The organism is Burkholderia sp. 9120 (assembly GCF_000745015.1).
GTDB lineage: Bacteria > Pseudomonadota > Gammaproteobacteria > Burkholderiales > Burkholderiaceae > Paraburkholderia.
The window spans coordinates 574,797-690,139 of the sequence record NZ_JQNA01000001.1; the positions used below are offsets into that span (position 1 = coordinate 574,797).

96 protein-coding genes, 1 tRNA gene and 1 pseudogene (2 of these 98 cut by a window edge) are annotated in these 115,343 nt (G+C 63.6%); 32 read left to right on the forward strand and 66 right to left on the reverse strand.

Features of this window, described 5'->3' with window-relative positions; all coding sequences use genetic code 11:
• Together rlmN and ndk are read right to left on the reverse strand one after the other, a co-directional pair.
• Positions 1–808: the 5' portion of a dual-specificity RNA methyltransferase RlmN gene (rlmN, locus tag FA94_RS02515; RefSeq protein ID WP_035546434.1), read on the reverse strand. 344 nt of this gene lie to the left of the window's left edge; 808 of the gene's 1,152 nt are visible here — the first part of the coding sequence; its start codon is at positions 806–808; its stop codon lies off the left edge, out of view.
• 161 nt (positions 809–969) lie between these two features.
• Positions 970–1,395: a nucleoside-diphosphate kinase gene (gene ndk / locus FA94_RS02520; RefSeq protein ID WP_035546436.1), complete on the reverse strand. Its 426-nt coding sequence runs from the start codon at positions 1,393–1,395 to the stop codon at positions 970–972.
• Between the two features lie 314 nt (positions 1,396–1,709).
• Here ndk and FA94_RS02525 point away from each other — a divergent pair, with 314 nt between their 5' ends.
• Positions 1,710–2,408, forward strand: coding sequence for a Bax inhibitor-1/YccA family protein (locus FA94_RS02525; RefSeq protein WP_007181342.1), 699 nt, complete (start codon positions 1,710–1,712; stop codon positions 2,406–2,408).
• A 114-nt stretch (positions 2,409–2,522) separates the two neighbouring features.
• On the opposite strand, the gene FA94_RS02530 is transcribed toward FA94_RS02525, so the two are convergent.
• From FA94_RS02530 to FA94_RS02575, 10 genes are all read right to left on the reverse strand, one after another.
• Entirely contained in the window at positions 2,523–3,296 is a 774-nt protein-coding gene (locus FA94_RS02530) for an MBL fold metallo-hydrolase (RefSeq protein ID WP_035546438.1), read from the reverse strand.
• Between the two features lie 7 nt (positions 3,297–3,303).
• A complete protein-coding gene (gene bamC / locus FA94_RS02535; protein ID WP_035546440.1) occupies positions 3,304–4,443 on the reverse strand; it encodes an NlpB/DapX family lipoprotein in 1,140 nt (379 codons plus the stop codon).
• Positions 4,444–4,573: 130 nt separating this feature from the next.
• Positions 4,574–5,500 (reverse strand): 4-hydroxy-tetrahydrodipicolinate synthase, encoded by a 927-nt coding sequence (gene dapA / locus FA94_RS02540; RefSeq protein WP_035546441.1) that lies wholly within the window; start codon positions 5,498–5,500, stop codon positions 4,574–4,576.
• 43 nt (positions 5,501–5,543) lie between these two features.
• Positions 5,544–6,143: a class I SAM-dependent methyltransferase gene (locus FA94_RS02545; protein ID WP_035546443.1), complete on the reverse strand. Its 600-nt coding sequence runs from the start codon at positions 6,141–6,143 to the stop codon at positions 5,544–5,546.
• 15 nt (positions 6,144–6,158) lie between these two features.
• Complete coding sequence (locus tag FA94_RS02550) at positions 6,159–7,361, reverse strand: tryptophan--tRNA ligase (protein ID WP_035546445.1); 1,203 nt, start codon at positions 7,359–7,361, stop codon at positions 6,159–6,161.
• A 6-nt stretch (positions 7,362–7,367) separates the two neighbouring features.
• Positions 7,368–8,030, reverse strand: a complete 663-nt coding sequence (locus tag FA94_RS02555) for a site-2 protease family protein (RefSeq protein WP_035546447.1) — start codon at positions 8,028–8,030, stop codon at positions 7,368–7,370.
• A 47-nt stretch (positions 8,031–8,077) separates the two neighbouring features.
• Positions 8,078–8,713: an L-threonylcarbamoyladenylate synthase gene (locus tag FA94_RS02560; RefSeq protein ID WP_035546449.1), complete on the reverse strand. Its 636-nt coding sequence runs from the start codon at positions 8,711–8,713 to the stop codon at positions 8,078–8,080.
• A 257-nt stretch (positions 8,714–8,970) separates the two neighbouring features.
• Positions 8,971–9,801, reverse strand: a complete 831-nt coding sequence (locus FA94_RS02565; RefSeq protein WP_035546450.1) for a 3',5'-nucleoside bisphosphate phosphatase — start codon at positions 9,799–9,801, stop codon at positions 8,971–8,973.
• A gap of 109 nt (positions 9,802–9,910) precedes the next feature.
• Entirely contained in the window at positions 9,911–10,795 is an 885-nt protein-coding gene (locus tag FA94_RS02570; protein ID WP_035546452.1) for an alpha/beta fold hydrolase, read from the reverse strand.
• 246 nt (positions 10,796–11,041) lie between these two features.
• Entirely contained in the window at positions 11,042–12,055 is a 1,014-nt protein-coding gene (locus FA94_RS02575) for a ferritin-like domain-containing protein (protein WP_231584836.1), read from the reverse strand.
• A 291-nt stretch (positions 12,056–12,346) separates the two neighbouring features.
• Between FA94_RS02575 and FA94_RS02580 the strand changes: the two genes are divergently transcribed.
• The 3 genes from FA94_RS02580 to FA94_RS02590 all read left to right on the forward strand — a co-directional run bounded on the left by FA94_RS02580 (position 12,347) and on the right by FA94_RS02590 (position 14,475).
• Entirely contained in the window at positions 12,347–12,871 is a 525-nt protein-coding gene (locus tag FA94_RS02580; RefSeq protein WP_035549129.1) for a gamma carbonic anhydrase family protein, read from the forward strand.
• Between the two features lie 64 nt (positions 12,872–12,935).
• Positions 12,936–13,886 carry an Hsp33 family molecular chaperone HslO gene (hslO, locus tag FA94_RS02585; protein ID WP_035546454.1) on the forward strand — a complete coding sequence of 317 codons (951 nt, stop codon included), beginning with the start codon at positions 12,936–12,938 and terminating at the stop codon, positions 13,884–13,886.
• A 199-nt stretch (positions 13,887–14,085) separates the two neighbouring features.
• A complete protein-coding gene (locus FA94_RS02590) occupies positions 14,086–14,475 on the forward strand; it encodes a hypothetical protein (protein WP_035546456.1) in 390 nt (129 codons plus the stop codon).
• Between the two features lie 127 nt (positions 14,476–14,602).
• Here FA94_RS02590 and ftsB read toward each other — a convergent pair whose 3' ends face one another.
• From ftsB to FA94_RS02640, 10 genes are all read right to left on the reverse strand, one after another.
• Positions 14,603–15,037: a cell division protein FtsB gene (gene ftsB / locus FA94_RS02595; protein ID WP_035546458.1), complete on the reverse strand. Its 435-nt coding sequence runs from the start codon at positions 15,035–15,037 to the stop codon at positions 14,603–14,605.
• 128 nt (positions 15,038–15,165) lie between these two features.
• Entirely contained in the window at positions 15,166–16,449 is a 1,284-nt protein-coding gene (gene eno / locus FA94_RS02600) for a phosphopyruvate hydratase (protein WP_035546460.1), read from the reverse strand.
• Between the two features lie 192 nt (positions 16,450–16,641).
• Positions 16,642–17,496 (reverse strand): 3-deoxy-8-phosphooctulonate synthase, encoded by an 855-nt coding sequence (gene kdsA / locus FA94_RS02605; protein WP_035546462.1) that lies wholly within the window; start codon positions 17,494–17,496, stop codon positions 16,642–16,644.
• On the reverse strand, positions 17,493–19,166 hold the full coding sequence (pyrG, locus tag FA94_RS02610; RefSeq protein ID WP_035546463.1) for a CTP synthase: 1,674 nt from the start codon (positions 19,164–19,166) through the stop codon (positions 17,493–17,495). Before pyrG ends, kdsA begins: the two co-directional genes overlap by 4 nt.
• Before the next feature lie 171 nt (positions 19,167–19,337).
• Positions 19,338–20,135, reverse strand: a complete 798-nt coding sequence (locus FA94_RS02615; RefSeq protein ID WP_035546465.1) for an alpha/beta fold hydrolase — start codon at positions 20,133–20,135, stop codon at positions 19,338–19,340.
• Between the two features lie 78 nt (positions 20,136–20,213).
• Positions 20,214–22,826 carry a ComEC/Rec2 family competence protein gene (locus tag FA94_RS02620; protein ID WP_353611437.1) on the reverse strand — a complete coding sequence of 871 codons (2,613 nt, stop codon included), beginning with the start codon at positions 22,824–22,826 and terminating at the stop codon, positions 20,214–20,216.
• A gap of 416 nt (positions 22,827–23,242) precedes the next feature.
• Positions 23,243–24,031, reverse strand: a complete 789-nt coding sequence (locus tag FA94_RS02625) for a TatD family hydrolase (RefSeq protein WP_035546467.1) — start codon at positions 24,029–24,031, stop codon at positions 23,243–23,245.
• Positions 24,032–24,098: 67 nt separating this feature from the next.
• Positions 24,099–24,842 (reverse strand): lipoprotein-releasing ABC transporter ATP-binding protein LolD, encoded by a 744-nt coding sequence (gene lolD / locus FA94_RS02630; protein WP_035546469.1) that lies wholly within the window; start codon positions 24,840–24,842, stop codon positions 24,099–24,101.
• Positions 24,835–26,088, reverse strand: a complete 1,254-nt coding sequence (locus FA94_RS02635; RefSeq protein ID WP_035549131.1) for a lipoprotein-releasing ABC transporter permease subunit — start codon at positions 26,086–26,088, stop codon at positions 24,835–24,837. The genes lolD and FA94_RS02635 overlap by 8 nt, the downstream gene beginning before the upstream one ends.
• 303 nt (positions 26,089–26,391) lie before the next feature.
• A complete protein-coding gene (locus FA94_RS02640) occupies positions 26,392–26,637 on the reverse strand; it encodes a hypothetical protein (RefSeq protein WP_035546471.1) in 246 nt (81 codons plus the stop codon).
• Between the two features lie 163 nt (positions 26,638–26,800).
• Between FA94_RS02640 and FA94_RS02645 the strand changes: the two genes are divergently transcribed.
• The 5 genes from FA94_RS02645 (at position 26,801) to FA94_RS02665 (ending at position 33,756) form a co-directional block, all read left to right on the forward strand.
• Positions 26,801–27,985 (forward strand): hypothetical protein, encoded by a 1,185-nt coding sequence (locus FA94_RS02645; RefSeq protein WP_035546473.1) that lies wholly within the window; start codon positions 26,801–26,803, stop codon positions 27,983–27,985.
• Between the two features lie 42 nt (positions 27,986–28,027).
• Entirely contained in the window at positions 28,028–29,734 is a 1,707-nt protein-coding gene (gene recJ / locus FA94_RS02650) for a single-stranded-DNA-specific exonuclease RecJ (protein WP_035546475.1), read from the forward strand.
• A gap of 163 nt (positions 29,735–29,897) precedes the next feature.
• Positions 29,898–31,002 (forward strand): peptide chain release factor 2 gene (gene prfB, locus FA94_RS37720; RefSeq protein ID WP_156126497.1). Its coding sequence is split into 2 segments (ribosomal slippage): positions 29,898–29,978 and positions 29,980–31,002, totalling 1,104 coding nucleotides; the frame shifts between segments, so codons are not numbered across the junction.
• Positions 31,003–31,137: 135 nt separating this feature from the next.
• Positions 31,138–32,664 carry a lysine--tRNA ligase gene (gene lysS, locus FA94_RS02660; protein ID WP_035546477.1) on the forward strand — a complete coding sequence of 509 codons (1,527 nt, stop codon included), beginning with the start codon at positions 31,138–31,140 and terminating at the stop codon, positions 32,662–32,664.
• A gap of 360 nt (positions 32,665–33,024) precedes the next feature.
• A complete protein-coding gene (locus FA94_RS02665) occupies positions 33,025–33,756 on the forward strand; it encodes a glycine zipper 2TM domain-containing protein (RefSeq protein ID WP_035546479.1) in 732 nt (243 codons plus the stop codon).
• 113 nt (positions 33,757–33,869) lie between these two features.
• On the opposite strand, the gene iscX is transcribed toward FA94_RS02665, so the two are convergent.
• From iscX to FA94_RS02715, 10 genes are all read right to left on the reverse strand, one after another.
• The gene (gene iscX, locus FA94_RS02670) at positions 33,870–34,067 is read right to left on the reverse strand and encodes a Fe-S cluster assembly protein IscX (protein ID WP_035546481.1); all 198 of its coding nucleotides are present in this window, start codon (positions 34,065–34,067) and stop codon (positions 33,870–33,872) included.
• A 15-nt stretch (positions 34,068–34,082) separates the two neighbouring features.
• Positions 34,083–34,424: an ISC system 2Fe-2S type ferredoxin gene (gene fdx, locus FA94_RS02675; RefSeq protein WP_035546484.1), complete on the reverse strand. Its 342-nt coding sequence runs from the start codon at positions 34,422–34,424 to the stop codon at positions 34,083–34,085.
• A gap of 152 nt (positions 34,425–34,576) precedes the next feature.
• Positions 34,577–36,448: a Fe-S protein assembly chaperone HscA gene (gene hscA / locus FA94_RS02680; RefSeq protein ID WP_035546486.1), complete on the reverse strand. Its 1,872-nt coding sequence runs from the start codon at positions 36,446–36,448 to the stop codon at positions 34,577–34,579.
• 162 nt (positions 36,449–36,610) lie between these two features.
• Positions 36,611–37,138, reverse strand: a complete 528-nt coding sequence (hscB, locus tag FA94_RS02685) for a Fe-S protein assembly co-chaperone HscB (RefSeq protein WP_035546488.1) — start codon at positions 37,136–37,138, stop codon at positions 36,611–36,613.
• A gap of 167 nt (positions 37,139–37,305) precedes the next feature.
• Positions 37,306–37,629: an iron-sulfur cluster assembly protein IscA gene (gene iscA / locus FA94_RS02690; protein WP_035546490.1), complete on the reverse strand. Its 324-nt coding sequence runs from the start codon at positions 37,627–37,629 to the stop codon at positions 37,306–37,308.
• 192 nt (positions 37,630–37,821) lie between these two features.
• Entirely contained in the window at positions 37,822–38,235 is a 414-nt protein-coding gene (gene iscU / locus FA94_RS02695; RefSeq protein WP_035546491.1) for a Fe-S cluster assembly scaffold IscU, read from the reverse strand.
• A gap of 71 nt (positions 38,236–38,306) precedes the next feature.
• On the reverse strand, positions 38,307–39,530 hold the full coding sequence (locus FA94_RS02700) for an IscS subfamily cysteine desulfurase (RefSeq protein WP_035546493.1): 1,224 nt from the start codon (positions 39,528–39,530) through the stop codon (positions 38,307–38,309).
• An 86-nt stretch (positions 39,531–39,616) separates the two neighbouring features.
• Entirely contained in the window at positions 39,617–40,147 is a 531-nt protein-coding gene (gene iscR / locus FA94_RS02705; RefSeq protein ID WP_035546494.1) for a Fe-S cluster assembly transcriptional regulator IscR, read from the reverse strand.
• Positions 40,148–40,300: 153 nt separating this feature from the next.
• Complete coding sequence (locus FA94_RS02710) at positions 40,301–40,798, reverse strand: low molecular weight protein-tyrosine-phosphatase (RefSeq protein WP_035546495.1); 498 nt, start codon at positions 40,796–40,798, stop codon at positions 40,301–40,303.
• 185 nt (positions 40,799–40,983) lie between these two features.
• Positions 40,984–41,223 carry a hypothetical protein gene (locus FA94_RS02715; RefSeq protein ID WP_035546497.1) on the reverse strand — a complete coding sequence of 80 codons (240 nt, stop codon included), beginning with the start codon at positions 41,221–41,223 and terminating at the stop codon, positions 40,984–40,986.
• Between the two features lie 268 nt (positions 41,224–41,491).
• Between FA94_RS02715 and FA94_RS02720 the strand changes: the two genes are divergently transcribed.
• Positions 41,492–42,049 (forward strand): hypothetical protein, encoded by a 558-nt coding sequence (locus FA94_RS02720; RefSeq protein ID WP_035546499.1) that lies wholly within the window; start codon positions 41,492–41,494, stop codon positions 42,047–42,049.
• Positions 42,050–42,184: 135 nt separating this feature from the next.
• On the opposite strand, the gene FA94_RS02725 is transcribed toward FA94_RS02720, so the two are convergent.
• Positions 42,185–43,600: a lactate utilization protein B gene (locus FA94_RS02725; RefSeq protein ID WP_035546501.1), complete on the reverse strand. Its 1,416-nt coding sequence runs from the start codon at positions 43,598–43,600 to the stop codon at positions 42,185–42,187.
• 139 nt (positions 43,601–43,739) lie between these two features.
• Positions 43,740–44,462: a (Fe-S)-binding protein gene (locus FA94_RS02730; RefSeq protein ID WP_035546502.1), complete on the reverse strand. Its 723-nt coding sequence runs from the start codon at positions 44,460–44,462 to the stop codon at positions 43,740–43,742.
• A gap of 179 nt (positions 44,463–44,641) precedes the next feature.
• Between FA94_RS02730 and FA94_RS02735 the strand changes: the two genes are divergently transcribed.
• Positions 44,642–45,448, forward strand: coding sequence for an IclR family transcriptional regulator (locus tag FA94_RS02735; RefSeq protein ID WP_035546503.1), 807 nt, complete (start codon positions 44,642–44,644; stop codon positions 45,446–45,448).
• A gap of 121 nt (positions 45,449–45,569) precedes the next feature.
• On the opposite strand, the gene pbpG is transcribed toward FA94_RS02735, so the two are convergent.
• Positions 45,570–46,757: a D-alanyl-D-alanine endopeptidase gene (gene pbpG / locus FA94_RS02740; RefSeq protein ID WP_035546505.1), complete on the reverse strand. Its 1,188-nt coding sequence runs from the start codon at positions 46,755–46,757 to the stop codon at positions 45,570–45,572.
• 780 nt (positions 46,758–47,537) lie between these two features.
• Here pbpG and FA94_RS02745 point away from each other — a divergent pair.
• Positions 47,538–48,110 (forward strand): phasin family protein, encoded by a 573-nt coding sequence (locus tag FA94_RS02745; RefSeq protein ID WP_035546507.1) that lies wholly within the window; start codon positions 47,538–47,540, stop codon positions 48,108–48,110.
• Between the two features lie 384 nt (positions 48,111–48,494).
• Here the strand turns inward: FA94_RS02745 and lpdA are convergent, their stop codons facing one another.
• The 3 genes from lpdA to aceE all read right to left on the reverse strand — a co-directional run bounded on the left by lpdA (position 48,495) and on the right by aceE (position 55,011).
• A complete protein-coding gene (lpdA, locus tag FA94_RS02750) occupies positions 48,495–50,300 on the reverse strand; it encodes a dihydrolipoyl dehydrogenase (protein WP_035546509.1) in 1,806 nt (601 codons plus the stop codon).
• A gap of 260 nt (positions 50,301–50,560) precedes the next feature.
• Positions 50,561–52,228 carry a dihydrolipoyllysine-residue acetyltransferase gene (gene aceF / locus FA94_RS02755; RefSeq protein WP_035546511.1) on the reverse strand — a complete coding sequence of 556 codons (1,668 nt, stop codon included), beginning with the start codon at positions 52,226–52,228 and terminating at the stop codon, positions 50,561–50,563.
• A gap of 86 nt (positions 52,229–52,314) precedes the next feature.
• The gene (aceE, locus tag FA94_RS02760) at positions 52,315–55,011 is read right to left on the reverse strand and encodes a pyruvate dehydrogenase (acetyl-transferring), homodimeric type (protein WP_035546513.1); all 2,697 of its coding nucleotides are present in this window, start codon (positions 55,009–55,011) and stop codon (positions 52,315–52,317) included.
• 275 nt (positions 55,012–55,286) lie between these two features.
• Here aceE and fixL point away from each other — a divergent pair.
• From fixL to folD, 5 genes and pseudogenes are all read left to right on the forward strand, one after another.
• Positions 55,287–57,810, forward strand: a pseudogene (fixL, locus tag FA94_RS02765) (oxygen sensor histidine kinase FixL).
• Positions 57,807–58,448 carry an oxygen response regulator transcription factor FixJ gene (gene fixJ, locus FA94_RS02770; RefSeq protein WP_035546514.1) on the forward strand — a complete coding sequence of 214 codons (642 nt, stop codon included), beginning with the start codon at positions 57,807–57,809 and terminating at the stop codon, positions 58,446–58,448. Before fixL ends, fixJ begins: the two are co-directional and overlap by 4 nt.
• 637 nt (positions 58,449–59,085) lie before the next feature.
• Positions 59,086–60,426: a DUF3300 domain-containing protein gene (locus FA94_RS02775; RefSeq protein WP_035546515.1), complete on the forward strand. Its 1,341-nt coding sequence runs from the start codon at positions 59,086–59,088 to the stop codon at positions 60,424–60,426.
• Positions 60,427–60,446: 20 nt separating this feature from the next.
• On the forward strand, positions 60,447–61,391 hold the full coding sequence (locus FA94_RS02780) for a DUF2950 domain-containing protein (protein ID WP_035546518.1): 945 nt from the start codon (positions 60,447–60,449) through the stop codon (positions 61,389–61,391).
• A 303-nt stretch (positions 61,392–61,694) separates the two neighbouring features.
• Entirely contained in the window at positions 61,695–62,555 is an 861-nt protein-coding gene (folD, locus tag FA94_RS02785) for a bifunctional methylenetetrahydrofolate dehydrogenase/methenyltetrahydrofolate cyclohydrolase FolD (protein ID WP_035546519.1), read from the forward strand.
• A gap of 104 nt (positions 62,556–62,659) precedes the next feature.
• Here folD and FA94_RS02790 read toward each other — a convergent pair whose 3' ends face one another.
• Complete coding sequence (locus FA94_RS02790; protein ID WP_035546521.1) at positions 62,660–63,772, reverse strand: acyltransferase family protein; 1,113 nt, start codon at positions 63,770–63,772, stop codon at positions 62,660–62,662.
• A gap of 301 nt (positions 63,773–64,073) precedes the next feature.
• Between FA94_RS02790 and FA94_RS02795 the strand changes: the two genes are divergently transcribed.
• Complete coding sequence (locus tag FA94_RS02795; protein WP_035546522.1) at positions 64,074–66,182, forward strand: M3 family metallopeptidase; 2,109 nt, start codon at positions 64,074–64,076, stop codon at positions 66,180–66,182.
• A gap of 123 nt (positions 66,183–66,305) precedes the next feature.
• On the opposite strand, the gene FA94_RS02800 is transcribed toward FA94_RS02795, so the two are convergent.
• On the reverse strand, positions 66,306–67,598 hold the full coding sequence (locus FA94_RS02800; RefSeq protein ID WP_035546523.1) for an amidohydrolase family protein: 1,293 nt from the start codon (positions 67,596–67,598) through the stop codon (positions 66,306–66,308).
• 225 nt (positions 67,599–67,823) lie between these two features.
• Here FA94_RS02800 and FA94_RS02805 point away from each other — a divergent pair, with 225 nt between their 5' ends.
• On the forward strand, positions 67,824–68,522 hold the full coding sequence (locus FA94_RS02805; RefSeq protein WP_035546525.1) for an aspartate/glutamate racemase family protein: 699 nt from the start codon (positions 67,824–67,826) through the stop codon (positions 68,520–68,522).
• Between the two features lie 131 nt (positions 68,523–68,653).
• On the opposite strand, the gene FA94_RS02810 is transcribed toward FA94_RS02805, so the two are convergent.
• Positions 68,654–68,730: transfer RNA gene (locus tag FA94_RS02810), tRNA-Met, on the reverse strand.
• Positions 68,731–68,833: 103 nt separating this feature from the next.
• On the reverse strand, positions 68,834–69,121 hold the full coding sequence (locus tag FA94_RS02815; RefSeq protein ID WP_035546527.1) for a hypothetical protein: 288 nt from the start codon (positions 69,119–69,121) through the stop codon (positions 68,834–68,836).
• 184 nt (positions 69,122–69,305) lie between these two features.
• On the opposite strand from FA94_RS02815, the gene xth reads away from it, so the two are divergent.
• Positions 69,306–70,082, forward strand: coding sequence for an exodeoxyribonuclease III (gene xth / locus FA94_RS02820; RefSeq protein WP_035546528.1), 777 nt, complete (start codon positions 69,306–69,308; stop codon positions 70,080–70,082).
• Between the two features lie 124 nt (positions 70,083–70,206).
• On the opposite strand, the gene FA94_RS02825 is transcribed toward xth, so the two are convergent.
• Positions 70,207–72,303, reverse strand: a complete 2,097-nt coding sequence (locus FA94_RS02825; protein ID WP_035546529.1) for a prolyl oligopeptidase family serine peptidase — start codon at positions 72,301–72,303, stop codon at positions 70,207–70,209.
• A 351-nt stretch (positions 72,304–72,654) separates the two neighbouring features.
• Here FA94_RS02825 and FA94_RS37725 point away from each other — a divergent pair, with 351 nt between their 5' ends.
• Together FA94_RS37725 and FA94_RS02830 are read left to right on the forward strand one after the other, a co-directional pair.
• Positions 72,655–72,927: an aggregation-promoting factor C-terminal-like domain-containing protein gene (locus FA94_RS37725; protein ID WP_231584838.1), complete on the forward strand. Its 273-nt coding sequence runs from the start codon at positions 72,655–72,657 to the stop codon at positions 72,925–72,927.
• A gap of 2 nt (positions 72,928–72,929) precedes the next feature.
• On the forward strand, positions 72,930–73,403 hold the full coding sequence (locus tag FA94_RS02830; protein WP_035546531.1) for a hypothetical protein: 474 nt from the start codon (positions 72,930–72,932) through the stop codon (positions 73,401–73,403).
• Between the two features lie 69 nt (positions 73,404–73,472).
• On the opposite strand, the gene ntrC is transcribed toward FA94_RS02830, so the two are convergent.
• The 3 genes from ntrC to glnA all read right to left on the reverse strand — a co-directional run bounded on the left by ntrC (position 73,473) and on the right by glnA (position 77,833).
• Positions 73,473–74,984 (reverse strand): nitrogen regulation protein NR(I), encoded by a 1,512-nt coding sequence (gene ntrC / locus FA94_RS02835; protein WP_035546533.1) that lies wholly within the window; start codon positions 74,982–74,984, stop codon positions 73,473–73,475.
• Positions 74,985–75,020: 36 nt separating this feature from the next.
• A complete protein-coding gene (gene glnL, locus FA94_RS02840) occupies positions 75,021–76,163 on the reverse strand; it encodes a nitrogen regulation protein NR(II) (protein WP_035546535.1) in 1,143 nt (380 codons plus the stop codon).
• A 254-nt stretch (positions 76,164–76,417) separates the two neighbouring features.
• Positions 76,418–77,833 carry a type I glutamate--ammonia ligase gene (gene glnA, locus FA94_RS02845; RefSeq protein ID WP_035546536.1) on the reverse strand — a complete coding sequence of 472 codons (1,416 nt, stop codon included), beginning with the start codon at positions 77,831–77,833 and terminating at the stop codon, positions 76,418–76,420.
• A 450-nt stretch (positions 77,834–78,283) separates the two neighbouring features.
• Here glnA and FA94_RS02855 point away from each other — a divergent pair, with 450 nt between their 5' ends.
• The gene (locus FA94_RS02855) at positions 78,284–78,748 is read left to right on the forward strand and encodes a rhodanese-like domain-containing protein (RefSeq protein WP_035546540.1); all 465 of its coding nucleotides are present in this window, start codon (positions 78,284–78,286) and stop codon (positions 78,746–78,748) included.
• Between the two features lie 206 nt (positions 78,749–78,954).
• Here FA94_RS02855 and FA94_RS02860 read toward each other — a convergent pair whose 3' ends face one another.
• The 5 genes from FA94_RS02860 to FA94_RS38480 form a co-directional block, all read right to left on the reverse strand.
• The gene (locus FA94_RS02860) at positions 78,955–79,800 is read right to left on the reverse strand and encodes a competence/damage-inducible protein A (protein ID WP_035546542.1); all 846 of its coding nucleotides are present in this window, start codon (positions 79,798–79,800) and stop codon (positions 78,955–78,957) included.
• A 34-nt stretch (positions 79,801–79,834) separates the two neighbouring features.
• The gene (locus tag FA94_RS02865; protein WP_035546544.1) at positions 79,835–80,668 is read right to left on the reverse strand and encodes an EI24 domain-containing protein; all 834 of its coding nucleotides are present in this window, start codon (positions 80,666–80,668) and stop codon (positions 79,835–79,837) included.
• Between the two features lie 145 nt (positions 80,669–80,813).
• Complete coding sequence (locus FA94_RS02870) at positions 80,814–81,821, reverse strand: sterol desaturase family protein (protein WP_035546545.1); 1,008 nt, start codon at positions 81,819–81,821, stop codon at positions 80,814–80,816.
• Between the two features lie 50 nt (positions 81,822–81,871).
• Entirely contained in the window at positions 81,872–82,891 is a 1,020-nt protein-coding gene (locus FA94_RS02875) for a YVTN family beta-propeller repeat protein (protein WP_035546547.1), read from the reverse strand.
• Positions 82,892–83,091: 200 nt separating this feature from the next.
• On the reverse strand, positions 83,092–83,406 hold the full coding sequence (locus FA94_RS38480; protein ID WP_156126499.1) for a hypothetical protein: 315 nt from the start codon (positions 83,404–83,406) through the stop codon (positions 83,092–83,094).
• Between the two features lie 38 nt (positions 83,407–83,444).
• Here FA94_RS38480 and FA94_RS02880 point away from each other — a divergent pair, with 38 nt between their 5' ends.
• Positions 83,445–85,943 (forward strand): YadA family autotransporter adhesin, encoded by a 2,499-nt coding sequence (locus tag FA94_RS02880; protein WP_051980313.1) that lies wholly within the window; start codon positions 83,445–83,447, stop codon positions 85,941–85,943.
• Positions 85,944–86,080: 137 nt separating this feature from the next.
• On the opposite strand, the gene hrpA is transcribed toward FA94_RS02880, so the two are convergent.
• Positions 86,081–90,415, reverse strand: coding sequence for an ATP-dependent RNA helicase HrpA (gene hrpA, locus FA94_RS02885; RefSeq protein ID WP_035546548.1), 4,335 nt, complete (start codon positions 90,413–90,415; stop codon positions 86,081–86,083).
• A gap of 23 nt (positions 90,416–90,438) precedes the next feature.
• On the opposite strand from hrpA, the gene argA reads away from it, so the two are divergent.
• The 3 genes from argA to proP all read left to right on the forward strand — a co-directional run bounded on the left by argA (position 90,439) and on the right by proP (position 94,382).
• Entirely contained in the window at positions 90,439–91,827 is a 1,389-nt protein-coding gene (argA, locus tag FA94_RS02890) for an amino-acid N-acetyltransferase (protein ID WP_035546550.1), read from the forward strand.
• A 66-nt stretch (positions 91,828–91,893) separates the two neighbouring features.
• Entirely contained in the window at positions 91,894–92,169 is a 276-nt protein-coding gene (locus tag FA94_RS02895) for an oxidative damage protection protein (RefSeq protein ID WP_035546551.1), read from the forward strand.
• Between the two features lie 710 nt (positions 92,170–92,879).
• A complete protein-coding gene (gene proP, locus FA94_RS02900) occupies positions 92,880–94,382 on the forward strand; it encodes a glycine betaine/L-proline transporter ProP (RefSeq protein WP_231584877.1) in 1,503 nt (500 codons plus the stop codon).
• Positions 94,383–94,457: 75 nt separating this feature from the next.
• Here the strand turns inward: proP and FA94_RS02905 are convergent, their stop codons facing one another.
• From FA94_RS02905 to FA94_RS37730, 7 genes are all read right to left on the reverse strand, one after another.
• Positions 94,458–94,955, reverse strand: a complete 498-nt coding sequence (locus FA94_RS02905) for a metallophosphoesterase family protein (RefSeq protein WP_035546554.1) — start codon at positions 94,953–94,955, stop codon at positions 94,458–94,460.
• A 29-nt stretch (positions 94,956–94,984) separates the two neighbouring features.
• A complete protein-coding gene (locus tag FA94_RS02910; protein WP_035546556.1) occupies positions 94,985–95,560 on the reverse strand; it encodes a TMEM175 family protein in 576 nt (191 codons plus the stop codon).
• 176 nt (positions 95,561–95,736) lie between these two features.
• On the reverse strand, positions 95,737–96,087 hold the full coding sequence (locus tag FA94_RS02915) for a cupin domain-containing protein (RefSeq protein WP_035549139.1): 351 nt from the start codon (positions 96,085–96,087) through the stop codon (positions 95,737–95,739).
• A gap of 81 nt (positions 96,088–96,168) precedes the next feature.
• Positions 96,169–97,569: an FAD-containing oxidoreductase gene (locus FA94_RS02920; protein WP_035546558.1), complete on the reverse strand. Its 1,401-nt coding sequence runs from the start codon at positions 97,567–97,569 to the stop codon at positions 96,169–96,171.
• Between the two features lie 100 nt (positions 97,570–97,669).
• On the reverse strand, positions 97,670–97,861 hold the full coding sequence (locus FA94_RS02925) for a hypothetical protein (RefSeq protein WP_035546560.1): 192 nt from the start codon (positions 97,859–97,861) through the stop codon (positions 97,670–97,672).
• Between the two features lie 158 nt (positions 97,862–98,019).
• Positions 98,020–100,377: a putative bifunctional diguanylate cyclase/phosphodiesterase gene (locus FA94_RS02930; RefSeq protein ID WP_035546563.1), complete on the reverse strand. Its 2,358-nt coding sequence runs from the start codon at positions 100,375–100,377 to the stop codon at positions 98,020–98,022.
• Between the two features lie 407 nt (positions 100,378–100,784).
• The gene (locus FA94_RS37730) at positions 100,785–101,624 is read right to left on the reverse strand and encodes an SH3 domain-containing protein (RefSeq protein ID WP_081935649.1); all 840 of its coding nucleotides are present in this window, start codon (positions 101,622–101,624) and stop codon (positions 100,785–100,787) included.
• Here FA94_RS37730 and FA94_RS39030 point away from each other — a divergent pair.
• Positions 101,601–101,906 (forward strand): hypothetical protein, encoded by a 306-nt coding sequence (locus tag FA94_RS39030; RefSeq protein WP_197070189.1) that lies wholly within the window; start codon positions 101,601–101,603, stop codon positions 101,904–101,906. The two genes, FA94_RS37730 and FA94_RS39030, sit on opposite strands and share 24 nt — an antisense overlap.
• A gap of 26 nt (positions 101,907–101,932) precedes the next feature.
• Positions 101,933–102,478 carry a lysozyme inhibitor LprI family protein gene (locus tag FA94_RS02940; RefSeq protein ID WP_035546567.1) on the forward strand — a complete coding sequence of 182 codons (546 nt, stop codon included), beginning with the start codon at positions 101,933–101,935 and terminating at the stop codon, positions 102,476–102,478.
• Between the two features lie 27 nt (positions 102,479–102,505).
• On the opposite strand, the gene FA94_RS02945 is transcribed toward FA94_RS02940, so the two are convergent.
• The 3 genes from FA94_RS02945 to FA94_RS02955 all read right to left on the reverse strand — a co-directional run bounded on the left by FA94_RS02945 (position 102,506) and on the right by FA94_RS02955 (position 105,766).
• Positions 102,506–103,636, reverse strand: coding sequence for a BMP family ABC transporter substrate-binding protein (locus FA94_RS02945; protein WP_051980314.1), 1,131 nt, complete (start codon positions 103,634–103,636; stop codon positions 102,506–102,508).
• 249 nt (positions 103,637–103,885) lie between these two features.
• Positions 103,886–104,227, reverse strand: a complete 342-nt coding sequence (locus tag FA94_RS02950) for a helix-turn-helix domain-containing protein (protein ID WP_035546571.1) — start codon at positions 104,225–104,227, stop codon at positions 103,886–103,888.
• A 60-nt stretch (positions 104,228–104,287) separates the two neighbouring features.
• On the reverse strand, positions 104,288–105,766 hold the full coding sequence (locus tag FA94_RS02955) for an aminotransferase-like domain-containing protein (RefSeq protein ID WP_035546573.1): 1,479 nt from the start codon (positions 105,764–105,766) through the stop codon (positions 104,288–104,290).
• 221 nt (positions 105,767–105,987) lie between these two features.
• Between FA94_RS02955 and FA94_RS02960 the strand changes: the two genes are divergently transcribed.
• Entirely contained in the window at positions 105,988–108,339 is a 2,352-nt protein-coding gene (locus FA94_RS02960) for an FdhF/YdeP family oxidoreductase (protein WP_035546574.1), read from the forward strand.
• A 39-nt stretch (positions 108,340–108,378) separates the two neighbouring features.
• Here FA94_RS02960 and FA94_RS02965 read toward each other — a convergent pair whose 3' ends face one another.
• The 3 genes from FA94_RS02965 to FA94_RS02975 all read right to left on the reverse strand — a co-directional run bounded on the left by FA94_RS02965 (position 108,379) and on the right by FA94_RS02975 (position 111,549).
• Positions 108,379–108,897 carry a M48 metallopeptidase family protein gene (locus FA94_RS02965; RefSeq protein ID WP_035546578.1) on the reverse strand — a complete coding sequence of 173 codons (519 nt, stop codon included), beginning with the start codon at positions 108,895–108,897 and terminating at the stop codon, positions 108,379–108,381.
• A 13-nt stretch (positions 108,898–108,910) separates the two neighbouring features.
• On the reverse strand, positions 108,911–109,540 hold the full coding sequence (locus FA94_RS02970) for a hypothetical protein (protein WP_035546580.1): 630 nt from the start codon (positions 109,538–109,540) through the stop codon (positions 108,911–108,913).
• 200 nt (positions 109,541–109,740) lie between these two features.
• On the reverse strand, positions 109,741–111,549 hold the full coding sequence (locus FA94_RS02975; RefSeq protein ID WP_035549143.1) for an alkaline phosphatase D family protein: 1,809 nt from the start codon (positions 111,547–111,549) through the stop codon (positions 109,741–109,743).
• A 431-nt stretch (positions 111,550–111,980) separates the two neighbouring features.
• Between FA94_RS02975 and FA94_RS37165 the strand changes: the two genes are divergently transcribed.
• The gene (locus FA94_RS37165; RefSeq protein ID WP_051980318.1) at positions 111,981–113,237 is read left to right on the forward strand and encodes a TetR/AcrR family transcriptional regulator; all 1,257 of its coding nucleotides are present in this window, start codon (positions 111,981–111,983) and stop codon (positions 113,235–113,237) included.
• 20 nt (positions 113,238–113,257) lie between these two features.
• Here FA94_RS37165 and norR read toward each other — a convergent pair whose 3' ends face one another.
• Positions 113,258–114,853 carry a nitric oxide reductase transcriptional regulator NorR gene (norR, locus tag FA94_RS02985; RefSeq protein ID WP_035546583.1) on the reverse strand — a complete coding sequence of 532 codons (1,596 nt, stop codon included), beginning with the start codon at positions 114,851–114,853 and terminating at the stop codon, positions 113,258–113,260.
• A gap of 112 nt (positions 114,854–114,965) precedes the next feature.
• On the opposite strand from norR, the gene hmpA reads away from it, so the two are divergent.
• Positions 114,966–115,343: the beginning of an NO-inducible flavohemoprotein gene (gene hmpA, locus FA94_RS02990; RefSeq protein ID WP_035546586.1), read on the forward strand. Its footprint extends 804 nt past the window's final position; only the first 378 of its 1,182 coding nucleotides appear in the window; its start codon is at positions 114,966–114,968; its stop codon lies beyond the right edge, outside the window.

Sequence of the window (115,343 nt, forward strand, 5' to 3'; positions counted from 1 at the left end):
GCGCGACTTTCAGATAGCGCTGACAAGCGGCCATCAGTTCGCGCAGCGGGTACTTCTTGTTCAGCGGCACCAGCATGTCGCGCAGCGGATCGCTCGGTGCGTGCAACGACACGGCGAGCGCTACCGGCAGATCGGCGCCGAGCCGGTCCATCATCGGCACGACGCCCGACGTGGACAGCGTGACGCGCCGGCGCGACAGGCCGTAAGCGTTGTCGTCGAGCATAAGGCGCATGGCCGGCACGACTGCGTCGTAGTTCAGCAGCGGCTCGCCCATACCCATCATCACGACGTTCGTGACGACGCGGTCGCCCTTGCCGTCACCACCCGTGGCGCGGCCGCCGTCCCCACCGCGCGTGGCGCGCAGCGCGAATTCGGCCATGCGTAACTGGCCGATGATTTCAGCGGTAGAGAGATTGCGGGAGAAACCCTGCTTGCCGGTCGAACAGAAACGGCAGTTGACCGCGCACCCGGCCTGCGACGATACGCACAACGTGCCGCGCGTTTCTTCCGGGATGTAGACGGTTTCGACCGCGTTGCTGTTGCCGACGTCGATCAGCCACTTGCGTGTGCCGTCGGTCGAAATATGGTCGCTGACGATGCCCGGCATCGAGATCGTGGCGCGCCCTTTGAGCTTTTCGCGCAAGGACTTCGCGAGATCGGTCATGCCGTCGAAGTCGGCAGCGTTGTACTGGTGAATCCAGCGCTGCAATTGCTTGGCGCGAAACGGCTTCTCGCCCAGGCTGTCGCAGTAAGCGACGAGCCCTTGGGCGTCGAGGTCGAGAAGGTTGACGGTGGAACTGCTCGTCATATCGAATCCTGCCATTTCAGTGCGAGACTACGTTCATGCAACAAGCTGCATGAACGCAATGCCGTTCGCGCCCATTCCTGCTGCTTTTACCTTACTACTTTGCCGGACGATTCGTGCGATAAATCAGTTTCGGCTGCACGGACCGCCCGCAACGGCAGGACTTAACGCGAGTAAACGTTCACTTGCGGGAAGAAGAAAGCGATTTCAACTGCTGCCGTTTCCGAAGCGTCCGAACCGTGCACCGCGTTAGCGTCGATGCTGTCGGCGAAATCGGCGCGGATCGTGCCCTTTTCTGCCTTCTTCGGGTCCGTTGCGCCCATCAGGTCACGGTGCTTCAGGATCGCGTTTTCGCCTTCCAGCGCTTGCACGACCACAGGGCCCGAAATCATGAAGTCGACGAGGTCCTTGAAGAACGGGCGTGCAGCGTGCACAGCGTAGAACTTCTCAGCGTCGGCGCGCGACAGATGAACCATGCGCGAAGCCACGATCTTCAGACCAGCGTTTTCGAAACGGCTGTAGATCTGGCCGATCACATTCTTGGCCACTGCGTCCGGCTTGATAATCGACAGGGTGCGTTCGATCGCCATAAAAACTCCAAAAAATTAAGAGGTTACAGATTCAAATGAATCCGCTATTGTAGCATGTTCCCGTGTATGATTGCGATTGAACCCTTACAGCATTGAAAGACTCCAGGCAGGAGTTTCCGAATACTGGTAGCGTTGGTCGTGCGGGTATTTTCTGGGCATTGAAACTCCCCGCCACGGCGCCAATCTTAGGATTGGGTACTTCGCGACCGGCGGCAAAAATCCCGCCTTCGCTGCACGACCGGCTGCAACCGCTGCACCGCCGTTACCACCGCTTCACAACCATACGCAACACGCTTCTGAGGTAAGGAGAGACCATGAACGATCATCCGTATAGCTTTGGCCGCAATGGCGCAGTCAGCACGGTCGAAACGCGTAACCGCGTGCTACGGAACACCTACTGGCTACTGGCGTTGTCCATGATTCCGACCGTGCTCGGCGCATGGGTTGGCCTCGCCACCGGCTTTTCACTGTTCGCGGCCACCAGCCCGGCCATGAGCATGCTGGCGTTCTTCGCGATCGCATTCGGCTTCATGTTTGCGATCCAGAAGACCAAAGACAGCGCGGCGGGCGTGTTCGTACTGCTCGGCTTCACGTTCTTTATGGGCCTGATGCTGTCGCGCATCCTGAGCTTCGTGCTCGGTTTTTCTAACGGCCCGTCGCTGATCATGCTCGCCTTCGGTGGCACTGGTGTGATCTTCGCGTCGATGGCGACCATCGCCACGGTCAGCAAGCGCGACTTTTCGGGTCTCGGCAAGTGGCTGTTCATGGGCGTGATCGTGCTGCTGCTGGCTTCGGTCGCGAACGTGTTCCTGCATCTGCCGGCGCTGATGCTCACCGTGTCCGTGCTGGCCATCGTGATCTTCTCGGCCTACATGCTGTTCGACGTCCAGCGCGTCGTGAACGGCGGTGAAACGAATTACATCACCGCCACGCTCGCGATCTACCTGGATCTGTACAACGTGTTCGTGAACCTGCTCGCGCTGCTCGGCATCTTCGGCGGCAACCGCAACTAAGTTTGACCCAGGGCGTGGCGCCTCAGGCGCCCGTCTTGAAGAAAAAGCCCATAACGAGCGATCGTTATGGGCTTTTTACTTTGCCGCATTGGTTGCGACGCTATCGGGTTGGCGCTACAGGCTCAACCACGCAAAGCCTTCGTCCTGTGTAGCGATCACCACTTCCGTCGGCGCCGCGCCAAGCACGCCGGCCATCGCGGCCTGCGCCAGTTCCGGCGAATTGTTCTGCTGGCTCAGATGCGCCGCGACCAGATGTCGCAAACGCGAGCGGTCGAGCGAAGCCAGGATTTCAGCCGCCGCCTCGTTGTTCAAATGCCCATGATTACCGCCGATGCGCGCCTTTAGCGACTGCGGATAGCGACTGCCCGCCAGCATCTGGACGTCGTGATTGCATTCGAGCACCAGCGCATCGCAACCGCTCAACACGGAGCTGATATGCGGCGTGGACGTGCCGACATCGGTCAATACGCCGAGCCGGCTCGCGCCGTTCGAGAGCACATACTGCAGCGGCTCGCGGGCGTCGTGAGGAACGGTATAGGGAAGGATGCTGAGGTCGCCGATTGCAACCGCTTCGTCGCCCCACAGCACCTGCAGGTCGATGTCCGCTTCGTCGGCGCCTACCGCACGGGCGGTGCCCCAGCTCATGTACAGCGGAATCGACCACTTGCGCGCCAGCGTCAGCGCGCCGCCAATGTGGTCACTGTGTTCATGCGTAATCAGAATGGCGTCGAGACCTTCGGCGCTCGCGCCAAGCCGGTTCAGACGCCGCTCGACTTCCTTGGCCGAAAAGCCGCAGTCGAGCAGCACGCGCGTGGTGGTCGCGCCGCTTTGCGCTTCCACCAGCAACGCATTTCCTTCACTACCGCTGCCGAGACTTGCGAACCTCACGGTCCGCTTAGTTCAGCTGCGCGTGGAGCAGCGTCACGATGCGCTGCGCGTCGGACGAATTGTCCACCTGACCGTTCGCATCCAGCACGGCCACCTGCGTCACCGCGTCGCCCTTCGAGCGTACGTTGACGAGGAATTCCTGACCCGGCTTCTTCGCCGAATTGCCGCTGTAGAACAGCTTGCCGAACAGGCCTTCTTTCTTCAATTCCTGCATCGAGTCGGCGTAGCGCACGTAGTAGATGCCCTTTGCGCGATCGCGGTTGTCGACAGCGAAGTTGGTGCGGTCGAGCGCAAGGCCCACACGCAGCCAGGCACGGTCAAACGACTCCGGCAGGTCGAGCGTCGACGTGCCCGCGCTCTGGTCGATCGTGGCCGGTGCGACAGCCGGACGCGCATCGGTCAGCAGTTGCTTCGACTGCGCTTCGGTCAGGCCGAACTTCTGCATCAGCTTGGTGAGGAACAGCGCTTCAAGCGCCGGGTCACGCGGACGCTCTTCCCAACGCGACGACGTCTTGTCCTGCCCCGTCAGCATTTCTTCCATCGCGCTGTGCGTGATCGAAATATCCGTGGTGTCCCCCGGTGCGCGCGACACGAGCGTGCGGAAGCTGTCGCGGGTACCCGACGAGTACGCGAAGTCGATCACCTTGCCGACCGTACGGCGGAACCAGTCGTCCGGAATATTGGCGCGGTTTTCCGCCCAGTCGGTCGTCATGATGCCGGTGGCCGGCGCGTCGGTTTTCAGCGCGAAGCCGTTTTCCTGCCAAAACTCCTGCAGTTGCGGCCACAGTTGTTCCGGCGAGCGGCCGTCGACCACCAGCCAGCGGCGATCGCCGTCGCGCTCGATATGCATGCCGAGCGGATCTTGCGCGCTCGGCTGACCTTCGGTGGCATTGCCCGCCGCCGTGATTGCGCGCGTCGGCGCGCCGCCCAGGGCCAGATTGGTCGGCGGCGCGACGTAGCGCTCGTCGGTCTTGGTGGTGCTGAGATCGTTCGGAACGGCGAGCGGCGGCGCGCTGCCGGCGCCCTTGTAGTTGACGCGGTCGGAAGCGAACCAGTCGTTCAGCGTGTCACAGCCGGCGAGCGTCACCAGGGCAAGCGCCAGCGCCGCCATGCGGGTTGCGTGGAGGGAAAGTGCGGAACGTTTCATGAGGTCCTTCGTGATGCTGGAACGCGGTGCCTGGTTCTGTGTGCAGGGAACGTGGGCTGGATCGACGTCGGTTAAGGGAGTGCCGGTAGCAGGCTTTCGTTGGCGCTGGTGGGTGCCGCGGTCGATCCGCTTAGCCCAACAGACCCGCTTCGCGCAGCGCGCCACGCACCACTTCGTGGTATTGCGCGTCGAGCGGCGTAAGCGGCAGGCGGATTCCGCCCTGCACACGACCCAATTGCTGCAACGCCCATTTCGCCGGAATCGGATTCGATTCGATGAACAGGTTCTTATGCAGCGACAGGAGTTTCAGATGAATTTCGCGCGCGGTCTTCGCGTCCGCGGCGAGCGCGGCCTTGCACAACTCGCTCATGGCGCGCGGTGCGACGTTCGCGGTGACCGAAATATTGCCGTGGCCGCCGAGCAGCATCAGCGCGATCGCGGTGGGATCGTCGCCGCTGTAGATGCCGAAGTGCGCGGGCGCCGACTTGATCAGATGCGCCGCGCGGTCGATGTTGCCGGTCGCTTCCTTCACACCGATGATGCCCGGCACCTGCGCGCAACGCAGAATCGTTTCGTTGCTCATGTCGGCAACGGTACGGCCCGGCACGTTGTACAGGATCACCGGCAGATCGACGGTTTCGGCGATCTTCGCGAAGTGGCGATAGATGCCTTCCTGAGTCGGCTTGTTGTAGTACGGCACGACCTGCAACGTAGCGTCCGCGCCGACGTCTTTGGCTTGCTGCGTGAGTTCGATGGCTTCGGTGGTGGAGTTGCCGCCCGAGCCCGCGATCACCGGAATCCGGCCCGCTGTGTGCTCGACCGCGGTTTTAACCATCAGCACGTGTTCTTCGACCGACAAGGTAGCCGACTCACCGCTCGTGCCGACCACGACGAGTGCATTGGTGCCCTCGGCGACGTGCCAATCGATCAGTTTGCGAAACGCCGGCAAATCGAGGCCGCCGTCTTCGAGCATCGGGGTAATGATGGCAGGAATGCTGCCGCGAATCTGCACGCTGTCGTTGCTGCCGTGGGTGCCGCTGTGATTGCCGTTAGTCATGAAACGCCATGAATTTGATCAGGTAAACCGCGATTGTAGCGGATTAGCCAGCCAACTCGTAACAAGGCGGGGGTGCCGCCTGCGCGGGGTCGGCTGAACGCTCCGCCTCCAGAATTGCGCAGATGCGCTGGACGTAAGCCGGGCGCGGCTGCGCGAGAAAACCGTCTTGAAAAGCGACGACCCGGAGCCGGCCGCGCACGACCTCGAGCAGCTCGCCGGGCACGAGTAGAAACGCCGGATTAGAGGGTTTGCCGACGCGTTCGTTTCCTTGCGCGAAGGTCTCGTAAACCAGTACGCCACCCGGTGCGAGCGCATCCAACAACTGCGGAAACAGTGCGCGATGCAGATAGTTGGTCACGATCACGGCGGCGAATTTCGCGTTGCCGGGTAACGGCCAGGCGGCGCCTTCGAGGTCGGCCACGAACGGCGTGATCAGCGGCGCGTCGCGCATCGTGTCGAGCGCGGCCGCGTCGCGATCGACGGCGGTCACCGGATGCCCCAGCGACGCAAAAAGCCGCGCATGCCGCCCCGCCCCCGACGCGACGTCGAGCACCGCGCCGCCCGCCGCGACCAGATGCGCCCAATGGCGCACCCAGCGCGACGGCTCGCCCAATCCATGCATGGCTGCGACGTGAGTGCTCATCGGTTCGATGCCCGCTCAGTTGTACGACAGACCCATCGCCTCACGGACGTCGCGCATCGTTTCCGCGGCGAATCGGCGGGCTTTGTCGCAGCCGTCGGCGACGATCGCGCGCAACAGCGACGGGTCGTCCATGTACTTCTGGGCGCGCTCGAGCATGGGTTGCTGTTCGCGCAGAATCCCTTCGATCACCGGCTGCTTGCACTCGAGACAACCAATGCCCGCCGTCCGGCAACCCTGCTCGACCCACTGGTGCGTGGTGTCGTTCGTGTAGACCTGGTGCAGTTGCCAGACCGGGCACTTGTCCGGATCGCCCGGATCGGTGCGGCGCACGCGGGCCGGGTCGGTCGGCATGGTGCGGACTTTCTTCGCAATGGTTTCCGCGTCTTCGCGCAAACCGATCGTGTTGCCGTACGACTTCGACATCTTCTGGCCGTCGAGGCCCGGCATACGCGACGCCTCGGTCAGCATGGCCTGCGGCTCGACGAGGATGATCTTGCGCGAGCCTTCGAGATAGCCGAACAGACGCTCGCGATCGCTCATCGACAGGCTCTGCGATTCCTGCAACATGGCGCGCGCCTGTTCGAGCGCTTCGTCGTCGCCTTCCTGCTGATACGCGTTGCGCAGCTCGTGATAGAGCTTGGAGCGCTTGCCGCCGAGCTTTTTCGCGGCCTCGTTGGCCTTCACTTCGAAGCCCGGTTCGCGGCCGTACAGATAGTTGAAACGGCGAGCGATTTCGCGCGTCATTTCGACGTGCGGCACCTGATCTTCACCGACCGGCACCAGCGAGCCGCGATACAGCAGAATGTCCGCCGCCATCAGCACCGGATAGCCGAGAAAGCCGTAGGTGGACAGGTCCTTGTCCTTCAGTTTCTCCTGCTGCTCCTTGTAGGTCGGCACGCGTTCGAGCCAGCCGAGCGGCGTGCTCATGCCCAGCAACAGCGCCAGTTCCGCGTGCTCGGGCACCTTGCTCTGGATGAACAGCGTAGCCTGCGCCGGATCGATGCCGGAAGCGAGCCAGTCGATCAGGACGTCCCACACGTTCTTCTCGATCACCTCGGGCGTTTCGTAGTGCGTGGTCAGCGCATGCCAGTCGACCACACAGAAGAAACACGGGTACTCGGATTGCAGCCGTACCCAGTTTTTCAGCACACCATGATAGTGGCCGAGGTGCAGCGATCCGGTGGGCCGCATGCCGGAAAAGATACGGTCTGGGAACATGGTTCTTTAAAAAAGCGAAACGAGTGGGGACATGATCGCCGTAATCGCGCCGTAGCCAATATTCACGAGCGGATTCAGCCAGTAGCGCGACAGCGTGCCCGTCATCACCAATGCCATCACGATGAAGAAACCGTACGGCTCGATTCGCGACAAGGCGATCGACTGGCGCGGCGGCAACAGCGCCAGCAGCACGCGGCCGCCGTCGAGCGGGGGCAGTGGGAACAGGTTCAGCACGCCGAGCACGAGGTTGAAATAGACACCGGCTTTCGCCATACCGATGAAAAACGCCTCGTCGACATTCAGACCGAGCAGCGTCACGAACACGATGTACCACACCAGCGCCTGCACGAAATTGCACGCCGGCCCCGCCGCCGCGACCCACAGACTGCCCCAGCGCGGATTGCGCAGATTGCCGAAGGCGACCGGCACCGGCTTCGCGTAGCCGAACATGAACGCACCGCTGGTGGCGAAATACAGCAGCAACGGAATCGCGATCGTGCCGAGCGGGTCGATGTGCCGCATCGGATTGATGGAGACGCGGCCGAGCACGTACGCGGTGTTGTCGCCGAGCCAGCGCGCGACGTAGCCATGCGCGGCCTCATGCAGCGTGATGGCGAAAATCACCGGCAGCGCGTACACCGCAATGGTTTGTATCAGGGAAGAATCCATAACTCGCTATTGTAACAACGCGCTGGCGGGCGTCTGTCCGCTTTCCATCATGCCGTTTCTTCGAGCCCGAACGGCGCGAGCGAGCCGCGCCCGGGCCGCACCAGCACCGGCGCCGCGCCGGTCAGGTCGATCACGGTCGACGGCTCGCAGATGCAGGGGCCGCCGTCGATCACCAGGTCCAGCTGTTTTTCCAGCCGCTCGCGGATTTCTTCCGGCTCGTTCAGCGGCTCGGTCTCGCCCGGCATGATCAGCGTGGAGCCGAGCAGCGGCTGGCCGAGTTCTTCGAGAATCGCCAGCGTGATCGCGTGATCCGGCACCCGCAGGCCAATGGTCTTGCGCGATGGGTGCGACAGGCGCCGCGGTACTTCTTTGGTGGCTTGCAGCACGAACACGTACGGACCCGGCGTCACCGATTTGATCAGCCGGTACTGGCGGTTGTCGACCATCGCGAAGTTCGCCAGTTCCGACAGGTCGCGCACCAGCAGCGACAGCAGTTGCTTTTCGTCGAGTCCGCGAATGCGGCGCAGACGCTCGACCGCGTCCTTGTCGTCGAGATGACAGGCAAGCGCGTAGCTCGAATCGGTCGGCAAGGCGACCACGCCGCCGTCTTTGATGATCTGCACGGCCTGTTTGACGAGGCGCGGCTGGGGATTGTCAGGATGAAGCCGGAAGTATTGGGACATGATCGCTAACTGTGGCTACTTGGGGACGCGCGGAATCCACGGGAACACGTCGTGGAAACCACGTTGGAAAGCGCGGCTGAGTTGCGAAATGCGGGTTGCAAGCGAAGGGCGGACTGAGGATCGGACGACCGCGCCGGCGGAGGAAGCGAACAGTGCAGCGAACAACGCAGTGAACAGCGCGGCGAACCGCGGAACCGGACGGCAGCGCACCCGGGCCGGCTCTCGCGGACGACGTGCCGCCAGGGCACGGCGCGCGATCACAGCCAGCGTTCCCAGACGGGCTTGAGGTCGGAAGGCAGCGGCGGCAGCGTGCCGAGGTCGACGCGGCCTTCGCCGGGTGCGTGGAAATCGGACCCGCGCGATGCCTCGAAACCGAAGCGGCGCGCGACGTCCGCATATTCGCGGTACTGATCGGGCGTGTGGCTGCCGGTCACCACTTCGATCGCCTTGCCGCCAAGATCGATGAATTCGGCGAAAAACGCGTCGAATTCGACCGGCGAGTACTCGTAGCGACCCGGATGCGCGACCACGGCCTCGCCGCCGGCGGCCTGGATCCAGCCGACCGCATGGCTCAGCCTGGCCCAGCGGTGCGGCACGAAGCCCGCCTTGCCGTCGCCGAGATAGCGGGTGAAGACGTCTTGTGTGGAAGTGCAATAACCGCTTTCGACCATGAAGCGTGCGAAATGCGTGCGCGAAATCATGTCCGGGTTCGACACGTATTTGAGCGCGCCTTCGTAGGCATTCGGCACGCCGAGCGTGGCGAGTTGTTCGCCGATCGCTTCGGCGCGCGCGGCGCGCCCGCTGCGGGTGCGCGCGAGACCGTCGATCAGGATCGAACTGGTCGGATCGATACCCAGCCCGACGATGTGCACCGTGCGCGACGCCCACGTCACTGAAATCTCGACGCCGCTCAGGTACTTCATGCCGAGCGCCTCAGCCGTGCTGCGCGCTTCGCGCTGGCCGCCCAGTTCGTCGTGATCGGTCAGCGCCCACAGCGTCACGCCGCCCGCGTGCGCGCGGCGCGCGACGTCGGCCGGCGCGAATTGGCCGTCGGAAACGGTGGAGTGACAGTGGAGGTCGGCGTTCATCGTCGTATTCAAAGGGATCTACGACTATTTTACTGCAACGCAGTAAGTGGGCGCAGCGCTATCTCGTGGGCGGGATGCCTCGCCGCCTACGCCCTTGCGCCCTCACGCCCTACGCGCAGAAGCCCTCGATCAGCGCGGCGACCTGCTCCGGCTGGTCGTGGTGCACCATGTGCCCCGCTTCGTCGATGATCTTTTCCCGCCAGTTCGGGAACGCCTGAAAACGCGCCTTGAATTCGTCGAGCGGTATCTCGCCGGCAATCTGCGCGAGCGTCGGCGAACCGGCGGCCTCGACATGCAGCACCTTCGCGCTCACCTTGCGCCAGACCGCCATCACTTCATCCAGGCGGTACAGCGTCGGGCCGCGCAGCTTGTGCGCCGGATCGGCGAGCAACATGAAGCGCCCTTCGCCATCCGGCTTCGACCAGTGCTGGGCGAGAAACTGTGCGCGCTGCGGCGCGAGCCGCGGATTGGTCTTGATCAGGCGCGCGGCGACGTCGTCGAGCGACGCGTAGCGCTTCAGTTGCGGCGGATCGCGCAAGTCGTCGAGCCAGTTGCGCAAGCGCTTCGGTGCTTGCGCCGCGTGCGACGGCGCGAGTCCGAAGCCCTCCAGGTCGACCACCCGCCGCACCCGCTCCGGCCGAACACCCGCGTACAGGCACACGATATTGGCGCCCATGCTGTGGCCGACGAGATTCACCTCGCCGGTCGGCGCGTAGTGATCGAGCAGCGCGTCGAGATCGGCGAGATAGTCCTGCACCCAGTAGTTGCCGCCGCCCTGCTCCGCGACCGGCCAGTCCGACAGGCCGAAGCCGCGCATGTCGGGCGCGATCACCTGCCAGTCGCCGCCCAGCGCGTCGACGACGAACTGGAACGACGCCGCCACGTCCATCCAGCCGTGCAGCATGAACAGGATCGGCGCGTCCGGATTGCCCCAGCGGCGCACATGCAGACGGATGCCGCGCACAGCGACGAATTCAGACTGGGAGGTGGTCATGAGCGGCTCGCCCGAAAAAAGAATGGTCGTTCGATTATAACGAGATAGCGGGATTATGCGCGGGGCATGGGTTGGAAGAAGCGCTCGGGGATGTGGCGGTGGCGGCTGGGATTGCCAGCGGGGTTGGCGGCGGCGGCGTCGCCGTGATTGCCTGCGGCGTTGTTGGCAAGGTTGCTGGCGCAGTTGCCTACGCAGTTGTCTGCGTGGTTGTTGGCGTAGCTGCCGGTAAGGCTGCCGGCTTCACCGTCAGCCCTCCGCCTCAAGCCGCTCTGTCAACACCACCGCTTCCGCAGACGACCCCGAACTCGCATCGAGCCCCGCCAGCGCCGTCAGCGCGGCTAGCTCCGCCTCATCGAAACCGGCCTCGCGGCGCGCTTCGAAATTGAACGGACCGCGTAATTTCGGTGCGTGATACTGGTCGGCAAGGCGCGCGTAGGTCTCATGCGGATCGAGCGCCCCGCCCTCGCACAAATGACGGAACCAGCGGTTGCCGATCAGTACATGGCCAATCTCGTCGCGCAGGATCACATCGAGAATCGCTGCCGATGCCTGATCGCCCGCCTGCTGCAGTCGCGCGCGGATCGGCGGCGACGCGTCGAGGCCACGCGCCTCGAGGGTGCGCGGCACCAGCGCCATGCGCGCCAGCACGTCGCCGCGCGTGCGCTCGCACATGTCCCACAGGCCGTCGTGCGCGGGAAAATCGCCGTACACGTGGCCGTATTCCGCGAGACGCGCGCTCAGCAGCGAGAAGTGATACGCCTCTTCGGCGGCGACTTTGAGCCAGTCGACGTAAAACGCGGCCGGCATGCCGGAAAAGCGCCAGACGGCGTCGAGCGCGAGATTGATCGCGTTGAATTCGATGTGCGCGAGCGCATGCAGCAGAACGGCGCGACCTTGCGGCGATTGCATGCTGCGCCGCTTCAACTGACGCGGATCGACCAGTTCGGGCCGCGCGGGACGGCCCGGCAAGCCCTCGGGCTCGGTGAGTTCGAGGTGCGCGGAGCAAGTGGCGCGGCCTTCGAGCACGTCGGTGTAAAGCGTGCGAGCGGCTGCGGCCTTGATCACAGGATCGGCTTCGCGCAGCGCGGCAAGCGCCGCGGTGCGCGCGCAATACGCCAGAACGCCGACGCATGCCTCGCCGGCCTCCGGAGCACCGTCATGAGCCGCAGACGGTGCACCAGACGACTGAGCGGGCACCAAACCCGGTGAAACCAGCGGAATGGACGAAGCAGACAAAGCGGACGAGGCGGCAAACATCATGGCAAGCGGATCGGCAGACGGACAGGTGATCGGAACGACGGACGACAATGGCAAAGCAACGGGCCAAGCGCGCTTCGACGCACTCAGGCACCCCAACCACACAACCGTTTACAATACTCGATTCGACAATCCAGCGCGCCCACCGCGCTGGCGAAGCGGCACGAGCCGGGCAAACCCGGCATGCCAGAAGGCTTGCGGCCCATCCAGCGCGCGCAGCGACCGATCAACAGCAACGATGCATGGGACCGGCGTCAGCGCGAACGCGCCAACGCCGGCCCGACAGGAGACACTGTGACCATTTACAAGCTCGGCGACGCCGCCCCGACCATCCACGAAAGCGTGTTCGTCGCGGATTCGGCGAACATCATCGGCAATGTGACGCTCGAGGCCAATGCCAGCGTCTGGTTCGGCGCGACGCTTCGGGGCGACAACGAGCCGATCACGATCGGCACCGGCAGCAACGTGCAGGAGAACTCGGTGCTGCACACCGACCCCGGTTTTCCGCTCACCATCGAGCAGAACGTCACGATCGGCCATCAGGTCATGCTGCACGGCTGCACGATCAAGGAAGGCTCGCTGATCGGAATTCAGGCGGTGGTCTTGAATGGTGCGGTAATCGGCCGCAACTGTCTGGTCGGAGCGGGCGCCATCGTCACCGAGGGCAAAGTGTTTCCCGACAATTCGCTGATTCTCGGCGCGCCCGCCAAAGTGGTGCGCGAACTGAACGAAACGGATATCGCCAATATGCAGCGCGGCACGGCAAGCTATGCCGAACGCCGCGAGTATTTCAAGGCGCAGCTCGTGCGCATCGGCTAATCAGCCGGAGCGCGCGGCGCGCAAGGCGCGGCATCAGGCCGCGTCATTCGACCGAGGAAAAGTTGTGAGCGACCAGTTGCAAAAATTCATGTTCAGCGCGGCGCCGGTGCGCGGCGAGATCGTTTCGCTGCGCAATACCTGGCAGGAAGTGCTGACGCGCCGTGATTATCCGGCGCCCGTGCGGACGATTCTGGGCGAAATGATGGCCGCGTGCGCGCTGCTGTCGGCGAACCTCAAGTTCAACGGTACCCTCATCATGCAGATTTTCGGCGACGGCCCGGTCAAGATGCTGGTGGTCCAGTGCGGCTCCGATCTGTCGATGCGCGCCACCGCCAAGCTGTCGGGCGAATCGGCCGAAACGATCGACGAAACCACCAGCATGATCGACCTGCTCAACGCGAGCGGCCACGGCCGCTGCGTGATCACGCTCGACCCCGCGGAGAAGCAGCCGGGCCAGCAGCCGTATCAAAGTATCGTGCCGCTGTCGGGCGTGGACGGCCCGCTGAAGTCGATGGCCGAAGTGCTCGAGCACTACATGCATCACTCGGAGCAGCTCGACACGCGCCTGTGGCTCGCGGCGAACACCGAGCGCGCGGTCGGCATGCTGCTGCAAAAGCTGCCCGGCGACGGCGGCATCGTCCCGCATCCGGGTGAACTGGACGCCGATACGTGGGAACGCGTCTGCACGCTCGGCGGCACGTTGTCGCAAGACGAGTTGCTGAAGGAAGAGCCGGAAACCGTGTTCCGCCGTCTATTCTGGCAGGAAAACGTCCAGCACTTCGAGCCTGCGCAGGCGCGTTTCGAATGCACCTGCTCGCGCGAAAAAGTCGGCGCGATGCTGAAAATGCTGGGCCGCGAAGAGGTGGACAGCGTGATCGAAGAGCGCGGTCACGTGGAGATTCATTGCGAGTTCTGCAACCAGCGCTATGAATTCGATCCGGTCGACGTGGCGCAACTTTTTGTCGCCAATGCGCTCTCACAAGGGGTGTCGCCGGCGGCCGACCAGCGGCACTGAAACGGCCGACCGACGCGGGCTTTCATGCCCTTTCGAGCGATGAGCCGGTTCATCGCTCGTGCATCACGGCAGGAAAATAGCGCGCCGCCCGTCGCCTTCATGGGGTTCCAGCGGCGCGCTATTTTTGATGATTGTGTTGAATCATTGGCTGGCCACGCTGCAAATCATTCGCCACGCATCCGGCCGATGGAGATCGAACATGAATAAAACCGTTTCGTTGAACCGCTACGCACGACTGTTCGCGGTGTCGGCCGTCGTGGCCGGTAGCGCCGCATTGACCGGCTGCGTGATGGACCCGCCGGGGCCGTCGCCAATTTATAGCCGTTTGCCGGCCGATCAGTCGGGCATGGCCGCCACCGCGCAGCCGCTCACGCCTGAAGAGCGCCAGCGCTACGACGCGATCGATCAACAGGTCATGACCGAGCAGAATCAGGCCATTGCCGCCGAAAACGCGGCGCAGGCGTGGTCGCGTTACTATTCGCCGCAACCGGTTTCCGTGTATGGCAGCTATTACGGCGGCGGTGGTGGTTGGGGCCGTGGCTGGGGCACGGGTGTCGGGGTCGGGTATTCGCCGTACTGGGGTTGGTGAACGCCTCGCCTGGCGGCGCCCACGTGCAGAGGCATCGCCCAAAGAAAAAGCCGCTTTTTAAGCGGCTTTTTTAATTCTCATGCGACTCACACTCAGCAGGCATTGATCGCGCGTTGCACGACCCGACTCAATGCGCGGGCTTCTTCTCTTTCGCCGCGCTCTTCGCACCGTGCTTGCGATCCGGCTTCGCACGCGACTCCGGATTCGGCACCATATGCAGCGGCGCCGCCGAAACCTCGCCGCGCGTCGACGTCGTCACCGACGGCGTGTTCGCAGCCGGCAACGGCGCGTTCGGTGACACGAACTGCACGAACACTTCGCCGTCTTTCACCATGCCCATTTCGTAGCGCGCCCGCTCTTCCACCGCGGCCGTGCCGTTCTGCAAATCCTGCACTTCACCCTGAATACGCTCGTTGCGCACTTTCGAATCGGTGTTCTTCTGCAGTTGCTGCGCCAGTTGCTGCTGCAACTCGTGCACGCGCAACCAGCCGCCGTGTCCCCACCAGAGCGGGTACTGGATCAGCGCCAGCAGAACGATCAGGACAGCAGTGACAAGCCGCATGAAGTAAGCACAATAAATACGCGCCGCCCTGCGCTATACGCAGGGCGGCGAGGTGAATCAGAAACGAAGGGCAACCGGCTCATCGGTTAGCGCGGGTGAAGTGACCAGAACTTTGGCCAGAACACACATTAACGCAGATTGTAGAACGCCGACTTGCCCGGGTAGCTAGCGATATCGCCGAGGTCTTCTTCGATACGCAGCAACTGGTTGTACTTCGAGATGCGGTCCGAACGCGACAGCGAACCCGTCTTGATCTGACCGGCATTCAGGCCGACCGCGATATCCGCGATCGTCGAATCTTCGGTCTCGCCCGAACGGTGCGAGATCACGGCCGTGTAGCCAGCGCGCTTGGCCATTTCGATGGCCGCGAAGGTTTCCGTCAGCGTGCCGATCTGGTTGATCTTGATCAGGATCGAGTTGGCGATGCCCTTCTCGATGCCTTCCTTCAGGATGCGCGTGTTGGTCACGAACAGATCGTCGCCGACCAGCTGGATCTTCTTGCCGAGCTTGTCGGTCAGCGTCTTCCAGCCAGCCCAGTCGCTTTCGTGCATGCCGTCTTCGATCGAGACGATCGGGAACTTGTCGGCGAGGTTCGCCAGGTAGTCCGCGAATTCCGTCGACGACAGTTGCAGGCCTTCGCCGGCCAGTTGGTATTTGCCGTCGTGGTAGAACTCGCTCGCTGCGCAGTCGAGCGCGAGCAGCACGTCTTCACCGGCGCGGTAGCCCGCTTTTTCGATCGCTTGCAGGATGGTCGACAGGCATTCGTCGTTGCTGCCGAAGTTCGGCGCGAAGCCGCCTTCGTCGCCCACCGCCGTGCTCATGCCGCGGTCCGACAGGATCTTCTTCAGCGCGTGGAACACTTCGGCGCCGCAGCGCAGTGCTTCGCGGAAGGTCGGCTGGCTGACCGGCACGATCATGAATTCCTGGATGTCCAGGCTGTTGTTCGCGTGCGCGCCACCGTTGACGATGTTCATCATCGGCACCGGCAATTGCATGGCGCCCGAGCCGCCAAAGTAACGGTACAGCGGCAGGCCGGCTTCTTCAGCGGCAGCCTTCGCGACGGCCATCGAGACAGCCAGCATCGCGTTCGCGCCGAGGCGCGACTTGTTGTCGGTGCCGTCAAGTTCCAGCAGGGTCTTGTCGAGGAAGGCCTGCTCGGAAGCGTCGAGGCCCATGATCGCTTCGGAGATTTCGGTGTTGATGTGCTCGACAGCCTTCAGCACGCCCTTGCCGCCGTAACGGCCGGTTTCGCCGTCGCGCAGTTCGATGGCTTCACGCGAACCGGTCGACGCGCCCGACGGCACCGCCGCGCGGCCCATCGTGCCCGACTCGAGCAGCACGTCGCATTCGACGGTGGGGTTGCCTCGCGAATCGAGAATCTCTCGACCGATGATATCTACGATAGCACTCATGGTTTCCTCAAGAAATGACGTTGAATTCTTTACTGTGACACTGTACCAGGCGCATATCGCGATGCAGAAAACCGGTCTCCCCGGCAAACTGCTTGCGCGCCGATACGTTCGACGACCATTGCGTGCACTCCCCGCATGCCGGCGACCGGGCTCATTATGCAAGCCGATCGTGACACGCGACGAATGCCTGAATCAGTTGAAATTGCTTTCGAGGAACGGCGCGCGCTTGACGGCCTGATCGAGCGTAACCAGCGTCTCGAGCAGATCCGCCATGCGATGCAACGGCACGGCGTTCGGACCGTCCGACCTGGCTTCGGCCGGATTCGGATGCGTCTCCATGAAGAGCCCCGACACACCGACCGCCACTGCCGCACGCGCCAGCACCGGCACGAATTCGCGCTGGCCGCCCGAGCTCGTGCCCTGCCCGCCCGGCAACTGCACCGAGTGGGTTGCGTCGAACACGATCGGCGCGTGGGTTTCGCGCATGATCGCCAGCGAGCGCATGTCCGATACCAGGTTGTTATAGCCGAACGACACGCCGCGTTCGCACGCCATGAAGCGGTCTTCCGACAAACCGGCTTCACGCGCGGCATCGCGCGCCTTGTCGATCACATTCTTCATGTCGCCCGGTGCGAGAAACTGGCCTTTCTTGATGTTGACCGGTTTGCCCGAACGCGCGCAAGCATGAATGAAGTCCGTTTGACGGCACAGAAACGCGGGCGTTTGCAGCACGTCGACCACCGACGCGACCTGCTCGATCTCGTGCTCGGCGTGCACGTCGGTCAGCACCGGCAAACCGAGCTGGCGCTTCACTTCCGACAGAATCCGCAAACCTTCGTCCATGCCCAGACCGCGGAACGACTTGCCGCTGCTGCGATTGGCTTTGTCGTACGACGATTTGTAGATGAACGGAATGTTCAGCTTCGCGCAGATTTCCTTCAGCCGGCCCGCTGTGTCGATCGTCATCTGTTCGGATTCGACGACACAGGTGCCCGCGATCAGGAAAAACGGCTTGTCGAGCCCGATTTCGAAATCGCCCAGTTTCATGCTTTCTCCCCGACTTCGGCTGCCGCGCGGGACTGCTGACCCGCGAGCGCCGCTTCGACGAACGACTTGAACAGCGGATGGCCGTCACGCGGCGTGGACGTGAATTCCGGGTGGAACTGCACGCCGACGAACCACGGGTGCATGCTGCGCGGCAATTCCATCATTTCCGGCAGATCTTCACTCGGGGTACGGGCGCTGATGATAAGGCCGCCGGCTTCGAGTTGGGGCACGAAGCGGTTATTGACTTCATAACGGTGGCGATGGCGTTCGTTCACATCCTTGCCATAGATCTCTTCGGCCATCGTGCCGGGTTTGATCGGGCAACGCTGCGAACCGAGGCGCATCGTGCCGCCCAGATCCGATTCTTCGGTGCGCTTTTCGACCTTGCCTTCGCGGTCGTACCACTCGGTGATCAACGCGACCACACGGTTATCCGTTTCCGGATCGAACTCGGTGCTGTTCGCGTTCTTCAGGCCGACCACGTCGCGGGCGAATTCGATCACGGCCAGTTGCATGCCGAGGCAGATGCCGAGGTACGGCACCTTCGCTTCACGCGCATAGCGGATCGCGGCGATCTTGCCTTCGGTGCCGCGACGGCCGAAACCGCCCGGCACGAGCACGGCGTCCAGATGCCGGAGGCCGTCGACGCCGTGCGTCTCCACTTCTTCCGAATCGATGTACTCGATGTTGACCTTGGTCGACGTATGCATCGACGCATGGCGCAGCGCTTCGATCAGCGACTTGTACGACTCGGTCAGATCGACGTACTTGCCGACCATGCCGATCGTGACTTCGTGCTTCGGATGCTCGAGCTTGTCGACGAGGCCCGACCACATGGACAGGTCGGCGGCCTTCGGCGAGAGCTTGAGCTCTTCGCAGATGATCGCGTCCAGGCCTTGGTCGTGCAGCATTTGCGGAATCTTGTAGATGCTGTCGGCGTCCCACACGGAGATTACCGCGTCTTCCGGCACGTTCGAGAACATCGAGATCTTGGCGCGCTCGTCGTCCGGAATGCGGCGGTCGGCGCGGCACAGCAGCACGTGCGGCGAAATGCCGATTTCGCGCAGCTTCTGCACGCTGTGCTGGGTGGGCTTGGTCTTCAGTTCGCCGGCCGTGGCAACCCACGGCACCAGCGTGAGGTGCACGAAGCACGCGCTGTTGCGGCCCATGCGCAGGCTCATCTGGCGCGCGGCTTCGAGGAACGGCAGCGATTCGATGTCGCCCACGGTGCCGCCCACTTCGACGATCGCGACGTCCGGCTCGCCGCAGGTGGCCGACGCTGCGCCACGTTCGACGAACGCCTGAATTTCATTCGTGATGTGCGGAATGACCTGCACCGTCTTGCCGAGATAATCGCCGCGGCGTTCCTTGCGGATTACCGATTCGTAAATCTGGCCGGTGGTGAAGTTGTTGGCCTTGCGCATCTTCGTGCTGATGAAGCGCTCATAGTGGCCAAGGTCGAGGTCAGTCTCTGCTCCGTCTTCCGTAACGAACACTTCGCCGTGTTGAAACGGGCTCATCGTGCCGGGGTCGACGTTGATGTACGGATCGAGCTTGAGGAGGGTGACTTTAAGACCGCGCGATTCGAGGATCGCGGCGAGGGAAGCGGCGGCAATACCCTTGCCGAGGGAAGATACTACGCCGCCGGTGACGAAAACATATTTGGTCATCGCTGGATGCTCGCGGGAAAAACGGATTATACCGTAAAGCAGGGTCTCAACCCAGCAAAATCCGAGCGACATCTGTACGTGACTGTGTCATGGCGGCGGCACTTGCGCCGCGCCGATCATGCACCGTTTTTCCGTCACGGCGTTCTCGAGGCCCACGGCCTCACGCCGAGCTCACCGCTCCAGCTCGCGCAACATCCGCTGCACGGCGCGGGCGGTTTCGAGCGGTTTTTCCATCGGATACAGATGGCTGCCCTCGATCCACTCCACATGACCGCCGGTCGCGCGGCGGGTCGCATCGAGACCGGCCTGGCGGATTTCCTTGGACCGCGTGCCGGCGATAAACCCGACCGGCACCGGCGCGCCCCGGGCCAGCCGCGAGCCGAGCGTATGCGGCAAGGTCTTGTAGATCTGATATTCGGTACGGCGATCGAACGCCAGTGCGCGGGCGCCGTCGACCGAAGTTTGCGGAATACCGAAGTCAATGTAATCGGACAGCATGCGTTCGTCCCAGCGCGCGAACGCCGGCTTCGAATGAAAATGCCGCCACGCCTCGTCGCGGCTCGCCCATTGGGTGCGCCGCGTGCGGGTGGCGGCCGCGGGCGACAGGCGTTCGTCGAGGCCGGTCCATTGCGACACGCGCAACATGCTGCTGCGCCAGCCGGCGATCACCGGCGAATCGAGCATCACGACGCCCCTCACCCACTGCGGCTTTTTCAGCGCGGCCATCAGCGACAGATAACCGCCGAGCGAATGGCCCACCAGCCAGACCGGCTGCTCGTACGCGCGACCGATGTCGTCGAGCAGTTGCTCGACCAGATGCGGCCAGTCCTGGGTCACCGGGTAACGCGCGTCGTGACCGATGCGCTCGATGGAGCGCAGTTCGTAGTCGTCGGCGAGTTCGGCGAAGATCGTCCGATAGGTCGACGCCGGAAAACCGTTCGCGTGCGAGAAGTGAATGATGTTTTTCAACTGCGGCTATCTCCGTTCTGTTTTTTTCGAGCGGGGCCGGTGGTCGCCCGTTTTTTGACGATCGGGCCGGCGATCCAGTCAGCGATCCATCCAGTAGCGGCGCTGTACGTCGCGATAACGCTCGAGCGTCAGCGTGACGCCTTGCGTGCCCGAGCCGGATTGCGCGCCACGCGCCGGATCGACCTCGACTTCAACCCGCACCGCACCGTCCGCATCGCTGCGCCCCAGCTCGATCCGCCTTGCCCGGTAGCGCTCGAACACGCCCGCGTCCGGATGATGAAAACGGTTGCGATAGCCTACCTGAAATAGCGCGATGAGCGGTTCGATAGAGTCGAGGAACGGCTCGGTCGACGAGGTCTTGCTGCCGTGATGCGGCACGACCAGCACCTGCGCGCGCAACGCGTCGCGGGCGCGCGCGAGCAGCACGCGTTCGACCGGCGCCTCGATGTCCGCCGTCAGCAAGGCCGCGATGCGCGGGGGCGGCGTTTGAACGGGCGCGAGAGGTGGGCTCGTGGATAGGTCGGTTGCGGTGTTGGCTGAGGCAACGAACGGCGCAGCCGATCGCGGGCCACCGCCGGAACCGCTCAACGAATCCGATCCTGACTCGTCTGCAGCCCCCAACGTACTGACCCGCAGCACACAACAATGCGCATTGGGCTTACCTTGCAGCGGCCCGGCGTCGGGCCACAACATCGCGAACTCGACGCCGTCCCACTGCCAGCGCTGCCCCGCCGCACAGGGCAGCGTCTCGGCGCCGTGCTGCTTCGCGTTCGACCACAACGCGTTCTCCGGCGCCAACGCCGCCACCATTTGACGAACCTCGATCGCGTCGAGCACGGCGGGCGCGCCGCCCGAGTGATCGGAATCGGCGTGGCTGATGATCAGCGTATCGAGCGCGTTCACGCCAAGCGCCTGTAAAAACGGCACGACCACGCGCTCGCCCGCGTGGGTCGATTCCGGTCCCGGCCCGGCGTCGAACAGCAGCCTGTGATGGGCCGTTTCGATCAGCACCGACGTGCCTTGGCCGACGTCGAGCGCGGTTAAACGGAAACCACCAGGCAAAGGTCCGTTTGACGGCGGCAGCAGCAGCGGCAACCAGGTGAGCGGCGCGGCCCAGCGCAACGGCCAGCCGCGCGGCGCGAGACACCAGAGCACACCGACCGTCGCCGCGGCGAGCGTCCAGGCGTCCGGTTGCGGCAACCGCCACAACGCCCACGCAGGACCGGACAGCATCTGCAAACCCGACGTCAGCCAATCGAGCAACGCATGCGCGCTTTGGAACGCGTAGGCATCGAACGGCGCGGGCAGCACGACGCCGGCCAGCACCGCCGGCGTGACGAACAGGCTCACCCACGGAATCGCGAACGCGTTCGCAAGCGGGCCGACCAGCGGAATCTGCGCGAACCAGTAGACAGTCAGCGGCGCGAGCGCGACGGTCACCGCGAACTGCACATGCGCGGCGCTACGCAGGCGTTCGACGAAAGCCCGAGCACGGCGACGCAGATCGGCGCGCACGCTCGACCACCGGCTCGACGCGGCGTTGGCGTTGGCGTTGGCGTTGGCGTTGGCGTTGGCGTTGGCGTTGGCTTCGGCTTCGGCTTCGGCTTCGGCTTCGGCTTCGTCGCCCTCTCCCCCATGGTGCTGTTCGTGATCCTGCACGCGCGGCCGCCCCGACACCGCGAACAGAATCGCCGCCACCGCGCAGAACGACAGCCAGAATCCCGCCGACACCACCGCCCACGGATCGATCAGCAGCACCAGCCCCAGCGCCCACGCCAGCACCACCGACCGGGCGACATGGCGGCCACTGACAAACGCCAGCGCGAGGACACCGGCCATCCATAGCGCGCGCTGCGCCGGCACGTTGAAACCGGCCAATGCGGCATGCAGGGCCGCGAACAGCGCGCCGCCCGCCACCGCGACGATCTGCGCGGGCAGCCACAACGACCAGTCACGGCCGATCCAGCCCGAGCGCCGCCACAGCGCGCCCGCCAGCCATCCGGCGAGACCGGCGGCGAAGCCGATGTGCAATCCCGAGATCGCCACCAGATGACTCGTGCCCGTGCCGCGCATCAGCAGCCAGTCGGCCGCGCTGACTTCGTCCTGCGCGCCGATCGCCAGCGCCACGACGATGCCCCGATGCGGCGCGTCGGCGAGCACGGCGTCGATCCGTGCGCGCAAGGCCGCGCGCCAGCGATCCACAGTGACGCTCACACCGTGCGCGGCACCCGGCAATCGAGAAGCCAAAGCCGGTGCGCTCACGTAGCCGGTCGCTCGCACGTTGCGGGCGAGCAGGTTCGCTTCCGCGTCGCGCACGCCGAAGTTCGCGTTGCCGTGCGGACGTTTGAGACGCACCGTCAGACGCCAGCGCTCGCCCGGTTCGAGCGGCGGCGGCGGCGCTTCCTGGGCGATCCACGACAGTTGAATCACGCGCGGGAAGGCGGCGATCGGCGCGTCGGCCGACTCGACCTCGAATAGAAACCGGGCGCCGTTTTCATCGCGCGACGGCAGGCCTTTGATGCTGCCGGTCACGACAATGTCGCGGCCTTCCCAGTCGTTCGGCAAGCCCACGGCGAGCCGTACGTCCGCGCGCCACGCGGCATAGCCGAAGCCTGCGCAGATTGCCGCGCACCAGATGCCGGTCCAGATGGCAAAGGTCCTTAGACGCCGGTTGCAACAGATGGCGCGTATGCGGACGCTCCATGCGCGAACAGACGTCGCGACCCATGCAGAAGTCCGCCGCCAAGCCTTGGCCAAAGCCGAAGCCGTGGCCGTGGCCGTGGCCGGAGCCGGAGCCGCGGTGATATGGGCGGCCGCAGCGAAACCGGCAGCTGCGTTGGTGGCCCTGGCCCCACCCTCACGCGCTCCCCAAACCGCAACGGCCACCCCACTCCCCCAACCACCACCAACCCAAGCCACCCCCACCACCCCGGCAACACCGCCTGCCGCTGCAACCCGGCCACACCCAACGCAAACCCGCACCACCACGCCCGCATACCGCCTCCGCCCAGCCATCGCCGGACAGCACAACGTCCAACGAACAGGCGTCAGCAAGCCCGCCGGACGTGGATATCGCCCGGCGCGAACCCTTCAAACCATCGAGTCAATTATGCAGAGGAAAGCGCCAGCCGCGGCAACGCGGCGAGCGCGTTAGCCGTTGTGCCTAGGGCGGCTTCGTCGGCGCTCATGCCCCGCAGTTGCGCGAGGCCCGCGCCGATCGCCGGAATCTGCTCCGGCGAGTTGCGCTGTTTATAGATCCACGAAGGCGCGATGTCCGGCGCATCGGTCTCGACGACCAGCGCATCGAACGGCAATTGCTCGGCGAGCCGGCGGATCTGCCGCGCGCGCTCGAACGTCAGATTGCCGCCGAAGCCGAGATGCATGCCCTGATCGAGATAGGCTTGCGCCTGCTGAAAACTGCCATTGAACGCGTGCGCGATGCCGCGATGAATCTGCTGCCGACGCAGCCCCGCGATCACCTGATCCTGCGATTTGCGCACATGGCAAATCACCGGCAGATCGAATTCGCGCGCGAGCTGCAGTTGTCCGTTATAGAAAAACTGCTGGCGCGCGTCGTCGAGACCGTCGACGAAATAATCGAGCCCAATCTCGCCGATGCCGACGAACAGCGGATCGTCCAGACTCGCCTCGACCTCCATGCGCAGCAAATCGAGATCGCTGTCCAGCGCGCCCGGCGTGAACAGCGGATGAATGCCGAGCGCGTACGCGCCGCCTTCGACCCGATGCGCCAACTCACGCACCGCCGCGAAATTCTGGCGGCCGATCGCCGGAATCACGATCCGTCCGACGCCCGCCGCGCGCGCCGCCGCCGCGACGGCATCGCGGTCGGCGTCGAATTCGGAAGCGTCGAGATGACAGTGGGTATCGATCCACATGGCGTGTCCGGCTATGCGCGCAGCGTTAGACGATCAGACGATCAGATCGCCGGTGTAATCAGGCCACTCAAACCGGCACCGCCGGTTCTTCATAGAGCACGCCTTCGCGCAGCCGCATGATGCGGTCGCAACGTCCGGCCAGCTCGGGATCGTGCGTGACGATCACGAAGCTGGTCTCCATGGTTTGCGACAGTTCGAGCATCAGATTGAACACGGTATCCGCAGTGCCGCCGTCGAGATTGCCGGTCGGTTCATCGGCAAGCACGCAGGCGGGTTTGGTCACCAGCGCCCGCGCAATCGCCACCCGCTGACGCTCGCCGCCCGACAACTCGCCCGGACGATGTTTCGCACGATGCCCCATGCCGACCCGCTCCAGCACTGCGAGCGCTTCGCGGCGCGCGACTTCGGTCGGCAGGCGACGAATCCGCAGCGGCATCGCGACGTTGTCGAGCGCGGTGAATTCCGGCAGCAAATGGTGGAACTGATAGACGAAACCCAGCGCGCGATTGCGCAGGTCGTTGCGTTCGCGCTCGGAGAGTTTCGTGAACGGCTTGCCCATCACGGACACCTGACCCGTGCTCGGATCGTCGAGCCCGCCAAGCACATGCAGCAACGTGCTCTTGCCGGAACCCGACGCGCCGACGATCGCCAGTTTTTCGCCGCGCCGCACGCTCAGTTGCGTGTTGTTGAGCACCTGCACGTTCAAGCCGCCCTGCACGAACGCTTTGGAGATGCCGGTCGCTTCGAGCACGTACGGATACGGCACGTTGTCCTGAGAAGTCATGGGTAAAGTTGCGGTTCGGTCATTCATAGCGCAGTGCCTCCGCAGGGCGGACTTTCGCACCGCGCCAACTCGGGTAAAGCGTGGCCAGCGCCGACATCGCGAAGGCGATGAGGCCGATCCGTGCGACGTCGGCCGGAATCAGTTCGGACGGCAGTTCATTGATGAAGTACACCGACGGCGGCAGGAATTGCACGCCGAGCACATGCTCGATCATCGGCACGAGCCACGGAATGCTCCACGCGATCAGGCAGCCGAGCGCGACGCCCGTCGCCGTGCCAATAAAGCCGATCGTCACGCCCTGCACCACGAAAATCTTCATGATCGAGCGAGGCTGCGCGCCGAGCGTGCGCAGAATCGCGATGTCGGCCTGCTTGTTGGTCACGGTCATGACCAGCGACGACACCAGATTGAACGCCGCCACCGCAATGATCAGCGTGAGGATGATGAACATCATGCGTTTTTCGATCTGCACCGCCGAGAACCAGGTCTTGTTCTGCTGCGTCCAGTCGCGAATGTAGAGGTCGCCGGACAAGGTCCGGGCGAGCTGGTGCGCGACCTCCGGCGCGCGCTGCATGTCGGTCAGGCGCAAGCGCACGCCGGTCGGCGCGGGCAGCCGGAACAGCGCCTGCGCGTCTTTGATATTGATCAGCGCGAGCGTGCTGTCGTACTCGTAATGCCCGGACTCGAAGATGCCCACCACCGTGAACTGCTTCAGCCGCGGCAGCATGCCGGCAGGCGTGATGGTGCCTTCGGGCGCGACCAGCGTGATCTTGTCGTTGACCTGCACGCCGAGATTGCTGGCGAGATCGGCGCCCAGCACGATGCCGAAGTCGCCCGGCACCAGCGCGTTCAGCGTGCCGCCTTTCATCTCCTTACCGATGTCGGACACTTCCGGCTCCAGCGACGGCTCGACGCCGCGCAGCGCCACGCCGCTCACGGCGTCCTGACGCGTGAGCAGCGCCTGCGCCTCGACATACGGGGCCGCGCCGATCACTTCCTTGTTCTGGCGCGCTTCCTGGGCAGTCAGTTGCCAGTTGGGCATCGACCCGGTCGGCGAAAAAATTTCGACGTGCGCGAGCACCGACAACATGCGGTCGCGCACCTCTTTCTGGAAACCGTTCATCACCGACAACACGACGATCAACGCCGCGACGCCGAGCGCGATGCCGGACATCGACACCAGCGCGATGAAGGAGATGAAGCCGTTACCGGTCGTGCGTTTGCCGGCGCGGGTGTAGCGCCAGCCAATCTGCCATTCGTAGGGAAATTTCAAGCGAATCCTTTTCTGCGTTCTTCGGCTTCGTGCCGCGCACGCGGGCGTGAAGCGCCTGTCGTGCGGCCCGAGCGTCGTGATCATTGGTGTCGCGGCGACGCGGATGGTTCCGGTGCGGCGCGCCAGCTCGTAGCAATGCGCGCGCCACGGCTCACCGCCGCCGCGCAGCGCCACCTCTCATTGTTGTCTGAAAGCCGGCCACTGCGGTCGTCACCGCCGATCAAGCGCGAAGTTTGCCATACAATCCCGCGGACTCGCGGACTGCAGCCTCGTTGTCGCCGCTGAAGCAGGTCGCGGCCGCCGCTAAAGCAGGTTATAGCGCTCGCGCAGCCCGTTGATAATGTCCGCGGCGGCCTTGCTGGCCAACCCGCGCGCATCGGCGTCGCGGCGGTCGCGGTGCAGATGGCTGATGTCCCAGTTGCAGCCCCGCTCGTCGTCCTCGGTCTCGTGAAAGCCAGTTGGAATCCAGCCGGCGGTGGCCGGATCGGCATCGAGCGCCTTCACGACCAGCGCGAGCAGTTCCTGCTCGCTTTTGAGTTCACGCGGCATACCCGTCTCCCTCTTTATGAGCGCGGTTCCGCCGCGCGCGGCTGCTGCGACGCCTGGACGGCGGCGCACCGGTCGACCGCCCGCCGCGATCCGTCGAATGGGCAGGCGATGTCAGCTATGTCTGGTCTGCGATGGTCTGAATACTCGCACTCTTTGCCCTACAATGCGCAGCATCATGCACGCCAACCGTCTCCATCTTCTTCTCCCCTTCGCGCTACCCGCCGCCGCGGACGCCTCCACCGCGCTACACGACATACAGAGTCCCGCTCTCGACCGGCTGGTCGCCCGCGCGACGCTGGTGGAACGCGTGGTCGGCGAAGACTTTCAGCGCACGCTGCCGCACGAACGTTGGGTGGCGCGCCAATTCGGCGCGCTGCCCAGCGGCGCGGCCGCCGCCGACGAAGCCCCGCTCGCCCCGTACATGCTGCGCGCCGACGGCGGCGACCCCGGCACGGCGACGTGGGCGTGCGTGCAGCCGGTGCACGTACGCATCGCGCATGATCATCTGGTGCTGATCGATCCCGCCTCGCTCGATTTGTCCGACGACGAAGCCGGCGCGCTGCTCGCGGTCGCGCGGCCGCTGATCGAAGAACTCGGCGTGCGCATCGAGGCGCCGCGACCGGCGCGCTGGTATCTGTCCGGCGACGGTTTCGGCACCTTGGCGGGCGCGTCGCCGCTGCGCGCGAGCGGCCGCAACATCGAAATCTGGCTGCCGCACGAGGCGCATTCCGGCGAACGGTCGCGCGCGTGGATGAAGCTGCAGAACGAAGTGCAGATGGCCTGGTTCGAGCACCCAATCAACGAAGCGCGCGAGGCGCGCGGCCTGCCGGCGGTGAACTCGATCTGGTTTCACGCGCAAGGCGCCGTGCAGCCGGTGCGCAGCCCGTTTGCCCGGGTGCTTTCCGACGCGGCGGCCACGCGCGGTCTGGCCATGACGGCGGGCGTGGAAACCGGCGCGCCGCCAGCGTCGTTCGCGACGCTGCGGGCAGCGAGCGCGGGCGGCGGCATGACTCAGCCGGCTAACGCGGCGGGTTCGGCCAACGTGAACAACGTGACCAACGCGCCGTCCACGCCGCACACCGCCGGCACCGACGGCATTACCCTCATCGAACTCGATCCCTTCTCCGCGCCCTACATCGAGCAGGACTGGGCGCGCTGGAACGACGCCTTCGCCGCGTTGCAAACCGACTGGTTCGACCCCGCGCTCGCCGCGCTGCAATCCGGCGAACTCAGCGAACTCGGCCTGACCCTGTGCGGCGACACCGGCTCGGTGACGCTCACGGTCACGCGCGGCGACCTGCGCAAATTCTGGCGGCGGCGGGTGCTCGCGTCGCTCTTCATCGAATGATTGATTGCACGAGATCGATCGCATGACCCACGGCCTCTCCGAATGACTCGAATCGTTACGCGCACCTGCTCCCCCGTCGACGCCGAAGTGCTCACCCGCCACGGCCTGCATCCGGTGCTCGCGCGTCTCTACGCGGCGCGCGGCGTCTGCATGCCGGATGAAATCGAAACCGGTCTCGCGCGGCTCGTGCCGCCCGCCGGCCTCAAAGGCTGCGAAGAGGCCGCCGCGCTGCTCGCCGACGCAATCCAGCAGAAGCGCCGCATGCTGGTGGTCGCCGACTACGATTGCGACGGCGCCACCGCCTGCGCGGTCGCGGTGCGCGGCCTGCGCATGTTCGGCGGCCAGATCGACTATCTGGTGCCGAACCGCTTCGAGTACGGCTACGGCCTGACGCCGGAGATCGTCGCGCTGGCCGCGCGCAACCCGGCGGGCAAACCGGAACTGCTGATCACGGTCGACAACGGCATTGCCAGCGTCGACGGTGTGGAAGCCGCCAACGCGCTCGGCATCGACGTGCTGGTCACCGATCACCATCTGCCCGGCGACGAACTGCCGGCCGCCCGCGCGATCGTCAATCCGAACCAGCCGGGCTGCACGTTCCCGAGCAAGTGCATTGCCGGGGTCGGCGTGATGTTTTACGTGCTGCTGGCGTTGCGCGCGGAATTGCGCCGCCGTGGCGCGTTCGGCGACGACTTTCCGGAGCCGCGTCTGGACGGCCTGCTCGATCTGGTCGCGCTCGGCACGGTCGCCGACGTCGTCAAGCTCGACGGCAATAACCGCGTGCTGGTCGCGCAGGGCTTGCAGCGCATCCGCAAAGGCAAGATGCAGCCGGGCATCGCCGCGCTGTTTCGCGCCGCCGCGCGCGAGGCGCGCAGCGCGTCGGGCTTCGACCTCGGCTTTGCGCTCGGGCCGCGGCTGAATGCCGCGGGCCGTCTGTCGGACATGTCGCTTGGGATCGAATGCCTGACCACCGACGATATCGGCCGCGCATGGGACCTCGCGCAGCAGCTCGACACAATGAACCGCGAGCGCCGTGAAATCGAAGCCGGCATGCAGCAGCAGGCGCTCGAGGACCTCTCGGCAATCGCCCCGGAGGGCGCGAGCACCATTACGCTGTTCAATCCCAGCTGGCATCAGGGCGTGATCGGCATCGTCGCGGGCCGCCTGAAGGAGAAATTCCACCGGCCTTCGTTCACCTTCGCGCTCGCCGACGACAGCGGCCAGACCGTCAAGGGCTCGGGCCGCTCGATCGCGGGTTTCCATCTGCGCGACGCGCTCGATCTGATCTCGAAGCGCGAGCCGGGCCTGATCGCCAAATTCGGCGGCCACGCGATGGCCGCGGGCCTGACGCTCGCCGCCGCCGACGTGCCGCGCTTCACCGCCGCGTTCGAGGCGGTCGGCCGCGAATGGCTGTCCGCAGAGGCGCTGTCGCGCACCGTGGAAACCGACGGCGAACTCGAAGACGCCTACTTCACGCCGCAATTCGTCGAAATGCTCGACGCCGCCGTGTGGGGCCAAGGCTTCCCGGCGCCGGTGTTTTCGGGCGAATTCGATATCGCGTCGCAGGCGCTGGTGAAGGACAAGCATCTGAAGCTGCAACTCGTTCGCGGCCGCCAGCGCTTCAACGCGATCTGGTTCAACCACACCGACACGCTGCCCGCGCGCACCACCGTCGCGTACCGGCTCGCCAGCGACACGTGGAACGGCGTGTCGCGCGTGCAGCTGATCGTCGAGCACGCGGCGAGCTGAACGAGCGGATCGAAGCTCGGGCGGGTCGCTCGCGGTCCCGCCCAAAGCGGCGAAATTCTCCGCAAAATCAACCCCAAACCCGCGCCGGATCGCTCAAGAGTGATCGGCGCGGCACGCCGATCGGCTATAATTTCCCCTTTTTACGAAGCTATAAAAGATCGACATGGAAGCGGAACGTCTCAACGCGATCGAAGCCTCTCTGGTGGACCTGCGCACGCGCGCGGCCGACCTACGGGGGTATCTTTGACTACGACGACAAAGCACTGCGTCTAATCGAAGTCAACCGGGAACTCGAAGACCCGAACGTCTGGAACGACTCGAAACACGCCCAGGCCCTCGGCCGGGAAAAGAAGCTGCTCGACGACACGGTCGGCAAACTCACCGCGCTGCACGACGACCTGCGCGACGCGCTCGACCTGTTCGAGATGGCCCGTGAAGAAGCCGACGACGAAACGCTGATCGCCTGCGAAACCGACGCGCAAGGCCTGGAGGCGCGCGTCGGCGACATGGAATTCCGCCGTATGTTTTCGCATCCGGCAGACCCGAACAACGCGTTCCTCGACATCCAGGCCGGCGCCGGCGGCACCGAGGCGTGCGACTGGGCGTCCATGCTGCTGCGCCAGTACCTGCGCTACTGCGAGCGCAAGGGCTTCAAGACCGAAGTGCTGGAACAGACCGACGGCGACGTCGCGGGTATCAAGAACGCCACGATCAAGATCGAAGGCGAATACGCGTACGGCTTCCTGCGCACCGAAACCGGCGTGCACCGCCTCGTGCGCAAGTCGCCGTTCGACTCGTCGGGCGGCCGTCATACGTCGTTCTCGTCGGTGTTCGTGTACCCGGAAATCGACGACTCGATCGAAGTGGACATCAACCCGGCCGATCTGCGTATCGACACGTACCGCGCGTCCGGCGCGGGCGGTCAGCACATCAACAAGACCGACTCCGCGGTGCGTATCACGCATATGCCGTCGGGCATCGTCGTGCAGTGCCAGAACGACCGTTCGCAGCACCGCAACCGCGCCGAAGCCATGGCCATGCTGAAATCGCGTCTGTACGAAGCGGAAATCCGCAAGCGTCAGGAAGAGCAGGACAAGCTCGAAGCCGGCAAGACCGACGTGGGCTGGGGTCATCAGATCCGTTCGTACGTGCTGGACAACAGCCGTATCAAGGATCTTCGCACCAACGTCGAAATCAGCAATACCAAGAGCGTGCTCGACGGCGACCTCGATCCGTTCATCAGCGCAAGCCTGAAACAGGGCGTTTAAGCGCACACGGCGCGGCGGTGCCCTGGGTCATGCCCTGCACTGCCGCGCCGCCTCTTTTTACCGCCTGAGGTTTTTACACTGACTGGCCACCCGCATGTGGGGCGTTCCCCGCGGGCCACCGAATACCAAATCATCATGACCGAAACGACCCAGCCGAGTGCGGCGCCCGAAGGCGACGACAACAAGATCATGACCGAGCGCCGCGAAAAGCTGCGCGAGTTGCGTGAGCAGGGCGTCGCCTATCCGAACGATTTCCGCCCCACCCACCACGCCGCCGATCTGCAAACGCAGTACGCCGAGACCGACAAGGAAACGCTCGAAGCGAATCCGCTCGAGGTCGCGATCGCCGGCCGCATGATGCTCAAGCGCGTGATGGGTAAGGCCAGCTTCGCGACCGTGCGCGACGGCTCGGGTCAGATCCAGTTCTTCATCACGCCGGCCGACATCGGTCAGGAAACGTACGACGCGTTCAAGAAGTGGGACATGGGCGACATCGTCGCCGCGCGCGGCGTGCTGTTCCGCACCAACAAGGGCGAGCTGTCGGTGCGCTGCACCGAACTGCGTCTGCTGTCGAAGTCGCTGCGTCCGCTGCCGGACAAGTTCCACGGTCTGGCCGACCAGGAAATGAAGTACCGTCAGCGCTACGTCGACCTGATCGTCACGCCGGAAACGCGCGCCACGTTCGTCGCGCGCACCAGGGCGATTTCGTCGATCCGCAAGTTCATGTCCGACGCCGACTTCATGGAAGTCGAAACGCCGATGCTGCACCCGATTCCGGGCGGCGCGGCGGCCAAGCCGTTCACCACGCACCACAACGCGCTGGATATGCAGATGTTCCTGCGTATCGCGCCGGAACTGTATCTGAAGCGCCTCGTGGTCGGCGGCTTCGAGCGTGTGTTCGAGATCAACCGTAACTTCCGCAATGAGGGCGTCTCCGTGCGCCACAATCCGGAATTCACGATGATCGAGTTCTACGCGGCGTACACCGATTACAAGTGGCTGATGGATTTCGTCGAGCAACTGATCCGCCAGGCGGCGATCGACTCGCTCGGCACCGCCACGATCAGCTATCAGGGTCGTGAACTGGATCTGGCCAAGCCGTTCCATCGCCTCACGATCACCCAGGCGATCCAGAAGTACGCACCGCAATACACGAACGAGCAACTGGCCGACGGCGACTTCCTGCGCACCGAACTGAAGAAGTTCGGCGTGGACGCGTCGAAGCCGCAGTTCCTGAATGCGGGCGTCGGCTCGCTGCAACTGGCGCTGTTCGAAGAAACCGCCGAGTCGCAATTGTGGGAGCCGACCTACATCATCGACTACCCGGTCGAAGTGTCGCCGCTGGCGCGCGCGTCGGACGCGGCGCCGGGCATCACCGAGCGTTTCGAGCTGTTCATCACCGGCCGTGAAATCGCCAACGGCTTCTCGGAACTGAACGATCCGGAAGACCAGGCCGCCCGCTTCAAGAAGCAGGTCGACCAGAAAGACGCCGGCGACGAAGAAGCCATGTTCTACGACGCGGACTACATTCGCGCGCTGGAATACGGCATGCCGCCGGCCGGCGGTTGCGGGATCGGCATCGACCGGCTGGTGATGATGCTGACCGACAGCCCGAGCATTCGCGACGTGATTCTGTTCCCGCATCTGCGTCGCGAAGACTGAGCGTCGCGCGCCTGGCGCGCCGATGTTTGCGTCTGGTATGCAGCAAAAAAACGCCCGGTCGATGCCGGGCGTTTTTTTATGCCGCAACGGAAAAATCGCAGAAATCCCGCTGAAAGCGGCTACCGCAGCGGCCAACGCTTTGTAACCGTCGGTAAAAGCTGCGCATAGCGCGCTATGCGCGCCGCCCTGCCAAGCCCGGCAAACGCTGAAGAATCAAGGCGCCTGGCAGCCGGCGCGCGCCTTTGACGCGGTTTGGGTACGATGATTGCGTGTAGCTCGTTACAAATTGAAACCCTGCCGGAATCGATTTGCCCGACACTGAGTCTCAATAACAGTCGACTCTGCAAGACGGAGGCCAATATGGACAACCCGAACCCAACCACGCAATCACGTCGTATTCACCCGCTCGTCGCTACTGCGGCGGGCGCAATCATCATCGCGAGTCTGGCCGCCACAGCCGCCGTCACGGGTCTGTTCCCCAAGGCGTCGAGCAACGGCGCGCAGAACGACCAGACTCAGGCCGCGCAGGTCACGACCCAGCCGGGCGTGGTTGACTCGGCGGCGCCAGCTAACCCGTCGGCGCAACAACAGCAGCAACAAGCGCAGCAAGCTCAACAAGCGCAAGCTGTGCAGCAGGCTCAGCAACCGGCGCCAAGCGCACCGGTGCCCTCACCCGCCCAGCAGCAACAATATGCTCAACAACAGCAAGGCCAGGCCGCGCCGCAATACGCGCAGCAGCAACCGGCACAACCGGCGTACTGCTCGAGCTGCGGCACGGTAGTCGCGATTTCGGCTGTGCGTCAGGAAGGTCATGGCACCGGTATCGGTGCGGTCGGCGGCGCAGTGGCCGGCGGGCTGGTCGGCAATCAGTTCGGCGCCGGCGGCGGACGTACCGCGATGACGGTGCTCGGCGCGCTCGGCGGCGGTTTCGCGGGTAACTCGGTCGAGAAGCATATCCGCAGCACGACCGCGTATTCGGTGCGCGTGCATATGGAAAGCGGCAAGACCCGCTACTTCACGTACCACGAAGCGCCGCCGTTCCAGCAAGGCCAACGCGTGCGGATCGAGAACGGTACGCTGGTGGCAAGCTAGCCGCAGACGGCCTGAGCCTTTTTGGGCTTTTCAGGTTTTGCGGCAGGCGCAAAAAAAGGCGATTCCAGATGGAATCGCCTTTTTCTGTTTACCGCCAGTAGGTTGAAGCGCGATCAATAATCCGCGTCTTCAATCCATGCAGCCTGAATTGCCTCGAGGATCTTTTCGTTCGACCGGTCAGGATCGTCGTCGAATCCTTCCAGCTCCATGACCCAGCGGTGCAAATCGGTGAAGCGCACCTGCTGCGGATCGATGTCCTGGTGCTTGTCAGTCAGGGCCATCGCGATGTCTTGCGTATCGGTCCACTTCATGGCTGCAACCTCCTGTTAGTGGTTTTCCTTCGCGTGATTGATCGAGTAGCGCGGGATCTCGACGACCAGATCCTGCTCGGCCGGCATCATCGCCTGGCACGACAGACGCGAGGCCGGTTCAAGCCCCCACGCCTTGTCCAGCAGATCGTCCTCGTCTTCCTCGGACGGCGTCAAGGCGGCGAAACCCTCACGCACGATCACGTGGCAGGTCGTGCAGGCGCACGACTTCTCGCACGCGTGCTCGATTTCAATGCCGTGTTCGAGCAGGTTGTCGCAAATGCTCTTGCCGGGCACGGCATCGATCACCGCGCCTTCCGGGCACAGTTCGACGTGAGGCAGCACAACGATTTGAGGCATACATTTTCCGTTTGGGTCTGAGGCACGGCGGCGGCCAGCAGGCTCCGCGCCATTTTACTGGCGTCGCGCGGAGTTTTTAAGTCCACGCGACGCGCTTCGGTTGTGACGTGCGCATGCCGGCGCCCTGCAAGCCGGCCGGCATGCGCGTTGATTCAGATCTCGTCGAGCTTGCGGCCGGCCAGCGCGCGGCGAATGCCCTTGTTCATGCGACGCGCGGCGAATTCGTCGGTGCCTTCGGCGAGCGTTTTGGTGGCGGCTTCGATCGCGTCGGCGTTGTCGCTGCCGGCAATGTCGCGCAGCGCGGTCAGCAACGCGTCGAGCTCGGCGCGTTCGCTGTCGTCAAGCAACTCGGCGTCGGCGACCAGCGCCGCGTCGGTCGCTTCGACCAGTCGTCGCGCTTCGACCTGCGCCTCGCGCAGCGCGCGGGCGCGCATGTCGACTTCGGCGGTCGAGAAACTCTCTTCGAGCATTCTGGCGACGTCGTCGTCGGCGAGACCGTAGGACGGCTTGACCACCACCGACGCTTCCACGCCCGAGCCCTGCTCACGCGCGAACACGGACAGCAAACCGTCCGCGTCCACCTGATACGTGACGCGAATCCGCGCCGCGCCGGCCGCCATCGGCGGAATGCCGCGCAGCTCGAAACGCGCGAGCGAACGGCAGTCGCTGACGAGCTCGCGCTCGCCTTGCACGACGTGGATCGCCATCGCCGTCTGGCCGTCCTTGAAGGTGGTGAAATCCTGCGCGCGCGCGACCGGAATCGTCGAGTTGCGCGGAATGATCTTCTCGGTCAAACCGCCCATCGTCTCGACGCCGAGCGACAGCGGAATCACGTCGAGCAGTAGCCACTCGTCGCCGTCCGCGCCGCGGTTGCCGGCCAGCAGATCGGCCTGAATCGCCGCGCCGAGCGCGACGACCTGATCCGGGTCGAGATTGGTGAGCGGCGGCTGGCCGAACAGCGTTTCGACCGCACGGCGAACCACCGGCATGCGCGTCGCGCCGCCGACCAGCACCACGCCGTTGATCTCTTTGGTGGTGACCTTGGCGTCGCGCAGCGCTTTCTTCGTTGGACCGAGCGTGCGTTGCACCAGCGCCTGGGTGATCGACTCGAAAGTAGCCTCGTCGATCGTCAGATCGAGGCGGGTGCCGTTCGAGAGCGTCGCCGCGAGGGTTGCATAGGGCGCGCTCGACAACGCCTCCTTGGTCACGCGTACGCTGTCCAGCAGCAGACGCACGTCTTCGGGGGCCAGCGTTTGCGGCGCGATGCCCGCCTGCTCCAGCACGTGGCGATACAGCGCGTGGTCGAAATCGTCGCCGCCGAGCGCGGAATCACCGCCGGCCGCCAGCACTTCGAACACGCCCTTGGTGAGCTTGAGGATCGACAGGTCGAAGGTGCCGCCGCCGAGGTCGTACACCGCGAACAGGCCTTCGGAACCGTTATCCAGGCCGTAGGCGATCGCGGCTGCGGTCGGCTCGTTCAGCAGACGGAGCACATTCAGACCGGCCAGACGCGCGGCGTCTTTGGTGGCCTGGCGCTGCGCTTCGTCGAAGTAAGCCGGCACCGTGATGACCGCGCCGACCAGCTCGTCGCCGAGCGTGTCTTCGGCGCGCTGGCGCAGCGTCGCGAGAATTTCCGCTGACACTTCGACCGGGCTCTTCACTCCGTCGACGGTGCGGATCTGCACCATGCCGGGAGCGTCGACGAAATCGTACGGCGCGTTTTCGGCGCCTTCCACTTCCGCCTTGCCGCGGCCCATGAAGCGCTTGACCGACACGATCGTGTTACGCGGATCGGTTGCCGCTTCGGCCTTGGCCGTGCGGCCGATCCGGCGGCCGCCCTTTTCCAGGTAGCGCACCACCGACGGCAGCAGCGCGTGGCCGTCTTCGTCGGGCAGCACGTCGGGCACGCCGCTGCGCACGGCGGCGACGAGGGAATTGGTGGTGCCGAGATCGATACCGACCGCCAGACGCCGCTGATGGGGCGCCGGCGCCATGCCGGGTTCGGAGATTTGCAGTAGGGCCATCTGGATCTTCTCGGGGCCGTTTCGCCCCTTCCTGAATTTTCGCGTTGCTGGATGTATTGCTACGACTGCGTATGTGTCTGGGCGGTGGGTCTGCGCACTCTCTGCGCGGCGCCGGCTTGCACGGAACGCCGCCGCGCTGGAGCGCCCTGCCCGCCTGTGCGACTAGTTCTCGAGCCGCTCGATCTGCGTGCCGATTTCCGACGCCACCCGCTCGATGAACATCAACTGCCGCACCGCCTCGCCCGCCGCCTGATTCGCGCCGCTGTCGAGCAACGCGCCGAGCTTGCTGAAGCGCACGCGCTCTTCGTCGCGCAGTTCGGTGAGCAAGGCCTCGAGCGCGTCGACGTTCTTCGCCGCGGCCGCGTCTTCAATGCCTTCGCGCCATTCCATCTGCTGCATCAGGAACGCCGGCTCCATCGCCGTATTGTTCTCCGCGCCGACATCGACGTCGCGCAGCGACAGCAGATAAGTGGCGCGCTTCAGCGGATCACGCAGCGTCTGGTACGCCTCATTGGTGCGCGTCGCCCATTGCATCGCGATGCGCTTTTGCGCGTCACCGGCTGCCGCGAAGCGGTCCGGATGCACTTGCGCCTGCACCGTGCGGTACGCATGGTCGAGCGCTGCGGCGTCGAGCGCGAATTGCGCCGGAAGATCGAACAGGTCGAAGTGGCTGTCGTTCAGCGAGGCCATCGGATAGAAGGAGTCCGTTCAGGAAAGCGCACCGGGGTGCAGTCTAAAAACGCGGCTCGAAGGCGCGGTAAATGGCAAGCGGCGCTCGGCCCAGGGCGAATGCGCGGATCAAACTAAAAAGGCGGCACGCGCCGCCTTTGATCCGCTGCACGCGGCAATGCCCGGATTTACACCCGGAACGACTCGCCGCAGCCGCATTCGTCCTTCACGTTCGGATTGTTGAACTTGAAGCCTTCGTTCAACCCTTCGCGCGCAAAGTCGAGTTCCGTGCCGTCGATATACGCGAGGCTCTTCGGGTCGACAATGATCTTCACGCCGTTGCAGTCGAACACTTCGTCTTCGGGCGCGAGTTCGTCCACGTACTCGAGCTTGTAGGCCAGGCCGGAGCAACCGGTGGTGCGCACGCCCACGCGCAGGCCGACGCCTTTACCGCGACGGATCAAATACTTCTGGACGTGCTGTGCTGCCTTTTCGGTCAACGTAATTGCCATAGCGTTTCTCATTGCGCGGCGCCTGTCTGTCTGCGTGCGTGGACGTTTGATGGCCCACGCGGCAGTTCAGGCGCTGCGACCCTGCCTGCATCAAATATCGCTCATACCGGACGGCGCGTTCCACCTTTGCCGCCCGCTTCGATTCACTCAGACGCGACCCAGGCGTGAAACCCGGCTCGCGCCGCAACCGCTTTACGCGTGTTGCTTGTCGCCTGCGACGACTGCTTCGCCATGACGCTGCTTGTAGTCGGCGACCGCTGCCTTGATCGCGTCTTCCGCGAGGATCGAGCAGTGGATCTTGACCGGCGGCAGCGCCAGTTCTTCGGCGATCTGCGTGTTCTTGATCGACATGGCCTGGTCGAGCGTCTTGCCCTTCACCCATTCGGTGACGAGCGAGCTCGACGCGATGGCCGAACCGCAGCCGTACGTCTTGAACTTCGCGTCTTCGATGATGCCGTCCGCGCCCACGCGAATCTGCAGCTTCATCACGTCGCCGCAAGCCGGCGCACCGACCATGCCGGTGCCGACCGCGTCGTCGTCTTTCGCGAAGGAACCGACGTTGCGCGGGTTTTCGTAATGGTCCAGCACCTTTTCGCTATAAGCCATGATTACACTCCTTGATCCGTTTCAACCTGCAATTTGCAATTCGATAAATCGACGTCGTCCAGCACGGCGCGTCAGTGCGCTGCCCACTGGATGGTCGAAATATCGATCCCGTCCTTGTGCATTTCCCACAGCGGCGACAGATCGCGCAGCTTCGAAATCTTGGTCTTCAGCAGATTGATCACGTAATCGACGTCCTGCTCGGTCGTGAAGCGGCCCACCGTGAAGCGGATCGAGCTGTGCGCGAGTTCGTCGTTGCGACCCAGCGCGCGCAACACGTACGACGGTTCCAGCGAAGCCGACGTGCATGCCGAACCCGACGACACCGCCACATCCTTCACCGCCATGATCAGCGATTCGCCTTCGACGAAATTGAAGCTGATGTTCAGGTTGTGCGGCACACGCTTTTCCATGTCGCCGTTCACATACGTTTCTTCCATTTCCGACAGGCCGCGCAGCAGACGGTCGCGCAGCATGCGGATGCGTTCGTTTTCGGTCGCCATTTCTTCACGCGTGATACGGAACGCTTCGCCCATACCGACGATCTGGTGCGTAGCCAGCGTGCCCGAACGCATGCCGCGCTCGTGACCGCCGCCGTGCATTTGCGCTTCGATCCGGATACGCGGCTTGCGACGCACGTACAGCGCGCCGATGCCCTTCGGACCATAGGTCTTGTGCGCCGAGAACGACATCAGGTCGACCTTCAGCTTTTGCAGATCGATCTCGATCTTGCCGGTGGCTTGCGCCGCGTCGACATGAAAAATAATGCCCTTTTCACGGGTGATCTCGCCGATCGCCTCGATGTCCTGGATCACGCCGATTTCATTGTTCACGGACATGATCGACACCAGAATCGTGTCCGGGCGGATCGCCGCTTTCAGCTTGTCGAGGTCGATCAGACCGTCGTCCTTCACATCCAGATACGTCACTTCGAAGCCTTCACGCTCGAGTTCGCGGCAGGTGTCGAGCACGGCCTTGTGCTCGGTCTTCACCGTGATGACGTGCTTGCCCTTGCTCTTGTAGAAGTGCGCGGCACCCTTGATCGCGAGGTTGTCCGACTCCGTCGCGCCCGACGTCCAGATGATTTCGCGCGGATCGGCGTTCACCAGCTTCGCAACGTTCTCACGCGCTTCTTCGACTGCGCGCTCCGCGTCCCAGCCATACGAGTGGCTGCGCGATGCGGGGTTGCCGAACTGCTCGCGCAGGTACGGAATCATCTTGTCCACCACGCGCGGATCGATCGGCGTCGTCGCGCTGTAGTCCATGTAGATGGGCAGATGGAGAGAGTCGTTATTCATCAATTGCTCCGGGGACGTCATATGCTCTGGCTTCTTGGGTTCTTTTATCTCGCTGCGATGCTTCGCTCTACTGCAAGCACCGCGCGCTACGAACCGGCCATGTTGAAAACTGAGTTGGGCCCTTTCGGCGCAACGCGCACCGGCTCGACCGCCTGCGCTTCGTTGCGCCGGTCGCGCAACACCGCCGGCGCGCCTTCGCGCGAACGCTGCTGATCGACCAGGTCTTTGAGCGACACCGAGTCCAGGTACTCGACCATTTTCTGATTCAGCGTCGACCACAGTTCATGCGTCATGCAGTGGCCGTCGTGCTGCTTGGTGCCCTCGCACGAGCCCTTGCCGCCGCACTGGGTGGCGTCGAGCGGCTCGTCGACCGCGATGATGATGTCGGCCACGGTCACGTCTTCAGCGCGGCGGGCCAGATTGTAGCCGCCGCCCGGTCCGCGCACGGACTCGACGATTTCATGACGACGCAGCTTGCCAAACAGCTGCTCGAGGTACGACAGGGAGATGTGTTGGCGCTGGCTGATACCTGCAAGCGTCACCGGGCCCTGCTCCTGGCGCAGTGCCAGGTCAATCATCGCCGTGACGGCGAAACGGCCTTTCGTGGTGAGTCTCATATGGTGTGGGGACCGCAATTCTCGACAAGTTTGGTCAAGTATAAATACATGAGCGATTTAGTCAAGTATCCCTACCGCGATTTGGGTCATTTGCTTAATTGCTGGATACGCCTGGACGCCATGTCTGGCGCCCCGGCGCGGGAGCTATCTGAGTTACGTGAGCAACTGGGGACGCAACGCGGCGATCAGCCCACGGCACGCGGCTTCACATTGGTCCAGCACCTGCTCGAAACCTTCCGCACCGCCGAAATACGGATCGACGACCTCGCGGGCGCCACCCCAGCGCGCATCCGTTTCTGGCACGAATTCCATCAGCAGGCGGATCTTCTCGCGCTGCGCGGGCGCGCTGACCTGGTGGAGCGCGGCAACGTTTTTGTCGTCCATCGCGATCAGCAGGTCGAAACGCTCGAAATCCGCGGCGCCGATCTGGCGGCCGCGCAACGCGGCCAGCTCGTAACCTCGCCGGCCCGCGGCCTGCTGCGCGCGCTCGTCAGGCGCCTGGCCGATGTGCCAGTCGCCCGTGCCGGCCGAATCGATCAAAATGCGCTCCGCCAGTTTCGCCTCGTCGACCAGACGCCGCATCACGCCCTCCGCGGTCGGCGAACGGCAGATGTTCCCGAGGCAGACGAAGCAGATGGACACGGTTTTCATCAGAGGTTTTCAGGCGCTTCAGGGCGCGGTAGTGAACGCGTGGAACGGCCGTTGGAAAACGGTGGCGCGATTATACAAAGCAGGGAGAAATCTTGCCGGAGGCGGCTCAGGCGCGTCAGCCCCGGCTGGCGGGTTCATGCAAGCGTGTTCCCGCCTCCCCGGCAGTGATGCGATTTACCCAGTGCTTACGACGCTTCCGCCATCGGCATCGTCGTGACCGCGCGCAGCGGTTTTGCCGGCAGCGTCGAGGTGTCGTCGATCATGCCGTAGGACACAGCGCGTGCGAGTTCAGCGGTCAACTGGTCGGCCGCGAGCGGCGCCTGCTTCGCGCGCGACGCTGCGTCGCCGCAAATATGCAAATAAGCTGCCACAGCGAGGGTTGCGACGAGGGCAAGGGGCCAGTACACCGATATTGTCTTTTTCATGATGTCGTTTCTTCCGATTAGGGGCGGATGAGCTTGCGGCTCACTATGCCCAGTCGAAATCCTATAGGAATACGCAATCGGGAAAAACCCAGCCAACCGAGATACAGCGTTGCTCCAACTGGAACAGTGCATTGACGCGCCTGTCCCTCACCGGCTTGACGCAAGGCGCGCGGCGAGAAATATTCCTTACAAAGACATACAAAGCTTTGGCGACGACTGGCGATAATGGCGGTCTTACAAACATGACAACCTCGCGCCGGCTCATCACATGAAACGCATTGCTCCCCTTATCGGACTCGCGACCGCAGCCTTGCTAGGCGGCTGCGCGGTCTATCCGGACGGCACGCCGATGGTCGGCAACGGCTACGGCGGCGGCTACAGCGGCTATGACAGTTACGATGGCTACGCGCCCGGCGTGCCGGTCGTGCCGCAAAGCAACGTCTATCTTGGCTATGGCAGTTATTCGGGGCCGGGATACTACGACGGACCCGGGCGTTACTACGGGCCGGGGCCGGGTTATCGCGGCAATCCAGGAAATCGGGGCGATTGGCCGAACAATGGCAACGGCAATCGCGGCCAGGGTGGCGGCTGGCATGGCCAGCCCAATGGCGGCGGGCAAGGCGGACCGCCGCCGCGCGGCTCAGCGGGCGGCCCGGGTGGGCCAGGTGGCTCGAGCGGACCGCGACCGGGTGCCGGCGGGCCGCCGCCGTCACCGCCACAACAAGCGGGTAACGGCGGCGGACGAGGTAACGGGGGCGGCGGTGGTAATCAGAGCCGGCCCCGAGGCGACGAAGGCCGAAACCCGTCCGGGATGACGAATCATTGAGGCGGGTGGTGACCAAGCCGGCAACGAGTGCAGGTCGGCCCTGATTTTCGACCGGCACTCTTTCCTCAGATTCGGCGCCTGAAGGCCAAACAGCTTAAAAGTTGCAGGCGCGGTGGCGAGCTACGGAGCCCCGTCTCACCCAATATGACTGCGCTGCGCCGCGTACAACTCCCTGAACGTGCGCCCGACCGGCGCAGGCATATCGCGGGTGTTGGTCCAGCCGGCGCCGCCCAATGGCAGCTTCGCGATCGAACGATTTCTACCGCCCATCCGCTCCAGCACCCGCACGGCCAGCTTGGTGAACAGCGCATAGGCGTCCGGATGCAGCGCCAGAAAGCCCCACACCGCCAGCCCCGCCCGCTCCTTCCACGGCCGCAGCCGCCGCTCCACCTGTTTCTCGCGCAATTTGCGCAGCAGATCCGACAACGGAATGCCCACCGGACAGACGCTATTGCACTCGCCGCATAACGTCGCGGCCTGCGGCAAATCGAGCGCCTTGTCGATGCCGACATAACTCGGCGTCAACACCGAGCCCATCGGGCCGGGATAGACCCAGCCGTACGCGTGTCCGCCCACCTTCTGATAAACCGGACAATGGTTCATGCACGCGCCGCACCGGATACAGCGCAGCATCTCCTGAAAGTCGCCGCCGATCAGCCCCGTGCGGCCGCCATCCACCAGCACCACATACATATGCTCGGGGCCGTCCTGGTCGCCGTCGCCGCGCGGTCCGGTCAGCAGGGAAAAATAGTTCGACGTAGCCTGCCCGGTCGCGGAGCGCGGCAACAGACGCATTGCCGTCGCGAGATCCTCCAGCGTCGGCAACACTTTCTCGATGCCCGTGACGGCAACGTGCACGCGCGGCATCACCGTGCACATGCCCTCGTTGCCCTCGTTCGTGACGAGCACGACCGAGCCGGTTTCCGCCACCACGAAGTTGCCGCCCGTCACGCCCATGTCCGCCGTCATGAAATGCGGACGCAGCACCTCGCGCGCTTCCCGCGTCATGTCGGTGACTTCAGTCAGACGCGGCCGACCGTGGGTCTTCGCGAACAGATCGGCGATCTCGTCCTTATCCTTGTGGACGACCGGCGCGATGATGTGGCTCGGCGGCTCGTTGCCGTTGATCTGCAGGATGTACTCGCCGAGATCGGTTTCGATCGACTCCACGCCCATCTGCCCGAGTACCTCGTTCAGGCGCATTTCTTCGGTGACCATCGACTTCGTCTTGATCACCTTCTTCACGTCATGCCGGCGCGCGATATCGCCAACGAGCCGCGCGGCCTCCTGCGTCGTCTCCGCGAACAGCACGGTCACGCCGCGCCGGCTGGCCTCGCGCTCGAACGTTTCGAGCCACACGTCGAGATGCTCCAGCGCGCGGTCACGGCGCTCCTTGAGCGCGGCGCGCGTGGCCGGAAAGTCGATCGCGTTCATGGACGCGGCGCGTGCCGAGACGAACTTGGTCGACAGCTTGGTCAGGTTCTGCTGCAGACGCTGGTCGGCGAGCTTTTGCCCGGCGCGCGCCTTGAATTGCATCGTTTGAACTTGCATAGCCGCCTTATGCGTAATCGAATCAGAACGCGAATCGGAACGCGCGCACCAACACGGGCGAAACGATATGCATGAAAAGAACGATGCGAACCGGCGTGGTGCGCAGCGCGGTCGATCACACGCTGCGCCGCCGACGCCGTTACACGTCGCCGGCCAATACCTGCGCGATATGCAGCACCCGCGTGGTGGAATCGCCGGTGCGCCGCAGACGGCCTTCTATATTGAGCATGCAGCCGAGGTCGCCGAGCACCACCGTGCCCGCGCCACTCGCGCCGATATTCGCGCATTTTTCGTCGACGATCGCCGTGGAAATATCGCCGTACTTGACCGCGAACGTGCCGCCGAAGCCGCAGCAGTGCTCGCAATCCTTCATTTCCGTCACGGCCACGCCCACCTGCTTCAGCAGCGCGCGCGGCTGGGCCTTGACGCCGAGTTCGCGCAAGCCGGAACAGGAATCGTGATAAGTCACCTGACCCGCGAATTCGCCCGGCTGCAACTGCACCTTAGCCACGTTGACGAGAAAATCCGTGAGTTCGAACACCCTGGCGCGCAGCCTGCCGAAGCGGTTCATCATCTCGGGATCGTCGGCGAAGAGGTCGCCGTAGTGCGCGCGGATCATGCCGCCGCACGAGCCAGACGGCACGACGACGTAGTCGAACTGCTCGAACTCGCGCAGCGTTTTTTCGGCCAGATCGCGTGCGATACGCCGCTCCCCCGAGTTGTACGCCGGCTGTCCGCAGCAGGTTTGCGCGGGCGGCACGATCACCTCGAAGCCAGCACCTTCGATCAGCTTGATCACTGAAAAACCGATTTCGGGCCGCATCAGGTCGATCAGGCAGGTGACGAACAATCCGACTCGCATGAGCCCTCCTTCGGGAAAACGTGCCTGATTATCCGCTGTTTGGCGGACAATACCAACGGCCGGAAGCCATAAGACGAACGACGCGTTAAATTGGAATAGGTTTTCCAACCGCGTTCGCTTTTTTCACAATACGAGATACAATCAATTTCCGCTGTTTGACGCGTCAACCGATTCCTCCCATGAGCGACACGAACCCGGATCCCAAAACTTCGATCCAGGTGATCGAACGCATGATGCGCTTGCTCGACGCCCTCGCCGCGCACAGCGACCCGGTCAGCCTGAAAGAACTCGCCATCCGTACGGAACTGCATCCGTCCACCGCGCACCGCATCCTGAACGATATGGTGATGTGCCGGCTGGTCGACCGCTCGGACCCCGGCACGTACCGTCTCGGCATGCGCCTGCTCGAATTGGGCAATCTGGTGAAAGCGCGCCTGTCGGTGCGCGACGCGGCGCTCACGCCAATGCGCGAACTGCATCGCCAGACAGGGCAAACGGTGAATCTGTCGGTGCGCCAGGGCGATGAGATCGTGTATATCGAGCGCGCCTATTCCGAGCGCTCGGGCATGCAGGTGGTGCGGGCAATCGGCGGGCGGGCACCGCTGCATCTGACCTCGGTCGGCAAACTGTTCCTCGCCGCCGACGAATCGACCCGCGTGCGCGCTTACGCCACACGTACCGGCCTGTCGGGCCACACGCAGAACAGCATTACGGATCTGACGAAACTCGAACGCGAGTTGTCGATCGTTCGCCAGCAAGCCTCCGCGCGCGACAACGAAGAGCTTGAACTGGGCGTGCGCTGTATCGCGGCCGGCATTTACGACGACACCGGCAAGCTGGTCGCCGGGCTGTCGCTGTCCGCGCCGGCGGATCGTCTGCAGGACTCCTGGCTCGGCCAGCTCAGCCAGACCGCGCTGCTGATTTCCGCGTCGCTCGGGTATCGGCCGCAAATCCCGCAGGACCATTCGCACGGCCATCACGCGTGAGTCTTCGGTAACGAGAGTTCGCGCCGAAACGCAGGATAGAAAAAAGCCTCGCAGCACATACATGCTGCGAGGCTTTTTTCATGGCGCGGCCGGTTCACGAAGAACCGGCCGCTGAACCGCTTCAGGTGCCCGGACCGCCGGCATCCGCGCTGGTAATACGCGCCTGATCGCCGCCATTGTCGAGCCACGTGCGCAGACGCGTCGCGTCCGCGAAACGCGAGTACTTACCCGACGAATCGAGCAGCACCATGATCATCGGACGGCCGTGAATGGTTGCCTGCATCACCAGACACTCGCCTGCTTCGTTGATGAAGCCGGTCTTCTGCAGACCGATGTCCCACGTCGGGTTACGCACCAGCGCATTGGTGCTGTTGTATGCCAGCGAACGCTTGCCGGTGTACACCTCGTAGCTGTGATCGGTCGAGAACTTGCGGATCAGCGGATATTGATACGCCGCGTTGACCATCTTCACGAGGTCGCGCGCGCTCGACACGTTCTGGCTCGTCAAACCCGTGGGGTTTTCAAAGTGCGTGTCGGTCATGCCGAGTTGCTTGGCCTTCGCGTTCATCGCCGCGAGGAACGCCGGACGGCCGCCCGGGAAGTAGCGCGACAACGCAGCGGCGGCACGGTTTTCCGACGCCATCAGCGCGATGTGCAGCATGTCTTCACGCGACAGCACCGAGCCCACCGACAGACGCGAGCCGGTGTTCTTCTCGTAGTCGCGGTCTTCGTCCGTGACTTCGATCTGGTCGGTCATCGGCTCTTTCGAATCGAGCACGACCATCGACGTCATCAGCTTGGTGATCGACGCGATCGGCACCACGGCGCGCGAGTTCTTGTCGAACAGCGATTCGCCGGAATTCTGATCGATCACGTACGCGACGCTCGAACGCAGCATCAGCGCGTCCGGCGTTTCGTGCAGACCGAATGCCTGGCCGACGGTCGGCTGACGCGGTTCGTACGCGACGCGGCGCACCACCGTATGACGGCGGCCGTTCGACGTGTATGTCACGCGCTTGCGCTTGACGCTCGCGCGGGGCGCGTCGTCGTCCGCGGCGACGGCCTTCACGGCCGCGCCTTTACCGGCCTTGGCCGACTTGCTCGCTACCTTGGCGGTAGCGGCGGCCGGCTTTTTGGCGGTTTTAGCGTGTTTGGTGGTTTTTGCGGGTGCTGCGGCGGGTGTGGCGGCAAAAGCGCTGACGGGCGTGGCGAACGCCGCTGCGATGACCATGGAGGCGGCCACCGACAGAGCGGTGCTGCGGGCCGCGCCGTGGATCACTTTTAGCGACGAAAACATGTCGGTTTTCATGGGTGTTCGGTAGGGAGCGGCGAGAGGTTTCCGCAAGTGTAGTAAAACAACGAAAAATTAGCAATTTTAAGCACTTATACGCGCTCCTTAAACCGGCTTGTAAGCTCCGATCGCAAAAACACAAATAAGTGCCACCGGTCGATCGAAAAAAACAATCGCTACCGGGCATCGCCCCGTCGTCGCCGTCATGCACTCGAATCGAGATGATTCTTCCAGCATAACGGCAATATCGAGACAACCTTGATCAGGGGAAATACGGTCCGAGCACAGGCGGGTGACGCATTGCCCGTGCCATGGAACGTCGCTGGGGTCTCGCTGCGCCGCTGTTAAACGCCTGCTGGAAACCGCCAACGCGCATTCGACACGCATAGCGCATTAACGTTCCGTGACAGTTTCCGGTTTACATCGATTTGTCGATTACGGATTTTTTGTCACAGATCAGATGTTACCGCCTCGCACCATTTCTCGCTGCCGGATGGTCAAAACACCTCATGGGATCGGTAACAAATGCGGATCTATCGCGCACCAGCGCAGTGCGACAGTCAATTTAACTTGCGTCATACGATCATCATGCTGGCTGCATAAGGTATTGTTTTATCAACACTTTCTTAATATTGTGCGGCGCACAAAAAGCGCTTGACATTCCTCACAGCCATCCTAAAATGGGAACCATTGCTGCGATGCACAATACATCGCGGTTCGGCGGGACGAGCTTCAAGGCGTCTCGCCACTTACCCAAAGCGGTCCGCACAGACAGACCGCAATCCAGGAGCGTAAACCATGACTCTGCTGACCCCTGAGCAATTCGCTGCAGCCCAGAAAGCCAACTTTGAAACGCTGTTCGGCCTGACGACCAAGGCATTTGAAGGCGTCGAAAAGCTGGTTGAGCTGAACCTGCAAGTTGTGAAGTCGACGATTGCGGAAAGCCAGGAAAATGCCCAACGCGCGCTGTCGGTCAAGGACGGCCAGGAATTGCTGGCACTGCAAGCCAGCCTCGCGCAACCGGTTGCTGAGAAGGCGCTGTCGTACGGCCGTCACGTTTATGAAATCGTCTCGGCAACGCAAGGTGAATTCACCCGCGTCGCTGAAGCGCAATTCGAAGAGCAAAACCGCAAGGTTCAGTCGCTCGTCGAAAACGTTGCGAAGAACGCACCGGCTGGTTCGGAAACGGCTGTCGCCGTGATCAAGTCGGCGATCACCGCCGCTAACACGACGTACGAAACGGTTCACAAGGCAACGAAGCAAGCTGTTGAAATCGCCGAAAGCAACTTCAATGCAGCCGCAACGGCCGCTTCGAAGGCTGCTTCGCAAGCCGCTGCACAAGCATCGCGCTCGGCCAAAAAGGCCGTCTAAGTTTTTAGACAGCACTAGTTTCAGGCAGCATTCGTAGCACTACACGCCGGCCCCCGCTCTTTCGCGGCGCCGGCGTTATCTTAAGCAACAGCGTCGCGCCGTTGCCGCTCACACGGTGTTAATTGGCTGGACGCTCCGATACGTTGAACGACGTATCGTTTGCCCGGCGAATGGCCGGGATTTTTTTGGGCGCCTGGCCTGATGTGTCCTGCGTCGAACGGTGTCACGGCAGTTGGACGGCAACGCGGTGCGGGTGGGTGACTTTTGGTTGGTACGTACGTGCGTAAAAGAAAACGGCGCGCCCTTTGCGGGGCGCGCCGTTTTTTCATGGGCTTGAGCTTTGTCGAGCCCGCCTGCATGAAGCAGGCGAGCCGAACCGCCCTACTACTTCTTTTTCACCGGCGGCAGATCCGTACAGACGCCTTCGTACAACTCGGCGGCCATGCCGACCGATTCGCCGAGTGTCGGATGCGGGTGAATCGTCTTACCGATATCCGTTGCATCCGCACCCATTTCGATCGCAAGGCAGACTTCGCTGATCAGGTCGCCCGCATTCAGACCGACGATACCGCCGCCGATCACGCGATGCGTTTCCTCGTCGAACAGCAGCTTCGTGAAGCCTTCGTCGCGGCCGTTGGCGATCGCGCGGCCTGACGCGGCCCACGGGAACACCGCTTTACCGAACTTGATGCCGGCGGCCTTCAACTGGTCTTCCGTCTTGCCGGCCCACGCCACTTCCGGATCGGTGTAGGCCACCGACGGAATCTGCAGCGCGTCGAAGTACGCCTTTTCGCCATGAGCGGCTTCGGCGGCGACGTGACCTTCGTGCACGGCTTTGTGCGCGAGCATCGGCTGACCGACAATATCGCCGATTGCGAAGATGTGCGGCACGTTGGTGCGCATCTGCTTGTCGACGTCGATAAAGCCGCGATCCGTCACGGCGACGCCGGCCTTATCCGCGCCGATCTTCTTGCCATTCGGCGTACGGCCGACGGCGACCAGCACGAGGTCATAGCGCTGCGCTTCGGCCGGGGCTTTTTCGCCTTCGAACGACACGTAGATACCGTCGTCTTTCGCTTCCGCCGCGGTGGTTTTGGTCTTCAGCATGACGTTGGCGAAACGCTTGCTGTTGTACTTTTCCCAGACCTTGACGAGATCGCGATCCGCGCCGGCCATCAGACCGTCGAGCATTTCGACCACGTCGATTTTCGCGCCGAGGGTCGCGTACACCGTGGCCATTTCCAGCCCGATGATGCCGCCGCCGATCACCAGCATGCGTTGCGGAATCTGACGCAGTTCGAGCGCGCCGGTCGAGTCGATCACGCGCGGATCTTCTGGAATGAACGGCAGCTTCACCGCTTCCGAGCCCGCCGCGATGATCGCCTGCTTGAACTTGACGACCTTCTTGCCCGCTTCCGTCTGCACTTCCATGTGATTCGGATCGACGAACGCGCCGGTGCCCGTCACCACTTCGACCTTGCGCATCTTGGCCATACCGGCGAGACCACCGGTGAGCTTCTTGACGACGCCTGACTTGAAGTCACGGAGTTTGTCGAGATCGATCTGCGGCTTGGCGAACGTGATGCCGTGCGCGCCGAGCGCTTCGGCTTCGTCGATAACGAGCGCCGTATGCAACAGCGCCTTCGACGGAATACAGCCGACATTCAGACAGACGCCGCCGAGCGTCGAATAACGCTCGACGAGCACCGTCTTCATACCCAGATCGGCGGAGCGGAACGCAGCCGAATAACCGCCCGGGCCCGAACCGAGCACGAGCATGTCGCATTCGATATCGGCGCTACCGGAGAAGCTACCCGCTTGCGGAGCGGGCGCAGCGGCCTTCGGTGCAGCAGCAGCTTGCGCTGCCTGCGGCTTCGCTTCGGCTTGAGCCGGAGCCTTTTCGGGTTCTTTGGCGGGCGCTTTGGGCGCATCTTTCGCGGGCGCCGCATCGGCCGACGACTCGACCAGAGCGATGACAGTGCCTTGCGAGACTTTGTCACCGGCTTTGACGCGGACTTCCTTGACGGTGCCGGCGATATCGCTGGGCACTTCGATGGAGGCCTTATCGGACTCCAGGGTCATGAGAGCCTGTTCGTTCTCGATGACATCGCCCGGTTTGATATTGACTTCGATGACATCGACGTCTTTGAAGTCACCGATATCCGGCACTTTAACTTCGACGAGACTCATAGTGTCCCCTTCTCTTATTGATCGGTGATGGAAAGAACAAGCCACAAAACAGCCTAAAAGCTGGCAGAAACAAGGACAGAATCAGCCTTTGCTGTCCGCCCAAGGACGCGCCTTTTTTTTGCTTACTTTTCTTTGGAAGACAAAGAAAAGTAAGTGCCGCCCCGCACAGGGACGACGCTAATAGACCGCCATGAAATCAGGTTCTACAGCGAGACGCGGATAACAACCAAACCCGCGCCCCCGCCCACAACATCACTCGATCAAAGAATCACACGCCGAAAATCGGCAAGAATCGCACCCAGATACGCATTAAACCGAGCCGCCGAAGCCCCATCGATCACTCGATGGTCATACGACAAAGACAGCGGCAGAGTGAGACGCGGAACAAACTGCTTCCCATCCCAAACCGGCTTCATCGCACCGCGCGACAACCCGAGAATAGCGACTTCAGGCGCATTGATAATCGGCGTGAAGTTGGTACCGCCAATCCCACCCAAAGACGAGATCGAGAAGCACCCACCTTGCATCTGATCCGGCTTCAACTTGCCATCACGAGCAAGCTTCGACAGCTCGGCCATTTCCTTGGCGATATCGATCAACCCCTTCTTGTCCGCATCGCGAATAACCGGAACGACCAACCCATTCGGCGTATCAGCAGCAAATCCGATATGGAAGTACTGCTTGAACACCAGGTTATCGCCATCGAGGCTGGCATTGAACGTCGGGAACTGCTTCAACGCGGAGACGACCGCCTTGATAACAAAAGCCAGCATCGTGATCTTGACGCCCGACTTTTCGTTTTCCTTGTTCAACTGCACGCGCAGCGCTTCGAGGTCGGTGATATCCGCTTCGTCGTTATTGGTGACGTGCGGAATCATGACCCAGTTGCGGTGCAGGTTCGCGCCCGAGATCTTCTTGATACGCGACAGCGGCTTCGGATCGACCGGACCGAACTTCGTGAAGTCGACCTTCGGCCACGGCAGCAGATTCAGCTCGCCGCCACCTGCGGCAGCCGGTGCAGCCGCACCCGCCGGCGCAGCACGCTGACCGGTCATCACACCCTTGATGAAGGCGGTGACGTCGGCCTGCGTAATACGACCCTTCGGCCCCGTGCCTTGCACCTGCGCGACATCCACGCCGAGTTCGCGCGAGAACTTGCGCACGGACGGCGACGCGTGGCTCGCGTGACGCGAACCTTCGCCTGCCTGAATCACCGGTGCCTGAGCCAGCGCCGACGGTTGCGCCGGTGCGGGCGACGGCGTGGCCGGCGCGTCGGACGGTTTCTCGACGGCCTGCTTCGGCGCGGGCGCCGCAGCCGGGGCAGCCGCGCCGCCTTCGGCTTCGACCACCACGATCACCGAGCCTTCCGACACGTTGTCACCGACCTTGACCTTCACTTCCTTGACGACGCCGGCGACCGAGCTCGGCACGTCCATGGTCGCCTTGTCGGATTCGAGCGTCACCAGCGACTGCTCTTTCTCGACGCGATCGCCAACCTTCACCGAGACTTCGATCACGGGAATGTCTTTGTAGTCGCCGATATCCGGCACCTTCACGTCCTGCAGACCGCCACCGCTTGCAGCAGGCGCGGCGGCCGGCGCAGGCGCAGCAGCCGGTGCGGGCGCCGGAGCCGGTGCAGCAGCGGGGGCCGGAGCCGGAGCCGGAGCCGGAGCCGCCGCACCACCTTCAGCCGCTTCCAGCACGACGATCAACACGCCTTCCGACACGTTGTCGCCGACCTTGACCTTCACTTCCTTGACGACGCCGGCGGCCGAACTCGGCACGTCCATGGTCGCTTTATCGGATTCCAGCGTAACGAGCGATTGCTCTTTCTCGACGGTATCACCCGCCTTCACCAGCACCTCGATCACAGGAATGTCCTTGTAATCGCCGATGTCCGGCACCTTGACTTCGATCGCTTGACTCATTGTTAGTGTCTCCTGGGCCGCGCACGCAGCCTGCTCCCGGCAATCGGGAGCAGGCGCGCACGCCGTGGCACACGGGGAAGGATGCCTTAGACGGTCATCGGGTTGGGTTTGGCGGGATCAAGGTTGTACTTCTTGAGCGCCTCGGCGACGACCTTGCGTTCGATCGTGCCTTCATCTGCCAGTGCATTCAACGCGGCAACCGTGACCCAGTAGCGGTCGACTTCGAAGAAGTGACGCAGCTTTTCACGCGTGTCCGAACGACCGTAGCCGTCCGTGCCTAGCACGACGAATTTCTGCGGCACGAACGCGCGGATCTGCTCGGTCAGCGCGCGCACGTAGTCGGTCGATGCGATGACCGGGCCTTGTGCGTCCTTGAGCAGCTTCTCGACGTGCGAGAGCTTCTTTTCTTCGTTCGGGTGCAGCAGGTTGTAGCGCTGCACTTCGTGACCTTCGCGCGCGAGTTCGGTGAAGCTCGGCACGCTCCACAGGTCGGCGGCGACGCCCCAGTCGTTCTTCAGCAGCTCGGCGGCGGCGATCACTTCGTTGAAGATCGTGCCTGCGCCCATCAGCTGAACGCGCGGCGCCTTCGCATCGGCTTCCGCCTTGCTGAACGCGTACATGCCCTTGATGATGTCGGCCGCTACAGCGTCGCCCTGCGGAATCGCCGGGTGCTCGTAGTTTTCGTTCATCACCGTGATGTAGTAGTACACGTCTTCCTGATCCGCGACCATGCGTTGCAGGCCGTCCTGCACGATAACCGCGAGTTCGTAACCGAACGTCGGGTCATAGCTGATGCAGTTCGGCACCGAAGCGGCCCACAGCAGCGAGTGGCCGTCTTCGTGTTGCAGACCTTCGCCGTTCAGCGTCGTACGGCCCGCGGTGCCACCCAGCAGGAAGCCGCGCGAACGCATGTCGCCCGCTGCCCAGCACAGGTCGCCGATACGCTGGAAGCCGAACATCGAGTAGAAGATGTAGAACGGGATCATGGTCTCGCCGTGCGTCGAGTACGACGTCGCGGCAGCGATCCAGTCCGCCATACCACCGGCTTCGTTGATGCCTTCCTGCAGAATCTGACCGGTTTCCGACTCGCGGTAGAACATCAGCTGGTCGGAATCTTCCGGCACATACTTCTGGCCGTCCTGATTCCAGATACCGATCTGGCGGAACAGGCCTTCCATACCGAAGGTACGCGACTCGTCCGGCACGATCGGCACGATGCGCTTGCCGAGGGCCTTGTCCTTCAGCAGGATGTTCAGGATCCGCACGAACGCCATCGTCGTGGAGATCTCGCGGCCTTCGCCCGTGCCTTTCAGCAGCGGCTCGAATGCCGTCAGTGCCGGCACCGGCAGCGACTCAGCCTTCTGACGGCGCGCCGGCAGATAACCGCCCAGGTCCTGGCGGCGAGCGCGCATGTACTCGAGTTCCTTCGAACCTTCTTCGAACTTGAGGTACGGCACGTTGACGAGGTCTTCGTCGGTGATCGGCAGACGGAACTGATCGCGGAATTTCTTCAGCTGATCGACATGCAGCTTCTTCTGCTGGTGGGTGATGTTCATCGCCTGGCCAGCTTCGCCCATGCCGTAGCCCTTGATCGTCTTCGCGAGAATGACGGTCGGCTGGCCTTGCGAGTTCGACGCTTCGGTGAACGCCGCGTAGATCTTGTGCGGATCGTGGCCGCCGCGGTTCAGGTTCCAGATGTCCTCGTCGGACCATTCGGCGACCAGCGCCTTCAGTTCCGGCGTGTTGAAGAAGTGTTCGCGCACATACGCGCCCGACTCCGACTTGTACGTCTGGTATTCGCCGTCGACGACGTCCATCATGCGGCGCATCAGCGCGCCCGACTTGTCGCGTTGGAACAGCGCATCCCAGCGGCTGCCCCACACCACCTTGATGACGTTCCAGCCGGCGCCGCGGAATTCGCTTTCGAGTTCCTGGATGATCTTGCCGTTACCGCGCACCGGGCCATCGAGGCGCTGCAGGTTACAGTTGATCACGAACACCAGGTTGTCGAGGCGTTCGCGGCCGGCCATACCGATCGCGCCGAGCGATTCCGGTTCGTCCGTTTCGCCGTCGCCGAGGAAGGCCCAGACCTTACGGCCCGTGGTCTTCGCGATACCGCGCGCGTGCATGTACTTCATGAAGCGCGCCTGGTAGATCGCCATGATCGGGCCGAGGCCCATCGACACGGTCGGGAACTGCCAGAAGTCAGGCATCAGCCACGGATGCGGATACGACGAGATGCCCTCGCCGCCCACTTCCTGACGGAAGTTGTCGAGCTGGTTTTCGGTCAGACGGCCGAGCAGGAACGCGCGCGAGTAAACACCCGGCGACGAATGGCCCTGCACGAAAATCAGATCGCCGCCATGTTCGGGCGACGGAGCGTGCCAGAAATGGTTGTAGCCGACGTCATACAAAGTGGCTGCCGACGCGAATGAAGCGATGTGGCCACCGACGTTGGTGTCCTTGCCGGCGCGCAGCACCATGGCAATGGCGTTCCAACGGGTGTACGAACGGATACGGTGCTCGATGTCCTGGTCGCCGGGGATCTTCGCCTGGCGCGCAACCGGAATCGTGTTGATGTACGGGGTGTTAGCCGAGAACGGCAGATGTTCGCCATGCACGCGGGCGAATTCGATCTGTTTCTCGATCAGGTAGTGGGCGCGATCGGGGCCCACAGCAGAAATCACGCCATCCAGCGCTTCCAGCCATTCGCCGGTTTCCTGGGGATCGTCGTCTTTTTCGGCGGCGACATATTTCATGACTTCGTCGGGTACAGCGGACATGCTCGTCTCCTGGATTTAGAGGAACGCTCTTTGAACAGACGACGCGGACGAAGCACGGCCGCGGCAGCTTCGGCCGATTGTAAAAGGGGGCCCGACGTCCGCGCAACAAAATTTTCGAATTGCGAGATCACTTCTCATAATGCGGAAAATTGCTGCGGCGCAACCTGAATTGACTGCCCTTCGACGGATACGTCGGCTAGTTTGCGCCGATTAATGGCACTTTCAGCGCTTTTTTGCGCCATTTGCTAGCGACCTGCTGCGCTACAATGCCACGCATGTTGACCGAACGGCTTTTCGCTCGCTCGGCGCGCACCGCTGGTTCGCCGGCGGATTCGACGCCGTCCTCCCGCTGGCACCATGGACCATGGTGGTCGAATTCCTATTTGCTGACGCCGCTCCTGTCGATCCTGGTGTTCCTGGTCGTCATGAGTCTGATTTTGTGGAGCCTGAATCGGCGGGAACAGCAACAGCAGGAAGACACGCTTTACCGTAATGTCGCGTGGGCGCAGCAGCAGATCCGCCTGTCCATGACGGGCGCGCAGGAACAGATTCAGGCGCTGGCCCGCGATCTGGTCGCCGGCCACGCCGATCCGCATTCGTTCCAGGTGTCCACAACAGACATCATGCAGGGGCATCCCGAGATCCTCTACATGAACTGGTATACGAGTCAGCAGCAGCCGCGCTGGCCCAATACTGCATTGCCCGTGTTCGGCCAGCGTCTCGCCAAACCGAACGACGCGCAAATGGACGAGGCGGTCAAAGCCGCCTTCACCGAGGCGCGCAACACGCGCCGCCAGGTCTACTCCCCGCTGATCTACGACGACGTCGGCAACGGCTACATCACGCTGCAAACGCCGGTGTTCCGCGACCGCGACTTTCTCGGCACGATTGCCGCCGTGTTCTCGGTCGAAGGCATCCTGAAGCACGACATTCCGCCCGAGTTGTCGGCTAAATACAAAATCTCGATCATCGACGTGAACAACCGCGAGTTGACCACCACGTCGACCCGCCCGCGCCTGCCGCGCGACATGTTCTACGATCTGCCGCTCGACCCGCCGGGCCAAGGCGTCTCGGTACGCGTCTACGCGTTCCCGCAGATGACCAACTTCACCAACAACACGCTCGTCTGGCTGGTGGCCGGCCTGTCGTGCTTCGTGCTTCGTGCTGTGGAGTCTGTGGAGTTTGTGGAAGCACACGCGGCAACGCTTCGAAGCGCAACAGGCGCTGTACGCCGAAGCGTTCTTTCGCCGCGCGATGGAAAATTCCGTGCTGATCGGTATGCGCGTGCTCGATATGCACGGCCGCATCACCCACGTGAATCCGGCGTTCTGCCGCATGACCGGCTGGGACGAAAGCGATCTGGTCGGCAAGAACGCGCCGTTCGCCTACTGGCCGCGCGATTCGTACCCGGAAATGCAACGCCAGCTCGATATGACGCTGCGCGGCAAGGCGCCGTCGTCGGGCTTCGAACTGCGGGTGCGCCGCAAAGACGGTTCGACGTTCCACGCCCGTCTCTATGTATCGCCGCTGATCGACAGCTCGGGCCGCCAGACCGGCTGGATGTCGTCGATGACCGACATCACCGAACCGAAACGCGCGCGCGAAGAACTCGCCGCCGCGCACGAACGCTTCACCACCGTGCTTGAAAGTCTCGACGCGGCCGTGTCCGTGCTGGCCGCCGACGAAGCCGAACTGCTGTTCGCCAACCGCTACTACCGTCATCTGTTCGGTATTCGTCCGGACGGCCATCTGGAATTGGCGGGCGGCGGGTTCGATAGCGCACAGGCCTCGTCCGATTCGATCGATATGGTGGATACCTATGCGGGCCTGCCCGCTGCGGCGCTGACCGAAAGCACCGCCGACGCACAGGAAATCTACGTGCAAAGCGCCCAGAAATGGTTCGAAGTGCGCCGCCAGTACATTCAGTGGGTGGACGGCCACCTCGCGCAGATGCAGATCGCGACCGACATCACCACCCGCAAGCAGGCGCAGGAACTGTCGCGCCAGCAGGACGAAAAACTGCAGTTCACCAGCCGCCTGATGACCATGGGCGAAATGGCCTCGTCGCTCGCGCACGAACTGAATCAGCCGCTCGCCGCCATCAATAACTATTGCTCCGGCACCGTGGCGCTGGTTAAATCCGGTCGAACCACGCCCGACAATCTGCTGCCGGTGCTCGAAAAGACGGCCCAACAGGCGGTGCGGGCAGGCATGATCATCCGGCGGATTCGCGAGTTCGTGAAACGCAGCGAGCCGAAGCGGCAAGCCACGCGCGTCGCCGATATCGTCGCGGACGCGGTGGGCCTGGCCGAGATCGAAGTGCGCAAGCGGCGGATTCGCATCGTCACCGATCTGCGCTCGCGTCTGCCGGTGATCTACGTCGACCCGGTGCTGATCGAGCAGGTGCTGGTCAACCTGCTGAAGAACGGCGCCGAAGCCATGGCCGAAGCGCGCCCGAATGCGGTCGATCCGGTGATCCGCGTGGTTGTGCGGCTGGAGAGCGGGTTTGTCTGCATCAGTGTCGTCGACCAGGGTCCGGGCGTCGACGAAGCGACAGCCGAGCGGCTGTTCGAACCGTTTTACAGCACCAAGTCCGACGGTATGGGCATGGGGCTGAACATTTGCCGTTCGATTATCGAATCGCACCGCGGTCGTCTGTGGGTGGTCAACAACGTCGAGTCCGACGGTCACATCACAGGCGCCACGTTCCATTGCAGTCTGCCTATTGGAGAGCCTGACGGCCCGAGCAACGGCGGGTCAGAGGCGCCGACACCACAAACCGTTACGGGAGAGCTATGAACAGCCCAGTCACCACACAGGAAACCGTCTTTGTCGTCGACGACGATGAGGCCGTACGAGATTCGCTGCGCTGGCTACTGGAGGCGAACGGCTACCGCGTGCAATGCTTCTCCGGCGCCGAGCAGTTCCTCGACGCCTGGCATCCGCATCAGCAACCGGGCCAGATCGCGTGTCTGATTCTCGATGTACGGATGTCCGGCATGAGCGGACTCGAATTGCAGGAACGCCTGATCGCCGACAACGCTGTGTTGCCGATCATCTTCGTGACGGGCCACGGCGATGTGCCGATGGCGGTGTCGACGATGAAAAAAGGCGCGATGGACTTCATCGAAAAGCCGTTCGACGAAGCCGAGTTGCGCAAGCTGGTCGAGCGCATGCTCGACAAGGCGCGCAGCGAAAGCACCAGCGTCCAGCAACAGCGCGCCGCCGCCGAGCGCCTGGGCAAGCTGACCGCGCGTGAGCACCAGGTGCTGGAGCGCATCATCGCCGGCCGTTTGAACAAGCAGATCGCCGACGACCTCGGCATCAGCATCAAGACGGTCGAAGCGCATCGCGCGAACATCATGGAAAAGCTCAACGTCAACACGGTCGCCGATCTGCTGCGACTGGCGCTGTCGAACAAGCCGCAACAGGCGTAGTAAGACCGGCAGCGGCGCTCGCCGCTTCACGCCGATCTGAAATCTGAACTGTGGAACACGGCCGGACTCGCAACAGGGTCCGGCCCAAGGCGCCCTCGCCCGCCATGCGTGCGCGCCGCTTTGCTTGCCAGCTTCCCGCCGCTTCTCTGCCCGCTTCTCCGCCGCTCTCCCGCACTGCAGTAAAAATTCAGCGCCTCGCGTCGACACGCCACCTCGTGTGAATCGTTACGCATGACTCAGCCATCGCTTACACCCGTTTGTAACCACGTTTTCCTCTGACGTGATTGACAAGCCTCGCTGCGCGCCCTAATTTAAACAGAGCGCCTTAACGGGAATGGCTGATGCACGATCAACACGGAATGACGTGCCGCGAACGCCGCATGCAGGGTCGACCGACCGTGCAAAGCAACGGCCATCGCACATTCGGCCTATTCGTTCCCTTCCCGCGTCTCACCCGCCTTGCCGTCGCAACGCTAAACGCGTGCCGTCCCGCCTCGCCGCTGCCCGTTTTTAGGCAGTCGTTTGCTCCGCCGTTTGCTCCGCCGTTTGCACCGTCATTTGCTCCATTGCCGTGAACCGGCGCAGCTGTAGCTGCGCATCGACGTCTCGCGTCTTATACAACCGGGAGGATTTCATCGTGAAACGATCCGGAGCACACCGCTCGCGTGTGATGCTGGTTTGCGCCGCTCTGGCCGGGGCGCCACTCTTCGTCGGACTGCTCGCGCCGAGCGCGGTCCACGCGCAAAGCGCGCCGAAGATGTCGAACCAGCAACTCGACTCGCTGACCGCGCCGATCGCGCTGTATCCCGACGCGCTGCTCGCCCAGGTGCTGATGGCCTCGACCTTTCCGCAGGACGTGCAGGCCGCGGCCGCGTGGTCGAAAGCGAACTCGAAGCTGCAAGGCGACGACGCGGTCAAGGCGGTCGCGTCCGAACCGTGGGATCCGAGCGTGCAGTCGCTGGTCGCCTTTCCCCAGGTACTCGCCACGATGGCCTCGAAACCCGACTGGGTCGCGCAACTGGGCACCGCTTTTCTCGGCCAGTCCAACGACGTGATGGACTCCGTGCAACGCTTGCGCAAGCAGGCGCAGGCCGCCGGCAATCTGAAGACCAGCTCGCAGCAGAAGGTCGTGGTCGAACAGAGCACGATCCAGATCGTGCCGGCCAATCCGCAGGTGGTCTACGTGCCGACCTATAACCCGACGGTGGTGTACGGCACCTGGCCTTACCCGGCGTATCCGCCGGTGTATGTGCCGCCGCCGCCCGGCTATGCGATCGCGAGCGGTCTCGCCGCGGGGCTTGCGTTCGGCGCCGGTGTCGCCGTGGCCAATTCGCTGTGGGGCGGCTTCAACTGGAATACGCATGACGTCAACATCAACGTCAATCGCTACAACAACGTCAACGTGAACAACCGGCTCAACGTCAACAGCAACACGACGAACTGGAACCGCAACGCCAACGTCAATCGCAACGTCAACAACGCGAATCTGAATCGCAACGGCAATAACAACCTCGGCGGTGCGCAGCGCGATGCCTACCGTGGCCGCGACGACGCCCGCGCCCAGGCGCAGCAAACCCTGCAGAACCGCACCGGGCAAAATCTGAGCGGCAATGCGAGCCAGCGCGTGCAAGGGATCCACCAGGGCGGTACGGCGAACGCCGATTTGCAGAATCGCGCGCAGAACGTCAATCGAGATAACGCGCTGCGCGGCGCCGGCGACGGCAACAACGCCCGTCAGGATATGCAGCGCGGCCAGTCGAGCCGCGATTCGCTCGCGAATCGCGGCGGTCAGCAACGCACGGGAGGCGGCGTCGGCGCCAATGGCGGCGGTCAGCAACGTACGGGCGGCGGGCTCGGCGCGAATGGCGGCGGCGTCCAGCGTGGCGGCGGCGGTGGCGGTGGTGGCGGCAGGCTCGGTGGCGGGGGTGGGGGCGGCGCTGGTGGTGGCGGTGGACACCATTTCGGCCGCGGCCGTTGAACGATCAAGAGGAGTCTCGAATGATGCGCTTATCCCCACGCGGCGCGTTGCGCGCCCACCTTGCGACACTTGCCGCCGAGTTCGGCACGGCCGGCACGCTGCTGATGGCGTCGGCCTTGCTGATGGGCGCGCCGGCCGCGCACGCTCAAGCGGTCTACCCCAGCGCCGACGACGCCGCCAACGCGTTCGTCGACGCCCTCTCGCGTAACGACGAAGGGGCGCTCAAACACGTGCTCGGCAGCGACTACCATCGCTTCATTCCAACCGAAGGCATTGGCCAGGACGATATCTACGAGTTCCTCGGCGCATGGTCGAAGGGTCACCAGATCGTCGACGACCCGGCCACCGGCAACGGCCACCCGACCGCGCATCTGGCTGTCGGTGACAGCGGCTGGACCCTGCCGATTCCGCTCGTGCAGGCCGCGCACGGCTGGCGCTTCGATCCGCCCGCGGCGCGCAACGAGATGCTGACGCGCCGCATCGGCCGTAACGAGCGCGCGGCGATCCAGACCTCGCTCGCCTATCTCGACGCGCAAAACGATTATCACAACCTGACGCAGCGCTACGCCGAGCGCTTCGTCAGTACGGCGGGACAGCACGACGGCCTGTACTGGGCGACGGCGCCCGGCGAAACGGAAAGCCCGCTCGGCCCGCTCGCCGCGACGATGCCTAACGGCACGCTGCCCAAAGAGGCCTATCACGGCTATCACTACCGGATCCTGACCGCGCAGGGCGCGCACGCGAAGGGTGGCGCGCAGAACTATGTGGTGAACGGATCGATGACCGGCGGGTTCGGGCTGATCGCGTCGCCGGCCGAGTATGGCAAAACGGGCGTGATGAGCTTTATCGTCAATCAGGACGGTCAGGTTTATCAGAAGAACCTCGGTCCGCAGACCGCACGAGCCGCGGCCGCGATCCGGGCGTTCGATCCGGACGATAGCTGGCAGGCGGTGCAGCAGCCTTAGAGGTGGCCATGGGTTGCGGTCGGGCACCTGCCGGCCGCAGCCGCCGCTCGCGGTCGGGCCGCCGGGCCCGCTCGAACCCCTCAAGCGTGCAACGCGTGATCTACGTCGCTCGCGACCGGGAATCCGTCCACGGCGCGTCATGTAGGGCCGGTATAATGTCGGACTTCGCAGTGGCGCCTATCTCCGATTCGCGCCGCGCGCTTTTCATGCGGCGACCCGCTCCCGTCGAAACGCGCCATTGCGTGGCGCGCTCCCGCGCCCGTGCCCTGCCCCGCTTTTCAAACTGCCCATCTCGACCCGACCATGACAGCCAAACTGATCGACGGCCTAGCCCTTTCCCAGACCCTGCGCGCCGACGTCGCCACGCGCGCCGCCGCGTTGACCGCTCGCGGCCATCAACCGGGCCTAGCCGTGGTGCTGGTCGGCGACAACCCGGCTAGCGAAGTGTATGTGCGCAACAAGATCAAGGCCTGCCACGACAACGGCCTCGGTTCGTCGTTCGACCGTTATCCGGCCGATCTGCCGGAAGCCGATCTGCTCGCACGCATCGACGAACTGAACCGCGACCCGCGCATTCACGGCATTCTGGTGCAACTGCCGTTGCCGAAGCATATCGACAGCCACAAGGTGATCGAGACGATCGCGCCGGAGAAAGACGTGGACGGCTTTCACGTCGCCAATGCCGGCGCGTTGATGACCGGCCAGCCGCTGTTCCGTCCGTGCACGCCCTACGGCGTGATGAAAATGCTCGCCGCCTACGAAATTCCGCTGCAAGGCGCGAACGCGGTGGTGATCGGCCGCTCGAACATCGTCGGCAAGCCAATGGCGCTGCTGTTGCTCGAAGCCGGCGCAACCGTCACGATCTGCCATAGCAAGACGCGCGATCTGGCCGCCCATACGCGCAATGCCGACGTGGTGGTCGCCGCCACCGGCCTGCGCAACATTCTGACGGCGGAGATGGTCAAGCCGGGCGCGGCGGTGATCGACGTCGGCATGAATCGCGACGAAAACGGCAAGCTGTGCGGCGACGTCGATTTCGCGGGCGTCAAGGAAGTGGCCGGCTACATCACGCCGGTGCCGGGCGGCGTCGGCCCGATGACCATCACGATGCTGCTGGTCAATACGATCGAAGCCGCCGAGCGCGAAGCGGCCGCGAACGCATAACGCTGAAGGGAAAAGCCGGCGGAGTGGTTTCGCCGGCAAGCGGGCGAAACGGCTGCCGCGAGTGCCGATTTCAAGATCCGCGCCATGGGCTCGGTATCGATGCCTCACCCCGCCTGATCCCCCGCCGCCATGCCCGTGGCAAGCGGCGCCTCACGGCGCGCAAGCCTTGCGCGGCACCACTTCAGCACCGGCCGCTCCACGCAGTGCCACGACAGCGCCGCGCACAGCAGGATCAGCGGCGCGGCGATCAGCACCGCCGTCACATGGCTCAACTGCGGCGCGATATTCGCAATGCATTGCTGAACCATGAAGCCGTACAGATAGATCCCATACGAGTAATCGTGGCGCGGCACCAGGCGGCGCAGCAACGGCGTCGTGCCGACCCACAGCACGCCGTACACGAAGGCCAGATAGAACAGCGGCTGCGCGCCGGCCGTATCGCGGAACACGAGAAACACCATCATCAGCCCAAGCGCCGTCAGGCCGCTAATGTCGATCCGTTCGCGCCAGCCGTAGAGCAGCATTCCCAGCATGAAGAACGGCTCCGGCCAGAACGAATAGCCGCCGGGCGTTTCACTGAAATCGCGCAGCCCGATCTGCAGATGCGGCACATGCACACGCAGCACGAACGCCGCGCAACCCAGCGCCGCCGCCAGCGCCACGCCGCGCGCGCTGGACAGCAGTCCCAGCAGGCCGGTCACGAGCACGATCAGGTAGCAGCGCACTTCGAGCGGCAGCGTCCACAGCGGGCCGCAGATGTCGACGGGAAAGCGGTTGTGCTCGAACACGCCGGGCAGCGCCCAGCCGGTTTTCAGCACGATGGTCGAGAAGTTGTCGAGGTTGGTCCACGTCATGCCCGACGCGAAATAGTCGCGCAGCGGCAGCGTGGTGAATAACGGCCCGATGATGAACACCGTCACCAGCGAGCCCAGCGCCACCGCCGGCCACAAACGCGCGATGCGCAACGCCGCGAAGCGCGGCACCGAGCGCTGCCGGTCGAAGCTCGCGGTCACCAGCATGCCGCTCAGCAGGAAAAACGCATACACGCCGAGCGCGCCGAAACCGTCGAAACCGAGCGCGTTCTGGATCCAGTCCGTGGTGCCGTCGGGCGCCTGCAGCAGATACGAGTGGCCATACACGACGGCCACGGCGGCCAGAAGCCGCACGAGGTCGAAGTTGTTGCCGTTGCGCGATAGAGCGTGCGAAAGCGGGTTCATCGATACCTCTCAGGCAGAAAGCGTCGCCCACCGGTAACTGATGACCGGCAGCGACACGTCACTTTGCGGCACGGCAGCAATTTGCACCGTTCGCTGTCGCACAAACGCGCGGCGGCTCTGCTCCGCGCGCGTGGGACAAGCTGATCTGATAATTTGTGTGCCCACGGATTGGAATCGGCGTGCCCTGCCCCAATAATGTCCATATCGGGTGTTTATCGCCGTCCCCTGAAGGGACGCCCGCCGATCCACCGATTCGCCGATGCATCGATTACCCGTTCACTCGCGTCAGACAGGAAGCCTTATGTCCACTACCCCCTCGAAGCACGACAATCCGCTCCTCGATTTCTCCGACCTGCCGCGTTTTGGCGACATCCGCCCCGAACACGTCACGCCCGCACTCGACGTGTTGCTCGCCGACGCGGCCGCCGCCGTCGAACGCGCCGCGCAGCCGATCACCCCCGCTTCGTGGGCCGACGTGGTCGAACCGGTCGAGCGCGCCACCGAACCGCTGGCGCGCGCCTGGGGCGTGGTCGGCCATCTGAACGCCGTCGCCGATACGCCTGAGTTGCGCGCCGCGTACGGCGAGAACCTGCCGCGCGTCACCGAATTCTGGTCGAGCGTCGGTCAGAACCTGGCGCTGTACGAGAAATACAAGACCTTGCACGCCAGCAGCGACTTCGCGTCGCTGACCGGCGAGCGCAAGAAAATTCTCGGCAATGCGCTGCGCGATTTCCGTCTGTCCGGCGCGGAACTGCCGGAAGACCAGAAGCCGCATTTCGCCGAATTGCAGGAACGCCAGGCCGGGCTGTCGAAAGCGTTCTCCGACCACGTGCTCGACGCGACCAACGCTTACGCGTATCTCGTCGAAGAAGGCGCCACCGAGCAACTGGCCGGCCTGCCGGAAGACGTGATCGAAGGCGCGAAAGAAGCCGCCGAACGCGACGGCAAAACCGGCTACAAATTCACGCTGCACTTTCCGTCGTATTTCCCGGTGATGCAGTACTCGGAAAATCGTCCGATGCGCGAAACGATGTATCGCGCCTACGTGACGCGCGCGTCCGAACTCGGGCCGCAATACGGCGGCGGCAAAGCGGAGTGGGACAACACCGCCGTGCTCGCCGACCAGTTGAAGCTGCGCGCGGAAGAAGCGCACATGCTCGGCTACAACAACTTCGCCGAAGTCTCGCTCGCGCCGAAAATGGCCGAGTCGCCCGCGCAGGTCATGGCCTTCCTCGAAGACCTCGCCACGCGCGCGCGTCCGCATGCCGAACAGGACTGGAAAGAGCTGCGCGAATTCGCCGCGAACGAACTCGGCATGAGCGAGTTGCAGCCGTGGGACATGACGTTCGCCGCCGAACGTCTGCGTCAGAAGCGCTATTCGTTCTCCGAGAACGAGGTCAAGCAGTACTTCCCGGAAGACACGGTGTTCAAGGGCCTCTTCAAGGTCACGGAAACGCTGTTCGGCGTGCGCATCCGTCGCGACGAAGCGGCCGTGTGGCATCCGGACGTGCGCTTTTTCCGCGTCGAGAATCAGGACGGCGGGCTGGTCGCGCAGTTCTACCTCGATCTGTACGCACGCGAAGGCAAACGCGGCGGCGCCTGGATGGACGACGCGCGCGGCCGTCACCGGCACGCGCAAGGCGGCCTGCAGACGCCGGTCGCGTATCTGACCTGTAACTTCTCGGCGCCGGTCGGCGGCAAGCCCGCCTGCTTCACGCACGACGAAGTCATCACGCTGTTCCACGAGTTCGGCCATGGTTTGCATCACATGCTCACACGTGTCGACGAGCTGGGCGTGTCGGGCATCAATGGCGTGGAGTGGGACGCGGTCGAACTGCCGTCGCAATTCATGGAGAACTTCTGCTGGGAGTGGGACGTGTTGAGCGACATGACCTCGCACGTCGACACCGCCAAGCCGCTGCCGCGCGATCTGTTCGACAAGATGCTGGCCGCGAAGAACTTCCAGAGCGGCTTGGGCACGTTGCGCCAGATTGTGTTCTCAATGTTCGACATGCAACTGCATACCGGTTTCGATGCGTCCGGCACACAGAACGCCACCGAACTCGCAAGCGAGATCAACGAGCGTTTCCACGTGGTGCCGCAGGCTGCATTCTCGCGTTGGCCGAATACGTTCAGCCATATTTTCGCGGGCGGTTACGCAGCGGGCTACTACAGCTACAAGTGGGCCGAAGTGCTGTCGGCGGACGCGTACGCCGCGTTCGAAGAAGCGGCGCAAGCTGCGAGCGGCAGCGTGCTCGATCAGGCAACCGGCATGCGTTATCGCAAGGAGATTCTGGAGGTGGGCGGCAGCCGTCCGGCGATGGAATCGTTCAAGGCGTTCCGCGGGCGGGAGCCGAATATCGACGCGCTGCTGCGTCATAGCGGCATGGCGCCTGGCGCGGAGCATTGATTGCGCGATTGCGCAAGCGCTCGAGCGGTCCGCTGAGCGTTTGCATGCCTGATCGCGTTCGATAAAAAGCCGGTGATTTGCGCGAGCAAATCACCGGCTTTTCTTTTCCCGTACCACGTACGCCTAGCCGCGGTGCAGCTTGAAGTCCACCTGCTCAGGCCGCCCTTCGAGCGACAACGCCGCACGCGCAGCGGGCGCACGGCTCACCACCTTGCCGCGGCTCACCACCGCGAGCCGCGCGGCGCGCAAGCGGATCGCCTCGACCGGATCGCGCGCATCGAGCAGTACAAGATTCGCCGCGCATCCCGGTGCGACGCCGTAACCCTCCAGACCGAGAATGCGCGCCGCATTCACCGTGACCGCGTCGAAGCACTTCTGCATGCCGTCGACGCCTGTCATCTGCGCGACGTGCAGGCCCATGTGCGCGACGTCGAGCATGTCGCCCGAGCCGAGGCTGTACCACGGGTCCATCACGCAATCGTGGCCGAACGCGACCGTGATGCCGGCGGCCATCATCTCCGGCACGCGCGTCATGCCGCGCCGCTTCGGATACGTGTCGCTGCGGCCTTGCAGCGTGATGTTGATCAGCGGATTCGCGATCGCGGCAACGCCCGCTTCGCGCATCAGCGGCAGCAGTTTGCTGACGTAGTAGTTGTCCATGGAATGCATCGACGTCAGATGCGAGCCGGTCACGCGCCCTTGCAAACCGAGCCGGTGCGTTTCGGCGGCGAGCGTTTCGATATGGCGCGACATCGGGTCGTCGGATTCATCGCAATGCATGTCGACGCGCAGGCCCTGCTCCGCCGCGTATTCGCACAGCAGCCGCACGGACTGTGCGCCGTCGGCCATGGTGCGCTCGAAATGCGGAATACCGCCGACCACGTCGACGCCCATCGCGATCGCACGTTTCAGGTTCTCGAACGCGCCCGCGCTGCGCAGCACGCCGTCTTGCGGAAAGGCCACGAGTTGCAGGTCGAGATACGGCGCGACGCGGCGTTTCACTTCGACCAGCGCCTCGACGGCGAGCAGGCGCGGATCGCACACGTCGACGTGACTGCGGATCGCCAGCAGCCCGCGCGCGACGGCCCAATCGCAATACTGCAGCGCGCGTTCGATCAACGCTTCCTGCGTCAGGTCCGGCTTCAGCTCGCCCCACAGCGCGATGCCTTCGAGCAAGGTGCCCGACGCGTTCACGCGCGGCAAACCGTACGACAGCGTCGCGTCCATGTGGAAGTGCGGATCGACGAACGGCGGCGTGACGAGCGAGCCGGCGGCGTCGATTTCTTCGGCGGCGTTGGCGGCCAGATTCGGCTCGACGGCGACGATACGGCCCGCTTCGATGCCGATGTCGACCGTGTGCTTGTGCTGCGGCGCGGCGCCCGGCGGCAGCGTCGCGCGGCGGATGATCAGATCCATGTGTCGCTCCTCGGGTCTCATGCAACTTGTTTGTATTGACCCAATTCTATCGGCGTCAGAAACCCCGTGCCGGCGTTTTATCGCCTGGCCGTACCGGCGAGCAGCGGGCAATGCGTACCGGCTGACCACACCATCCGCCGCCTATACTCGGCCATTCAAACGGAGTGCGCGGGCGTGCCTGGCCTGCGCGCTGCCGCATCCGTCATCTACTCGCGGAGCAGGACTATGAAAACGATCGGTGTGATCGGCGGGATGAGTTGGGAATCGTCCGCCGAGTACTACAAGCTTATCAACCGCTACACGAAAGCACGCCTGGGCGGCCACCACAACGCGCGCAGCCTGATGGTCACGGTCGACTTCGCGCCGATCGAAGCACTGCAGCGCGCGGGCGACTGGCCTGCGCTCGGCGAGCAACTGGCCGATGCCGCGCGCCAGCTCGAACGCGGCGGCGCCGAACTCGTGATACTCGCGACCAACACGATGCATCGCGTATGCGAAGCGATCGAGCAGGCAATCGACGTGCCGTTCCTGCACATCGCCGATCCGACCGGCGCTGCATTGCGTGCCGCGGGCATCGAGCGGGTCGGTTTGCTCGGCACACGCTATACGATGGAACAAACGTTTTACACCGGCCGCCTGCGCGAGCGTCACGGGCTCGACACGCTGGTGCCCGATGAGGCCGAACGCGCGGACGTGCATCGCATCATTTACGACGAGCTGTGCCACGGCACAGTGAAGGACGATTCGCGCGCGGTGTATCAGCGTGTGATCGAAACGCTGGCCGCGCGTGGCGCGCAAGCGGTGATTCTCGGCTGCACCGAGATCTCGTTGCTGATCAAACCGGAAGATTCTGTGTTGCCCGTGTTCGATACCACGGCGCTGCATGCGCAGGCGGCGGTGGAATGGGCGATTGATGCAGCGTAGAGAGAGGTGATGACAGGCGGGCGTTGCCCGCCCCTGCAGTTGCCTATGACGCGCGTTTGCGTTCAGCAATTCACACGCCGAAAAGTCAAAAAGCCTGCATGACTTTCGTCATGCAGGCTTTCAACAATACTTGGTTGCGGGGGTAGGATTTGAACCTACGACCTTCGGGTTATGAGCCCGACGAGCTGCCAGACTGCTCCACCCCGCGTCAGAGAAAAAGAGTATATCTTGCTGTCATCTAAACGTCAAACATTCGTGCGAATTATTTCACTCAACTGCTTCGCGCGACTGCCTATATGTCCGTGCAACGCTTAAAGATCCTGCACCGTGGCGCCTTCCACTTTGCCGTCGATGATGTCCGCGCCGTACTGGCTCGCGCTGCGTTTGGCGACGCCGAAATCGGAGAAGGTGGCAGGCAACACGAGACGGAACACACGGCTCGCTGTCGAGCCGCTGATCGCGCCCGGCCGACACACGCGGACAGCGACGTCGTAGCCTTCCGCATGACGCTTGTGGCCGTCGAATTTGTCGAAGGCCCGCGAGAACACCAGCGGGTGCACTTCGAAGTCCTTATAAAGCGCTGGATACCGTTCCGCCATGATGCCTCCCCGATGCGCATGATCGCGCGTATGTGGTGTCTCACTATACGCCGCGCCTCAAGTCGGCCACGCTTTTATTTTCCGCTCGCCGCGCGGCATTTTTTCACTGCGCCGCCTTCACCGCCAGTTCTGCCGCACGATAAGATGCGGGACTATCGGAATCCCGCAGGAATGTGAGAGAAACATGAAAATCGCAACGTGGAACGTCAACTCCCTGAAAGTGCGTCAGCAACACGTGATCGACTGGCTCGAAGCCAGCGGCACCGACGTGCTGTGCCTGCAGGAACTGAAACTGACCGACGACAAATTCCCGCGCGCCGAACTCGAAGAGAAAGGCTACCGAAGCTGGTTCGCCGGCCAGAAGACCTATAACGGCGTCGGCATCGTGGTGCGTGCGGGCCTGAACGTCGACGAAGACAGTGTGGTGCGCAACATTCCTGGCTTTGAAGATCCGCAGCAGCGCGTGATTGCCGCGACGATCGAAGGCGTGCGCATCGTCTCCGCCTATTTCCCGAACGGCCAGGCGCCGGGCACCGACAAATTCGCGTACAAGCTGCGCTGGCTCGCCGCGCTGCACGACTGGGTCGCGAGCGAGATGGCGCTGTATCCGAAGTTCGCGCTGCTCGGCGACTACAACATCGCGCCCGAAGATCGCGACGTGCATGATCCGAAAGCGTGGGAAGGCCAGAATCTGGTGTCGCCCGAAGAACGCGCCGAGTTCGTGCGGCTGATCGCGCTCGGTCTCACCGACGCGTTCCGTCAGTTCGAGCAGCCGGAGAAGATCTACTCGTGGTGGGACTACCGGATGATGGCGTTCCGCCGCAACGCGGGAATGCGTATCGACCATATTCTGCTGTCGAAGGCGCTCGCGGATATCTGTACCTCGTGCGAAGTCGACAAGGTGCCGCGCAAGTGGGAACAGCCGTCGGATCACGCGCCGGTGGTGGCCCAACTCGGTTGAATCCGCAGCCGAATGAATCAGGCTGACTGTTTTCGGGCAGACGCAAAAACGCCCGGTGTAGAGACTTCGCTAACCAGAAGTCCTGCACCGGGCATTTTCGCCTGACAACCGTTCTTTCAGACCTTTATCGCGCCGCCGACGCACCGCTCAACGTCCGCCACAGAAACTCGAACACCATCGCATCGTGCTCGGCCTGCTCCAGCTCATCGGAGCCGCCGTGGCCGCCCTCCGTATTCTCCCGATACCAGACGCGCTCATGTCCCTGCGCCTGCATGCGCGCGGCCATCTTGCGCGCGTGTCCGGGATGCACACGGTCATCGGCCGTCGAGGTGGTGAACAGCACCGGCGGGTACACCGCCTCCGCCGATACGCGGTGATACGGCGAATACGCGGCCAGCACGCGCGCTTCGTCGGGCTCGTCAGGGTCGCCGTATTCGTCGATCCACGACGCGCCCGCGTGCAGCAGGTGATAGCGGCTCATATCGAGCAACGGCACTTCGCAGACCACCGCGCCGAACAGTTCGGGACGCTGCACCATGCACGCCGCCACCAGCAAGCCGCCGTTGCTGCCGCCTTGAATGCCCAGTTGCGCGGCGCTCGTCACGCCGCTGGCGACGAGCGCTTCGGCCACCGCCAGAAAATCGTCGAATGCGCGCTGGCGCTGCGCGCCCTGCGCTTCCGTATGCCAGCGCGTGCCGAACTCGCCGCCGCCGCGAATATGCGCGACCACGTACACGCCGCCGCGCGCCAGCCAGCCGATGCCCTGCCCGGTCAGATAGCTCGGCAGCAACGGAATCGCGAAGCCGCCGTAGCCGCTCAGCAGACAGGGGCGAAGCGACGGTTGCCCGTCACGCGGACCGATCACGGTGTACGGCACGCGCGTGCCATCCGCGGAGACCGCATGGCCGCGCGTCACGGCGTACTGCGTGGCGTCGAATTGCGTCGGCCAGCGGTCGAGCAATTCCCATTCGCTCAGGTTCTCGCGCGTGAGGTCGGTGAGCCAGTAGGCCGGCGGTTGCAGATAGTCGTCGGTGTCGACGAACACTTCGTCGTTGAGGGTCGGCTCAACCGGTGAAACGTCGGCTTGCGTATCGTCGTGCGATGGGAAAAGACGTTGTGCCCAATGCCACGTTTGATCGCTGTGCTGCGACGGCGTCCACAACAGCGTCCGGTTCTGCACGTCGTCCAGATACGAGACGATCAGATGGTTGCGCGTGTGCGTCCACTCGCAGGCCGACGTGAGCGGCGTCGGCGTGAACAACGGCACGACCTCGCGCTCGCCGCGCAGAAACGCGTCCTCGCGAATGGCCAGCAACGAACCGCCCGGATGATGCACGCCGTTGCAATCCCAATCGAGGCGCGGTTCGAGCAGCAGCCAGCCGTGCCAGCCGCCGACCCCGACGTGCGACGGCACCTCGAATCGATGCCACACATTGGGCGCCCCGGCGCTGTCGAGGTAATACGTGTGCGAGTAGAAGAAATCGACGCTGCTCGCCACTGTGTGGCGTTGTTCGATCGGATCGTAATGCGCTTCCACGCCGATATCGCCGAACGCGGCCTTGAAGACGACGGGCGCATCGGCCAGTACTGTGCCGCGGGTCCAGCGCCGCACCTCGCGCGGATAGCCGGAGCGCGTCAGCGTCTTGCGGCCGTTGTCCCAACCGACGTAAAGCGTGTCCCGATCGATCCACGACGCCGTGTGCTTGCCGGCCTTCGCGATCGCGAAACCGCCGTCGACAAACTGCTGCGCGTCGATATCGAACTCGCGCACCACCAGCGCATCCGAGCCGCCCGGCGACAGCGTGATCAACGCGCGGTCGCCATCGGGATAAAGAATGTCGAGTTCAACGCAGACCCATGGCGTGCCTTCGGCGGCGCCGAGCGCGTCGAAGTCGAGCAGGGTCTGCCAGACGGGCGCGCCGCTGCGCCAGGCCGCCCATGTGGTGCGTCGCCAGATGCCTTTAGGGTTGCGTTCGTCCTGCCAGAGGTCGTACGCCCAATCCTTCCAGCGATCGGGAATCACCGGACGTTCGCGCGGCAGATAGGCGTCGGCGAGTTGCTGTTTGAGCGCTTCGAATTCGGCGCTATCGCACCACGCGGCGCGCGTGCGCGCGTTTTGCCGCTCGACCCAGGCGAGAGCGTCGGGATCGTCGAGGTCTTCGAGCGACAGGAAAGGATCGGGGGAAAGCGGCCAGGAGAAAGAAGCGGGGGAAGCGGGCATCGTCGGCTGTCGGAGGAAAACAGCGTTGATTATGCCTTGTGGGGCGTGGGGGACGTCGGAACGCGTGGAGTACGTTGCTACCAGGTGACCGCATTCGCTACGATCAACTTCTCAACTCATTGCTCATTGCATCAATTTCGTCACAAAAGTGTGATGTTGTTGAAAATCTCAAGACGTGCATGATCTAATCGATCTTTCGATTTAACCGAATCCGACCAAATGCGAATTGGATATTCCGTTTGAGCAAGCATGCACATAACCATCGTCAAATCAAACACAGCAAGAAGGGATGGATAGCAAAAAAATCCCGTCGCGGTCCCCGTTACTTCTCAAAACGCGCTGCGCACCGCGATGTCACTTGAGGGCGTCCCGCTCACCGATTTCAACGATTTACTCTGGATCATGGCTCAAGAGTCAAGCGGCGTTGTCGGTACCCGCAATTCCGAATCGACTGCCCGAGGCCTCTTCCAATTGCTTCGCCCGCAATATGGACTGAATCCAAATGGTGAAAAATCATTTGGCAACGCGGTTGAAGAATGCCAAGGTGGAATTCGCTACTTGCCAGGCCGTTACCACACGGTTCAGGTCGCTCGAAAATTCTGGGAAAAACATCACTGGTATTGAATATGAAAAGGCTATTCCTCGCGTTATTTGTTTTGGCAATGTGCGGCATCGGCCGAACCTTCGCGGACGAACCTCTGCCCCGCTTCGACGCTTTCCCGGTCGAAAACGTATTCAACGGTCAACCCGCAAAAGTGAAGATTATTTCGGCGCGGGATCGCAAATTCGCCACTCGCCTGCGTCAGTTAAGCGGCCAGAAACCAAACTACGCCGGGCACTACACGCTGGCGAGCTGGGGATGCGGTGCATCCTGCATTATGACTGTCGCGATCGACGCGAAAACCGGCGGTGTTATCTGGCTGCCGTTCACGGTCTGTTGCTGGGATGTCGACGTCAACGAACCGATTGAGTTCAGACGCGACAGCAGTCTGATCGTCGTGCACGGCAGTCGGAACGAGACCGGCGGCGGCACCTACTATTACCGGCTGGAGGGTTCGGAATTCGTTCTGGTGAAAGCCGTCGAAAAGACCGCGTCGTAGCGGCAGCGGCAAGACGTCAAAGGCCAAGGCGGTGTACGTACCGCCTTGGCCGATCAAACTATTCACGCATCACGGCTCGAGATTCAACTCCTGAATCTTCCGCGTAATCGTATTCCGTCCGATCCCCAACCGTTCAGCCGCCTCCACCTTGCGGCCTCGCGTGAAATCCAGCGCCTCGCGAATCACCGCCGCTTCAAAGCGCCGCGCGAGTTCGTCCATCACGTCCGCGGCGTTTTCACGCAGCATGCGCGCGACTTCGGTACGCAAGCCGCCTTCCCAGGCGGCCACCGTCGACGCGACCGGCACGCCGCCCGCGGCCGGATGCGCCGCCGCGCTGACGCCGTTGATCGGCGCCGTGCCCGCCAGCCCCGCTTCGCCCGCGCCGAGCACCCCGCCACCGCCGCTCAGATCGGAGATACCCGCTTGCGCCGGACCGAGATCGGGCGGCAAGTCCTTGATCTCGATAGTCTGCGCGGGCGCCATCACCGTCAGCCAGTTGGCCAGATTCTCCAGTTGCCTCACGTTGCCCGGAAACGGCAACGACGCCAGATAAGCGAGCGCCTCTTCGGACACGCGCTTCGGCTCGACGCCGAGATCGCGCGCGCTCTTCTGCAAGAAGTGACGCGTGAGCAGCGGAATGTCTTCGCTGCGCTCGCGCAACGCCGGCAAGCGCAAACGGATCACATTGAGCCGGTGATACAAGTCCTCGCGGAACAAGCCCTGACGTACGCGCGATTCGAGATTCTGATGCGTCGCCGCGATCACGCGCACATTCGCGCGCAACGGATTGTGCCCACCGACCCGATAAAACTGCCCATCCGACAGCACACGCAACAAACGCGTTTGCAGATCGAACGGCATGTCGCCGATTTCATCGAGAAACAGCGTGCCGTTTTCGGCCTGCTCGAAACGCCCCTGGCGCATGGCCTGCGCGCCGGTGAACGCGCCGCGCTCGTGACCGAACAGTTCGGATTCCAACAGATCCTTCGGAATCGCCGCGGTGTTCAGCGCGATGAAGGGACCGTTCGCGCGTGGGCTATGCCGGTGCAACGCGCGCGCGACCAGTTCCTTCCCGGTGCCTGATTCGCCGGTAATGAGCACGGTGGCCGCCGAATGGGACAAGCGGCCGATCGCGCGAAACATGTCCTGCATGGCCGGCGCCTGGCCGAGCATTTCCGGCGCCTCGGCGGGACGGTCGTCCCACGTCTGCTCGCCGCGCATGCTTTCGTCGACCGCGCGACGGATCAGCTCGACCGCCTTGTCGACGTCGAACGGCTTGGCGAGATATTCGAACGCCCCGCCCTGAAACGCGGCGACCGCGCTGTCCAGATCCGAGAACGCGGTCATGATGATGACCGGCAAGCCCGGCACCTTGTCACGCACGGTTTGCAGCAATTCGAGGCCGGAACCGCCCGGCATCCTGATGTCGGACACCAGCACCTGCGGGCTGTCGTGATCGAGCGCGGCCGATGCCTCGCGCACGTTCGCGAAGCTGCGGGTCGCGAAGTTTTCGCGGGCGAGCGCTTTTTCAAGCACCCAGCGAATCGATTGATCGTCGTCTACTATCCAGATCGGCTTCATATAGGTCGGTCAGAAGTCTAGAGATACATTTTGGTTTTAGCAGTCGAGCGGCAGCAAAATCTGAAACTCGGTGTGGCCCGGCCGGCTATCCACTTCGATCAAACCGTCGTGCTGTTGCACGAAAGTCTGCGCGAGCGTCAAACCGAGACCGCTACCGTCCTCGCGCCCCGACACGAGCGGATAGAAGATACGGTCACGGATTTCCTCGGGAATGCCTGGGCCGTTGTCAGTGATATGCAAGTCCAGTGCCAGCTTACATAAGCGTTTCGACACCGTGATCTTACGGGCAATGCGGGTGCGCAATTCGATCCGCGCATCGCCTTGCGAAATGCGTTCGCGCAGCGCTTCGGCCGCATTGCGCACGATGTTCAGCAGCGCCTGGATCAGTTGTTCCTTGTCGCCGCGCAAGTCGGGCACGCTCACGTCGTAATCGCGTTCGATCGTCAGGCCGCGCGGAAACTCCGCGAGAATCACCTGGCGCACGCGCTCGCAGACTTCGTGAATATTCACGTCGCCGACAATATGCGGATGACGGTGCGGTTCGAGCAATCGGTCGACCAGCGTCTGCAGCCGATCCGACTCCTTGATGATGACCTGCGTGTACTCGCGCAACTCGTCGCGCTGACGCTCGCCGAGTTCGAACTCGAGCAGTTGCGCCGCGCCGCGAATCCCGCCGAGCGGGTTCTTGATTTCGTGCGCGAGATTGCGGATCAGTTGCTTGTTGACCGCCGTGAGGTCGTTGATGCGCTCTTCACGATCGGTGCGCAGATGCCGCTCGTTCTCGAACAGTTCGAGCAGCACATAATCTTGCGCGCTTTCCAGAAAGCCGACGATCGCATGCACATGCAGCGGCTCGTGGCCAGGGCGCTCGAGTACGGCGTCGAGATGGGTCGCGTGAAAACGGTTGGCGGCAATCGCGGAAATGGTCGCGACCAGTTCGTCGCCGTTGGAGAAGATGTCTCCCCACGCCATCTGCGTCAATTGCTTGCGCGAGAGTTCGAGCATCGACTCCGCGGACGGATTCGCAAACGCGACGCGCAGCGTGCGCTTGTCGAGCACCAGCACGACTGTGGGCAACGCCTCGAAGCCCGGCAACAAACCGGAGCCGACGAGTTGGACGTCGTCCGACAGCGACTGCTCGTGCCCTTTCCTTGCCTTGATCAGATTCTTGAGAACCATCTTGCAGTCTGGCCGATAGGAGATGGTGATAAAACGGGGTGTCAGCTAATTCTCCTGCTTGTGCTGCTTGTGTTGCTTTTGCTACTTGTGTTGCTCCAACCATGACGCTACGTGCAGGCCACGCCCATTGCGACGAAGCCGCAAACGTTGTGCGCGATCTAACAAAAAAGGGACGGCGCCGCCGTCCCTTCGTGACCGATCGCGAGCGTCGGGTCAAGCGCTTCGCCGGGTGAAGGGCGAAGCGCCATGACCGCTTACAGCGAGTAGTACATTTCGAATTCGATCGGGTGCACCGACTGACGATAGCGTTGCAGCTCGCCCGTCTTCAGTTCGATGTACGCGTCGAGCATCGAGTCCGTGAACACGCCACCGCGCGTCAGGAATTCGCGGTCCGCGTCCAGCGCGTCGAGAGCCTGGTCGAGGCCGGCGCACACGGTCGGGATCTTGGCATCCTCTTCCGGCGGCAGGTCGTACAGGTTCTTGTCGGCAGCTTCGCCCGGGTGAATCTTGTTCTGCACGCCGTCCAGACCCGCCATCATCAGCGCGGAGAAGCACAGGTACGGATTCGCCATCGGATCCGGGAAACGCGTTTCGATACGGCGGCCCTTCGGGTTCGACACGTGCGGAATGCGGATCGATGCCGAACGGTTGCGCGCCGAGTAAGCCAGCTTGACCGGTGCTTCGAAGTGCGGCACGAGGCGCTTGTACGAGTTCGTCGACGGGTTCGTGATCGCGTTCAGCGCGCGAGCATGCTTGATGATGCCGCCGATGTAGAACAGCGCGAATTCCGACAGACCTGCGTAACCGTTGCCCGCGAACAGGTTCGCGCCGTCTTTCCAGATCGACTGGTGAACGTGCATGCCCGAACCGTTATCGCCGACCACCGGCTTCGGCATGAACGTTGCCGTCTTGCCGTACGTGTGCGCCACGTTGTGGATGATGTACTTCATTTGCTGCAGCCAGTCGGCGCGTTGCACCAGCGTCGAGAACTTCGTGCCGATTTCGTTCTGGCCTTGGCCCGCGACTTCGTGGTGATGCACTTCGACCGGAATGCCGATCTGTTCGAGCAGCAGACACATTTCCGAACGGATGTCCTGGAACGTGTCGACCGGCGCGACCGGGAAGTAGCCGCCCTTGGTGCCCGGACGGTGGCCGGTGTTGCCGCCTTCGAAGTCCATCGACGACGACCACGGTGCTTCTTCCGAACCGATCTTGACGAACGTGCCCGACTGGTCCGTGCCCCACTTGATCGAATCGAAAATGAAGAATTCGGGTTCCGGACCGAAGAAAGCCGTGTCGCCGAGGCCCGTGCTCTTCAGGTACGCTTCAGCGCGCTTGGCGAGCGAACGCGGGTCGCGTTCGTAGCCCTTGCCGTCAGCCGGTTCGACGACGTCGCAGGTCAGTACGAGGGTCGATTCTTCGTAGAACGGGTCGATGAAGGCCGTGTTCGCGTCCGGGATCAGCAACATGTCCGATGCTTCGATGCCCTTCCAGCCGGCAATCGACGAACCGTCAAACGCATGGCCGCTTTCGAACTTGTCTTCATCGAATGCCGACACCGGCACCGAAACGTGTTGCTCTTTGCCGCGCGTGTCGGTGAAACGGAAGTCGACAAACTTGACGTCTTCGTCTTTGACGAGTTGAATGACGTCGGCCACGGATTTACTCATAACCTATCTCCTGATTAACGAATTCGGCGGATTCAGCCGCCGCCCAATCTAGCGGACCCGCCCCGGCACGTCCACCCCTCTATCGATGAGGAGGACCATAAGGAACTGCTGGAACAAATCGATCGGCACCAATAAAGCAGCTTCTGTGCCACCTATGCGCCAAGCCGGCGCAAAACCACACTGCACGCGCGTTTGCGGGGAATGGCCGCACCGCGCGATGAACCCCGTTGAAATCTTCAGGCCAAACGCCGCACCAAAGACGTGCATCAGGTCGGCCGCATCCGACACCATCACCTATTTTGGTGCAGACGCGACATTCTGCACCATGATTGCGCGCGCGACGGTTGAACGGCGATTGCTGCCGAACACGCGCTGCCCCGGACTTGCTGCCCCTGCGCACCGCACGCCGCGCGCTAGAATGATCATTTGGTCCGAAGGAGACTGACGCTCATGGCCACGCTCGACCAGCTGTACGCTTTGGCGGACACCCGCCGCACCGACAACCAGTTGCCCTACGCCGGCGCGGTGTTGCCCGCCGAGGCGTTCGAACTGTTGCAACTCGATCCGCGTACCCGTCTCGTCGACGTGCGCACCCGCGCGGAGCTCGACTGGGTCGGCCGGCCGGTGATCGGCGACGGGCAGTACGCACATGTGGAATGGACCCGCTATCCGGGCGCGGTGCCGAATCAGGCATTCCTTCAGCAGTTGAGCCAGGTGGCGTCGTCCGATACGCCGGTGCTGTTCCTGTGCCGCAGCGCCGCGCGCTCGAAGCTGGCCGCGATCGCCGCCACGCAGGCCGGCTTTACGAAGGCGTATGACCTGCTGGAAGGCTTCGAAGGCGACAAGGACGGCCAGGGGCATCGGAAGACGGTGTCGGGCTGGTGCTATCGGGGCTTGCCGTGGATCGGCGCGTGATGGCCGTGCGCTGCGCTCGTTGAGCGCGCCGCGGGTCGTAGCGGGAACGGAGTCTCATCGTCGGCGCTGAATGTGACAGGCGGATGATCCGCCGAGGGCGCCGGGCGCAAGGCCGGTCGCGAGCACAATTGAAAACGGGCGCCGCAGCGCCCGAATCGGGTCAAACTTCAAACGCCAAACGTGAAACGTGAAACCAACCGCGCGTATCAGTCGCGCGGTTTAGCCGCAGCCACCGCCGCCGCCGCCACCTCGGGCTCGACGATATCGCCGCCCAGCAGATGCACCCCTTCGCGCAGTTTGACGAACGCCGCCGCCACCGCTTCCGGCTCGCCCTTCACCCCCAGGTCGATATGATGGCGCGCGTACACGCCGCCGCGCTCCGCGTCGCCGACGCTCGGCAGACTGAACACCCGCACGCTCGGGAAATCGTGTTCGATCTTCTCCATCAATGGCGTCAGACGCGACTCCGGCAACTCGAACACTAGAAGCGATTTCTCCGCATGCGGCATGGCGTGATGCAGATCCGCGTACTGCGTATCGAGCACCCATTCGATCATCGGCCAGGCCATCACCGGAAAGCCCGGCACGAAGTGGTGCTGGTTGATCGAAAAGCCGGGAATCTTGTTGTAGCCGTTCGGAATGATCGACGCGCCCTGCGGATACGTGCCCATATTCAACCGATGCCGGTTCTCGGGCGAATCCAGATCGAGCGGCGTCGCCGCGTTTGCCGGATACATGTCGCGAATGCGCTCCTGAATCAGCGTGGCGGCTTCCGGATGCAATTCGAGCGGCACGCCGAGCGCGGCCGCCGTGCATTGCCGCGTGTGATCGTCCGGCGTGGCGCCGATGCCGCCTGTCGAGAACACGATATCGCCCGACGCGAACGTGCGTCGCAGCGTCGCGGTAATGCGCTCGGGATCGTCGCCGATGTACTCCGCCCAGCCGAGCGACAATCCGCGCGCGCCCAGCAATTCGATGACCTTCGGCAGATGCTTGTCGACCCGTCTGCCCGACAGAATTTCATCGCCGATGATGATGACGCCAAATGCCATTGCCGCCTCTTTTGCCTAGTCAGTAATTCATCAATCAATAAGTAACCGGCGCCGTGTGCCGCACGCCGCCGTGCTCTTCCGCGCGCATGCGCTGCAGCGCGCGCAAACAGTAGTAGCCGAACCACAGCGCCGAAAACACGAGGATGAACGCGTAGATCCAGATCGTCACCGCGGTAATCACCGGAAACAGCACGATCAGCCACACCGACGACGCCCACAACAAAGTGGGCAGCGAACCGAGCAGGCCGCTGGCCACGCCGATCAGCAGCAGCGGCAAGCGGAAGCGCCGCACCAGCGCGCGCCGTTCCTCGCGGGTGGCATGCAGCGCAAGCGCGTCGTAACTCATCACCCGGTAAGTCAACCAGCCCCACAGCAGCGGCGGAATCAGCGCGAAGAACGGCGGCACCAGCCACAGCGGTAGCGTGACGATCAGCAGCACCAGACAGACCAGCGTGGTCCACAACGCATGGCCGAGGCTACCGTACCACGTTCCGCCGTGGCGCATTTCGAGCCCTGCGAATTGCCGCGCCGCCAGGAAGCGGATCACGGACGGCATCGACAGCGTGGCGATCAGCAGCAACACCGTGACGACGATCAGCGGAATCGCCATCGCGATCACGATAAACGGCGCGACCGCCGTGTGCAGCGCCGAAAAGCCGAGCCAGTCGAACAGCCGGTACAGCGTGAGCGTGAACGACCAGCTATCGAGCCAGCCGCGCGTGGCGCCGATCAGCGTCTGCCACGAGAACCACAGAATCACGCCCCAGCCAACCGTTGCCGCGAAAAACGGCATGAAGGTCAGCCAGAGCATGCGCGGGTGGAGCGCGCTTGCCAGCGCGCGCCCGAACGAGCGCAACAGATCATTCATGCGAGCCAGTGCCGGTAAACATAACGATGGAATAAGGAAAGCCGCGCGCCGCGCCCCAAGCTTTTCTTCGGGGCGGGCGAAAACCTGAACAGGATAAACCACGTGACACGCCGCCGGGGAACCGGCGGCGCAAAGGAAGAGAGACTCAAACGGCGCTGGCGTCGCTACCCGTGCCGCGTTCACCGTCGCGTTTCGACGCGAGGCGCCGGGCAATCCGCACGAACGCGAGCCCGTGCTGCGCCCAGAAGCCGTCGCCGTAGCGGCGGCCTTGCAGTTGATCGCTGATGCCGGTCGGCTCCATCACGCGGCTCCAGGAGGCGCTGCGAAACAGCATGTCCCACCACGGAAACAGCACGCCGAAGTTGCACCCGTACTTCAGCCCTTCATGGCCAACTCCGATTGCATGATGGCGGCGATGGAAAGTCGGACTAACCAGCAGGCGCTCGCCGAGCCAGCCGAAGTACAGGCGGATGTTCGCGTGCTGCACGCTCTGTGCAAGATTGGTGATCGCGACCAGCACGACGAATTGCGACGGCGGCACGCCGATCACCAGCGCGATCACCGCGAAGAACGACGCCTGAAGCAGATCGTCGAGCAGATGGTTGCGGTCGTCGGACCATAGCGACATCTGCTGCTGGCTGTGATGCACCGCGTGCAGCTCCCACCACACGCCGATACGGTGCTCCCAGCGGTGATACCAGTAGCCGGCGAAATCGAGCACCAGCAGATACATCACGAACGTGACGAGCGGCTGCGTGGTGACGCCGGGCCACAGATTGTCGAACTCGAGATTCGCGATGTTATGCAGCCGCAGCCACGCCTGCACGTTGTCGAACAAAGGCTGCAGCGCGAAGAAGAAAAACAGGTTGAGAATCCCGAGCTTGGCGATCCACGTGTAGATCACGTCGACGCGCACCGCACGCCGGTCGGGCCACCGCTCCACCGGACGCAGCGCCTCCAGCGGGCGCAGCACCGCGTACATGGCCAGCACTTCCAGTACGCCGACGATCACCCAGTAGAGGCTGTCGTAGGTGTCTTCGTCGTAATCCATCAGGTCGAAGCGGAACAGCAGCGGCTGCACCACGTCGACGTACAGCAACGTCTGCACGGCGGAGACGAAGCTGTCGAGGGAGGCGAAAATCAGATGGAACATGGTGCTGGCCTGGTTACTTCATGCGTCGTTGCGCGCCTGGTCGGCAAGCGTCAAGCGCCGTTCGGCGCCGTGACCGGTGCGCGATTGTAAAAATAGATTCCGTGCGGCGAACGGCCCACGGCGATCGTCTGGATCAGCTTGCGCGTGGTCAGGTCGATGATGCCGACGTGCTTCGCGAAGCGGAACGTGACCCACAGATAGCGTTTGTCGGCGGTCAGTTCCATGTCGTCCGGTCCCGGCATCAGACCGGTGATGTCGCCGACGTTGGTGAGCGTGTCTTCGTCGATGATGCTGATCGTGCTCGCCACCCGGTTCGACACCGCGACGTGTTTGCCGTCGGCAAGCGAGCGGAAGTTGTGCGCGCCCTTGCCGGTCTGGATGGTCTTGACGATCTTCTGGTTGCGCCAGTCGACCACCGCGACGTAATCCGAGCCGGTCATGCCGATCAGCAGATATTTTTCGCCCGGCGTCATCCACAGGCCGGCCGGCACCTTGCCGACCTTCATCTTCCACTTGACGGTTTGCGTGGCCAGATCGATCGCGGCCAGCTCGCCCGACACCTGCAGCGTGACGAACACCGTCCTGCTGTCGTTCGTGAACGCCATGTGGCTCGGCATGACCGCGAGCGGCAGGCGCGAGGCCAGCGTCATCTGGTTCTTCTGGCCGTCGTAGTGATAGATGTCGAGCCGGTCCAGACGCAGGCCGGTCGTGACCAGCCACTTGCGGTCAGGCGAAAAGCCGATCTGGTACGGGTCTTCGATGTTCTCGACCCAGCGCTGCACCTGGCCCGTTTTCGGGTCGACGAACATCAGATTGTTGGACACCGAATTCGCGACGATCAACGACGAATTGTCCGGCGTGGCCATCAGATGGTGCGGTTCCTTGCCGGTCGGCACCGTGCCGACGACCTGGTGCGTGGTTTCGTCGATCAGGCTGAGCGTGGCTTCGCCTGAATTGAGCACGATCACGTTGTTCGCGTGCGCCGCGGGAGAGAAAAAACCTGTTGCCGCGACCACTGCCGCGCCCGCCAGGACCGTGCCGGTCAAGCCGGAGAAGGAAAAATTGCGCATGAAAACTCACTTCGGGAGAACGTTCGTCATTGTAGAACGTTTACTGTGATGCAAGGTTGACATGGGTCGGGGGTTGGCTGGTTTGGCCCGCAACGCCGCTGAAAGGCGCGACGCATTCGCGCGGCGGATTTCGAAATATCGTAGGGGACGTTTCTTATTTCCTCTTGAAATAATGCGCCATCGATCATCGCAATTTAAATTCAGCATAAGTTAATTGCGAATTGCCAGCCAAAACCATCATCACCCAAGCCTTCCGTCCTAATCAATTCTCCTTTAATAAGAATTAAAAAAATATCGCGGGCGAAGCAAAATTTTATTTTCGGATTTGTCCCATCACGGTTTTGGGCCAACATTATCCAAAATGACAACAGCTTGAGGCTCTTGCCACTGAGACAAAGGCCTGATCCGACGTCCGTTCGCGCGAGACCCACACCATTTCGCATGATTTTATCTCGCAGGCGATGAAAGCTCGCCCACTCCGTTAAAGAGCGAATTAAATCAGACCGGATTGCCACCCCTCATTTCCTTTCCGATATCTGGAGCAAGGTAAAAAATGACCCAATTGATTGCATCGACATGGCAAGACGAGACCGGCAAATCGACCGGGTTAATACAAAGCGTCCCGTTTAAAATCGGCACGGCTGTCGCGGTCCGATTGACGCTGTCTAGTGCCGCGCTGCTCGGCGGCATGACTGGCGCGCAAGCCGCCGTGCCTTGGGATACGGCGGAGCATTATCTCGACGTCGGCGCGCCCGCCACAGGCGCCGACGACGCTGCGGCAGCCGGTGAGAACGCCGTGGCTGTCGGCCCGAACGCCCAGGCGAGCGCTACTGCGTCGATCGCGGTCGGCGACCAGGCCAGCACGACGACCGCCGGTTCAATCGCCATCGGCTACCTGGCCAGCGCATCCGGTTGGCAAAGCATGGCGCTCGGCGCCAAATCGAACGCAACCGGCGGTGCGGCCGTGTCACTAGGCCCCTACTCGGTGGCCAGCGCGGAAGAAGCCACGTCGGTCGGCTACGCGGCACGCGCCACCCGCGGAGGCGCGTCGGTCGTCGGCAGCAATGCCGAGGCTAACGGCATGGGCAGCATGGCGTTCGGCGCCTATGCATTCGCCATCGAAGACGCCGACATCGCGTTAGGTTTTCACGCAAGTGCGAGCGGCGGCGCCAGCATCGCGACAGGTCCGAGGTCGCGGGCGGCCGGTGCGCAAAGTATTGCGCTCGGCGCGGGCACGGTCGCCACCGCCGACCAGGCCGTCGCGTTAGGCGCCGGCGCTTTCGTCTCGGAAGCCAACAGCGTCGCGCTCGGCGGCGCCTCGATCGCGGCGCGGCTGGGCGGGCTCGCGTACGTTCCCGCCGGCGCGGACGCTGCGGCCATTCAGGGTGTCAATGCGGTGGGCCAGGTCTCGATTGGCGCCGTGGGAAGCGAGCGTCGTCTGACTCACGTCGCGGCCGGCGCTAACGACACGGATGGGGTCAACGTCAGCCAGTTGAAGGCGGTGAACGACCGCGTCACGGCAGCCGCGAACAGCGCCGCGCCGCGCTACTTCAGCGCCACCGGCACCGACACCGGCGACGCCCAGCCGCTCGCGACAGGCAACGCCGCGCTGGCCATCGGCGTCGGCGCGATCGCGGACACAGACGGCACCATTGCGATGGGTCGCCGTGCGCTCGCGAGCGATCCGGGCTCGATTGCCATCGGCGACCTCGCTACGTCGACGGGCGCCAATGCGAGCGCGATTGGCACCAGCGCGCTCGCAGGCGGCACCGATGCGTTCGCGTTGGGCACGTGGGCCCGCGCCGCCGGCTCGGAGGCCGTCGCGATCGGCGGGTCCTCGGCGGCTACCGGCACGCAAAGCACCGCGATCGGCGCGGCTGCCGGGGCGACCGCCAACCAGTCGGCAGCGTTCGGCGCCGGCGCCTTCGCCTCGGAGGCCAACAGCGTCGCGCTGGGCGCCGCCTCGGTCGCGGCGCCGCTAGGCGGGGTCGCTTACGTTCCGCCCGGCGCGGACGCCTCCGTCATCCGAGGGTTCAATGCGACTGGTCAGGTGTCGATCGGCTCAGCGGGCAACGAGCGCCGCCTCACCCATGTCGCCGCCGGCGCGAACGATACCGACGCCGTTAACGTGAGCCAGTTGAAGGCGCTGCAGACCCAGATCGACGGCAGCGCGGCGGCGCTCGATGGCGCGCTGTCCTATGCGCGCAATGCCGACGGCAGTGTCGACCGGCATAACGTGACGCTCGGCGGCGATCCGGCCGCGAGCGGCACGCTGATTCACAACGTCGCGAACGGCGTCGAATCGAGCGATGCGGTCAACCTCGGGCAATTGAACGCGGCCATCAGCGGCGCGGTCAATAACGTCGCGGTGAACGGCGCGGGGGCTAATCCGCTGTTCGGCGCGGCGGGCGATCCGACCGCAAGCGCCCTGGCGTCGGGCACGCTGTCGGTGGCGGCCGGCGCGAGCGCGCAGGCGTCGGGGACCGGCGCGGTGGCCGTTGGCGCAACGGCTAGCGCCACCGGCAGCAACGCCGCCGCGCTGGGCGTGAATTCGAGTGCGGGTGGCAGCAACGCCATCGCCCTCGGCGCCACGGCGAACGCGAGTGCGGATAACTCGGTGGCATTGGGCCAGGGCTCAGTGGCCGACCGGGCCGGCACTGTGTCGGTCGGTGCTGCCGGGCAGGAGCGGCAGATCGCCAACGTCGCCGCTGGCGTGCAAGGCACCGACGCGGTCAACGTCAACCAGTTGCAGCAGAGCATGGGCGGCGCGGTCAGTCAGGCCAACAGCTATACCGACGACCAGGTCCGTTCCGCCCGCCGCGACGCCTACGGCGGTACAGCGGCCGCGCTCGCCGTCGCGGGCCTGCCGCAAGCGGTGCTGCCGGGACATGGCATGGTGGCGATGGCCGGCGGCACTTACGGCGGACAGTCGGCGGTTGCGATCGGTGTGTCGCAACTGTCGCCAACCGGCAAGTGGGTTTACAAGGTTCAAGGCACGACCGACTCGCGCGGGCAAATCGGCGCGTCGCTTGGCGCGGGCATGCATTGGTGAGCGGAACAGGGCCGAGCCGGGGAGCCGGCTCGGGCTCGGCTAGCGCGGGGCGCGATTGACTCAGTCAAAACGGTCCGCCGCGTTGACCAGCGCCAGCACGGCGTAACCAGCCGAAACCGCCACCGCTAAACCACTACTCAACGCTGCATCGACTCCCACACCTTATAAAGCCGCTTCACCGAGACCGGCATCGGCGTACGCAACTCCTGCGCGAATAGCGAAATCCGCAGTTCCTCCAGCAGCCAGCGAAACTCCGACAACCGCGTATCCAGCACGCCGCCGCGTTGCGCCACCGCGCGCTGGTAGTTCTGCAACAGCGGCTGAAACTCGACGAACTGCCGTGCGTCGCGTGCAGGGTCCGCTCGCAGCTTGTCGATACGCAGCACGATGCCCTTCAGATAGCGCGGAAAGTGCGCCAACTGCGAATACGGCGTGTCGACCACAAAGCGCTTGCCGATCATCGCATCGAGCTGATTCTGAATGTCGGCGTGCGCGGCCGTGAACGTGCGGGCCTGCACCAGCTTCTTCGTCACCGTCGCGTATTCGGTGAGAATCTGCCCCACCAGACGCGCGATCTCCTGGGCCAGCAAGGTCAGCCGGCTACGGCCTTCGTCGCGGCGCGTGTGGAACGACAGATCGTCGGCGGGCAGCGGGTCTTGCAGACACGCGCGATCCAGCGCGGTATCGATCAATTGATCGCGCAGTTCTTCCTGCGTGCCGCGCGGCATGAACTGCATCGCCATTTCGCGCAAGCCCGGCAGGTTCTTTTCCAGATACTTGATCGGCTCCTTCAACTGCAGCCCAAACAGTCGACGCAACCCCGCACGATGAATCCGCGCGGCTTCTTCCGGCGAATCGAACACTTCGACGTCGCAATGCGTGCCGCGATCCACCAGCGCCGGATAGCCGAACAACGTCTGGCCGCCGCGACGAATTTCGAGCAACTCGGGAAGCTTGCCGAAATTCCACGTGGTCAGTTTTTCGTACAGCGCGGTGCCGGCCGTGCCGCCTTGCGCGCCTTGCGCGGTTTGCGACATAGCAACGCCAGGCACACCCTTCCCACCGCGCTGCGCCGCCGCGCCTGCCTTTCCTGCCGCCCCAGACTGCGCACCGGATTGGGCACCCGATTGCGCACCTCGCCCACCCAACTGCGCGGCCGCCGCGACGCTGCCGCCGCCCGCATCCGCCAGCGCCGCGCCCGCCGCGCTCGACGCGATCTTCTGGAAATGCTGCTGCGCCTGGCTGCCCAACTCCGAGCGCAATTGCGCCATGTTGCGGCCCATCGCGAGCTGACGGCCGTGTTCGTCGACGACCTTGAAGTTCATGAACAGATGCGCCGGCAAGGTCTCGAGCTTGAAGTCGGCCTGCTTCATCGCGATCTGCTTCTGCTCGCGAACATCGGCGATCAGCGACTCGAGCAAACCGCCCGCACCGTAACGCGGCCCGCTATGCCGGTCGACGAAACCCGCCGCGTACTCGGGCAATGGCACGCAGTGGCGTCGCAATTTCTGCGGCAAGGATTTCAGCAGCAGTTGCGCCTTCTCTTTCAGCATGCCTGGCACGAGCCACTCGCAGCGTCGCGCGTCGACCTGATTCAGCGCATACAGCGGCACGGCGAGCGTCACGCCGTCGCGCGGCGAACCCGGTTCGAAGTGATAGGTCAACGCCATCTCGACGCCCGACATCGTCATCCGCTTCGGGAACAGATCGGTCGTGACGCCGGCCGCCTCGTGACGCATCAGATCGTCGCGCGACAGGTACAGCAGACGCAATTTGTCTTCGGTCTGGCCGGCCGCTTTCAACTCGTCGCGATACCAGCGCTCGAACGCCGCGCCGGTGTGGATGCCCTGCGGCACCGCCTGATCGTAGAAGCCGAAAATCAGCTCGTCGTCGACCAGCACGTCCTGCCGGCGCGACTTGTGTTCGAGTTGCTCGATGTCGGCGAGCAGCTTGCGGTTGTGCGCGAAGAACGCGAGCTTCGTGTCGAACTCGCCTTCCACCAGTGCGCCGCGAATGAACAGCTCACGCGCGCGCGCCGGGTCCTGATGGCCGAAGCTCACGCGGCGGCGGTGATAGATCGGCAGGCCGTACAGCATGGCCCGCTCGAACGCCGACACCTGCGCCGCGCGCTTCTCCCAATGCGGCTCGGACAGCGACTTCTTCAACAGATGCGCGCCGATCCGCTCGATCCACTCCGGCTCGATCTTCGCGATACAGCGCGCGTACAGCCGGCTTGTCTCGACCAGTTCGGCGGCCATCGCCCACTTGCCCGCCTTCTTCACCAGCGCCGAGCCGGGCCACAAATAAAACTTGATGCCGCGCGCGCCGAGGTAATACGGCTCGTCGTCGGCTTTCAGGCCGATGTTGCCGAGCAGGCCCGTCAACAACGCGAGGTGGATCTGCTCGAAGGTCGCTTCCGCCTCGTTCAGACGCCAGCCGTGTTCGCGCACCACGGTCAACAGTTGCGAGTGCACGTCGCGCCATTCGCGCAGACGCATTTGCGACAGGAAGTTCTTGCGGCATTCCTCGTGCAACTGCTTGTTCGACTTCTTGTGCGTGATCGCTTCTTCGAACCAGTTCCAGATTTTTAGCCACTGGAGGAATTCGGAGCGCTCGTCGGCGAACCGGCGATGCGCCTGGTCGGCCTGCTCCTGCGCTTCGATCGGCCGGTCGCGCGGGTCCTGCACGGACAACGCGCTGGCGATGATCAGCACTTCCTTCAACGCCTGCTGATCGCGCGCGGCCAGAATCATTCGGCCGACGCGCGGATCGAGCGGCAGGCGCGCGAGTTCGCGGCCGAGCGGCGTGAGCTGGTTGTCGTCGTCGACGGCGCCGAGTTCGTTGAGCAACTGATAACCGTCGGCCACCGCGCGGCCCGGCGGCGGTTCGATGAACGGAAACGTTTCGATCGCGGTCAGGTGCAGCGACTTCATCCGCAAAATCACGGACGCCAGCGACGACCGCAGAATCTCCGGATCGGTGAAGCGCACGCGGCCCTGATAATCGCTTTCTTCGTACAGACGGATGCAGATACCGTCGGCAACCCGGCCGCAACGCCCGGCCCGCTGATTCGCAGCGGCTTGTGAAATCGATTCCACCTGCAACTGCTCGACCTTGTTGCGGTACGAATAGCGTTTCACGCGCGCGAGGCCGGTGTCGACCACGTAGCGAATGCCCGGCACGGTCAGCGAGGTTTCGGCGACGTTGGTCGCCAGCACGATGCGGCGCGTATTCGAAATACGGAACACGCGTTCCTGTTCCGCGGCGGAGAGGCGCGCGAACAGCGGCAGAATTTCCGTGTGCGGCGGATGGTGTTTGCGCAGCGCTTCGGCGGCGTCGCGAATTTCGCGCTCGCCGGGCAGGAACACCAGCACGTCGCCGGGGCCGTCGCGGCACAGTTCGTCCACGGCGTCGACGATCGCGTCCATCAGGTCGCGGTCGGTTTCGCGCTGGGTTTTCGGACGATCGGGCCGATCGCGCCCGCCGGCCTGCGAACCCGCCGCGCTCTTCGTGCCTTCCGCGGCCTTCACCGCCGGACTGTCTTCGACGACCGGACGGTAACGCACTTCGACCGGATACAGACGGCCGCTCACTTCGATCACCGGTGCGGGTTTTTCGTCGCTGCCGAAATGGCGCGCGAACCGATCGGCGTCGATCGTCGCCGAGGTCACGATCAGCTTCAGATCGGGACGCTTGACGAGAATTTCCTTCAGATAGCCGAGCAGAAAATCGATGTTCAGGCTGCGCTCGTGCGCTTCGTCGATGATCAGCGTGTCGTAGGCCTTGAGCAGCGGATCGGTCTGCGTTTCGGCGAGCAGAATGCCGTCGGTCATCAGTTTGACCGACGCGCCCGGCGACAGATTGTCGGTAAAGCGCACCTTGTAGCCGACCACTTCGCCGAACGGCGTACCGAGTTCTTCGGCGATCCGGCGGCCGGTGGCCGAGGCGGCGATCCGGCGCGGCTGCGTATGGCCGATCAGACCGGCGCCGCCCGCGCCGAGGCCGCGCCCCAGCGCGAGGCAGATTTTCGGCAGCTGGGTGGTTTTACCGGAGCCGGTTTCACCGCAAACGATCACGACCTGGTTTCCCGCGATCGCTTTGGCGATCTCCTCGCGACGGCCGGAAACCGGCAGCGCTTCGGGGAAGGTGATCGGCGGAATCGGGTTCGGTTCGACGACACGCGGCGGGCGGGGAGCGCGCGGTTCACGGCGCGGCTGGTCGCTTCGGCCTTCACCGCGTTTCGGCTGATTCGGCGCCTGCGCGCCACTCGCACCACCCTCACGCGGCGGATTTTTTTTCTGCGCGTTCGCCTGCGCGCCCTGCTCCGGACGACGCGTTTCGCGCGCCTTGTGCGGCGTGTTTCGGTTGGCGTCCTGCGCAGGACGGCGCCCGGCGTCGCCGGTGTTCAACTGATCGGCGGCCGGCGCCGGATTCTCGTTCGCCGCAGCGGGACTTTTGGGTACATTCGACATGGGGGCGCATTATAATCCCCGGCATGAATTCCCAAACCGACCTCGTCCCCGCGCCCGCGAGCGTTCCGGCCCCCGCCGGGGCAACGGAAAACCTCGCCCAGCATGCGCAATTCGTCGACTGGATGCGCTCAGTCGCCCCTTACATCCATGCATTCCGTAACAAGACCTTCGTCGTCGGTTTCGGCGGCGAGGTGGTGCATCAGGGGCTCCTGAATGCGCTCGTGTCCGATATCGCGCTGTTGCAGGCCATGGGCATCCAGATCGTTCTGGTGCATGGCTCGCGACCGCAGGTCGAAGAGCAGATGAGCCTGCACGGCGTGGAGTCCGAGTTTTCGCACGGCATGCGCATTACGGATGCCCGCGCGCTCGAGTCCGCGAAAGAAGCGGCCGGCGAAGTGCGTCTGGATATCGAAGCGGCGATCAGCCAGGGCCTGCCGAACACGCCCATGGCGCACGCGCACATCAGCGTGGTGTCGGGCAACTTCGTGACCGCGCGGCCGGTCGGCATTCTGGACGGTGTCGACTTCGCCCACACCGGCGTGGTGCGCAAGATCGACGCGGATTCGATCCGCCATTCGCTCGCGAGCCGCAAGCTGGTGCTGTTGTCACCGCTCGGCTTCTCGCCCACCGGCGAAGCGTTCAATCTGTCCATGGAAGACGTGGCCTCGGCGGCGGCGATCGCGCTGCGCGCCGACAAGATCGTGTTCCTGACCGAAACGCCGGGCCTGATGGAAGAAGGCGAAGAAGGTCCCGAACTGGTGCGCGAACTGTCGCTCGACGACGCCTACAAGCTGCACGAAAGCGGCGAAGTCACCGGCGACGCGGGCTTCTACCTGAAGCACTCGATTCGCGCCTGCCGCGGCGGCGTGGCGCGGGCGCACATCATCCCCTACGCGCTCGACGGCAGCCTGCTGCTCGAACTGTTCCTGCACGATGGCGTCGGCACGATGATCTCGTACGAGAACCTTGAAAGCCTGCGTGAAGCCACGCCGGACGACGTCGGCGGTATTCTCGCGCTGATCGATCCGCTCGAATCGGACGGCACGCTGGTGCGGCGCGGCCGCCATCAGATCGAACGCGACATCGACCATTTCTCGGTTATCGAGCACGATGGCGTGCTGTTCGGCTGCGCGGCGCTGTATCCGTACACGCAGGAGCGCATCGGCGAAATGGCGTGCCTCACGGTCGCCCCCGAAGCGCAAGGCACCGGCGACGGCGAGCGGCTGTTGAAGCGCATCGAGCAGCGCGCGCGCGCTCGCGGCCTCACGCGTATTTTCGTGCTCACCACGCGCACCGAACACTGGTTCCTCAAGCGCGGCTTCGTCAAGGCAACGGTCGACGACCTGCCGGAAGATCGCCGCCGACTTTATAACTGGCAGCGCAAATCGCTCGTGCTGATGAAACAGCTCTGAGCAGCGCCGCGATCAAGCGACTGCCCGCCCCCCACATCGACAACAGGATTCAAGGAGAAGCACAGCATGACTCGTATGGTTCAATGCGCGAAGCTCGGCAAAGAAGCCGAAGGCCTCGATTTCCCGCCGCTGCCCGGCGAACTCGGCAAGCGGATCTACGAAAGCATTTCGAAAGAAGCCTGGCAGGCGTGGTTGAAGCAGCAAACCATGCTGATCAACGAAAACCGTCTGAACATGGCCGATCCGCGCGCACGCCAATACCTGATGAAGCAGACCGAAAAGTTCTTCTTCGGCGAAGGCGCGGATACCGCGCAAGGGTATGTGCCGCCGACGGCGGAGTAAGCCACACCGAAGTAAGCCTCGCTCCGCGCTGCAAAAAAGGGCTTAAAGCAGCCCGTGAAACCTGAAAAAAATCCGCGCCGCGTGCGCGGATTTTTTTCGCCCCAAAACTCTCCAGATGGTCCATTTCAGGGCCACTTTTAAGCCGTCTTTACATACCGTTTCAATTCGCTCAATCCCCCGCCCTGTAAGGGATTGAGTCGGTCCGCCAAGGCTTGCGCCGAGCCTTGGGTTTGCACGATCCTCTGTCATCGTGCTAATATGTGCGTCGTTCCAACTGCATTTCACCTTCATTCGCGTTCTTTTCAACATGGCCTTGCGTGCAGATTTCGTGCTTATTTTTGTGCACACGCAGACCTGAATCGAACAGTTTTTATACAAGAAGGCTCGTCGGTCGTTTCCCCGTCTCATGTCACTCAGTGAGCGGTGAATTTACACCGGCCTTTTTCGTTTCAAGCCTTCCAGCGGCGCGTGGGCCAGCTTCCAGCCACCCCAGCGTCCTCATGTACCTGCCCCCCTTCCACGGCCACGCAGGTACAACAGCAAGCACAATCTAGACGAGTGTTTTTTCGCGAGATGTCTCGCGAGGCACGGGCGTTTTCGTTTTGGCGCCCATTTCGCTCCTTCGCCGGTTCCGGCGACGAGCGCCGCCTTCGCTTTGGCTCGCGAAACTGCACTTCCCCAGCACCCGTGGCGGAACGTTCATGCGCATCATGAGTTTCGTCGCAGTCATTGGAGTTTTTACCTTGACCGCTTCCAGCAACGGCTTCTGGCGACACCATAAAGAAGAACAGCGCCTTTCTCTCGACGACATCACCGTCGTCGACAAATCTCTCCTCAAGCGGGCCGTCGGCGCCATGGCGCTCGGCAACGCGATGGAATGGTTCGATTTCGGCGTGTACAGCTACATCGCCGTCACGCTCGGCAAAGTGTTCTTCCCGTCGGCGAGTCCGGCCGCGCAGTTGATCGCCACGTTCGGCACGTTCGCCGCGGCGTTCCTCGTGCGCCCCGTGGGCGGTATGGTGTTCGGGCCGCTGGGCGACCGGATCGGTCGGCAACGCGTGCTAGCCATGACCATGATCATGATGGCGGTCGGCACCTTCGCGATCGGCCTGATTCCGAGCTACGGCACGATCGGCATTTTCGCGCCGATGCTGCTGCTGGTCGCGCGGCTGGTGCAAGGCTTCTCGACCGGCGGCGAATACGGCGGCGCGGCCACCTTCATCGCCGAATTCTCGACGGATAAGCGCCGCGGCTTCATGGGCAGCTTTCTCGAGTTCGGCACGCTGATCGGCTACGTGCTCGGCGCGGGCACGGTCGCCGTGCTGACCGCGACGCTCTCGCACGACGCGCTGCTCTCGTGGGGCTGGCGTGTGCCGTTCCTGATCGCCGGTCCGTTGGGTCTGGTGGGTCTGTATATCCGCATGAAGCTCGAAGAAACGCCCGCGTTCAAGAAGCAGGCCGAGCAACGCGAAGCCGAAGACAAAGCGCTGCCGAAGCAGTCGTTCGGCCAGTTGCTCGCGCAACAATGGAAGCCGCTGCTGCTGTGCGTCGGCCTCGTGCTGATTTTCAACGTCACCGATTACATGGCGCTGTCGTATCTGCCGAGCTATCTGTCGGCCACGCTGCACTTCGACGAAACGCACGGCCTGTTCCTCGTGCTGCTCGTGATGGTGCTGATGATGCCGATGACGCTCGCCGCCGGCCGTCTGTCGGACACGATCGGCCGCAAGCCGGTCATGCTGTTCGGTTGCGTGGGTCTGTTCGCGCTGTCGATCCCCGCGCTGCTGCTGATCCGCATGGGCACCGTGTTGCCGGTGTTCAGCGGGCTGATGATTCTGGGCGTGCTTCTGTCGTGCTTTACCGGCGTGATGCCGTCGGCGCTGCCGGCTCTGTTCCCGACCAAGATTCGCTATGGCGCGCTGGCAATCGGCTTCAATATTTCGGTGTCGCTGTTTGGCGGCACGACGCCGCTGGTGACCGCGTGGCTGGTCAACAGCACCGGCAATCTGATGATGCCCGCGTACTACCTGATGGGCGCGTCGCTGATCGGTATCGTGTCGGTGCTCGCCCTGCGTGAAACGGCGCGTAAGCCGCTGCTGGGCTCGGGTCCGTGTGTGGCGACGCGTGCGGAAGCGCATGCGGTGCTGCGCGGCGAGCGTGAAGCGGCGGAGATGGATGAAGGCTACGCGGCGGCGGCAACGGCACGTGCCTGATTGATTAATCCGATTGCTCGATTGATCGATTGAAAATCGTACGAAACGGGTCGACAGACAGGTCGGCCCGTTTTTTTATGTCAGCAGCAAATCGAACGTCGCGCTGGCGTGCGCGCCGTCTACCCGCAATATGCCGGCGGAAATCGGCAGCTTGAAGCGCCGTGGGCCCGCGCTGCCGGGATTGACGAACAGCACGCCGTCACGCTCGCTGATCGACGGTTTGTGCGAGTGGCCGGTCACCACGACACCGATGCCTTCGCTGCGCGGGTCGGCGGGTACGTCGGCGATATCGTGCACGACGAGAATCGTCACCTGATGGACGGTTAGCCTGGCGTGCGTCGGCAGCGACGCGGCCCAGTCGCCCGTGTCGTTGTTGCCGCGCACGGCGGTGACGGGGGCGATTTGCATCAGCGCATCGAGCACGGCCTGATTGCAGATGTCGCCCGCGTGGATGATCGCATCGCAACCCTTGAGATAGGGCAACGCCTCCGGACGCACGAGGTTATGCGTGTCGGAGATCAAGCCGATACGAGCGACTGCGGATGTTACGAGCTTGAGTGTGGCTGAAGACATCATCGATTCCTGAGCGCCACCGCGCCGCCCTACGCTTCCAGCACGTGTTCGATGCGCCGGTCCGGCACCAGCCACCATGCGGCGGCGAGCGTATAAAGCGCCGCGGAAACCCACGGCGCGACAAACGCCAGCACGATCCCCGCGAGGTAGATGACCACCGAAACCTTGCCCTTGAAGTCGTTGCCGATCGCCTTGGCAAGCGTCGAGTCCCGCCCATGTTCGCGGATCAGCACGAGCGTCAGAATGAAATACGCGATCGCCGACATGAACAGCACGACGCCGTACATCGCGGTGGGCCACGACGCCAGATGATTTTCGCCGACCCAGTGCGTGACGGCCGGCAGCAGCGACAGCCAGAACAACAGATGCAGGTTGGCCCACAGCACCGCGCCGTTAACCTTCTGCACGGTATGGAACAGATGATGATGATTGTTCCAGTAGATGCCGACGTAGATGAAACTCAGCACGTACGCGCAAAACACCGGCACCATGGGACGCAGCGCGGCCAGATCGAAACCGTCCGGCACCTTCAATTCGAGCACCATGATCGTGATGATGATGGCGATTACGCCATCGCTGAAGGCTTCGACGCGTCCTTTGCCCATCGCTCGGGTTCCTGATGATGAATACGGTTGGGCGCACAACCCGCCAGTGTGTGACCCGTCACCGGCTGCTCGCGCCGAAGGCGATTATCAGCGATGGGGGAACGCTTTGTCGAATGCGGCCGGCCAGTCGCAACCATGGCGCGCGGCAATCGTTAAATACCGCGCGCGGGCAGGGTTCAGATCGACGCGTCTTCGGGACAGTACACCGCGAGCCACACGCTCGGCTCCGCCTCGCTCGTCCATGCCACCCGATGCCTGCGATGCGCGTCGATCAACACGTGATCACCGGGCTTCATGCGGTGTGGCTCCGCGTCGTCGTCGAATTCGAGCGTCGCGGCGCCGCTCAACAGGGCCACCCATTCAGCACGCGGACTGTCGTACCAGAAACCAGGCGGGCTAGCGTGGCCCCGCGACACGATCCGCTCGATGCTCACGCCGCTCTGCTCGACCAGGGCGTCGACCTGCTCGTCCGGGGACACCGTCGCGCCGAGTTCGAACACATTACCGCTGCTGATTGCGTGCTTCATCGACGGTCCCTGGTTGGTTGCGTCGTTCGCCGGGCTTTCGGGCGTGAAGTTCGCCGCCATCGCTCACCCCACTCACTCCGTTCACTCCATCGTCTTCAACCGGTCCAGCAATGTCGGCACCAGCTCGCTCACCGTCGGATGCACATGCATCGCGAACTGCAACGTCGGATACGCCGCCCCGGCCGTCATGATGTCGATAAACGTGTGGATCGCCTCATCGCCTTCAATTCCGTGGATCGCCGCGCCGAGAATCTGCTTGCTGTGCGCGTCGACCATCACCTTCATGAAGCCGTCCGTCTCGCCGCGCTCACGCGCGCGGCCCACTCGCGACATCGGCATCGTCGCGATCAACGCGGCCCGCCCGTCCTGGCGCACCTCCGCCTCCGACATCCCCACCCGCGCCAGCGGCGGATCGACGAACACCGCGTACGCCATGATGCGCGTGTCGACGCTGCGCGAACCCCCATCGATCAGATTGGCCGCGACGATCTGAAAATCGTCATACGACGTATGGGTGAACGCACCCCGGCCGTTGACATCGCCGATCGCCCAGACGCCCGGCACGTTGGTGCGCAGTTGTCCGTCGACGGGAATCGTGCCGTGCTTGTCTACAGCAATGCCCGCAGCGGCGAGACCGAGGTCGTCGGTATTCGGCTCGCGCCCGGTCGCGAACAGCAAGTGCGACGCCTCCAGCGCGGGCACGTTCTGCTCGAAGCCGATACACACGTCGTTTTCGCGATGCGGATGCGGCTCGACCCGCGAAGGCTGCACGCCGAAGCGGAACTCCACGCCTTCCCGCGCGAGCACCTTGCGCACGGACTCGGCAAAATCCGCATCCTCGCGCGTCAGCACGCGTTCGCCACGCACGAGCAGCGTCACCCGGCTACCGAAGCGCCGGAAAATCTGCGCGAATTCGAGCGCGATATAGCTGCCGCCGACAATCACCAGATGCTCCGGCAATTCCGTCAGTTCAAGCAGATTGGAGTTGGTGTAGTAGCGAATCCGCTCGAGTCCTTCGAGCGGCGGCACGACGGCGCGTGTGCCGGTGTTGATGAAGATGTCGTCGGCGCTGATTTCGTCGATCACCGCGCCGTCCGGCCCGCTGATGGATAGCGTATGGGCGCCGGTAAAACGTGCGTGGCCGTTGAATACCGTGACGTTGTCCGCGCCGCGCAGCCATTGTTCGACGCCGTCGCGTGACTGGCCGATGATGCGGTCCTTGCGCGCCCTGACGGCCGCCAGATCGACGCTGACGGTCCCGCTCACCTGCACGCCCAGTTCCGCGGCATGACGCGCCACATGCGCCGCGCGGGCGCTGGCCACATAAGATTTGGTCGGCGTACAGCCGACATTCACGCAGGTCCCGCCAAAGGCGCCCCGCTCGATCACCGCCGTTTGGCGGCCGCTTTCACCAAGGCGTACGGCCAGCGGCGAACCGCCTTGTCCCGTACCGATCACGACCGCGTCGAAGTGCTGTGGCATGGCAACGCTCCTGGGGCTTGAATGCAGGTCGTAGCATCTTACCCTCAGCGCTTCAGGTTGCCTGTGCTGGGTGCGCTTAAGCTCTTAAGCCCTTACGCGCTCAAGCCTCGCAATGTGCCGCGGCGCAAATCAACCGGCGCGAGCGTTGCAACGCCGCCTGCGCACCGCGCGCCGCCACGACCCAGCCGACCTGGCCGAGATTGAAGTCCTGCGACACCATCACCTGCATGAGCGCGACCATCGGCAGAACCACCGACGGCCGGTAAAGCTGATCTCTGATCAAAGCTGGCATAACCACTCCCATCGCCCGGCGTCGCTTCGACGCCATGCACCATTTACGTTTCGATGGGTGAATTGTAGGGAGACCGCGCCTCCGGATAAATACCAGGAAAGCGAAGTCAGTTGTTTGCCAAACAGAACAATCGGCTTCAGCGCGGCTTAAGTGCCGCTTCAGCGCGTATGAATCGCACCCCGGACCGCGCCGTCGATCATGCCCAGTTGCGCTTCGCCCAGCCCGCGGGCGTAGGCGCTTGCGCCCACGGGCCGGCTGTACAGATAGCCCTGCTGCTTGTCGCAATGGATCGACCGCAGAAACGCCGCCTGTTCGACGGTCTCGACGCCTTCGGCGGTCACGTTCATGCCGAGCGAATGGGCCATGGCCACCACCGCCTGCGTGATCGCGATCGAATCGCGATGATCCGGCAAGCCGGCAACGAACGACCGGTCGATTTTCAGGTTATGCAGCGGGAAGCGCTTCAGATACGACAGCGACGAATAGCCTGTGCCGAAATCGTCGACGGAAATCCGCACGCCCATGCCGTTCAGCGCGCTCAGGATCGGCAGCACGGAGTCGCTGTCGTGCATCAGCAGCCGTTCGGTGATTTCCAGCTCCAGCGCCGCCGGATCGAGCCCGGAGCGCGTCAGACAGCGTTCGATGCGCTCCAGCAGGCCGTCGTTGAACTGCCGCGGCGACAGGTTCACCGCGACGATCAACTCGGGCGCCAGCGTCTGCCGCCACAGCGCGGCCTGTTCGCAAGCGCGCGCCAGCACCCACTCGCCGATCTCGGCGATCAGGCCCGAATCTTCCGCGACCGGAATGAATTCGACCGGCGACACGTTGCCCAGCTCGCCGTTGTACCAGCGCAGCAAGGCTTCCGCGCCGATCGTGCGGCCGTCCTGACTGTCGACGATCGGCTGATACACGAGGCTCAGCTCGTTGCCGGCGAGCGCGCGCCGCAACGCCTGCTCGATCACGAAGCGGCGTTGCAGATGCTGATTGAGCTCGGCGGTAAAAAACTGGAAGTTGTTCCGGCCGCGCTGCTTCGCGTGGTACATCGCGGAATCGGCGTTGCGCATCAGCGTGGCGACGTCCTGGCCGTCTTCGGGAAACAGGCTGATGCCGATCGACGCCCCCAGGTAGTACTCGGTATCCGCCACCGCGAACGGCAGCGCGATCATGTCGAGAATGCGCCGCGCGAGGCCGATCAGATGCGCGGAGTTGTCGTACGCGCTGACCACGATCACGAACTCGTCGCCGCCCACGCGCGCGAGCGTGTCGTCGCGGCCAATACAGGCCGACAGGCGCTCCGCGACGCTGCACAGCAAGGCGTCGCCGGCTTCGTGACCGGCGGTGTCGTTGACCTTCTTGAAGCTGTCCAGATCGACGAACAGCACCGCGACACTCGCCAGTTCCGGCATGCCGGGCGCCGAGCCCGGCTTGAACAGGTCGCGCATCCGCTCGGTCAGATAGGCGCGGTTATAGAGACCGGTCAGCGAATCGCGGGTGGCGAGAAACTTGAGTTGCCGTTGCGCCTCGCGCACCGGCCCGATGTCGGTAAATGAAATCAGCACCGAGGCCGCCACGGTGTCGCCCGGCTTGAAGATCGGCACGACGTTTTCGGTGAGCCAGACCACGTTGCCGTCGACCAGCTCCAGACCGATCGTGACGCCCAGCATCGGCTTGCCGCTTGCCAGCACCCGCACGGTCGGACGCTCGGCCTCGGTCACGAGCGCGCCGTCTTCGTGATAGGCGCGCTTCATGACGCTCTGGATGCTGCGCCCGACGAGTTGCGAGGTCGTGCGCAACATGCGCTGCGCGCTCGGATTGCAGGCCAGCACAATACCCTCGCGCGACTGCACGACGATCCCCTCGATCAGATGATCGACCACCAGCCGGTGATGTTCTTCGCTTTGTTCGAGACGTTGCGAGATGGCGTCCTGTTGAACGGCCAGACCGACGCTGCGGCTGATGTCGCGCAGCATGGTTTCTTCTTCGGCGGTCGGCCGGCGCTGCGTGCGGTGATACACCGCGAACGCGCCGAGCACGACGCCGGCGTCGTTGTCGAACGGCACCGACCAGCAGGCGCGCAGGCCGAGCGGCAACGCCAGATGCCGGTAATCCGCCCACAGCGGATCGGTTTCGATATCGTCCACCGCGACGAGGCGACGCTCGTACATCGCGGTGCCGCAGGAGCCCACCTGCGGGCCGATCACGATGCCGTCGAGCGCGGCGCTGTAGTGCGCCGGCAGCGAAGGGGCGCCACCTACCCTGACATGCACACCGTCGGGGTCCAGTAGCAGGATCGAGCACAACGCGCCACCACCGAGCAACGCTTCCGCGTGACGGCAGACTTCGTCGAGCAGTTCGGGCAGCGGCGTATTGCGCGAGATCAGCCGCAACACGCTGCGCTCCGACGCCAGCACCTCCTCGGCCAGTTCCGGCCGATAGTGAGTGCTCTCAGGTGTGCTCCCGGATGTGCTCTCAGGCCTGGTTTCCGCCGCGCTACCAGATGTCGCTTCACAAGTCATATGTGCGCTCCCCCCAATCCAACATCGGCAGCTTAGTGTACGCGGCGCACCGGGGTTTACGCGAGTCTGTCGCGATTTAATCGCGACGCATAAATTTTGACGGGACTTGGCGGCTGACGGGCCGGTTATGGGCGGGTGTGTGCCGTGTTGTGTCGAGCGAGGTGTTGGCTGGCGGCTGCCGGTGTCTGAGCGGGTGCAGGACACGCGGTTGAGCGATCCGCGTTCGCAGGAGACGCTGCGGGCGGTGAGTTCTGCATTTGTGAATGGGGCATATTGAACGCACCGCGGCTTACGGAGATCGACGGGGACAGAGTCGACGGCCCGCTAAGAAAGGGGCCGTCGCAGGTCTTCTGGTTGAGCGAGCGCGTCGAGTGGTTGTGTTCCACTCGCGAGCGCCGCTCCCGCATTCAGTGCTGATCGGGTGGACGGCCACCGCCACCACCACCGCCGCCGCCGTTGCCGTTGCCGCCGCCCTGTGGCCGGCCTCCGCCACCTTGCGGAGGACCGCCTTGAGGACGGCCACCCGCATTGCCCTGAGGACCGCCTGGACGACCGGCACCCCCATTCCCGGGCTGAGGCCCACCCGGTCGACCACCACCTGCACTCCCCGGCGGCGGACCACCCGGTCGACCACTACCTGCATTCCCCGGCGGCGGACCACCCGGTCGACCACCACCCGCATTCCCCGGCGGCGGACCACCCGGTCGACCACCACCCGCATTCCCTGGCGGCGGACCGCCCGGTCGACCACCACCTACATTCCCAGGCGGCGGACCACCCGGTCGACCACCACCCGGCGGCCGTCCCGCACCGGGTCGCGGCGGAGGCGGCGGCGGGTGATGCGCCCAGCGCGACTGCTGCCCATACCACGGCCGGCCGCGATAGTAATTCCCCCAGTAAGCGCCAATCGAAAACGTCACGATCGGCAGGCCGATCACCGTGCCGTAGTTCATCACCGGCACGTTGCCGCCCTGGTACGGATACGTGAGACGTCCCGCATACACCCAGCCGCGCAGATTCGGCGCGGCGACATCGCACCATTGATAGTTGCTGAGACACCCCATCACGGTCAGCGGCACGCCGCCGGGCAACTGCGTCACGACCGGGTAATCCGACGCGGGACCAGCACGCACGTTAACCGTGCTGCTCGTATAAGCCTGCGACTGCGCTTGGGCCCCCGCGGACACAGCGAACAAACCGGCCGCTGCATAAAGACATCGAAAATGTCGAACGAGGTGCTGTTTCATTCTGTCTCCCGTTGCCTGCTGTTTTTCCTGCTTCTCAACGGCCGCGTTCCGACTGCCGGCCTATCTGCGCGGGTGATGAAGACCGTGGCATCCACCCATCCCCGTCCGCTGCTTCGTGAGTTGCACGGCGCATGCCTGAAAGCGTTCCGTCAACGCGCGGCGCCAAGTCGTTTAAGGCTTCGCATTCGTCTCGACCGGCAAGATTTCGTAATCACCCACCCGAACTCACGCGTTGTTCCGGCGTCCGGGTTGCGGCGACTCGACCGATCATCGACAACATGAAAAAGCCATGCACTACCGGGACCGCCATGAAGAACCTTCGCCCTTGCCTGATCGCCGCGCTGATGCTCGCCAGCCTGCCCGCGCATGCGACCAGCTTCGACTGCAACAAGGGACGCTCGCTGACGGAGCGCATGATTTGCAACGACCCCGCGCTCTCGACGCTCGACGACACGCTAGGCCAACTGTACTGGAAAGCACGACGGCGAGTCGTCAACCGGCGGGCCTTTCTCAACGACAGCGACAGTAAATGGGCGTGGCGGGAAGCGAACTGCCGCGATACGGCGTGCCTCTCGACGTGGTACGCGACGCGTATCGACGAACTACAGCGTTTGAACGCGAGCTTGCAGGCGGACACGCAAGCGCCGCTGCCACCCGCGCAAAAAACCACCACGGCGATGCTCCAATGCACCGCCGCGAATCCCGGGATCGTGGTGAACGATCAGTGTTCCACCGTGCTCAGCGAGAACGGCAGTCGATGGAAATACAAGCCGCATGGCGGCGACTGGTTCTGCGGCGTCGCGATGCTCGAACCCACCGCGACAACGGAGGTGGCAGCGGCCGCCGCGCCGTGACGCGGCCGCTCACACCAGGGTCTGCCTTCACTTAGGCAGCGACCCGTCCACGCCTTGCACGAACCAGTTCAGGCGCAGCAACTCGGGATCGCTCAACGATTTCCCAGCCGCCACCTTCACCGCGCCGGATTGATCCATGATCGGTCCCGCGAACGGATTGAAGCGGCCCGCGATGATGTCGTCGCGCTTCTGGCTCAACGCCTTTTGCGCGACCGGCGACACGGCGTCGGTATTGATGTCGGCGAGGTCGATCGCTTTCTCTTTCAGCCCCCACCAGACCGGCGTGTTATTCCACGTGCCCGCCATCACCTGATCCACCAGATGCGTGTAATACACGCCCCAGTTGCTCACGCACGCGCCGAGTTGCGCATTCGGCCCGAACTTCTTCATGTCGGAATCCCAACCGAACGCATGCACTTTCTTCTGCTCGGCGGTCTGCATGGTCGCGGTCGAATCGGTGTTCTGAATCAGCACATCGGCGCCCTGCCCGATCAGCGTTTCGGCGGCCTGTTTTTCGAGGCCCGGATCGAACCAGCTATTGATCCACACCACCTTCACCCGCACCTTCGGATTGACCGAGCGCGCGCCCAACGTGAATGCGTTGATGTTGCGCACGACTTCGGGCACCGGCACCGAGCCCACGAAGCCGAGCGTGTTCGACTTCGTCGTGTAACCCGCGACGAGACCCGCAAGGTACGCGCTCTGATAGGTGCGCACGTCATAGGTGCCAAAGTTGGCCGCCTTCTTGTAGCCGGTCGCGTGTTCGAACACGGTGTCCGGGAAATCTTTCGCGACCTTCAGTTCGAAGTCCTGGAAGCCGAAGCTCGAGCCGACCACGATCTTGTTGCCCTTGGACGCCAGATCGCGAAACACGCGCTCCGAATCCGCCGATTCCGGCACGTTCTCGACACGCGTTACCTTGACCTTGTCGCCGAACTTCGCCTCGACCGCTTTAACGCCCTGTTCGTGCGCGTAGGTCCAGCCGGCGTCGCCCGGATTGCCGAGGTAGACGAACGCGATGCCGAGCGGCTGCGCGGTGGCCGCGACCGCGACATGTACGGCGCTAGCCGCACCTAACGCAAGCGTCGCGGCCAGCAAGGCACGGACGCCTCTAATGCACAATGAATGATGGAGGGCTCGCGCCAGCTTTGTTTTCATGGATTCTCCGAAGATGGATGAAGGTGCCCGCCACAGCGCCTGGCGTGGCTCGACATCACCAGGCAAGGCTCCAGCATAGGGGGCCATATTCGGAGGTCAATTTCAGCGCGAAAATTTTTTTGCGGCTTTGTGCCGTTTTTTTGCGGCTGTGGCGCGCATTAATTTTTCGCGTATTGGCATGGGGCAAATGCGTATGGATAAGCCCGAATTGATAAGCGCGGCGCCTGGCATCGCGCTCGTGGAGATGACTTAGTGGATCTTCGGCGGCGGGTCCGTCTGATCCTGATCGGGCGCATCGTCATCGCCATCGTCGTCATCGTCATCGCCCGCTCTCTCGCTGAACAACTCCGCGCACAACCCCTCGCCGACCTCGCTCAGGCGCGCCGTGCCGGTGCCTTCCTCATTGAAGGTGGTCTCAACCAACCCGCCATCGGCTAACGCTGTCAGTTGCCGGCGCAGGCCGCTCATCGGCACGCCGGCCTGCTTCGACAGTTTGGCGAGCGACCACGCGCCGCCCGGCGTTTCGCGATGCGCCCGCCACAACTGCGCCAGCACGGCCACCAGCACGGGATCGATTTCGTCGTCTTGCATGGTTTGTCTCCCAGTCTCTCCGCCTAATCCGTCAATCTCATCAGATGCCGCTCCGTGGACTCACGCCATCTGCGTGACCAGTTCGCCCAAAGTCTTCAACGCCGCTTCCGTCTGCGCCGTCCACGGATAGCTGTAGTTCAGCCGGATGAAATGCCGGAAATCGTTACGCGTCGAAAACATCATCCCCGGCCCCACCGTGATGCTACGCGCGAGCGCCGCCTGGTAGAGCCGCATCGAGTCCACCCGCTCGGGCAATTCCACCCACAGCACATAGCCGCCCTGCGGCGTCGACATCCGCGTGCCGGTCGGAAAAAACCGCTGCACCAGCGCCGTCATGATGCGCGCCTGCTGCCGGTAAACCTTGCGCACGTGCCGCAAATGCCGATCGTAACCATCGTTGCGCAGATAATCCGCCACGGCGACCTGCGGCACCGACGGCGTGGTCAGCGTGTTGAGAAACTTCAGCTTCTCGACCTGCGCGCGATACCGTCCCGGCAGCGCCCAACCGATCCGGTACGACGCGGTCAGACTCTTCGAAAACGACGCGCAATGCAGCACCAGGCCGCGCGTGTCGAAGCTCTTCAGCGTCGAAGGCCGCGTGTCGCCGAAATACAGTTCCTGATAGACGTCGTTCTCGATCACGGGAATGTCGTGCGCGCCGAGCAGTTCGACGAGTTGCTGTTTGCGCGCGTCGGGCATCTGGAAACCGAGCGGATTCTGGAAGTTCGGCATCACCATGCAGGCGGCGATCTTCTGTTCGGCAATCACTCGCGCCAGCGCGTCGATCTCGATGCCGTGCACCGGATGCGTCGCCACCTCGATCGCGCGCATGCCCAGACGTTCGATCGCGTGCAGCATTGCGTAGTAGGTCGGCGATTCGACGGCCACCGTGTCGCCCGGTTTGGCGACGGCTTGCAGGCTGAGGTTGATCGCCTCGGTCGCGCCGAGCGTGATGACGATCTCGCCCGGATCGACCGGCACGCCGTTTTCGGCGTAACGCCGCGCGATCTGGCGAATCAGTTCGGGGTTGCCCGGCGGTAAATCGTCGATCAGATTCCAGCTCGCCTGACGTCGCGCGATCGCGTTCGCGTACTGGTTGATGCGCCGCCAGGGGAACAGCGACGGATCGGGATACGGCGAGCCGAACGGCACGGCGTCGTGCGCCCGAATGCTGCGCAGTGTGGACAGCACCAGCCGGCTCACGTCGACCGCGGCGGCTACCGGCGACGCCTGCGGCGCGGGCTGGCGGGTCAGGCGCTGCTGATCGAAGACGGCTGAGACAGCGGACACCGCCGAAACAGCCGCCCGGTCGAGCGCGGCGGCCGTGGCCGCGGCGTCGCGTACGAAATAGCCCGACTGCGGACGGGTCTCGACGATCCCCAGGCTTTCCAGCAACGCATACGCATGCAGCACCGTCTTGATGCTGACGCCGTGCTGCTGGCTCGCTTGCCGCACCGACGGAATCCGCTCGCCCGGCGCGAACACGCCACGGCGTACGGCCTCCGTCATTTCCGCGGCAAGCTTTTCGTACAGTTTCAAGGATTGGGCTCACAGAAAACGCCGGGGCGTTCAAAAGAACACGCAGAGAACATTCAAAGAACGCTCACGCCGGCATGGGCTGGGACGCCAGTCTATGCCAAAAGCCCCGCAACTGTATCCCTCCCCTTTCCAATTTTCTGTATGCTGCGCGCTATTTGGAACACAGTAGGCTCACGGTATCGGCTTAAAAGCCATGTCGAGGCCCATCCGGCGGCAAGATCATGAAGAAACCCGAAGCTCGCATCGAACCCTACACGCACCCCGCCGCCGGCTGGGGCGCGCTGAAATACGTCGCCATCAACCTGCTCAAGGAAAAGGTCGCGGGCGGCAACTACCGCACGCTGCTCAAGCAGAATCAGCCGAACGGCTTCGACTGCCCGGGCTGCGCATGGCCGGACCGCGAGCACGCGTCCACCTTCGAGTTCTGCGAGAACGGCGTGAAGGCGGTCGCCGCCGAGGCGACCAGCAAACGCGTCACGCCCGCGTTCTTCGAAGAACACACGGTCGAAGCGCTGATGGCGCAGTCCGATTTCGAACTCGAACAGCACGGCCGCCTGACCGATCCGCTCGTCTACGACGCGCTGCGCGACCGTTACGTGCCGATCGGCTGGGACGAAGCGTTCGACCTGATCGCGCGCCATCTGAACGCGCTCGACCATCCCGACGACGCCGCCTTCTACACCTCCGGCCGCGCCAGCAACGAAGCCGCCTTCCTCTACCAGTTGTTCGTGCGCATGTACGGCACCAACAACTTCCCCGACTGTTCGAACATGTGCCACGAAGCGACCAGCCGCGGTTTGCCAGGCACGGTCGGCATCGGCAAGGGCACGGTCACGCTCGACGATTTCGAACACGCCGACACGCTGCTGATCTTCGGCCAGAATCCGGCCACCAACCATCCGCGCATGCTCGGCGAACTGCGCGAATGCGCGAAGCGCGGCGCGACCATCGTGTCGATCAATCCGCTGAAGGAACGCGGGTTGGAACGCTTCGCGAGTCCGCAGCATCCAGTGGAAATGCTGACCATGGGGAGCACGAAGATCAGCTCCGTGTTCATTCGCCCGAAGGTCGGCGGTGACTTCGCGCTGATCAAGGGCGTGGCCAAACGCGTGATCGAACTCGACGACGAAGCGCAGGCCTCCAGTCTCGAACGCGTGCTGGACCTCGAATTCCTCGCGCAACACACCGTGGGCTTCGACGCGTTCGCCGACGACCTGCGCGCCGAAAGCTGGGACACCATCGTCGCCGAAGCCGGCGTGCCGTTCGACGAGGTGCTGAAACTCGCCGACATCTACGTGAAGGGCCGCGCGGTGATTTCGACGTGGGGCATGGGTCTCACGCAACACAAGAATTCGGTGCCGACGATTCAGTTGCTGTCGAACCTGATGATGATGCGCGGCAATATCGGCCGGCGCGGCGCGGGTCTGTGCCCGGTGCGCGGCCACTCGAACGTGCAGGGCGACCGCACGGTCGGCATTGAAGAACGGCCGACCCAACCGTTTCTCGACCGGCTCGGCGAGGTCTACGATTTCGAGCCGCCGCGCGAGCACGGACTCGACGTGGTCAACACGATTCAGGCGATGCTCGACGGCAAGGTGAAGGTGTTCATCGGCCTCGGCGGCAACTTCTCGATCGCGACGCCCGACACGCCGCGTACGTGGGAAGCGATGCGTTCCTGCGCATTGACCGTACACATCACCACCAAGCTGAATCGCAGCCATCTTATTCACGGCCGCGACGCGCTGATTCTGCCGACCCTCGGGCGCACCGAGATCGATCTGCAGAATGGCGTGGCGCAAGGCGTGAGCGTCGAAGACTCGATGAGCATGGTGCACATCTCGTACGGTATGAACAAACCGGCGTCGGAGAATCTGCTGTCGGAGATCGCGATCGTCGCGCGTATGGCGAAGGCCACGCTCGGCAGCGACAAAGTGGACTGGCTCGCGCAGACGGCGGATTACTCGCTGATCCGCGACGGCATCGCGCAAGTGATCGAAGGCTTTCACGATTACAACGAGCGGCTCAAGACCCCCGGCGGCTTTCACCTCGGTGTCGCGTCACGCGAGCGGATCTGGAAAACGCCGAGCGGCAAGGCGCAGTTTCTGGTGCATGCGATTGCGGTCGACACGCCGATTCACCAGGCGCGCAAGCAATACGGCGAGCGTCTGATGACCTTGATGACGACGCGTTCGCACGACCAGTACAACACGACGATTTACGGCCTCGACGACCGTTATCGCGGCGTCTACGGACAACGGCGCGTGCTGTTCGCCCATAAGGACGATATCGCGATGCTCGGTTTCTCGGTCGGTCAGCGCGTGGATATCACGAGCGTGTGGGCCGACGGCATCGAGCGTCACGCCGACGGTTTCCTGCTGGTGGAGTACGACATTCCGCGCGGTTGCCTCGGCGCTTACTATCCGGAGACGAATCCGCTGGTGCCGCTCTCTTCCGTCGCCGACGGCGCGGGCACGCCGACGTCGAAGTCGATTCCGGTGCTGTTGAAAGCGTCGAAAGTCACTGTGAGTGAAACGGGTGAATTGCTCGAAACGCACGAGGCCGTGGCGGCCTGAAGCTTGAGGCTTGCGGGCTTGAAGCTTGCGGGCTAAAACCTAAAGTACCGGGCGCGCGACCTGGCTCTTCGCCAGGTCGCGATGCGTCAGATACAGACGCAAATCAAATTCGATCTGGTGGTAACCCGGCTGCATGAACTCGCACAAGCGGTAGAAAGCCTTGTTGTGATCGCTTTCCTTCAGATGCGCGAGTTCGTGGACGACGATCATTTTCAGAAACTCCGGCGCCGCCGCCTTGAACAGCGACGCAACGCGGATTTCCTTCTTCGCTTTGAGCTTGCCGCCCTGCACGCGGGAGATGCTGGTGTGCAGCCCGAGCGCGTGACGGACGACGTCGAGCTTGCTGTCGTACGTAACCTTGTCGATCTGCTCCGCGCTGCGCAAATGTTCTCGCTTCAGATCGGCGCAGTACGCATATAAGGCCCGGTCGGTTTGCACGTCGTGCGTGTTCGGATAACGCTCGGCGAGATACGCGCCGAGTTGCTCCTCGGCGATCAGCTTCTTGACCTTCTCCTGCAGCGGCGCCGGATAACCGGTCAGGTATTTCAGATGCGACATGGCAATGCGCGGCTCAGGCGGAGCGAACGTTGTCTTCGCAATCGTCCCAATAGCGGAGCGGGTCGCGGTGGGCGGGGTATTGCGTGTCGAGCCAGTCGGACAGCACCTTCCACTGCGGATGATTCGGGCCGCTGCGCGTGTCCCAGAACGATTCCTTGAGGATGGCGTTGTTACGCGCGCGGTCCCGCACGACGATCCGGCAGTGTTCGTTCAGGTCGTGGAACTCCGCCTTCAGGTAGTAACGCGGCAGGATCAGCAGCGTGGCGCCTTTCACCAGCCGGCCCTCGGCACGCACGATGCCGGCGCCCTTGATACGCAGCACGCCGTCCACCGATTTATCCGCGATCCAGTCGACCGGCAATCTGACCACACACTCGTCTTTCCCCACCTTGATCCAGTCCATCCGCCAGGCGCGCGTGAGCGCGTCGCGCATGGCCGCCGAATCGGCATAGCCGGGCGGCAGTTCCATTTCAGCCGGCAAGGTGATCAGCAAGTCGTCTGCGGGCACGAAACTGGTTGACTTGGAGAACGGGTCGCCGAAAGGGTTCGACGGGCGGCTCGCGGCCGTGGAACCGCTGGCCGGCAGTCCGCCGAAAAGGTCCTCCGCGGCGCGACGCGCACGCTTCGATTTTTCACTGCTCATCTGCTTCTCCGTTGAACGTCCACACGTCTTCATCAGCCGGCTTGCCGGCAATGAATTGCGTTCCCGGCGACAGCCGACGAACCACGCTGGTTAGATCGATGTTTTCCATCCACGAAGTCTAACCTGGGATGCGCGCCCCGCCCGCTTCGCGGCGTGTACCGCGAAGCGCCCGACGACAAGTCCACTCAGGCTCCCAACACTCAGCTCGACAACGGCGTCACGGCGATCGAGAAGCTGCCGTTATTCAACGTCAATTGCGTGCGCGAGTTGAGAATCGGCGACGGCAACGCGCCCTGCGTCACGACCGGATTGACCTTGTTGAACACGGCGGCGAACTGGTCTTTCGTGACCGTGACGCTGACATAGCCGATCGAGTCGCAATCCGCGTGCGCGATTTCCGGGTTATAGGCTTGCACGGAGGCGTCCCAGACATTCTTCGTCGACCCGTTCGGCTGGGTCTGGACGACGAGCGGCGCGAGCGCGGGCGCCACCGGCAGGAACAGCGACAGCAGCGAACTGTAGAAACTGCTCGAACTGATGCCCGCGCTCACGAAGTCGGTCATGACCGGCTGCGGGTTCGGCGCGTCCTGGTCGTCCATCACGACGCCCGCCAGAAATGCGTGAATGTCGCCGGAAATCGACACCACGTTGCTGATTTTGTTCGCGCCGATATACGTCGTAATGTCCTTCTTGCTGCCCGGATACCCTTCCCACGAATCGCCGTACACCACGTATTCCGTGGTCGCGCCCGGCGTGGCCGGGTCCGGCAGCGGCACGTTGATCTTCAGGAACGTGACCTCGCTGCCCCAGATCTTCCATGCCGCCGTCGACGTGGACAGCCGCTGCTTGAGCCACTCGGTCTGCGTCACGCCCAGCACGCTCGGCGGCCGGCCGTTCTGCGCCGTGAGCTGATCGTCGTAGGCGTCGAGCATCGACTTTTCCATCAGATAGCGCGAGCCCTTGGCGAGGAAATTGGTCGGCGGCGGCACGGCCGAGGGCGGAATCGGATGCGCTTCGCGGAACAGCCGCTGGTCCGTGATGACCAGATCGACCAGCGAGCCGAACGAGAAGTCGCGATAAATCGAAATGTTCTGGAAGCCGGTGCTGGACGGGTCGTATTGCACGTCGTCCATGTCCACCGGCATGTATTCGAACCATGCTTGCGTAGCGTCGCAACGGCGCTGCGGTTCGGCGGTCTGGGCTTCGTCGTAGGTTTCGTGGTCGAGCCAGCAGTCGTCGGAGAACTCGTGATCGTCCCAGACCGAGATCATCGGAAACAGCGCGTGCAGATTCAACAGGCGCGGATCGCTGCGATAGGTCTGATACAGATAGCGATAGTCGTTGAGCGTCACAGCGTACGGCACCTGGGTGGTCGTGCCGGGAATCAGGAAACTGCTGCCGTTGGGTAAGGTCAGCGGCCCGTGCGCGGCTTCGGTGCGGCCGCTCGGAATCGTCAGCTCGTAGATGTAGTCGCCCAGATTGACGATGAAATCGAGGTCGTCTTCCGCGGCGGCGAGGTTCATCGCCTCCCAGTGGTTCGCGGTCCACGACTGGCAGTTGATATACGCGAAGCGGACCTGCGACGGCTCGCCGGCCATGCCCGCCACCGGGGCGGTTTTCGTGCGTCCGGTCGGGCTGACGTCGCCACCCGCGATGAAGCGGTAGTAGTAGTGCTGATACGGCTGCAAGCCCTGCACCTTGTGGCGCACGGTATTGCCGAACTGCGCGGTCGCCGACAGCGGTTGATCCACCAACGGCTGCGAAAAATCCTGCGTGGCGGACAGTTGCACTCGCAACGGAAAGTCGCCGCTCACGCTGTGGCTAGTAACGCGCGTCCACAGCACGACGCTGTTCGAACGTGGATCGCCGGACGCGATGCCTTGCGGGAAGCTGTAGGTTCCCGCCGGCGGGAGAGGTATCCCGACCGAGTCGCCACAGGCCGCGAGCGACGCGCCGAGGGTCGACACGGTAATGAATCCGCTCAATTTGAGGAACTGCCGCCTATCCATGATCAACTTCATTCTCCTGTTGGAATCGAATCTTCTGGTAATGCGTGGCTGGTCTTTTCTATGGATGAGCGAATCCCTACGACGCGCTATACGCGTTGTATCCCTTCGTCTCATGAAGCGGGCTGGGGGTGCGAGCCTTCGTTCGGGCGTCGATGGGTGTTCGACTAGAATTCCGCGTGGGCGACGCCGCGGCATGCGTCCTCGAAACGGGCACGCATGCGTTGATGCCGATCACATGGCGAAGCGCATTGTCCGAGAGAATTGTTACTCATGTATTACAGATGTTCAGTCAATCGACGTGCACATAACCGGAAAAAATCGAAAAATATCTGCAAATTTCTGGCAATCAACTTTTAAATAGTACAAATGTACAAACAATTTTCCAGCTCTGCCGAGCACCTGAAACGGCCTGCCGCTTGCCCCGCCAAGCCATGAACGCGCCCAGCCAGAACGTCTCCACGGCCGAGTTGCTGATCCATGCCGCCACCGCGCTCATGCGCGATCACGGCCCGGTCGGCGTGACCTTCCGTTCCGTGGCCGAGGCCGCCGAGGTGTCGGTCGCGACGGTGCAGCATCACTTCGGCAGCAAGGAGCACCTGCTATTGCAACTCGTGCAGAGCGCGTTGCGTGAAGACGCCGCACGGCTTCGCCCCTATGCGGATGCCTTGCCGGACACGTCGTCGTCAAACGCCCCTGTCGAAATGGAAAACGTGCAGGCGATCGTGCGCAGCCTCGTCGCGGACGCCTGCGGCGCGAATGCCGACCGCACACGCGCGCGACTGTCCGCGCTGATGACTGCCACGCGTGACGGTGCCGCGCGCGTCGCGGCGCGACGCTGGCTGAGCGAGCACCGCCGCTTTTTCGCGCGACTGCTGAACGGCCTCGTGCCGCGACCGAACCATGCGGCGCGCTATCTCGTCGAGTTGACGATCGGGGTCGAGGTCGCGTCGTTAGGCTGCCGTCGGCATTCGCTAATGCCGCTGCTCAATGACGAACTGCTGCGTTACGCCGTCGACGCCGCGCTCGGCCAAGGCAAGCCCGCCTGCCCCGTGGCGTTTCGCGCGAACGTGATCGCACTGCTGCAACAGCGCGCGGCGCAACACACGCCGCCGGCCAGCGACAAGTCCGCTCAGGCGCGGCGCGGGATTCTGAATGCCGCGGCGCTGGTAATGTCGCGCGGCGGCCTGGCCGAGCTGACGCATCGCGCGGTAGCCAAAGAGGCGGGGATCGGCGGCTCGCTGGTGAGCTACCACTTCCGGTCGATCGACGTTTTGCTGCACGCGGCTTACCGCCATATTCACGACGGCTTCGCACGCGTGGCGATGCCCGCGCGAGGCCCCGCGGTGGGGCCGTTCGAAGCCGTGCTGGCCGCGATGCTCGTCACGCGGCATGGCGGCGTGCCGGCCGTGCTCGGCTCGCTGGAGGCGCTGATTGCGTCGGCTTACGACGAACAGTTCGCCGACATGGCCTGGCAAACACGCTTGATGCGCGGCGTCTATTACCTGCACGCGCCTGACGCGACGACGTTTCCGTTGGGCAGCGGCGATTTTTTCGCGCACATGCTGTCGATCTGGGCGCTGGGTCTTTCGCTGGTGTCGCATGCGGGTTGGAGCGAGCGGCGCTTCGAGGCTTGCTTGCGCAGCCGCTTTAGCGCCGTCGAGCCGCTTTTCCCGGCGTCGACGCGCTAGTCGCGCACCGGCGTGCCGCGCTACTTCAAACCGAGCCGCTTCGCGAGCCGGTTGAGGTTCGCGCGATCGAGGCCGAGTTCACGCGCCGCCGCGGCCCAATTCTGCTGATGCCGCTCCAAGGTCTCGACCACGATGCTTCGCTCGAACGCCGTCACCGCGCTGCGGAAATCCTTCTCCACGACGGCCGGCGCAGACACAGGCACGGCTTCCTGCGGTTCGCCGCCAAGCGCACCGGAAAAAGCGAAATCCGCCGCGTTCAACGTGAGAATCCGCCGACGTTCGCGATTGCTCGCCAGCGCCTTGAGCGCGCTACGTCCAATCAGATGTTCGAGTTCGCGCACGTTGCCCGGCCAGGGATAACGCAGCAGCGCGGCTTGCGCGTCGGCGGCGAGACGCAGACTCAGCAAGCCGAGCCGCGAGCGGTTTTCTTCGAGGAAAAAGCCCGCCAGCAACAACACGTCGCGGCCGCGTTCATGCAACGGCGGCACACGCAGCGGATAAACACTGAGGCGGTGATAAAAGTCGGCACGAAAGCGGCCCGCCCTCACCTCTTCGGCGAGATCGCGATTCGTCGCGGCGATCAGCCGGACGTCGACCTTGTGTTCGTGATCCGAGCCGATTCGCTGCAACTGGCCGTTTTGCAGTACGCGCAGTAACTTGGCTTGCACGGCGAGCGGCAACTCGCCGACCTCGTCCAGAAACAGCGTGCCGCCATCGGCGAGTTCGAATTTGCCGCGCCGGTCCGACGACGCGCCGGAAAACGCGCCCCGCACATGCCCGAACAATTCGCTTTCCACCAGCGTATCCGGCAACGCCGCGCAGTTGAGACTGATCATCGGCTTGCCGGCCCGCGACGACAGCGCGTGAATCGCGTTCGCCACGAGTTCCTTGCCGACCCCGGTCTCGCCGGTAATCAGCACGGTCAGATCGCTGCCGGCCACCACTTCGATTTCTTCGATCAGATGCTTGTGCGACTCGCTGCTGCCGACCATCTCGCGACGGCTCTGCCCGCTCGCCTGCCGATACGCTTCGGCTCGCCGCCGTTCTTCTTCGCCCGTGCGCGCCAGTGTGTCGATTCGCTCCACCACGCTGACGGTCGCCGCCGCGAGGCTCAGGAAGGCCTGCAACGACGCCATGTCGATCGCGTCGAAGCGCGCCGGGTTCAACGCGTCGAGAGTGAGAAGCCCCCACGGGCGGCCGCCGATCAATAGCGGACAGCCCAGGCAATCGTGGACCTCGAGATGCCCCGCCACGCCCTGCACCAGGCCGTCGTAGGGGTCGGGCAAATCGGAGTCGGCGGCGAACCGGGTCGGCTCCGGCCGCGATAGCAATTGCGCGAAGCGGGGATGCTCGCTGACACGAAAGCGCCGCCCGAGCGTATCGCTGCTCAGGCCGTCGATCGCGAGCGGCACCAGCGTGTCGCCTTCAAGGCGCAACAGCGCCGCGGCGTCGCCGGGAAACAGCGTGCGCAGACTGCTCAACAAGCGGCGAAAGCGCTCGCTGTCGGACAGCTCGCGCGACAGATCCTGGATCAGTGGCGTCAGCGCATCCAGCACCGCCCGCGCAGTCAATCCGACTGCAGACGGAGTCTCTTTGACCAGAGTCGAATCGACCATATTTAAAATTAGCTCGTTGATTTGTTTGAATTTTACACCTGGCACGAAACATGGATAGAGAAGGCATCGGCCGAGGTCCGGCCCGTCACCCACTCACCACGAGGACTCTTCCATGCTTTCCCCCGACCATCGCGCCATCGTCAAAGCCACCGTGCCGCTTCTCGAAAGCGGCGGCGAAGCGCTGACCACGCACTTCTACGACCTGCTGATCAACGAGCATCCCGAGGTGCGCCCGCTGTTCAACCAGGCGAATCAGGCCAGCGGCGCGCAGCAACGCGCGCTCGCCAACGGCGTGCTGATGTACGCGCGCCATATCGACAAACTCGATCAACTCGGCGGTCTCGTCGGACAAATCACTAACAAGCACGTCGCGCTGAATATCCTGCCCGAGCACTATCCGATTGTCGGCCAATGCCTGCTGCGCTCCATCCGCGAAGTGCTCGGCGCGGAGATCGCCACCGACGCGGTGATCGAAGCCTGGGCCGCCGCG

Coding starts and splice junctions, on each gene's coding strand:
- ndk (WP_035546436.1), bottom strand. CDS start 1,395: ATGGCGATCGAACGCACCCTGTCGATTATCAAGCCGGACGCAGTGGCC.
- FA94_RS02525 (WP_007181342.1), top strand. CDS start 1,710: ATGAACGATCATCCGTATAGCTTTGGCCGCAATGGCGCAGTCAGCACG.
- bamC (WP_035546440.1), bottom strand. CDS start 4,443: ATGAAACGTTCCGCACTTTCCCTCCACGCAACCCGCATGGCGGCGCTG.
- dapA (WP_035546441.1), bottom strand. CDS start 5,500: ATGACTAACGGCAATCACAGCGGCACCCACGGCAGCAACGACAGCGTG.
- FA94_RS02545 (WP_035546443.1), bottom strand. CDS start 6,143: ATGAGCACTCACGTCGCAGCCATGCATGGATTGGGCGAGCCGTCGCGC.
- FA94_RS02550 (WP_035546445.1), bottom strand. CDS start 7,361: ATGTTCCCAGACCGTATCTTTTCCGGCATGCGGCCCACCGGATCGCTG.
- FA94_RS02555 (WP_035546447.1), bottom strand. CDS start 8,030: ATGGATTCTTCCCTGATACAAACCATTGCGGTGTACGCGCTGCCGGTG.
- FA94_RS02560 (WP_035546449.1), bottom strand. CDS start 8,713: ATGTCCCAATACTTCCGGCTTCATCCTGACAATCCCCAGCCGCGCCTC.
- FA94_RS02565 (WP_035546450.1), bottom strand. CDS start 9,801: ATGAACGCCGACCTCCACTGTCACTCCACCGTTTCCGACGGCCAATTC.
- FA94_RS02570 (WP_035546452.1), bottom strand. CDS start 10,795: ATGACCACCTCCCAGTCTGAATTCGTCGCTGTGCGCGGCATCCGTCTG.
- FA94_RS02575 (WP_231584836.1), bottom strand. CDS start 12,055: ATGATGTTTGCCGCCTCGTCCGCTTTGTCTGCTTCGTCCATTCCGCTG.
- FA94_RS02590 (WP_035546456.1), top strand. CDS start 14,086: ATGAATAAAACCGTTTCGTTGAACCGCTACGCACGACTGTTCGCGGTG.
- ftsB (WP_035546458.1), bottom strand. CDS start 15,037: ATGCGGCTTGTCACTGCTGTCCTGATCGTTCTGCTGGCGCTGATCCAG.
- eno (WP_035546460.1), bottom strand. CDS start 16,449: ATGAGTGCTATCGTAGATATCATCGGTCGAGAGATTCTCGATTCGCGA.
- kdsA (WP_035546462.1), bottom strand. CDS start 17,496: ATGAAACTGGGCGATTTCGAAATCGGGCTCGACAAGCCGTTTTTCCTG.
- pyrG (WP_035546463.1), bottom strand. CDS start 19,166: ATGACCAAATATGTTTTCGTCACCGGCGGCGTAGTATCTTCCCTCGGC.
- FA94_RS02625 (WP_035546467.1), bottom strand. CDS start 24,031: ATGTGGATCGATACCCACTGTCATCTCGACGCTTCCGAATTCGACGCC.
- lolD (WP_035546469.1), bottom strand. CDS start 24,842: ATGAATGACCGAACCGCAACTTTACCCATGACTTCTCAGGACAACGTG.
- FA94_RS02640 (WP_035546471.1), bottom strand. CDS start 26,637: ATGCCGCGTGAACTCAAAAGCGAGCAGGAACTGCTCGCGCTGGTCGTG.
- FA94_RS02645 (WP_035546473.1), top strand. CDS start 26,801: ATGCGCAGCATCATGCACGCCAACCGTCTCCATCTTCTTCTCCCCTTC.
- recJ (WP_035546475.1), top strand. CDS start 28,028: ATGACTCGAATCGTTACGCGCACCTGCTCCCCCGTCGACGCCGAAGTG.
- lysS (WP_035546477.1), top strand. CDS start 31,138: ATGACCGAAACGACCCAGCCGAGTGCGGCGCCCGAAGGCGACGACAAC.
- FA94_RS02665 (WP_035546479.1), top strand. CDS start 33,025: ATGGACAACCCGAACCCAACCACGCAATCACGTCGTATTCACCCGCTC.
- iscX (WP_035546481.1), bottom strand. CDS start 34,067: ATGAAGTGGACCGATACGCAAGACATCGCGATGGCCCTGACTGACAAG.
- fdx (WP_035546484.1), bottom strand. CDS start 34,424: ATGCCTCAAATCGTTGTGCTGCCTCACGTCGAACTGTGCCCGGAAGGC.
- hscA (WP_035546486.1), bottom strand. CDS start 36,448: ATGGCCCTACTGCAAATCTCCGAACCCGGCATGGCGCCGGCGCCCCAT.
- hscB (WP_035546488.1), bottom strand. CDS start 37,138: ATGGCCTCGCTGAACGACAGCCACTTCGACCTGTTCGATCTTCCGGCG.
- iscA (WP_035546490.1), bottom strand. CDS start 37,629: ATGGCAATTACGTTGACCGAAAAGGCAGCACAGCACGTCCAGAAGTAT.
- iscU (WP_035546491.1), bottom strand. CDS start 38,235: ATGGCTTATAGCGAAAAGGTGCTGGACCATTACGAAAACCCGCGCAAC.
- FA94_RS02700 (WP_035546493.1), bottom strand. CDS start 39,530: ATGAATAACGACTCTCTCCATCTGCCCATCTACATGGACTACAGCGCG.
- iscR (WP_035546494.1), bottom strand. CDS start 40,147: ATGAGACTCACCACGAAAGGCCGTTTCGCCGTCACGGCGATGATTGAC.
- FA94_RS02710 (WP_035546495.1), bottom strand. CDS start 40,798: ATGAAAACCGTGTCCATCTGCTTCGTCTGCCTCGGGAACATCTGCCGT.
- FA94_RS02715 (WP_035546497.1), bottom strand. CDS start 41,223: ATGAAAAAGACAATATCGGTGTACTGGCCCCTTGCCCTCGTCGCAACC.
- FA94_RS02720 (WP_035546499.1), top strand. CDS start 41,492: ATGAAACGCATTGCTCCCCTTATCGGACTCGCGACCGCAGCCTTGCTA.
- FA94_RS02725 (WP_035546501.1), bottom strand. CDS start 43,600: ATGCAAGTTCAAACGATGCAATTCAAGGCGCGCGCCGGGCAAAAGCTC.
- FA94_RS02730 (WP_035546502.1), bottom strand. CDS start 44,462: ATGCGAGTCGGATTGTTCGTCACCTGCCTGATCGACCTGATGCGGCCC.
- FA94_RS02735 (WP_035546503.1), top strand. CDS start 44,642: ATGAGCGACACGAACCCGGATCCCAAAACTTCGATCCAGGTGATCGAA.
- pbpG (WP_035546505.1), bottom strand. CDS start 46,757: ATGAAAACCGACATGTTTTCGTCGCTAAAAGTGATCCACGGCGCGGCC.
- FA94_RS02745 (WP_035546507.1), top strand. CDS start 47,538: ATGACTCTGCTGACCCCTGAGCAATTCGCTGCAGCCCAGAAAGCCAAC.
- lpdA (WP_035546509.1), bottom strand. CDS start 50,300: ATGAGTCTCGTCGAAGTTAAAGTGCCGGATATCGGTGACTTCAAAGAC.
- aceF (WP_035546511.1), bottom strand. CDS start 52,228: ATGAGTCAAGCGATCGAAGTCAAGGTGCCGGACATCGGCGATTACAAG.
- aceE (WP_035546513.1), bottom strand. CDS start 55,011: ATGTCCGCTGTACCCGACGAAGTCATGAAATATGTCGCCGCCGAAAAA.
- fixJ (WP_035546514.1), top strand. CDS start 57,807: ATGAACAGCCCAGTCACCACACAGGAAACCGTCTTTGTCGTCGACGAC.
- FA94_RS02780 (WP_035546518.1), top strand. CDS start 60,447: ATGATGCGCTTATCCCCACGCGGCGCGTTGCGCGCCCACCTTGCGACA.
- folD (WP_035546519.1), top strand. CDS start 61,695: ATGACAGCCAAACTGATCGACGGCCTAGCCCTTTCCCAGACCCTGCGC.
- FA94_RS02790 (WP_035546521.1), bottom strand. CDS start 63,772: ATGAACCCGCTTTCGCACGCTCTATCGCGCAACGGCAACAACTTCGAC.
- FA94_RS02795 (WP_035546522.1), top strand. CDS start 64,074: ATGTCCACTACCCCCTCGAAGCACGACAATCCGCTCCTCGATTTCTCC.
- FA94_RS02800 (WP_035546523.1), bottom strand. CDS start 67,598: ATGGATCTGATCATCCGCCGCGCGACGCTGCCGCCGGGCGCCGCGCCG.
- FA94_RS02805 (WP_035546525.1), top strand. CDS start 67,824: ATGAAAACGATCGGTGTGATCGGCGGGATGAGTTGGGAATCGTCCGCC.
- FA94_RS02815 (WP_035546527.1), bottom strand. CDS start 69,121: ATGGCGGAACGGTATCCAGCGCTTTATAAGGACTTCGAAGTGCACCCG.
- xth (WP_035546528.1), top strand. CDS start 69,306: ATGAAAATCGCAACGTGGAACGTCAACTCCCTGAAAGTGCGTCAGCAA.
- FA94_RS02825 (WP_035546529.1), bottom strand. CDS start 72,303: ATGCCCGCTTCCCCCGCTTCTTTCTCCTGGCCGCTTTCCCCCGATCCT.
- FA94_RS37725 (WP_231584838.1), top strand. CDS start 72,655: ATGTCACTTGAGGGCGTCCCGCTCACCGATTTCAACGATTTACTCTGG.
- FA94_RS02830 (WP_035546531.1), top strand. CDS start 72,930: ATGAAAAGGCTATTCCTCGCGTTATTTGTTTTGGCAATGTGCGGCATC.
- ntrC (WP_035546533.1), bottom strand. CDS start 74,984: ATGAAGCCGATCTGGATAGTAGACGACGATCAATCGATTCGCTGGGTG.
- glnL (WP_035546535.1), bottom strand. CDS start 76,163: ATGGTTCTCAAGAATCTGATCAAGGCAAGGAAAGGGCACGAGCAGTCG.
- glnA (WP_035546536.1), bottom strand. CDS start 77,833: ATGAGTAAATCCGTGGCCGACGTCATTCAACTCGTCAAAGACGAAGAC.
- FA94_RS02855 (WP_035546540.1), top strand. CDS start 78,284: ATGGCCACGCTCGACCAGCTGTACGCTTTGGCGGACACCCGCCGCACC.
- FA94_RS02860 (WP_035546542.1), bottom strand. CDS start 79,800: ATGGCATTTGGCGTCATCATCATCGGCGATGAAATTCTGTCGGGCAGA.
- FA94_RS02865 (WP_035546544.1), bottom strand. CDS start 80,668: ATGAATGATCTGTTGCGCTCGTTCGGGCGCGCGCTGGCAAGCGCGCTC.
- FA94_RS02870 (WP_035546545.1), bottom strand. CDS start 81,821: ATGTTCCATCTGATTTTCGCCTCCCTCGACAGCTTCGTCTCCGCCGTG.
- FA94_RS02875 (WP_035546547.1), bottom strand. CDS start 82,891: ATGCGCAATTTTTCCTTCTCCGGCTTGACCGGCACGGTCCTGGCGGGC.
- FA94_RS02880 (WP_051980313.1), top strand. CDS start 83,445: ATGACCCAATTGATTGCATCGACATGGCAAGACGAGACCGGCAAATCG.
- hrpA (WP_035546548.1), bottom strand. CDS start 90,415: ATGTCGAATGTACCCAAAAGTCCCGCTGCGGCGAACGAGAATCCGGCG.
- argA (WP_035546550.1), top strand. CDS start 90,439: ATGAATTCCCAAACCGACCTCGTCCCCGCGCCCGCGAGCGTTCCGGCC.
- FA94_RS02895 (WP_035546551.1), top strand. CDS start 91,894: ATGACTCGTATGGTTCAATGCGCGAAGCTCGGCAAAGAAGCCGAAGGC.
- proP (WP_231584877.1), top strand. CDS start 92,880: ATGAGTTTCGTCGCAGTCATTGGAGTTTTTACCTTGACCGCTTCCAGC.
- FA94_RS02905 (WP_035546554.1), bottom strand. CDS start 94,955: ATGTCTTCAGCCACACTCAAGCTCGTAACATCCGCAGTCGCTCGTATC.
- FA94_RS02910 (WP_035546556.1), bottom strand. CDS start 95,560: ATGGGCAAAGGACGCGTCGAAGCCTTCAGCGATGGCGTAATCGCCATC.
- FA94_RS02915 (WP_035549139.1), bottom strand. CDS start 96,087: ATGAAGCACGCAATCAGCAGCGGTAATGTGTTCGAACTCGGCGCGACG.
- FA94_RS02920 (WP_035546558.1), bottom strand. CDS start 97,569: ATGCCACAGCACTTCGACGCGGTCGTGATCGGTACGGGACAAGGCGGT.
- FA94_RS02925 (WP_035546560.1), bottom strand. CDS start 97,861: ATGCCAGCTTTGATCAGAGATCAGCTTTACCGGCCGTCGGTGGTTCTG.
- FA94_RS02930 (WP_035546563.1), bottom strand. CDS start 100,377: ATGACTTGTGAAGCGACATCTGGTAGCGCGGCGGAAACCAGGCCTGAG.
- FA94_RS39030 (WP_197070189.1), top strand. CDS start 101,601: ATGTCGAACGAGGTGCTGTTTCATTCTGTCTCCCGTTGCCTGCTGTTT.
- FA94_RS37730 (WP_081935649.1), bottom strand. CDS start 101,624: ATGAAACAGCACCTCGTTCGACATTTTCGATGTCTTTATGCAGCGGCC.
- FA94_RS02940 (WP_035546567.1), top strand. CDS start 101,933: ATGAAGAACCTTCGCCCTTGCCTGATCGCCGCGCTGATGCTCGCCAGC.
- FA94_RS02945 (WP_051980314.1), bottom strand. CDS start 103,636: ATGAAAACAAAGCTGGCGCGAGCCCTCCATCATTCATTGTGCATTAGA.
- FA94_RS02950 (WP_035546571.1), bottom strand. CDS start 104,227: ATGCAAGACGACGAAATCGATCCCGTGCTGGTGGCCGTGCTGGCGCAG.
- FA94_RS02960 (WP_035546574.1), top strand. CDS start 105,988: ATGAAGAAACCCGAAGCTCGCATCGAACCCTACACGCACCCCGCCGCC.
- FA94_RS02965 (WP_035546578.1), bottom strand. CDS start 108,897: ATGTCGCATCTGAAATACCTGACCGGTTATCCGGCGCCGCTGCAGGAG.
- FA94_RS02970 (WP_035546580.1), bottom strand. CDS start 109,540: ATGAGCAGTGAAAAATCGAAGCGTGCGCGTCGCGCCGCGGAGGACCTT.
- FA94_RS02975 (WP_035549143.1), bottom strand. CDS start 111,549: ATGGATAGGCGGCAGTTCCTCAAATTGAGCGGATTCATTACCGTGTCG.
- FA94_RS37165 (WP_051980318.1), top strand. CDS start 111,981: ATGAACGCGCCCAGCCAGAACGTCTCCACGGCCGAGTTGCTGATCCAT.
- norR (WP_035546583.1), bottom strand. CDS start 114,853: ATGGTCGATTCGACTCTGGTCAAAGAGACTCCGTCTGCAGTCGGATTG.